The organism is Streptomyces sp. NPDC058195 (genome assembly GCF_042883525.1).
GTDB lineage: Bacteria > Actinomycetota > Actinomycetes > Streptomycetales > Streptomycetaceae > Streptomyces.
On the sequence record NZ_JBHVVM010000013.1, the window covers coordinates 1 to 89,000 of the forward strand.

The following is an 89,000-nucleotide window of genomic DNA, read 5'->3' on the forward strand; positions in this document are numbered from 1 at the left end:
CCGGTTGGTGGGCGGCCCCCGGGCGCCGGCGCCCGCCCGAGACTCTGCACGGGGCCCCAACCCCGCGGGGGGGGGGCGGTCGGCCCAGCCCCGGCTGCGCGACGGACCGCCGCCCTTTCATGCGGTCGGCCTATCGGCCGACCCGTTCAGTCAGTTCTTCGAGGTACGGGTACGGCGGACCAGCAGGCCCCCGCCGAGCACCATGGCAGCGGCGGCGCCACCGGCCATGCCCAGGTTCTCGTCGGCTCCGGTGTGCGCCAGCTCCGGCGGCGTGTGCGAGTCCGGAGTGTGGTGGACCGGCGGCTTGTGCTGCTCCGGCGGGCAGTCCGGCTTGTGGGGCTTGGGGGGCTCGTGGTGGACCGGCGGCTTGTGGTGCTCCGGCGGGCAGTCCGGCTTGTGGGGCTTCGGCGGCTTGTGCTGCTCCGGCGGGCAGTCGGGCTTGTGGGGCTTGGGGGGCTCGTGGTGGACCGGCGGCTTGTGGTGCTCCGGCGGGCAGTCCGGCTTGTGGGGCTTCGGCGGCTTGTGCGGCTTCGGCGGGTGGTGCGGCGGGTGGACCGGGGGCTTGTGCGGGGGCTCGTGCGGGGGGTGCACCGGGGGCGGGGCCTCGTGGCCGCCGGACACGTTGGCGCAGGTGTTGCCGCCCGCCGGGTTCAGCGCACCGATGACGTTCACGCTGTTGCCGCAGGCGTTGACCGGCACATCCACCGGGACCTGCACCACATTGCCGGAGAGCACACCGGGGGAGCCGACCGCGGCACCTTCCGCGCTCGCCCCCTGGCCCCCGCCGCCGCCATGACCGCCCACGTTCGCGCACTTGTTGCCGAACGCGGGGTTCAGGAGGCCGACCACATCGACGGTGTTGCCGCATACATTGACCGGCACGTGCACCGGCACCTGCACGGTGTTGCCCGAGCCGACGCCGGGCGAACCGACGGCCGTGCCGTCGGCGGCGGCGTCCGCGAACGCGTACCCGCCGGTCATGGCCAGCAGTCCTGACGCTGCTGCCGCGACGAGCACGCTCTTACTCAAGGCTTTGTGCATCGATTGCCCTTCCTGGGACATTCCGTGCGAGACGGGGCTCGCAGTTCGTTCATCAGGCCCGTACAGATGTCGCCGGGAAAGCACCCGGAGGTGCCCGTGGGTGACCCGGCAAGCGGCGCTTCCGGAAAGCGCAGAGACCATGAAGAAACGTTCTCCACGGGAGGGGGTCCTGCTTCCTTCGGTCAAGCGTCCGAAATACGCGCCTGGTACATAGATAACGAGAATAATTTGTTCAGGAAACTCGCAAAGCCGTGGAAATTTTGTGACCACGCGAATGGAGTACCGATGAGCAGCTGGAGTGTTTTTCGTACTGCTGTACGTATGCCGCTGACATTCGGGTGAATCGAGAGAACCAAACGCCAGGTCCCGAGTTGGGCAGGGCGCTCCGGTACGGGGCATCCAGTACGAGAAGGGCTAAACGTGATCAAGAAGGTTCTGGCGACGGGTGCCGTTGCCGCCTCCATCCTCGGTCTGGGCGCGACGCAGGCCATGGCCATCGGCGACGAGAGCGGCACGACTTCGCTCTCCGGCAACGGAGCCTCGCAGGTCTTCGGCAACCAGGAGACCCAGGGCGATGGCAGCCCGCAGTTCAGCCTCGTCCAGGGCAGCCTGAACAAGCCCTGCATCGGCCTGCCGCTCAAGGTCAACGCCGGTTCGCTCATCGGCGCGATCCCGATCGCGGTCCAGGACGTCAACGTTCTGTCCTCGCCGCAGAACCAGCAGTGCACCGAGAACTCCACCCAGGCCAAGGGTGACGAGCCGCTGTCGCACATCCTGGACAGCATCCCGATCCTCTCCGGCAACGGCGCGGGCAACAGCTGATCCGCACCTGATCCAGCCGTAACGACAGGCCCGAGCCGCCGGTTCCTCCTCCGCGCGGTTCGGGCCTGTCGCTGTCACGCGCCGACGTGAACGCATCCGATATTCGGAATACCTTACCCGTGGTATCGGGCGATCGATGTTGCGTCATCCGGGCGATCTTTTGAAGATCTTCTGCTCTACGAGTTTCGCCTACGGTCCTAAATCGTTACGAATGAAAGCGGCGGAGTTACGAGTGATGAGTAGCGCACTCGTGCGGCACGAAAGACGTGGCCGCTTCGGACTCCGTCGAAGAAAGGGAACACAGTGAAGTACACCAAGGTTGCCGCCCTCGCCGCCGGAACCCTGATGGCGGTGGGCTCCGCCGCGCCCGCGTTCGCCGACTCCGGTGCCGCGGGCGGCGCCGCCTACTCCCCGGGCGTGATTTCGGGCAACGTCATCCAGGTTCCGATCCACATCCCGCTCAACCTCTGCGGCAACACGATCGACGTGATCGGTCTGCTCAACCCCACCTTCGGGAACACCTGCGTCAACGCCTGACCTCCCGGCCCCGTCGGCCGGACGTCTGCGACCGAGGAAGGCCCCGGAACGCGCTTCGGCGCGCTCCGGGGCCTTCCCCTTGCCCCGCTTCGCGCCGTGGCCCTTCGAACGGATGGACCCGCGGAAATCACCGCCACGCCCAGTTGCCGTGCCGCGGCCGCATCGTTACCCAGGGTGAAAGCGGCGGAAGGCACGGCCACAGAAGGCCCGTGCGGCGCGGTGCGCGACCGAAACGGATGCCGCTGCAGAAAGGAACCCCAAGATGAAGTACGCGAAGACCGCTGCGTTCGTTGCCGGTTCCGTGGTTGCTCTCGGCACGGCTGCTCCCGCCCTCGCCGTCACCAACGCCACGGCCCCCAACCTCAGCCTCAACGGGGGCATCAACCAGGTGGTGGAGAGCGCCCCGCGGGCCGTGGACCCGGTCGTCGACACGGTCGGCCGGACCGCGGACGCGATGAAGAGGAACGGTACCGTCACCAAGCTGGCCGAGCAGGCCACCGGTGCGGCCAAGGCCGCGGCCCCGCTCCTCGGCGGCCTGCCGATCGGCGGCTGAACCCGGACTCCGGGCTGCTTTTCCGACGATCTCCCGTCGACGCCCCGCCCCTCGTGTTCCTCCGGCGCCCCGACCCCGGCGTACGGCCGGGCAGGGCAGCACCGTTCGAGTGAATCGGCACAACCATCCCCGTTGCCGCGAGTTGATCAGGTCGCTCCGGACAGGCGGGCAACAGAGAAATTCCAGAAGGGCTATTTCATGATCAAGAAGATTATGGCCTCGGCAGCCGTCGCTGCCTCGCTCGTCGGCGTCTCCGCCGCGATCGCCCCGCAGGCCATGGCCGTCGGCAACGAGGGCGGCACCACCTCGCTCAGCGGCAACGACGCCGTGCAGTCGTACGGCAACTCCGCCACCTACGGCAACATGAGCCCGCAGATCGCGCTCATCCAGGGCTCGCTCAACAAGCCCTGCATCGCGCTGCCGGCCAAGGCCAACGTCGGCTCGGTGCTCGGCCTGATCCCGATCTCGGTCCAGGACCTCAACGTCCTGTCCTCGCCGCAGAACCAGCAGTGCACCGAGAACTCCACCCAGGCCAAGGGCGACGAGCCGCTGTCGCACATCCTGGACAACATCCCGGTCCTCTCCGGCAACGGCGTCGCCAACAACTAAGGCTGTCCCGCCCCCACGCTCCTCGCCGGTCGTCCTGTGTCGGCCGGGAGCGTGCACGGGCACATCCCCGCCCGTCCGCACGCAGGACCCGACCCGCCCGTGGGGTCGGCACATCTCCCACGGCCGTTCCCCGGCCGTCCGGATGCGTCGGCCCCATCGGTGTGTCCGGGATACGGCGACCCCCCGAAGGGGCGGGTGGACTGGGCCGGTTGCCGTAGTACCGGCGGACACCGGCCGCTGTAGCGGGTAGGGGCCGGACATGGACCAGTACGACAGTCAGCACCCCCGCGGTCGGCAGTGGCACGCGCAGGACGGCACACCCATCTACGACCGGCTGCTCGCCGAATGGCGGGCGGCCCACGGCAGTCCGGATCCGGTGTCCCCGGCGGACCCCGGCAGACCCCGGGCCCGAATTCCGGCGGCCCGCACCTCCGGTGAGGCCGTCGACGGCTGAGGGGCGGCAGTCGAACTCATGCCGGATCGAACACTTTTGGGTGGTACTGCGGAACCGACGGTTCCGTAGCGGGTTGATCAGTACGTTCCACAACGGGACGCTCCGAAAGGTGAAGCGTGATGAAGAAGATGATGGCCGGCGCGGCAGTGGCCGTGTCCCTGGTCGGCCTGTCCGCCGTCGCGGCCCCCGCGGCCATGGCGATCGGCAATGAGGGAGGCACCACGTCGGCCAGCGGCAACGGCGCCGTCGACGCGTTCGGCAACGCCGCGACCCACGGCGACGGCAGCCCGCAGGCCCAGCTCATTCAGGGCACCCTGAACAAGGTCTGTGTCGGCCTGCCGGCCAAGGTGAACGCCGGATCCCTCATCGGTCTCCTGGTGCCGATCGCGGTTCAGGACGTCAACGTTCTGTCCTCGCCGCAGAACCAGCAGTGCACCGAGAACTCCACCCAGGCCAAGGGCGACGAGCCGCTCTCGCACCTGGTGGAAGGCATCCCGGTGCTCTCGGGCAACGGCGTCGCCAACAACTGACGTGCCACAGGTGCGGGCGGCTCCGGGGTTCTCCCCGAGGCCGCCCGCACCGCCGCACGGCGGGAACAGCACGATCCGGGGCATCGCCCCAGGGCTTCGCGTACGAGGATGCCCACCGCGCCACGGGGGCGGTGGGCATCCGGCGTACCGGGCGGCGGGCCGGGGAGAGCGGTCAGCCCAGGCTGCGGACCGGGAGCACGCAGTGCGCGGCGGTCGTGATGACCTCCGGGTCGGCCGCGAAGAACCGCAGCTGCTCCTCGCTCACCGGGCGGCCCGGCGCCCCCTGCGGCCACGGGCGGGTGGCGAACATCGCGTGCACCTCGCCCCGGGCGGCGGCCGCGGCCAGCCACTCCGGCGGTGCGGGGTACTGGGCCGTGAAGTGAGGCAGCGTCAGCACCGCCTGTCCGGCCTGGACGAGCAGCTTCACCGGGAGGGAGGGCTGCTCCGCGGCGTACACCGGGGCGGATCCGACCGGCAGTCCGGTGCGCTCCAGCGACGCGCGCATGGCGGCCTCCGAGACGGCCGGTCCGTCCGCGCCGTCGCCCAGCGAGTAGATGAGGAGGAAGGCGACATCGCTGCCGTCGGCGGGATGTGCGCCGCTCCACCCGATCAGGGTGATCGTGCCCAACTGGGCCGGGGTGAACGTGCCGGTGGAGGTCTGGGGTGAGGTCATGTCCGGCACCCTAACCGCCATGAACAGGCTGTTGTGCACCCCTATCACCTGATCGAGGGAGATAGGGGTATATCCACGGCGTGGGCGGCTTCGATCGTCTCCGTTTCGGGCCGTGCGTAAATGTGTTGAGCCGACGGACGGCCGCGGGCTATGGTTTGCCTCGTTACCGGACGGCGGGATCGAACACCGCCGTCGGTCCCGTGCGTGAACCAGGAGGTGAGGACTGTGATGACTGTCGCTGCGACGGGCGCTGCCCGCAACCGGATGTGCATCATGCCCACCCCCGTGGTCGCCGGCTGACCTACTCGTAACTCTGCGCGCCCGTGTGCGCGTTGCCGGGACCACCCTTTGAAGGGTCTCCCTTGTCTTCTCCGTTCTCCGTTTCTTCCTCCGCTCTCTCCTCGCAGGCCCCGTCCGCACATCCGCTGGCCCCGTACGGCTGGGACGACGCGTGGGCGGACACCTTCGCGCCGTACGCCGAACAGGGGCTGCTGCCCGGGAGGGTGGTGCGGGTGGACCGCGGGCAGTGTGACGTCGTCACCCCGCACGGCACGCTCCGCGCCGACACCGCCTTCGTCGTCCCGCGCGATCCGATGCGGATCGTCTGCACGGGCGACTGGGTCGCCGTCGACCCCGACGGCGATCCCCAGTTCGTACGGACGCTGTTGCCGCGGCGTACCGCCTTCGTCCGCTCGACGTCCTCGCAGCGCTCCGAGGGCCAGGTGCTCGCCACCAATGTGGACCACATCGTCATCTGTCTCTCGCTCGCCGTCGATTTCGACCTCGGGCGGGTGGAGCGCTTCCTGGCGCTCGCCATGTCCAGCTCCAGCGGTGACGCCCTGCTGCGGGACGACGGCCGGGCCGGGGACGGCGCCGCCGCCGAGCCGGTCGTGGTGCTGACCAAGTCCGATCTCGTACCGGACACCGCGACCCTGGCGTACCTCGTCCAGGACATCGAGGGCATCGCGCCCGGTGTGCAGGTGCTGACCGTCAGCTCCGCCACCGGAGAGGGCATCGACGTCTTCTCCGCCATCGTCTCGGGCGGCACGAGCGTGCTGCTCGGCGCGTCCGGGGCGGGCAAGTCGACGCTGGCCAACACGCTGCTCGGCCGGGACGTGATGGAGGTGCAGGCCGCGCGTGACGTCGACGGCAAGGGGCGGCACACCACCACCACCCGCAACCTGCTCGTCCTGCCCTCCGGCGGGGTGCTGATCGACACTCCCGGGCTGCGCGGGGTCGGGCTCTGGGACGCGGCGTCGGGGGTCGGCCAGGTCTTCTCCGAGATCGAGGAGCTGGCAGGGAGGTGCCGGTTCCACGACTGCGGCCACGAGACCGAGCCCGGCTGCGCGGTGCTCGCCGCGATCGAGGACGGCTCGCTGCACGAGCGCCGCCTCGACAGCTTCCGCAAGCTGATGCGTGAGAACCGGCGCATCGAGGCCAAGACCGACGCGCGGCTGCGCTCGGAGATGCTGCGCGACTGGAAGCGCCGCGGCGCCGAGGGCCGGGCAGGCATGGACGCGAAGCGCGGCCGGCTGCGGTAGCCGTCCCGGTCCGCACGGCCGCGGGTCCGCGTCCGAAATCCGCCGGTGCGGTGCCGGGAGGTGCCGCACACTGGACCGTGTGATGGACGAACGGACCAGGTACGAGGCAGTGAGCAGCCGCGACGCCCGTTTCGACGGCGAGTTCTTCTTCGCCGTCGAAACGACCGGCATCTACTGTCGGCCGAGCTGCCCCGCCGTCACACCCAAGCGGAAGAACGTCCGCTTCTTCCCGACCGCCGCCGCCGCGCAGGGCCACGGCTTCCGGGCCTGCCGCCGCTGCCGCCCGGATGCCGTGCCCGGCTCGGCGGACTGGAACGTCCGGGCCGATGTGGTGGGCCGGGCGGTGCGGATGATCGGCGACGGCGTGGTCGACCGGGAGGGCGTGCCCGGTCTGGCCCAGCGGCTCGGCTACAGCGCGCGGCAGGTCCAGCGGCAGCTCAACGCCGAGCTGGGCGCGGGCCCCGTGGCGCTCGCCCGCGCCCAGCGGGCCCACACCGCCCGGGTGCTGCTCCAGACGACCGGGCTGCCGGTGACCGAGATCGCCTTCGCGGCGGGCTTCGCCAGTGTGCGCCAGTTCAACGACACGGTCCGGCAGATCTACGCCCGGACCCCCAGCGCGCTGCGGGCCGAGGCCGCGACGGGGCTCGGCGCGGCGGTCCGTGAGGCGCGGACCACCGGGATTCCGCTGCGGCTGGCCCACCGGGGACCGTACGCGGCCGGGGAGGTCTTCGACCTGCTGGCCGGTGCGATGGTGGGGCGGATCGAGGAGATGGGCGGGGAACGCGGCGCCCGTACGTACCGGCGCACCCTGCGGCTGCCGTACGGGTCGGGCGTCGTGGCCGTCGACGAGCGGTCCGCCGGGTCCTGGCTGGAAGCCCGGATCCACCTCACGGACCTGCGGGACCTGACGACGGCCGTGCAGCGGCTGCGGCGCCTCTTCGACCTGGACGCCGACCCCTGCGCCGTCGACGAGCGGCTGGCCGCCGATCCACTGCTCGCGGCGGGGGTGGCCGCCCGCCCGGGGCTGCGCTCGCCGGGCACCGCGGACCCGGAGGAGTTCGCGGTGCGGACGCTGGTGGGCGAGGAGGTGGCCGAGCGGCTGGTGGAGACGTACGGGAAGGTCCTGGACGCGCCCTGCGGCGGGCTGACGCATGTGTTTCCCGAGCCGGGCGTGCTGGCCCAGGCCGCCGAGGACCCGCGGCTACGGGCGCTGGCCGCCGCCCTCGCCGACGGGGAGGTGCGGCTGGACGCCGGGGCCGACCGGGAGGAGGCCGAGCGGGCCCTGCTGCGACTGCCCGGGATCACCCCGGCGGACGCGGCGCTCATCCGGATGCGGGCGCTCGGTGACCCCGACGTCGATCCGGAGCACCGGCCGCAGGGGGAGCGTTGGCGGCCCTGGCGCTCGTACGGGGCACGCCACCTGGAGCTGCTGGGGCACGCTCAGCCCCAGATCACCGCGCCCAGCCAGCCGCCCGCCACCAGGAGGCACGCGAACAGCTCGACGAGCACCGAGTAGCCGGTCGCCCGCATCACCGAGCGCACCGACGTCCAGCCCGCGCCCCGGCTGCCCAGCCGCAGCCGCTCCGCCCCGTAGATGGCCCCCACGTACCCGGCGACCGCGCCCACCACCGGCACCACGAAGAAGCCGAGGATCGCCGCGACCCCGCCCAGCAGCAGCGTGCGGCGCGGGGCCCCCGTCTCGCGCGGGCGGCGCGGCGGCAGCAGCGGCTTCAGCGCCTGGTCGAGCAGCAGCACCGCCGTCGCGCCGATGAGCACGCCCCAGGCGAGCGGCGTCGTGTCGGCCAGCGCCCACCACAGCACGGCGGCCCAGACGATCGCCTGGCCCGGCACCCCCGGCACCAGCACGCCCAGCAGACCGAGGAGCATGACCAGGCCGACGGCGACGAGTTGCCACACACTCATCTGCCCAGCGTGCCGGAGTCCGGCCGGTCGCGCCCGTCAGCGCTCCCGCGGGGTGCGGGACACCCAGCCCCGTTCGTACGCGTGCCAGCCCAGCTGCAGCCGGGTCGAGACGCCCGTCAGCTCCATCAGGCCCTTCACCCGCCGCTGCACCGTCCGCAGCCCCAGCTCCAGCTGCTTGGCCACGCTCGCGTCCGTCAGTCCGGCCAGCAGCAGCGAGAGGATCTCCAGATCGGCGGCGTCGGGACCGGTGCCCTCCTCCGCGGGCAGGGCGTTCTCGCCCAGCCTGAGCGGCATGGCCTCGCGCCACACCGCTTCGAAGAGCCCCATCAGCGACTCCAGCAGCCCGGAGGAGTGCACCACCAGGGCGGCGGGCTCCGCACCGCGCCCGGTCAGCGGGACCATGGCGAGGGTGCGGTCGGCGATGACCAGTTTGGTCGGCACCCGGTCGATCACCCGGCACTGCTCGTTCCGGCTCAGCGCCGCCGACAGCTCCATGATCCCGTACGGCGACGAGAGCAGTTCCCGCTCGACCACCACCCGGTAGGAGACCCCGCGCGCCGTGGCCTGCTCCTCGGACTCGTTCTCCATGCCGCTGACCGCGATCGGCTTGCCGGTGACCAGGGCGCACACCTCGCTCGCCGCGCCCAGCTGCAACTGGTGGAAGCGGTGCGTCACCGCGCTCGCGCCCGTGACCACCTCGACGAGGTCGTGGACGGCGGGCGCGGCGGCCTCCGCGCGGTACTCCTCGGCGAGCAGCGCCGCCGCTAGTTCGGCCTGCTCCAGCTGATGGCGCTGCTGGGTCAGCAGTGCCCCGAGCGCCACCCCCGGCGGTGCCGCCACCCAGCGCCCCGGGCGCGCGGAGGACTGGGCGGCCAGCCCGTGCTGCTCCAGTCTGCGCAGGGCGCGTTCGGTGTCCGGCTCGGGAAGCGCCAGCCGGTGCGCGAGATCGGAGACCTCGGCGGCGCCCACCGTCACGAGCGCGCGGTACGCCGACTCCTGTATGTCGTCGAGGCCTATGGCTCCCAGCATCCCCGGATCCTCCCGGACACATTGATTCCGTACCTGGTCACTGTGGTCGGGTGCCCGGTCGTGGCGGAAAGCGGCCACGGCGTAAACCCGCCGTGCACATCATCCCTTTAACGTCCGCCGCTCTGCCAATGTGGCGCCACCGCAGCACCAACAACCGTCGCAAGGCGGCGGTTTGCGCAGGTTGGTTCCGTAATCTAGTGGGGAGAGCGATGCGTCCGATATCGCGTACGGCGCTGGGAGCGGCCACCGCCGCGGTCCTGGCCGTCACCGCGATCGCACCGTCAGCGGCAGCACCGCGGGACGGCGTGACCGACAGGAGACCACTGACCGGCAGCGCCGCCGCCACGGCGAAGAAGGCCGAACCGGTCACCGTGACCCTGGTCACCGGCGACAAGGTGCTGGTCCGCACGGACGGTTCGGGGGCCGCCTCGGCCACCGCGCTGCCGCGCGAGGACGGAACCGTACCGCTGGTGCAGACCCGGCAGTCGGGCAAGGACCTGTACGTCTACCCCGAGTCGGCCGCAGCCGCGCTGGCCGCCGGAACGGTGGACGGGGAACTCTTCAACGTCACCGGCCTCGTCCGGCAGGGCTACGACGACGCGCACACGACGTCGCTGCCGCTGATCGCCGTGTACGGCAAGGGCAGGGCGCGCGCCGCGTCGGCCACCCCGCGCGGCGCGAAGCGCGGACCCGTCCTCGACGTCATCGACGGAGTCGCCCTCAAGGCGGACAAGGCGAAGGCCGCCGACTTCTGGTCGGACGTCACCGGAGCCGGTGCGGGCGACGGCGCCCGCGGCCCCGCCTCCTCCGGGCTGAAGAAGCTGTGGCTCGACCGCAAGGTCCGCGCCAGTCTCGACCAGTCGGCCAAGCAGGTCGGCGCCGACCTCGCCTGGGCCGCCGGATTCGACGGCCGGGGCACCAAGGTCGCCGTCCTCGACACCGGCGTCGACGCCGAACACCCCGACCTCAAGGGCCGGGTCACCGCCTCGGAGAACTTCACCGACTCCAACAGCACCGACGACCGGCAGGGCCACGGCACCCACACCATCTCCACCGTCGGCGGCTCCGGCGCGGCCAGCGGGGGCAGGAAGAAGGGCATCGCCCCCGGCGCCGACCTGCTCGCCGGGAAGGTCCTCAACGACAGCGGCCTCGGCGCCGAGTCGTGGATCATCGCCGGTATGCAGTGGGCCGTCGACCAGAAGGCCGACGTCGTCTCGATGAGCCTCGGCAGTCCGGAACCGACCGACTGCACCGACCCGATGGGCCAGGCCGCCGAGAAGCTGGCGCGGAGCGAGGACACCCTGTTCGTGATCGCGGCCGGAAACTCCGGCCCGACGCTGAACACCGTCTCCTCGCCGGGCTGCGCCCCGGGCGTACTGACCGTCGGCGCCGTCGACCGCGACGACACCACCGCGCGGTTCTCCAGCCGCGGACCCGTCGTCGGCTCGCACACCCTCAAGCCCGAGATCGCCGCCCCCGGCGTCGCCATCTCGGCCGCGGCCGCCGGTGGCCGGGGCCTCTACGCGTACCGGACGATGTCCGGTACGTCGATGGCGGCCCCCCATGTCGCGGGCGCCGCCGCCGTCGTGAAACAGCGTCACCCGGACTGGACCGCCCAGCAGATCAAGGCGGCGCTCGTCTCGTCCGCGAAGAGCGACATCCCCGGGGACGTACGCGAGACCGGCGCCGGACGCCTCGACGTCAAGGCCGCCATCGACACCACCGTCGTAGGTGCCCCCGCCCTCCAGGGCGGCACCTACGCGTGGCCGCAGGACCGGAGCGACCGCACCACCGTCGACGTCCCGTACACCAACTCCGGCACCAAGCCGGTCAGACTGTCGCTGAAGGTCCAGGGCGTCACCGGCAACGACGGCTCGGCCGTCCGCTCCGCCGTCGCCCGGCTCGGCGCGAGCAGCGTCACCGTCCCGGCCGGAGCCACCGTCGAGGTCCCGCTGGCCATCGACCCGTCGGCGCACCTGAAGGCCGCCCAGTACGGCGACGTCACCGGACGGGTGCTCGCCACCGGGCCCGGCGGCGTCACGGTCTCCACCCCGTTCTCGCTGTACGTGGAGGCTGAGACCGTCACCCTGCGGGTCAAGCTCGTCGACCGCGCCGGCCAGTCCGCCGGGGGCTCCTCCTCGCTGGACGTCATCGGCACCGACACCTCCAGCGGTGACCGCCGCTTCAACGACGGCGCCGCCGACCAGGTCTACCGGCTGCGCCCCGGCGCGTACTTCGTGTCCAGTTTCGTCATGACCCCGGACCCGGCGGACCCCACCGGCCGCCTCGACGAGTCGGTCGCCTACCTCGCCCGGCCGCAGCTGAACCTCACCAAGGACACCACCCTGGTCCTGGACGCCCGCAAGGCCCACACCGTCCGGGTGAAGACCGCCGACCACGCCACCGAGATCCGCTCCACGACGCTCGCCTTCGGCCGTACCTGGGACGACGTCTGGCTGCACGCGGGCTCGGTCACCGCCGGTTCCGCCGTCAAGCACTACCTGGCGGACGTCCAGGGCCGGGCGGGCGACGGCGGCTTCGAGTTCGCCAGCTTCTGGCGCGCCTACGCCCCGCAGATCGAGAAGCTCTCGGTCGTCGGCGGCACCGACCTGCACCCGAGGACGGCGAGCACCGGCTCCGTCAACCTCGACGGCACCGGCGAGGCCCCACTCGCCGACGCCGGTACGGGCACCCCCGAGGAGCTGAAGGCCGCGGGCGTCTTGGGGAAGATCGCCCTGATCGACGCGGGCGACGACGCCCTGAACACCCGGGCACGCGATGCCAGGGCCGCCGGCGCCAAGGCCGTCCTCGCCCACCACGCCACCGAGGGCCCCTACAAGCCGTCCGTCGGCTACGGCCGGCCCGACCTGCCGGTGCTCGGCGTCGAGGCCGGCGAGGCCGCCGCGCTGAAGGCCGCCCTGGCGAAGGGCCCGGTCACACTGCGCTGGAAGGCCACCGCGGTCAGCCCGTACGTCTACAGCCTCGCGTTCCCCGAGACCGGTCCGGTCACCTCGGACCGCACCTACACGGTCCGGGACGCCAAGCTCGGCAAGGTCACCGCGAACTACGAGGCGATGGGCGTCGAGGCCGACTACACCGACATGATGATCATCAACCGGCCGTACGGCGCGACGTTCTCCGCCGCCAACGACGTCGTCGCCGCCCCCGGCAAGCGCACCGAGTACTACTCGGCGGGCGACACCGGCTGGGTGCGCTACCTCTCCTCCAGCTTCCCCTGGGGCGAGCTGATGACCGATCAGCCGCGCACCTACAAGGCGGGCTCGGCGCGCACCGAGAACTGGTACCGGGGCATCCCGGTCCCGGCCGCACCGCGCGCCGCCGACGGGAGCCTCCAGCTCGCCGCCGAGCGCCAGGACAACATGATCGGCGCCGCCCCGGGCTTCTGGAGCGACAGCGAGCACGCCGGTCTCCAGGCCTCCTTCGGCGACATGGGCAGCCTGAGCCTGAGCAGCAACGGTGAGGTGATCGGCCAGTCCGGCTGGCCGTCCGGGGCGTTCACCGTCCCGGCCGAGGACGCCGCCTACGAACTCACCCTGCAAACCCGCCGGTTCGGCCAGCCCGCGGCCGCGTGGAAGCGGTCCACCAGCACCGAGACCACCTGGAAGTTCCGCTCGAAGCGCGACGAGAACGCCTACTCGCAGGGCATCCCGCTGCTCTTCCCGGGCTACGCCCTCGACACCGACGGACTCAAGACCCTCGCGGCGAAGGACGGCCAGACCATCGGCCTGAGCGTCAGCGGCCACGCCGGATACACGCCGGGCAGGCTGACCGGCGCCAAGGTCTCGTACTCCTACGACGGCGGGGAGACCTGGACCGGGGCCACCACCGCGCAGCGCGACGGCCGGTGGACCGCGACCGTGAACCACGCGGGCGCGGCGGGCAAGCCGGTCACGCTCAGGACCGAACTGACGGACGCCAACGGCAACTCCGTCCTCCAGACCGTGACCGACGCGTACGCCGTGCGTTGACCGCGCCCTGACCGGGTCCGCCGGGCGTCCTTCCCGTGGGGGGTGGGGACGGCCGGCGGACCCCTGTTCACGGCCGTTTTTCCCGATGTGCCGTTTTCCCGCAGCCCCGGCGGCCGACAATAAGGGAATGAGCCAGCAGGGGGAGAGCCCCGCCGCCGAGGACGCGTGGTGGCGCAGGCTGTACGACGAGAACGCCCGGGACACCGGAACGGGCGACAAGGCCGACACCCTCGACGACCGCTTCGACTCGGCGTCCGGCGCGGTCAGCCCGGACGGCCCCGGACCGCTCGGCCCGCAGGCCGACGTGAAGGCGGCGGCGCCCGGACCGGCAGAGCCTGGGGCCGGGCCCCGTGCCACGGCCCCGCCCCACCGGCCGACCGGCCAGATGAGTGACGGACCGCCCCGCTACGACCCCGAACCCACCGCACTGCCCGCCACGGGCCCGGACGGCCTGGACGCACTCGTCGCCGACACCGCGCTCGACGGCGCCCGCTACGGCACCTACACCCTGCGCGCCGCCTCCGTACGCGGGGACGCCGCCCGGTTCCGGGGCGAGCCCCGCCGCGACGCACTGCTCACCGCGCGCTTCGGCGACGACGAGGAGGCCCTGGTCCTGGTCGCCGTCGCCACCGGGGCCCGCACCACCGGACCGGCGCATCTCGCGGCGGCCGACGCCTGCCGCTGGATCGGCGCGGCGGTCGCCCGCAGCCACGCCCGGCTTTCCGAGGACATACGGGCGGGCCGCGGCCAGGACCTCAGGTCCGGTCTGAACCGCCTCACCGACCGCACCTACGGAAAGCTGCGCGCCCGCGCCGCCGAGCTGGGGGAGGAGCCGGAGCGGTACACCGCGAGCCTGCGCTGCCTGCTGCTGCCCGCCGACCCCGACTGCCGTGCGCGCGTCTTCTTCGGCGTCGGCGCGGGTGCGCTCCTGCGACTGCGCGACAGCGCCTGGCAGGACCTCGAACCGCAGGCCCAGCGGGCGTGGCCCGGGGACGCGTCCGGCACCGGGGCACCCCGTGAGCCGTTCCGGTTCCGGGGATCGGTGGCCCGGTCGGGGGACATCCTGCTGCTCTGCAGCCCCGGACTGGCCGGACCGCTGAGCGGCGAGCCCGCCCTGGCCGAGGAGCTCGCCGCCCGCTGGGCCCCGAAGTCCCCGCCGGGACTCGTCGCCTTCCTCGCGGACACCCAGCTCCGGGTGAAGGGGTACTCCGGCGACCGTACGGGCGTGGGCGTCTGGGAGGCGTAACCGCGCGCGCCATGGGTTGATGGAACCGGAAGTCCGGAAGCCGCAGCGCGGAAAGGGTACGCACCCATGGCCAAGCAGAACGTGTCGGAGCAGTTCGTCGACATCCTCGTCCGGGCGGGCGTGAAGCGGATGTACGGCGTCGTCGGCGACAGCCTGAACCCGGTCGTCGACGCCATCCGGCGCAATCGGGCCATCGACTGGGTCCAGGTCCGGCACGAGGAGACCGCCGCGTTCGCCGCCGGTGCCGAGGCCCAGGTGACCGGTTCGCTGGCGGCCTGTGCCGGATCGTGCGGGCCCGGCAATCTGCACCTCATCAACGGCCTCTACGACGCCCACCGCTCCATGGCCCCGGTGCTGGCCCTCGCCTCGCACATCCCGTCGGGCGAGATCGGCCTCGGCTACTTCCAGGAGACCCATCCGGCGCTGCTCTTCCAGGAGTGCAGTCACTACAACGAGATGATCTCCCATCCGCAGCAGATGCCGCGGCTGCTCCAGACCGCCATCCAGCACGCGATCGGCCGGGGCGGTGTCAGCGTCGTCACGATGCCGGGTGACATTGCGGCCCAGCCCGCCCCGGAGCGGTCGATCGAGCACGCGCTGGTCACCTCGCGGCCGACGGTCCGGCCCGGTGACGAGGAGATCGACGAGCTCTGCCGGATGGTCGACGCGGCGAAACGTGTGACATTGTTCTGCGGCAGCGGCACGGCCGGGGCCCACGCGGAGGTGATGGCCTTCGCCGAACGGGTGAAGGCCCCGGTCGGCCACGCGCTGCGCGGCAAGGAGTGGATCCAGTACGACAACCCGTACGACGTCGGGATGAGCGGTCTGCTCGGCTACGGTGCCGCGTACGAGGCGACCAACGAGTGCGACCTGCTGATCCTGCTCGGCACCGACTTCCCGTACAACGCCTTCCTCCCGACCGACGTGAAGATCGTCCAGGTCGATGTGCGTCCGGAACACCTGGGCCGTCGCTCCCAGCTGGACCTGGCGGTCTGGGGGGATGTCCGCGAGACCCTGCGCTGTCTGACCCCGCGGGTGAAGACCAAGACCGACCGCAAGTTCCTCGACCGGATGCTGAAGAAGCACGCCGACGCGCTGGAGGGCGTGGTCAAGGCGTACACCCGCAAGGTCGAGAAGCACATCCCGATCCACCCGGAGTACGTCGCCTCGGTGCTGGACGAACTGGCCGACGAGGACGCCGTGTTCACCGTAGACACCGGTATGTGCAATGTGTGGGCCGCCCGCTACCTCTCGCCCAACGGCAGGCGTCGCGTCATCGGCTCGTTCAGCCACGGCTCGATGGCCAACGCGCTCCCGCAGGCCATCGGCGCCCAGTTCACCGACCGGAACCGGCAGGTGATCTCCATGTCCGGTGACGGCGGATTCACCATGCTGATGGGCGACTTCCTGACGCTGGTGCAGTACGACCTGCCGGTGAAGGTCGTGCTCTTCAACAACTCCTCGCTCGGCATGGTCGAGCTGGAGATGCTGGTCGCGGGCCTGCCGTCGTTCGGTACGACCAACGACAACCCGGATTTCGCCGCGGTCGCCCGCGCCTGTGGGGCGTACGGGGTGCGGGTGGAGAAGCCCAAGCAGCTCGAAGGAGCCCTCAAGGAGGCGTTCAAACACCGGGGCCCGGCACTCGTCGATGTCGTCACCGACCCCAACGCCCTCTCCATCCCCCCGAAGATCAGCGCCGACATGGTCACCGGCTTCGCGCTCTCCGCGAGCAAGATCGTGCTGGACGGGGGAGTGGGCCGGATGGTCCAGATGGCCCGGTCCAACCTGCGGAATGTCCCCCGCCCCTGAACGGGAGGAAAGCGACGTCCGGTTGGGGCTCCGTCGCGACGGACAGCGGTTGTCCGACCGGCCGCGGCGGCGGTTGTTCCACCGGCCGGGGCGCAGGTGGCTCGGCGGGCCGGGACGGCGGGTGATCAACTGCCCCTGCGGACACCCTTGGCGACCCTTAAGCAATGTGACATATTACTGGCGTGCTCACGAGACGCCCCCTGGATGTCGTCATCGTCGGGGCCGGGGTGGTCGGCGCGGCCTGCGCCTACTACGCTTCCCGGTCCGGACTCTCCGTAGCCGTCGTCGACCGCGGGCCGGTGGCGGGCGGAACCACCGGAGCCGGTGAGGGAAACCTCCTCGTCTCCGACAAAGTGCCCGGCCCGGAGCTTCAACTTGCGCTGCTCTCGGCCCAGTTGTGGAAGAAGCTGGCCGAGGAGCTGCCCCGGAGCATCGAGTACGAGGCCAAGGGAGGTGTGGTCGTCGCGGCCTCCGAGGACTCCCTGGCCGCCCTGTCCGCGACCGCCGCGGGCCAGTGCGCGGCGGGCGTCGAGGCGCACCCCGTCACCGCCGATGGGCTCCGGGACGTCGAACCCCACCTCGCGCCCGGACTGGCCGGCGGCTTCCGCTACCCGCAGGACGCGCAGGTGCAACCGGCGTTGGCAGCTGCCGAGTTGCTGCGCGCCGCGGCCCGCTCCGGTGCGTTCGTGCGTCCCGGGGAGGAGGTGACCGGGATACTCCGGGACCGCGACGGTGCCGTGCGCGGGGTGCGGACGGCACGGGGGGAGCTGCGGGCTCCCGCCGTGGTCAACGCGGCGGGCACCTGGGGCGGCGAACTCGCCGCGATGGCCGGGGTGGAGCTGCCCGTCCTGCCGCGCCGCGGCTTCGTGCTCGTCACCGAACCGCTGCCCCGGCTGATCCGGCACAAGGTCTACGCGGCGGAGTACGTGGCCGATGTGTCGAGCGGGTCCGCCGCGCTGCAGACCTCGCCCGTGGTGGAGGGAACCCCCTCGGGGCCGGTGCTGATCGGGGCGAGCCGCGAGCGGGTCGGCTTCGACCGGACGTTCTCCGTGCCCGTGGTCGCCCGGCTGGCGGCGGCCGCCACCGCGCTCTTCCCCGTACTCGCCGATGTGCGGGTGCTCCGCGCCTACCACGGCTTCCGCCCCTACCTGCCCGACCATCTTCCGGCGATCGGACCGGACGCCCGGGTGCCGGGACTCTTCCACGCCTGCGGTCACGAGGGCGCGGGGATCGGGCTGGCTCCGGCGACCGGTCTGCTGGTCTCCGAGGCGATCCGGCGGGAGCGGACCACCCTCGGTCTCGAACCGTTCGCACCCGAACGGTTCGACACCGCGCACCGCGCCACATGACGATACGGGGCCGGACGCCCCGGGCTCCCGCCCCCAGCCGCCCTGTCAGGAACAGCCCCGGGAGAAGCCCCAGTGAGGACCGAGGAGAGGACCCAGTGAGACGCAGCCGAGCAGGAACCCCCGCCGAACTCGTCGGCGCCGCACCCGAACCGGAGTTCCGGCTGACCTTCGACGGCCGCCCCGTCCGCGCGCTGCCGGGACAGACCATCGCCGCCGCGCTCTGGTCGGCTGGCATCCTGAGCTGGCGCACCACCCGGGTCAACGGCCGTCCGCGGGGCGCCTTCTGCGGCATCGGCGCCTGCTACGAATGCCTGGCCACCGTCAACGGCCGCCCCAACCAGCGCGCCTGCCTGTCGCCCGCGCGGCCGGGCGACACCATCACCACGCAGGAGGGCGACGGACATGCCGCACTCGACGGATGAGCCCCGCTCCCGGGGCACCGGCCGCACCGGGGCCGTGGGGGCCGCCGGGGTGGCCGACCTCGCGGTGGTGGGCGCCGGACCGGCGGGCCTGGCCGCGGCCGTCACCGCCGCCGACCACGGGCTCGACGTGGTCCTGCTGGACGCGGCCGACGCACCCGGCGGGCAGTACTACCGCAGCCCGGCCCCCGGGCTCGGCGCCACCCGGCCCGAGGCCCTCCACCACCACTGGCGCGCCTTCACGGAACTCTCCGCCCGGCTCGCCGCGCACCGCGGCACCGGTGCGGTCCGCCACCTCGGCCGCCACCAGGTGTGGACGGTCGAACGGTCCGGCGGCGGGGAGTGGAACCTGCACGCCGTCACCGGCGATGACCGGGAGACCCGCACCACCGTCCGTGCCCGCCGCGTCGTCCTGGCGACCGGCGCCCATGAGCGCCAACTGCCCTTTCCCGGCTGGACACTTCCGGGGGTGGTGAGCGCGGCGGGGGCCCAGGCCATGCTCAAGTCCGGGCTGGTGCTGCCGGGGCGCCGGATCGTGGTCGCCGGGAGCGGACCGCTCCTCCAGGCCGTCGCCGCCTCGCTGACGCGTGCCGGGGCGAGCGTCCCGGCCCTGGTCGAGGCCGCGGGATACGGGGCGTACGCCCGCGCACCCCGGGTGCTGGCCGGTAACCCCGGCAAGGCGGTGGAAGGCGCCCGTTACGGGGCGGAGCTGGTGCGCGCCGGAGTGCGGATGCTGACGCGCCGGGCGGTCACCGCGGTGCACGGGGACGAGCGGGTGGAGGCGGTGACCATCAGCCAGGTGGACCGCCGGTGGCGCCCCGTCGAGGGGACCGGGCGCACGATCGCCTGCGACGCGCTCGCCGTGGGTCACGGGCTCGTACCGCAGCTCGATCTCGCTCTGGCGGCCGGGTGCGGCACCCGTACCGGCCCCGACGGCAGCCACGCGGTCATCGTCGGCCCTTCCCTCGCGACCACCGTTGCCGGGATCTGGGCCGCCGGTGAGCCGGTCGGTATCGGAGGCGTCGAACTCGCCCTGTGCGAAGGTGAACTGGCCGCGATGGCGGTCGTTCGCGAGGTGCGGGGCGGGATGCGCGCCAAGGACGCCCGCCGGGCGGTCGCGCTGGGACGTGCCCGGCGCCGGATGCGGGACTTCGCCGCCCTGATGGGCGCGGCGCACCGGCCGGGGGACGGCTGGAGCCAGTGGCTGGCCGACGACACGGAGGTCTGCCGCTGCGAGGAGGTCACCGCGGGCCGCATCCGTACCGCGTGCGAGGAACTGGGGGCTGGTGACACCCGTACCGCCAAACTTCTCACCCGGGCCGGAATGGGCTGGTGCCAGGGCCGCACCTGCGGATTCGCCGTACGCGAACTGGCTGCCGCGCACGGCTCCGGGACCGGACCGGGAGGCCCCGACCGGCGCCCGCTGGCCTGCCCCGTCAAGCTCGGAACCCTCGCCGGCCTGGTCGACCCCGGATAGGCCGACCACGGCCGTTCCTCCCGCGGCCCCACTGCTGTCCCGCCGCTGTCCCGCTGTTTCTGATTCCACCGCACTGTGCAATGTCACATCTCTCAAGGAGCCATCATGCAGACGAACACCGACCGGCGTACCCGCCCCTGGCACGGCGTCATGGTCGCCACCCCGCTCACCCTGCGCGAGGACCGCACCATCGATTACGACGCCTACGCCACCCACGTGCGCCAGCTCATCGAGGCGGGCTGTGACGGCGTGGTGCCCAACGGCTCGCTGGGGGAGTACCAGACCCTGACCGACGGCGAACGCGAAGAGATCGTCCGGGTCGCCGTCGAGGCCGCCGGTGACGGCAACCGTGTCATGCCGGGTGTCTCCGCCTACGGCAGTGCCGAGTCGCGGCGCTGGGCGGAGCAGGCCGCCGAGGCGGGCGCGGGCTCCGTGCTGCTGCTGCCGCCCAACGGGTACCGCTGCGACGACGAGGCGGTACGCGCCCACTACGCCGAGGTGGCCGAGGCCGGGATCCCCGTCGTCGCGTACAACAACCCGTACGACACCAAGGTCGACCTCAGCCCGCAGCTGCTCGCCCGGCTCCACCAGGACGGCAGCGTCGTGGCGGTCAAGGAGTTCAGCGGCGATGTCCGCAGAGCGTACGAGATCGCCGAAGCGGCGCCCGGCCTCGACCTGCTGATCGGCGCCGACGACGTGCTGCTGGAGCTGGCGCTGGGCGGCGCCGTCGGCTGGATCGCGGGCTGCCCGAACATGCTGCCGTCCTGCTGCGTCGAGCTCTACCAGGCCGCTGTCACCGGTGACATGGCAACCGCCCTGCCGCTTTACCGGGAGCTGCACCCGCTGCTGCGCTGGGACTCGAAGCCGGAGTTCGTCCAGGCCATCAAGGCGTCCATGGACGTCGTCGGACGGCACGGCGGCTGCACGCGGCCCCCTCGCTTCCCGCTGCCCGCCGATGACCTGGCCGCCGTGCGCGCCGCGACGGAGAAGGCCCTGGCCGGCGGCCTGGTCTGACCGGCACACCAGGGCCTCGCGCCATCCGGCCGCCGTACCGTCCGGCCCTCGCCATCCCTGGCCGGTGTGCCGGTCGGCCCTCGTACCACCCGGCCCTCGTACCACCAGGGCCGGGCCCCGCACAGTGCGGGGCCCGGCCCGGCCCGCACAGTACCGTCCGTCGTGTCGAACAGGGGGAGCCTTGCAGACCCGTCACATATTCCACGCCGTCGACTCGCACACCGAAGGCATGCCGACCCGTGTCATCACCGGTGGCATCGGGACCATTCCCGGCGCCACCATGGCCGAGCGGCGCGGCTACTTCCAGCAGCACCGCGACGCCGTGCGCACCCTGCTCATGTACGAGCCGCGCGGCCACGCCGCCATGAGCGGCGCCATCCTCCAGCCGCCCACCCGGCCGGACGCGGACTTCGGCGTCCTCTACATCGAGGTCTCCGGCTTTCTGCCGATGTGCGGGCACGGCACCATCGGGGTGGCGACCGTGCTGGTGGAGACCGGCATGGTGGAGGTCACCGAACCCGTCACCACCGTGCGGCTGGACACCCCGGCCGGGCTCGTCTCCGTCGACGTCCGGGTGAAGGACGGAGAGGCCACCGCGGTGACGCTCACCAACGTCCCGGCGTTCAGCGTCGCGCTGGACCGTACGGCCGAGGTGCCCGGGTACGGGACGGTGCGCTACGACCTCGCCTACGGCGGGAACTTCTACGCGATGGCCGAGCTGTCCGACCTCGGGCTGCCCTTCGACCGGGCGCGCAAGGACGACATCCTGGCCGCCGGGCTCGCTCTGATGGACGTGGTCAACGCCACCGACCGTCCCGTCCACCCCGAGGCCCCGGACATCCACGGCCTCAAGCACGTGCAGTTCCTGGCACCCGGCTCCGACGCCCGCCACTCCCGGCACGCGATGGCCATCCACCCCGGCTGGTTCGACCGCTCGCCCTGCGGAACGGGCACCTCGGCCCGCATGGCGCAATTGCACGCGCGCGGCGAACTCCCCCTGGACACCGACTTCGTGAACGAGTCGTTCATCGGCACCTCGTTCACCGGGCGGCTCGTCGAGGAGACCACGGTGGGCGGTCTCCCCGCCGTCGTGCCCACCGTCACCGGGCGCGCCTGGATCACCGGTACCGCACAATTCTTCCTGAACCCGTCCGACCCCTTCCCCGAAGGATTCCTGCTGTGAACCTCCCCCTGCTCGGCGCCGCCGACATCATGGCCCTAGGACCGAAGGCGGCCGCGGACGCGCTGGAGTCGGCGCTGCGCGGGGGGCTGGATCCGGAGACGGTACCCGCCCGGCACCATGTCACCGTGCCCGGCGGAGAACTGCTTCTCATGCCCGCCACCACACGGCGGTTCACCGGGGTGAAGATCGCCGGGGTCGCCCCGGACAACCCGGCGCGCGGCCTGCCCCGGATCACCGGGAGTTATCTGCTGTTCGACGCGCCCACGCTGCAGCCGATCGCCCTGCTGGACGGCGCGGCGCTCACCACCCTGCGGACACCGGCCGTGTCCGCCCTGGCGATCCGCCACCTCACCGGACCCGTGGTGCGCCACCTGGTGCTCTTCGGTACGGGGCCCCAGGCGTACGGGCACCTGGACGCGGTACTCGCGGAACGTCATGTCGAACGGGTCACCGTGATCGGCCGGAACCCGGAGCGGGCCGGGGCGCTGGTCGCGTACGCCCGTCGGCTCGGCACGGACGCCGCGGCGGGGCGGGAGGACGGCGCCGATGTCGCCACCGCCGATCTGGTGCTCTGCTGCACCACCGCCGCCGCCCCGCTGTTCGACGGTGCCCTGGTGCCGGACGGGGCGACGGTCGTCGCGGTCGGCTCGCACACCGCCGACGCCCGTGAGGTCGACAGCACGCTGGTGGCGCGTTCCGCCGTCGTCGTCGAGGCGCGCACGGCGGTGCTGGCGGCGGCGGGTGATCTGCTGATCCCGATGGCGGAGGGGGTCTTCGCCGCCGGGGACGTCGCCGCCGGGCTCGCCGAACTGGTCACCGGCCGGGTTCCGGGCGGCGAGCCGGCCAGCTCCGTGGGCCCCCGGTTCTTCAAAAGCGTCGGAATGGGGTGGGAGGACCTGGCCGTCGCCGCGGCGGTGTACGGCAACTCCGCCGCGTAGACGCGGCTGTCGGCGGCGGAGGGGTTATCCACAGCCTCGGAGCGACGGGCCCTGGCGGAAACGTGACATTGTATTCTGGGGCCCCGTACGGCGCTGGAGGAACAGACATGGCCCGCCTGACGACGCTCAACACCATCTCAGCGCAGGAGCACTTGCGCGACCGGGTGGCGAACGCCCTCAGGGCGGCCCTCATCGCGGGGGAGCTCCGTCCTGGCGTGATTTACTCCGCTCCCGCGCTCGCCGCCGACTTCGGGGTCTCGGCCACTCCCGTCCGCGAGGCCATGCTCGACCTGGCCCGCGAGGGCCTGGTCGAGGCCGTGCGCAACAAGGGCTTCCGGATAACGGAACTGACCGAGCAGGACCTGGACGACTTCACCGAACTCCGGGTCATGATCGAGGTTCCCACCGTCGGCCGGATCGCCCGGATGGGCCGGACCCGGGAGCTGGAGGCGCTGCGGCCGCTCGCGCAGGCGATCGTCGCGGCCGCCGCCGAGCACGACATCCTCGGCTACCTGGAGGCCGACCGCCGTTTCCACCTCGAACTGCTCGGCATGGCGGGCAACCGCCGTCTGGTGGAAGAGGTCGGCAATCTGCGCAAGCGCTCGCGCCTCTTCGGGCTGAACCGGCTCGACGAGTCCGGGCTGCTGGTCCAGTCGGCCGAGGAGCACGCCCAGTTGCTGGACCTCCTGATCGCGGGTGACGCGGCGGGCGCCGAGCGGTGCATGCTGGCCCATATGTCACATGTCCGGAACCTCTGGGCCGAGGAGAACCCCAACGGGGTGGCCGACGACGGCCCCCGTGGCGTCCGGATCGCTGAGGTCTGACCCTCGCCGCAGGGCCCGCCCCTTCCCAGCCAGGCCCGCCCCCCTTCCCTGGCCGTACCGCCCCGCCGCCGGTCCTCCACCTGGCCCGCCGGTCCTCCACCTGGCCCGCCGGTCCTCCACCTGGCCCGCCGGTCCTCCACCTGGCCCGGCGGCGGGATCGGACCGGGCGGACGGGCGGGCCCGGCGGCGGTGCGAGGTATCAGGCCCGGCTCTCCAGCAGTGTGCCCATCCACTCCTCGACCCCGTCGGCGGTCCGCGGCAGCGCGGACGACATGAGGCGGGCCCCCTCGGAGGTGATCACCAGGTCGTCCTCGATCCGCACCCCGATGCCGCGCAGTTCGCGGGGCAGGGTCTCGTCGTCGGGCTGGAGGTAGAGACCGGGCTCCACGGTCAGCACCTGCCCCGGTTCCAGGCGGCCGTCCAGATAGGCCCCGGCCCGCGCCTGCGCGCAGTCGTGCAGATCCATGCCCAGCATGTGGCCGCTGCTGCACAGCGTGTACCGGCGGTGGAAGCCGTTCTCCGGGGCGAGCGCCTCGTCCGCGGACATCCGCAGCACACCCCACTCGTGCAGCCCCTCGGCGATGACCCGCATGGCCGCCCGGTGGAAGTCCCGGAAGCGCGCCCCCGGACGCAGCGCCGCGATGCCCGCGTCCTGCGCGGCGAGCACCAGCTCGTACACACCGCGCTGTACGGGTGAGAAGCGGCCGGAGAGCGGCAGGGTGCGGGTGATGTCGGCGGTGTAGAGCGAATCGGTCTCCACCCCGGCGTCCAGCAGCAGCAGCCCGTCGCGGTCCAGCGGGCCGTCGTTGCGGATCCAGTGCAGCACGCAGGCGTGCGCCCCAGCAGCGGCGATCGTGGAGTAGCCCGGTCCGTTCCCCTCCAGCCGGGCCCGCAGATCGAAGACGCCCTCGATCCAGCGCTCTCCGCGCGGGTGGCGCAGCGCCTGCGGAAGGCTGCGTACGACATCCTCGAAGCCCGCCGTCGTCGCGTCGACGGCCAGCTGCAACTGCTCCGTCTCCCAGGGGTCCTTGACGAGTCTCAGTTCGCTGAGTACCGCTTCCAGCCCGGCGGGTGCCGAGCGGCCGAGCGGGAACGGGCGGCGGGACTGCAGGAGTTCGTCGACCGACGGGTCCACCCCGCCCAGTGCGCGGACCGGCGGCTGCGGGCCGGTGAACAGCTTCTCCCAGTCCTCCAGCCGGGCACAGCGCAGGCCGGTCAGCCGGGCGGCCTCCGCCAGGTCCGGTCTGCGGCCCACCCAGAACTCCCCGTACCGGCGGTCGCGGTAGAACTCCTGGCCGGTACGGGCCGACCGGGGCCGCAGGTACAGCACCGCTTCGTGCCGCTGGTCGCCGTCCGGTTCCAGGACCAGTACGTGTCCGGCCTGGTCCTCGCCGGTGAGGCCGGTGAGCCAGGCGTAGCCGGTGTGCGGCCGGAAGCGGTGGTCGGTGTCGTTGGAGCGGACGGCGAGTGCCCCCGCCGGGATGACCAGCCGCTCGCCGGGGAAGCGGGCGGCCAGCCGGGCCCGCCGGGCGGGGGTCAGTTCGTGGGAGGGGAGGCGGGTGTCCGGCGGCAGGGGGGTGTCCGCCCACGCCGTGCTCATGAAGGCGTCCAGTGCGGCGGACACCGGCAGGTCGTGACTGCCGGTCCGGGGCGCGGAGAAGGAACGGGACACGGGCATGGCTCCTCGGGGGTCGGTCGGTGCCCGGGTACGGGGCTCCGGGTGCTGACGGGAGGCGGGGCCCGGCTGGCCGGAAGGCGAGGGCGACCGGCGCGTGCGGTGCCGCATCCCTGGATCCGTGCTGGAGGCGGAAGTTGGCGCGCAGATGAATGTGCGTGAGAGGGCTTCCGAAGGACATGTGACATGTGCCATTGTACAGCGCGCAAGGGAACGAACGCCGTGCTCATGTCACGACATGACGGTGGCCGACGCCGGTCCGCACCGGCCTCTTGCATTCCCCCACAGCCGCGCCTCGTCGCGCGGTCACCACTCCGCTGGGAGGCGGCACGTGAAGAACCTGAGGGTTCGACAGAAGATGGCTGGATTGTCCACCGTGGTCCTGGCGGCCTGTCTGGGCGTGGGCATGCTCTCCGCGCCGAGTCAGGCCGCCGGGCAGCAGCCCGCGGCGTCGGCCGCGGCTCCCCACTCCGCGAAGGCCGCCCAGAAGCGGGCGGAATCCCCTGCCGGAGACCCCGGCGGCCCCACCGCCGAGTCACTCACGGCACCCGTCGGCGACGCCACCCACGTCGACCGCGGCTCGCTCAAGGCCGCGGACCGGCCGCCGCTGTCCGCGTCCAAGGACGCGCTCAAGCGGGACTACGACCGGCCGGACACCGCGCTTCCGAGTCACCTGGCACCGTCGATGAAGGCCCAGAAGCGGGCCCGCACCGCGGCCGCCGCGTGCGATGTCACCGATTTCACCAACAACACCGGAAGCGCCCTGGTCGCGAAGGTCAAGGCAGCGACCACCGACTGCGTCAACACACTCTTCAAGCTCCAGGGCCAGGACGGCTACAACGCCTTCCGCGAGGACCAGATGGTCACCATCGCCGACGCCATGCGCGACGCGTCGGCCTCGTACCCCGGTGACGCCAGCACCGGTATGCCGCAGCTGATCCTCTTCCTCCGGGCCGGCTACTACGTGCAGTACTACGACCCCGACACCGTCGGGCAGTACGGGCCGCGCCTGCGCACGGCCATCCAGGGCGCGCTCGACGGCTTCTTCGGCTCCTCGCACGCCTACGACGTCACCGACGCCAACGGCGAGAGCCTGTCCGAGGCGATCATCCTGATCGACAGCGCCGAGCAGAACGCCCGCTACCTGAATGTCGTCAAGCGGATGCTGGCCGACTACGACTCCTCGTACGACAGCTCCTGGTACATGGTCAACGCCGTGAACAGTGTGTACACGGTCATGTTCCGCGGTCACCAGGTGCCGGAGTTCCTCACTGCCATCGAGGCCGACTCCAGTGTGCTGACCTCCCTGCACGACTTCGCCGCGAACCACCTCGACCTGCTCGGCACCAAGCAGTCGTTCCTGGCCTCCAACGCGGGACTCGAACTCGGCCGCTTCCTCAAGGAGGACTCGCTGCGCGCCAAGGCGAGCCCGCTGGCGGTCGACCTGATGGGCAAGAGCTCCATCGACGGCCCGACGGCCTCGCTCTGGGTCAGCCTGGCCATGATGGTCGACGCCTACGACAAGGCCAACTGCGCGAAGTACGGAGCCTGCGATCTCGCGGAGCGCCTTGAGAAGGCCGTCCTGCCGGTGAAGTACACCTGTAGTGACAGCATCACCATCCGGGCGCAGGACATGACCGAAGCGGAGCTCGGGGCCAGCTGCACCAGCCTGCGCAGCCAGGACGCCTACTTCCACGAGGTGGCCCGGGACAACGGCGCGGTCGCCGACGACAACAACAAGACCATCGAGGTCGTGGCCTTCGACTCCAGCACGGACTACCAGACCTACGCTGGAGTGATCTTCGGTATCGACACCAACAACGGTGGCATGTACCTGGAGGGTGACCCCAAGGCCGAGGGCAACCAGCCCCGGTTCATCGCCTACGAGGCCGAGTGGGCCCGTCCCGACTTCCAGATCTGGAACCTCAACCACGAGTACACGCACTACCTCGACGGCCGCTTCAACATGTACGGCGACTTCTCCGCCGGAATGACCACGCCGACCGTCTGGTGGGTCGAGGGCTTCGCGGAGTTCGTCTCGTACTCGTACCGCAAGCTCAGCTACGACGACGCCATAGCCCAGGCCGCCAACCGCACCTACACCCTGCGTACGCTGTTCGACACCACCTACGACAACGCCGACCAGACCCGTGTCTACAACTGGGGTTACCTGGCCGTCCGTTACATGCTGGAGTCGCACCGTTCGGACGTCGACACCCTGCTCGGCCTCTACCGCAAGGGGGACTGGGACGGCGCCCGTACGCTGCTCACCTCCACCATCGGCAGCCGCTACGACGCTGACTGGAACACCTGGCTGACCGCGTGCGCGGCCGGTGCCTGCGGCGGCGGTTCCACCAACCCGCCCGGCGAGATCACCGAGTGCAAGGACGCCGACACCAGGGTGCTGGGCCAGGACTGCATGCGCAGCGGGCTGAAGGCCGTCAAGAGTGACTACGCCTACCTGGCCGTCGTCATCCCCGACGGCACCGCGCAGCTGAAGATCACCGCCTCCGGCGGCACCGGTGACGCCGACCTCTACTACAGCGCGAACGGGTGGGCGACCACCGGGGCCTACACCGACAAGGCCGTCGGCGCGGGCAACGAGCACACCCTGACCATCAACAACCCGGCTCCGGGCTACCACTACATCAGCCTCTACGGCGCCGAGGCCTTCGACGGGGCCAAGGTGACCACCGAGTTCTGATCCCCGCGACCCCCATGGTGCCGGTCGGCCGAGTGATGATTCCGCTCGGCCGACCGGTGCCTTTGCTGCTCTTCCGGGGCACGGCCGCCGGGTACGGCCCGGAGGTCACACCAGCCGTACGGCGCCCGGCCCGTCGTCACGCAGGATCTCCACGATCTGCTCGAAGAGCGTCGGCCCGCGCCCCGCGAGGGCCTCGTCGAGCCGGTGGCGCAGCGCCGCCCGGTTGCTGGGATCGGCCCGCTCCAGCCGCCGCCGCAGCTGCCGGGCCGTCTCCTCGTGGCCCAGAGCCCGCGCGGAATCCGCGTGGTCCCGCCACTCGAAGACGTAGTCGCCGTCGTCCGGAGTGCCCATGCCACCGTGCAGGCAGTCGGCGAGGGCGTCGAGATTGCGGCCGAAATACCCGCCCGTGCCGTTCACGGCCTCGCCGATCACGTCCCAGAACCGGTCCAGGCCGGTGACCCGGGCGCCGTCGATCACATACGTCACGGTCATGGAGGGAGCGTACAAGTCACCGGGTGCGCGGACCGCCCGCCGACCTGGTGCGTGATCCGCGCCGCAGGTGGGGGCTGCGGCGCGGACCGGTCCGGTGGGGCCGGGATTCAGCAGCCCTGGTCGATCAGGCGGAAGGTGGCGTAGTGGTCACTGGTGTAGTAGTCCTCCTGGGTCTTCTGACCGGTCACGATCCGCCGCGCGCCGCGCGTCGGGGAGCCGGGGGTGATGACCGTGTACTCGTGGTAGTAGCCGGTGCTCTGGCTGGGCAGGACGCCTTCACGGTTCTGGAAGACGGTGCCGTCCTGCGAGTACGGGAACGGGCCGCCCGCGTCGATCAGGTCCAGTGTGTCGTGGGCCTGCGAGGGAAGCGCCGTGTAGCACACGCTGCCGACCGCGGTGACGGAGGAGACCGAGGAGACGGCGACCGGTGTGGTGGGAGCTGCGCCGGCCGTGGTGGCCGGGGCTCCGACGAGGAGGACGGACAGGAGGGCGGCCGCGCCGCCGAGCATGGTGATCCGTGGGGGGATTCGCATAGCTCCCATGATGACGCGCGTAGACAGGGTGGCGTCAACGTCAGCCGATGTGAATTTTTTTGGGAGTTAACCCAGAAGGAGAAATTGTGTCGGGCGGATGACCGACGCCTCTCAGGGCGATGGGGGTCCACCGTTCACTTGTTGATGAACCAGCACGCGTGACGGCCTGTCAGTGGGGCATGCATTTCGTGGACATGTTCCGGGCAAGAAAGCGGACCGGCGGCCGGAGACGACCAACTCACGGCCGACGGCGACGGACGACGAGGAACTGGAGGCGATTCACTGTGCGCGCGGGGGAGCCGATGGGATGTCAGGGAGGATCCGATTCCATGACGGGCGGGGGTCCGCGAGAACCGGGGGTGAAAGGCCGGGGACCGGTCACCTTACGGCGCCGGCTGGCCCGCACCGACCTGGCGGCCGTGAGCGAAGTGCGCGGAGCGCTCCGGGAGTTCCTGCGCTACCGGTGGCGCGACGATTCGGCCGCGGTGGCCGAGCTGCTGCTCAGTGAGCTGGTGACCAACGCGCTGATCCATACGGCGCACGGCGCGGTCATCACCGCGAGCGTGGTCCCCACCGGGCTGCGGGTGGAGGTCCGGGACTTCGTCTCCGGACTGCCCCTGCCCTGCGTACCGGACGCCGACGACGGTACGCACGGACGCGGGCTGTTCCTGGTGGAGAGCCTCGCGGACTCCTGGGGGATCAGCCCCCACGCGCTCGGCAAGGTCGTCTGGTTCGAGCTGGACAGCACAAGGCCCTGACGGACCGGCGGGGCCGGGCCGTCAGGGCCTTCCGGTCGCGGACCGGCCGGAGAGTCAGCCGAACTGCTGCTCCAGGTCCTTCAGTTTCTGCTCCAGCGAATCGAGCCGGGGCAGTGCCTGGGTGTCGTCCTCGGCGGTGAGGTCGACGGTGACGGGTTCATCCTTGCCGTGTTCCGGGGTGGCGCCCGGACCCGTGCCCGTCACGGCCTGCAGGGATGGCCGGGGGCGCAGGGGCAGTTGTTCCGGCTCGGATATGGCGGGCTCCACGGCGGGCGGTGCGGAGCCCGCCGTGGAGGCGATGGCCTGGACGTCCACCGGGGTGGCGGTGGCACGGCCGACCCGGTGCCAGGCCCGGTTCTGCCGGTTCAGGGCCTTGATATGGGCCCGGTCCAGCTTCTCCTGGTCCTTCCTGCGGAGACGGTTCTGCTCCTTTTCCCGCCGGTCCTCGCGGACCTCGTCGACCGCCTCGTCGAGGGTGCGCACGTTCTCCAGAAGCATCAGCGACCAGGCGCCGAAGGTCTCCCGGGGGGCGCGCAGCCACCGTACGATCCGGATCTGCGGCAGCGGGCGGGGCACCAGGCCCTGCTCGCGCAGCGCGGCCCGGCGGGTCTGTTTCAGGGCCCGGTCGAAGAGCACGGCCGCCGAGAGCGACATCCCCGCGAAGAAGTGCGGAGCACCCGCGTGGTCCATCCCGCGCGGGGCGTGCACCCAGTTGAACCAGGCGGCGGCGCCCGCGAACGTCCACACCAGCAGGCGTGAGCCGAGCGCCGCGTCGCCGTGACTGGCCTCGCGCACCGCGAGCACGGAACAGAACATGGCCGCGCCGTCGAGGCCGAAGGGGACCAGGTACTCCCAGCCTCCCGAGAGGCCGAGATTCTGCTCGCCGAAGCCGACGAGCCCGTGGAAGGAGAGTGCGGCGGCGACCGCCGCACAGCAGAACAGCAGGACGTACGAAGCGGTGGCGTACAGGGCTTCCTTGCGTCTGCGCCGCTCCTCGCTGCGTTCCCAGGTGTCGTCGGCCGCGGACGTGTCAGCGGCGCGCTTTCCGCGTGCGACCACCGCCACCGCCGCCAGGACTCCCACGAGCAGCACGGCGCCCGGAAGCAGCCAATTCAGCGATATGTCGGTCAGTCTCATGCGCGGTCCCTTGCGTCGCGTTAGGGCATTTCGGGCGCAATGATTGCCCAAACCCTGAGGTGCACAGGGGGTTTCGGGGCAAGAGAACGCCATCGGGTCGGCGCGACGTACGGATGGCGGGGACTGGCTCGAACTCCTTTACGTATATAGGTAATTGAGTTCGAATTTCACCATGCCTGCGGGGGATGCCGCTCAGGGAGCCGGCGTCAACTTCCGTACCCGGTCGGCATCACAGGTACGCGGGCAGGTGACGCAGGTGTCCTCGGGGCGCAGCGTGTAGAAGAGGCAGCAGCTCACCCGGTCGCGGGTGGGCAGCGGCCGGCCGCCCGGCCCCGTCAGCTCGCGGAAACCCGCCGTGCCGACGAACGGCTTCGCGGGGCCCGGCAGCAGCGCCTCCAGCTCGGACATGGCCCGCCGCTCCTCGCCCAGCAGCTGGGCGACGTACCAGAGTCCCTCGATGATCTCGTCCGTCGCCATGCCCCACAGCGCGCGCCTGCCGCGCCGCATCCGGGGGCCGAATCCGTCGAGCACCGGGCCGATGTGCTCGGCCACCGCCGCGAGCACCTCGGCCCGCAACGCCGCCTCGTCGGCCACCACCCGGGCGCCCGGCAGCAGGGCGGCCGGGTCGTCGGGCAGGCAGGCGAACTCCCGCACCCGGAGGGTCATGCGGCCCCGTGCCCGGTGGAACGACACGTCCGCCACCGGAACCCGGGGCACCCGCCGGTGCAGGAACCACGGCACCGTCACCAGCAGGCAGGCGGGCCAGGCGTAGCGGTGCAGTCCGAAGCTGGCCACCACGTCCGGCCGGGGCTCCCGGCCGTAGTCCCGCACCATCTGGCCGTGGTCCCAGGCGAGGAAGGCGTCCAGGGCGGCGCCGCCCCCGGCGAGCTCCGCCGCGCCCACCCAGCCGGTCTCGCCGGGGGTGATCTCGCCCTCGGCCAGCACCTGGGCGCGCAGGCCGGGGAAGACCTCGGCCAGGCGGGCGTACGCGTCCGTCACGGCGGAGGCCGTGGTGGCGGGAAGCAGGGCGGAGAGGGTCATGCAGGGACCACCGAATCACGATCGTTTGCAGGTTAGCCTTACCTTACCCGAACGGATCGATGTTTGAACTGCGGCCCTCTGCGCCTATCGTGCACACCGGACAGGGCGCGCGAGCCGCGTCCGTGGCAGGCCGGGGAGGTCCGAGTGGAGCAGGGCGGAGCAGGCGGGGCGGCGTACGGAGCCGCCGTGCCCCCGGCCGTCCCGGCGGCGCCCGTCCGGGTGCCCGAGCAGGCACGCGGCGAGCACACCCACGGCGAGCGGCCCGCCCCGCGCCCGGAGGTGCGGCGGCACTCGGTGCGCGGCCAGATCCTGGACGCGCTGCGCGCGGCCCTGGTCGACGGCCGGCTGGAACCGGGCCAGGTCTACTCCGCCCCGGCCCTCGGCGCCCGGTTCGGGGTATCCGCCACACCGGTGCGCGAGGCGATGCAGCAACTCGTCGTCGAGGGCGCCGTCGAGGTCGTACCGAACCGGGGGTTCCGGGTCTCCCGGCGGGAGCCGCGCGAGCTCGCCGAGCTGGCCGAGGTGCGGGCCCTGATCGAGGTCCCGGTCATGCTGCGCCTGGCCCGCACCGTGCCGTCCCTGGCCTGGTGCTCCCTGCGCCCGCTGGCCGAGGCCACGGTGGCCGCCGCCGCGGTCGGCGACCGGGCGAGCTACGCCGAGTCCGACCGGGCCTTCCACCGCGCGGTTCTCGCGCTCGGCGGGAACGAGCAGCTGGTGATGGTCGCCGACGACCTGCACCGCCGGTCCCAGTGGCCCCTGCGGGACAACCCCGCCACCCGCCGGGCCGACCTGCTCGCCGACGCCGCCGAACACACCGCGCTGCTCGACGCGCTGATCGCCCAGGACCTGCCCGTCGTGCAGGCGCTCGTCCGGGAGCACTTCAACGGCGCCGGGGGCTGACCGGGCGCGGCCTCGTACTCCCGGTCCGCTCAGTTCGCCTCGGCCGTCTCGGGCGGGGGCGGGTCCAGATGCGGCGCCAGCCAGGTCGGCACGCCGCCCAGGAGCCGGAACAGCCGGCCCGCCTCGGCACGCAGCCTGCCCGCCGCCTCCACTTCCGGCTCGGCGTCCGCGAGGGCGATGAGAGCCGGGGCCGTACCGATCAGGTAGCCCAGCTCCTCCCTGATCCGCAGGCACTCCGCGAAGCCGTGCCGGGCCTCCGCCAGCTCGCCCTCGCGCAGCGACAGCAGGGCCAGATGACGCCAGGTCGAGGAGAGCAGCAGCGCGTCGCCCTGGGCGGTGGCCCCGGCGTGCGCCCTGCGGTACGCGGCGCGGGCCGACTGCGGCGAGTCGGCGATGTTCTGCGCGATCAGGCCCCGCCGGAAGTCCAGCAGCGGACGGGCGGGCGCGGACGGGGCGAGCAGGGCGGCGGCCCGGCTCAGCGCGACACTGGCCTCGTCGGCCCGGTCGCGTACCCCCAGGAGTGTCGAGGCGTACGCCAGATGGCCGCGCTCACAGGCGGCGGCGCCGCGTTCGTCGTCGTCGTGGGCCAGCGCCTCCGCGGTGCGCAGCGCGTCCTCGGCGTCCGTCCAGCCCTGGCCGGTGTACAGGCACCGTTCGGTCAGCAGGGCGGTGCGCTGGAGGGCCACGGCCGGGTCGGTGGACGCGGCGGGTTCGAGCAGGGCGGCGGCGTCCGTCCAGCAGGCGCGTGACCGCAGGCGCCATACCGCTGTCTGGAGCGGCGGATCGTCATCTGCTGTCGTTCCGGAACCAGACTTGGCGGTATACGCCACCTTTGCCCTCCCCGAGCGCGCCATCGAGCTGTGTTGGGTCTGGGCGGAATCTCAGCACGGATCGGCATGCCTGGCCAAGAGGTCGTTCGATCTCAGGTGAAAGATTTCACAAACGGTGGGAGGGGCTGACCGCCGTGCCGGGCCCGGAATCAGCTCATACGCAGGGCGAGGAAGAAATCGAGCTTGTCCTCCAGCCGCGAAAGGTCACGCCCCGTCAACTGCTCGATTCGCCCGATCCGGTAGCGCAGCGTGTTGACGTGCAGGTGCAGTCGGGACGCGCAACGGGTCCATGAACCGTCGCAGTCCAGGAACGCCTCCAGGGTCGGGATCAGCTCCGCGCGGTGGCGCCGGTCGTAGTCCCGCAGCGGGTCGAGCAGGCGTGCGGTGAACGCGCGGCGCACGTCGTCGGGTACGAACGGCAGCAGCAGCACATGCGAGGCCAGCTCGTGGTGCCCGGCCGCGCAGACCCGGCCGGGGCGGGCCGCCGCCACCCGGCGGGCATGCCGGGCCTCCTCCAGGGCGCCGCGCAGCCCCTCGGGCGAGTGCACGGCCGCGCTGACGCCCAGGGTGAGGCGGCCGTCCTCGGCGAGACCGGCCGAGAGCGGTTCGCGGACGGCGGCCAGCAGCACGTCCGCGTGGAGGGCCGGACCGGCCTCCGTCCCGTCGCGCGCCGCGTCCGGACCGCCGTCCTGGGGTGCCGGGGCAGCGGGCAGCGGTACCAGCGCGACCGCCTCCTCACCCGTATGGGCGACCGCGATCCGGTCGGCCGAATCGGGGCCGGTGACCGCCGGGTCGACCAGGATCTCCTCCAGCAGCGCCTGGGCGACCGGGCCGCCCGCCACGACGTCGGACGGGTCCGCCGGGGTGCCCGCGCCGGGCCGCCCCTCCGCCTCGCCCCACTCGACCCGGGCCACCACCACCTGCCAGTGCGGCGCGGTCCCCAGCCCCGGCAGCAGCACCGGAGCGGCGACCCGCAGCCGGGCGGCGATCTCGGCGGGCGGGGCGCCCGTCTGCACCAGCTCCAGGACCTCCTGCGCGAGCCTGCGGCGTACCGTGCGGGCCGCGTCGCGGCGGTCACGCTCGACGGCGATCAGCTGGGTGACGCCCTGGAGCAGGTCCAGCCGGGCCGGGGGCCAGTCCCCGGCGTCCGCCTCGACGGCGAGCAGCCAGTCCGAGAGCACCGACTCGCGGACGTCCCGGGACGCCGGAAGGGCGCCGCGGCCGGTGCTGCCCACCGGGAAGAGCGAATACATGGCGCCGTCGACCACGGCACGGTGCGGGGCGCGGCGGCCGGTGCGGGCGGCGGCCAGATGGTGGCCCGCCAGCGCGGCGGCGACCGGTTTCGGCAGCGGCGTACCGCCCGCGCCCGCGATCTGCCGGCCGGTGGGGGAGAGCACCCAGGCGCGCAGGTCGAGGTCGGATCCGAGCAGATCGAGCACCACTTCCGGCCCGCCGCCCGCCGGGCCCGAGGTCATCAGCCTGCGGTGCCGGTCCACGACCGCGGCCAGATCGCCCGCCCGCTCCCCGGACACCTGCCGCACCACATGCTCGGTGATCGTCGCGAACGCGACGGTCTCGTGGACGGCGAAGAGCGGCAGCCGGTGCCGCGCGCACGCCTCCACCAGGTCGCCCGGAACGTCCCCCAGCTCCGCCTCGCCCGCCGCGAGCCCCGACACCCCGGCACCCGCCAGAATGCGGACGAACGGCTCCGAGTCCGCCGCGCCCCGGCGCCAGGCCAGGCCGGTCAGGACCAGCTCGCCGCCCGACAGATAGCGGCTGGGATCCCGCAGGTCCGTGGTCATCACACCACGGACCGAACGGTCCAGCTCATCCTCCCCGCCGAGCAGCCGCAGGCCCAGCGCGTCGGTGTCCAGCAGTGCGCGCAGCCGCATCTCGTTGCCGCCGATCTCTTTCGTTGGTGCGGGTGAAAACTGGGTATTACGGCGAGGTCGCCGACCTCCGCCATTCGTTCGAATCTACAAGACGAGGAGATCGGCCAGCCAACTCCTTCATGGTTTCGGTGACTGCACCGGGTGGGGCACGCCTTGTGTACTGGGTCACACACCGCGTCATCACAGCAGGAACGCCCTGCCCAGGGCTGGCCGCACCCCGCCCCGGTGAACGACCCGATTGAGAAGAAGAGAGCCACTCATGGACTTCCTTCGCCCCGCAAGCTGGGAGGAGGCGCTCGCCGCCAAGGCCGAGCACCCGACGGCCGTGCCCATCGCGGGTGGCACCGATGTGATGGTGGAGATCAACTTCGACCACCGGCGGCCCGAGTACCTCCTGGACCTGAACCGCATCGACGAGCTGTCCGCGTGGGAGACCGGCGAGGAGAACGTACGCCTCGGCGCCTCCGTGCCGTACAGCCGCATCATGGAGCACCTCCGCGCCGAGCTCCCCGGGCTGGCGCTCGCCTCGCACACCGTCGCCTCCCCCCAGATCCGCAACCGCGGCGGCGTCGGCGGCAACCTCGGCACCGCCTCGCCCGCCGGGGACGCCCACCCGGCCCTGCTCGCCGCGGGCGCCGAGGTCGAGGCCGCATCCGTACGCGGCACCCGGATGATCCCCATCGACGCCTTCTACACCGGTGTCAAGCGCAACGCCCTCGAACCGGACGAGCTGATCCGGGCCGTGCACATCAAGAAGGCCGACGGCCCGCAGCAGTACTCCAAGGTCGGCACCCGCAACGCGATGGTCATTGCCGTCTGCGCCTTCGGACTCGCCCTGCACCCCGAAACCCGCACGGTGCGCACCGGCATCGGCTCGGCCGCCCCCACCCCCGTACGGGCGAAGGAGGCCGAGAAGTTCTTGAACGCCGCGCTGGACGAAGGCGGGTTCTGGGACAGCCGCGGGACCATCACCCCGTCCGTCGCCCAGCAGTTCGCCACGCTCGCCGCAGGCGCCTGCAACCCCATCGACGATGTGCGCGGCACCGCGGGCTACCGCCGCCACGCCGTGGGGATCATGGCCCGCCGCACCCTCGGCTGGGCCTGGGAGTCGTACCGCGGCAACGGCCGCAGCACCGAAGGAGCCGCCTGATCATGCGCGTCAATTTCACGGTCAACGGCCGCAGGCACCAGGCGGACGACGTCTGGGAGGGCGAGTCCCTGCTCTACGTGCTCCGCGAGCGGATGGGCCTGCCCGGCTCGAAGAACGCCTGCGAACAGGGCGAGTGCGGTTCCTGCACGGTCCGCCTGGACGGTGTGCCGGTCTGTTCCTGCCTGGTCGCGGCGGGCCAGGCGGAGGGCCGCGAGGTCGTCACCGTCGAGGGCCTCGCCGACTTCGCCGCCCACCGCGCCGAGCGGCACCCGGGCGGCGGCTGCGCCCCCGGCGCCTGCGGCACCGAGCTCAGCCGGGCCCGGCAGTGGCAGGCCCGGCCGACCGGCGACGACAGCCGGGAGACCGGCGAACTCTCCCCCATCCAGCAGGCGTTCATCGACGCCGGAGCCGTCCAGTGCGGCTTCTGCACCCCCGGCCTGCTGGTCGCCGCCGACGAACTGCTCGAACGCAGCCCGCAGCCCTCCGACGCGGACATCCGCGAGGCGCTCTCCGGCAACCTCTGCCGCTGCACCGGCTACGAGAAGATCCTCGACGCGGTCCGCCTGGCGGCCGCCCGAGCGGAAGAGGCGGTCTGACCATGGGCCTCACCGGCAACCCCACCAGCATCAGCCAGGGCAGCCGCACCAAGGGCGGCATCGGCGAGTCCACCCTCCGCCCCGACGGCATCCTCAAGGTCACCGGCGAATTCGCGTACTCCTCCGACATGTGGCACGAGGACATGCTCTGGGGCCACACCCTGCGCTCCACCGTCGCGCATGCCGAGATCGCCGCCATCGACGTCACGGAGGCCCTCGCCACGCCGGGCGTCCACGCCGTGCTCACCTACGACGACCTGCCGGGCCCGGTGAAGAACTACGGCCTGGAGATCCAGGACACCCCCGCACTCGCCCACGGCAAGGTGCGCCACCACGGCGAACCGGTGGCGCTCGTCGCCGCCGACCACCCGGAGACGGCCCGCCGCGCCGCCGCGAAGATCCGGATCGACTACCGCGAACTGCCCGTCGTCGTGGACGAGGCCTCCGCCACCGGGCCCGGCGCGGTCCTCGTCCACGAGAACCGCGACGACCACCACGCCGCGCACGTACCGCACCCCAACATCGTCCACCGCCAGCCCATCGTCCGCGGCGACGCGAACGCGGCGGCGGCCCGCGCCGATGTCGTGGTGAGCGGTGAGTACGTCTTCGGCATGCAGGACCAGGCGTTCCTCGGCCCGGAGTCCGGACTCGCGGTGCCCGCCGAGGACGGCGGCGTCGACCTGTACATCGCCACCCAGTGGCTGCACGCCGACCGGCGCCAGATCGCCCCGGTCCTCGGCCTGCCCGAGGACAAGGTCCGCATGACGCTCTCCGGTGTCGGCGGGGCCTTCGGCGGACGCGAGGACCTGTCGATGCAGATCCACGCCTGCCTGCTCGCCCTGCGCACCGGCCGGCCGGTGAAGATGGTCTACAACCGCTTCGAGTCCTTCTTCGGGCACGTCCACCGCCACCCGGCCAAGCTCTGGTACGAGCACGGCGCCACCCGGGACGGCAAGCTCACCCACATGAAGTGCCGCATCGTGCTCGACGGCGGCGCGTACGCCTCGTCCTCCCCGGCCGTGGTCGGCAACGCCTCCTCGCTCGCCGTCGGCCCGTACGTCGTCGACGACGTCGACATCGAGGCGATCGCGCTCTACACCAACAACCCGCCGTGCGGCGCCATGCGCGGATTCGGCGCGGTGCAGGCCTGCTTCGCCTACGAGGCCCAGATGGACAGGCTCGCCGCCGGACTCGGCATGGACCCGGTCGAGTTCCGGCAGCTCAACGCCATGGAACAGGGCTCCCTGCTGCCGACCGGACAGGTCGTCGACTCGCCTGCCCCGGTGGCCGAGCTGCTGCGCCGGGTCAAGGCCCGTCCGATGCCGCCCGAGCGCCAGTGGGAAGCGGCCGGTGAACAGCCCGACGTACGGGCCCTGCCCGGCGGGCTCTCCAACACCACCCACGGCGAGGGCGTCGTACGCGGTGTCGGCTACGCGGTCGGCCTGAAGAACGTCGGCTTCTCCGAGGGCTTCGACGACTACTCCACCGCCCGGGTGCGCGTGGAGGTGATCGCCGGTGAGCCGGTGGCGACCGTGCACACGGCGATGGCGGAGGTCGGGCAGGGCGGTGTCACCGTGCACGCCCAGATCGCCCGCACCGAACTCGGGGTCGCCCAGGTCACCATCCACCCGGCGGACACCCGGGTCGGCTCGGCCGGTTCCACCTCCGCCTCCCGGCAGACGTACGTCACCGGCGGCGCCGTGAAGAACGCGTGCGAGGCCGTCCGCGAGCAGGTCCTGGAGATCGGCCGCCGCAAGTTCGGCTCGTACCACCCCGCGTGGGCCACCGCCGAACTCCTCCTGGAGGGCGGCAAGGTCGTCACCGACGGCGGCGAGGTCCTGGCCGGCCTGGCCGACGTGCTGGAGGACGAGGCGGTCGACATCGAGCGGGAGTGGCGCCACCGGCCCACCGAGGCGTTCGACCTGCGCACCGGACAGGGCAACGGCCACGTCCAGTACTCCTTCGCCGCCCACCGCGCCGTGGTCGAGGTCGACACCGAACTCGGCCTGGTCAAGGTCGTCGAACTGGCCTGCGCGCAGGACGTCGGCAAGGCGCTCAACCCGCTCTCCGTCGAGGGGCAGATCCAGGGCGGCACCACCCAGGGGCTGGGCGTCGCCGTCATGGAGGAGATCATCGTCGATCCGAGGACCGCGAAGGTGCGCAACCCGTCCTTCACGGACTATCTGATCCCCACCATCCTCGACACCCCGACCATCCCGGTCGACGTGCTCGAACTCGCCGACGACCACGCCCCGTACGGGCTGCGCGGTGTCGGCGAGGCCCCCACCCTGTCGTCCACCCCGGCCGTCCTCGCGGCGATCCGGGACGCGACGGGACTGGAGCTCAACCGGACGCCGGTCCGCCCCGAACACCTCACCGGCGCCTGAGCCAGGAGCCCGCGGCGCGCAGCGAGCGGCGCGGAACACCCGCCCGGGACCGCCCGGGACCGCCTGGGCGGCGGTGCCCGGCCGACAGCACCCGGCCGGGGCCGTGGCTCCTCATGAACGCTCCGGGCGGTGCGCGTCCACCGGGAACGTCATAGGTCCGGTGCCCGCGCCGCCCGGGGACTCCGTAGTACCCGCAGCACTCGCAGTACCCCGCAGCACTCGCAGTACCCCGCAGCACTCGCAGTGATCCGCAGCACTCGCAGTACCGCAGTCCCCGTCGGTTACGCGCAGGGCGTGCCGCGCCTCAGTGGCGCGGCGTGCCCGCCGCTTCGTACAGCGTCACATTTCACCCTGCACGCATCGTTCGTCTCGGGCCGTCCCCCGGGTCGTGCCGCCGCCGCAGTCATCCCAAATCCCGCGTCACGCCATCGCGTCGCGGGTGTCCCTGTGAACCTTGGGAGTCAGGCAACATGACCCAGCATTCAGCGGAGTCCCGGACCAGTGCACCGGACGCGGACGCGGGCGCAGGCCCACGCGTCCCGGCCGGAAGATCCTGGCTCGACCGGTACTTCCACATCTCCGAACGCGGCTCCACCGTCGCCCGCGAAGTACGCGGCGGCATCGCCACGTTCATGGCGATGTGCTACATCCTCCTGCTCAACCCGCTTCTGCTGTCCGGCCCGGACGCGGCGGGCCACCGGCTCAGCCACGCGGCCCTGATCACGGCGACCGCCCTGGCCGCCGCCGTCTCCACCCTGCTGATGGGCTTCATCGGCAAGGTGCCCCTCGCCCTGGCCGCCGGACTCTCCGTCTCCGGTGTGCTCGCCACCCAGGTGGCACCCCATATGACCTGGCCGCAGGCCATGGGCATGTGCGTGATGTACGGGGCGGTGATCGTGCTGCTGGTCGTCACCGGACTGCGCGAGGTCATCATGAACGCCATCCCGCTGGCCCTGAAGCACGGCATCACCATCGGCATCGGCCTGTTCATCGCTCTGATCGGCCTGGTCAACGCCGGATTCGTCGGCAAGGGCGCCCCCGTCACACTCGGCACGGGCGGACAGCTGACCGGCTGGCCCGTGCTGCTCTTCTGCGTCACCCTGCTGCTCATCTTCATGCTCCAGGCCCGCAACGTGCCCGGCGCGATCCTGATCGGCATCGTCGTCGGCACGGTCCTCGCCGTCCTCGTCAACGCGATCACCGATATCAGCCCCAAGGCGTGGGGCGGCAGCGCGCCCGAACTCCAGGGCAGCGCGGTCTCCCTGCCCGACTTCGGACTCTTCGGCCAGGTCGAGTTCGGCGGCTGGGGCGAGATCGGCGCCATGATCGTCTTCACCCTGGTGCTGGCCGGATTCTTCGACGCGATGGCGACCATCATCGGCGTCGGGACCGAGGCCGGGCTCGCCGACGACAAGGGCCGGATGCCGGGCCTTTCCAAGGCCCTGTTCATCGATGGCGCGGGCGGCGCGATCGGCGGTGTCTCCGGGGCCTCCGGGCAGACCGTGTTCATCGAGTCGGCGACCGGAGTCGGCGAGGGGGCCCGTACCGGCCTGTCGTCCGTGGTCACCGGACTGCTCTTCGCCGCCGGGCTCTTCTTCACGCCGCTCGCCCAGATCGTGCCGGGGCCGATCGCCGCCGCCGCGCTGGTCGTGATCGGCGCGATGATGATGCAGAACGCCCGGCACGTGGACTGGAGCGACCGCTCCGTCGCCGTACCGGTCTTCCTGACCGTGGCCCTGATGCCGTTCACGTACTCCATCACCGCCGGTGTCGGCGCCGGGGTGATCGCCTTTGCCGCGATCAAGGCGGCGCAGGGCAGGTTCCGCGAGGTGGGCGCGTTCATGTGGGTGCTGGCCGCCGTGTTCGTCGTGTACTTCGCGCTCAGCCCGATCGAGGGCTGGATCGGCGCCGCGTAGGAACCGGCGGTTGCCTCCCGCTCCTCCGCACACTCGTAGTCAGGAGAAACGCCATGCTGGACATCGCCGAGGAGCTCGACCGGTGGATCGGGCAGGGACGCGACTTCGCCGTGGCCACCGTGGTGGCGGTCGGCGGCAGCGCGCCCCGGCAGCCCGGTGCCTCGCTCGCCGTCGACCGTGACGGCACGGCGATCGGATCGGTCTCCGGCGGGTGCGTGGAGGGCGCGGTGTACGAACTGTGCGGGCAGGCGCTGGAGGACGGCGCCACCGTGCTCGAACGGTTCGGCTACAGCGACGACGACGCCTTCGCCGTGGGCCTGACCTGCGGTGGCGTCATCGACATCCTGGTGACACCGGTCCGCGCGGACGACCCCGCGCGGCCGGTGTTCGCCGCCGCGCTCGCCGCCGCCGCGCGAGGGACGGCATCGGCGGTCGCCAGGATCACCGACGGACCGGCCGAACTCCTCGGGCGCCCCCTGCTCGTCCACCCCGACAGCACGTACGAGGGCGGGTTCGGCGGACCTCCGGAGCTGGACCGCACCGCCGCCGCCGACGCCCGCGCCCTGCTGGACGCGGGCCGCACCGGCACCGTCACCATCGGCGCCGACGGCTCACGCTGCGGGCACCCGCTCACCCTGCTCGTCGAATCGACCGTCCCCCCGCCCCGGATGATCGTCTTCGGGGCCATCGACTTCGCCTCGGCCCTGGTCCGGGCAGGTAAATTCCTCGGGTACCACGTGACATTGTGTGATGCCCGCCCCGTTTTTGTCACGAAGGCCCGCTTCCCCGACGCCGACGAACTCGTCGTCGACTGGCCGCACCGCTACCTCGCGACGACCGAGGTCGACGCGCGCACCGTGCTGTGCGTCCTCACCCACGACGCCAAGTTCGATGTCCCGCTGCTGCAAAGGGCGTTGAGACTTCCGGTCGGGTACGTCGGTGCCATGGGCTCGCGCCGCACCCACCTGGAACGCAACGACCGGCTGCGCCGGGCCGGTGTCAGCGAGCCCGAACTGGCCCGGCTGCACTCGCCGATCGGCCTCGACCTCGGAGCCCGTACCCCCGAGGAGACCGCGCTGTCGATCGTCGCGGAGATCGTCGCGGAGCGGCGCGGCGGCAGCGGCGTACCGCTCACCGGCGCGCACACCCCGATCCACCACGAGGCAGCCCCGCCCGCCGGAGCGATTCCCGCGGTGGCGTGAGGCGTTCGCGGTTCCCGTCCGTGGTGGCCTGAGCCGTCCGCGGTGGGCGGGTTGCCGCCACGGCGGCTTCACGCCAGGGCCCTACCCCACCGTAGCCAGGGTTTTGGCCTTTAGATCTGCTCCATGACTTCGACTCCCTCCTCCGCCTCCGGCCGGGCGAGATCCGCGCCCGCGGGTCGCAGAGCGCTGCTCATAGCGACCTCGGTCGCCCTCGTGAGCGGCGCCCTGTTCCCCGCGGCGGGCGCCGCCACCGCCGCTCAGGGCACCTCCGGCCCCTCCGGACGCCAGGCCGCCGCCCCCGTCAAGGACTACGACATCACCCTGCTGACGGGCGATGTCGTGCACTACACCGATGGCGTCGGCAAGCAGGACACCGTCACCGTGGACCGCCCCGACGGCGCGAGCGGCGGGGTGCACGTCCAGCAGGCCGGTGACGACCTCTACGTACTGCCCGACGAGGCCACCGCGCTGCTCGCCGCCGGGAAGCTGGACCGCAGGCTGTTCAACGTCACCGCGCTGGTGAAGATGGGCTACGACGACAAGCGGTCCGGCGGCATCCCGCTCATCGCCACCTATCCGGGGGCCAAGGGCCGCGCCCTGCCCGCCGCCCCGCGCGGCGCGAAGAAGGTCCGCAGCCTCCCCAGCATCAACGGCACCGCGCTGAAAGCGGGCAAGAACACCGCCCGCACCTTCTGGAACGGCGTCACCGGCGCGCCCTCGGCCCGTTCGCTGGACGCCGGCATCGCCAAGCTCTGGCTCGACGGCCGGGTGGAGGCGGCACTGAAGGACTCCGTGCCGCAGGTCAACGCCCCGCAGGCCTGGGCCGAGGGCTACGACGGCAAGGGCACCAAGGTCGCTGTCCTGGACACCGGCATCGACGCCACACACCCGGACGTCAAGGACCGCCTCCTGGAGTCCCGGAGCTTCGTCCCGGGCGAGGAGGTGGACGACAAGAACGGCCACGGTACCCACGTCGCCTCCACGATCGCGGGATCGGGCGCGGCCTCCGGCGGCGCCAGCAAGGGGGTCGCCCCCGGCACGGACCTGATCGTCGGCAAGGTGCTCAGCGACGAGGGCAGCGGCGCCGACTCCGGCATCATCGAGGCGATGGAGTGGGCGAAGGCCGAGGGCGCCGACGTCGTCTCCATGAGCCTGGGCTCCAGCGTCCCCGACGACGGATCCGACCCCATGTCGCTGGCCGTGAACGCGCTGTCCGCCGACGGCGGCCCGCTGTTCGTGATCGCCGCGGGCAACGCGTACGGAGCGGGCACCATCGGCTCGCCCGGCTCGGCGGAGAAGGCGCTCACCATCGCCGCCGTCGACAAGCGGGACAACCGCGCGGACTTCTCGTCCATGGGCCCGCTGGTCAGGTCCTACGGCCTGAAGCCGGACCTCTCGGCACCCGGCGTGGACATCAGCGCCGCCGCCTCGCAGTCGGTCCCCGGCACCGAGGGCATGTACCGGTCGATGTCCGGTACGTCGATGGCGACCCCGCACGTCGCGGGCGCCGCCGCCATCCTGAAGCAGCGTCACCCCGACTGGTCCGGCCAGCGGATCAAGGACGCGCTGATGAGCTCGTCCAAGCCGCTGCCCGCCTACACCCCGTACGAGCAGGGCACCGGACGGCTCGACGTGAAGGCGGCGGTCGACACCACGATCGAGGCCACCGGCTCCGTCGCGGTCGCCTCGTACGGCTGGCCGCACTCGCCGTCCGACCCGGTCGCCGAGCGGACCCTCACCTACCGCAACACGGGGGCACGGGACGTCACGCTCGACCTGGCCACGGACACCGGCTCCGACGCGTACACCCTCTCGGCCAAGCGGCTCACCGTCCCGGCCGGCGGCACCGCCGGGGCCGTGCTCTCGCTGGACCCGTCGAAGGTCGCGAGCGACACCCAGTTCTCCGGCCAGGTCCTCGCCAGGGACGGGGCGGGCACCGTCGTCGCCCACACCGGCTTCGCCCTGAACAAGGAGCAGGAGCTGTACGACCTCACGCTGAAGCTCCGCGACCGTGACGGTGAGCCGATGGACGGCACCGTCGTCCTGGGCGCGCTGGGCGACGATCAGCTCCAGCCCGTCGCGGTCCCGGGCGAGACCACGCTGCGGCTGCCGCCGGGCAACTACACCGCCTGGACGGCCGCGGAGATCGCCGGTGACCGTGCCGACTCGAAGGCGCTGGCCTTCCTCGCGGCTCCCGAGATCATCCTCGGCAAGCCGACCACGGTCACCCTCGACGCGTCCCGGGCCCACAAGGTCTCGGTCCGCACCCCGAAGGAGACCGAGACCCGGCAGCTGCGCTATGACATGGCACGTACCGCACCGAACGGTGTGGTCCAGCGTGACGCCTACCAGATCCCGATGATCTACGACCAGCTGTGGGCGAGCCCCACCGAGAAGGTCACCCAGGGCAGCTTCTCCTTCCTGACCCGCTGGCGGCAGGGCGAGAAGCTGATCGGCCTGTCGGCCGACGGCCGTGACATCCCGGTGGCGGTGCAGGGCGGCTCCCCGGTAGCGGAGAGCGGTACGCAGAAGCTCGCCACGGTCTTCGCGGGCCGGGGCGCCGCGGCCGACTACCGGGGCCTGGACGCCCGGGGCAAGGCGGTCGTCGTCCGCCGCAGCGACGCGGTCGCCCCCGCCGACCGGGTCGCCGCCGCGGTGGCCGCCGGGGCCAGGGCGCTGTTCGTGGTCAACGACGGCGACGGCGTCCTGATGGAGTCCTACGCCCCGTACGGCACCAAGACCGCGATCCCGGTCGCCGCCGTCCAGCGGCTGGCCGGTGAACGGCTGATCGGCTCGGTCCGCCACGGCGCGAAGGCGACGGTCACCCAGCGCAAGTTCGCCCGCTACGTGTACGACCTGGTCGACCGCCACGACGGCACCGTCCCGGACCGCCCGATGGCGTACGCTCCGTCCGCCCGTGAGCTGGCGAAGGTGGAGAACACCTTCTACGGCAGCGAGGACCGGCTCGGCGGCGGCTACCGCTACGACATCCCCGACTACGGCCCCGGCGTCGGCTTCGAGGAGTACGAGAAGTTCCCCGGCACCCGCGAGGAGTGGGTCACCCCGCTGCCCGGAGCCTCCTTCTGGTACGAGAACCACTCGGTCTTCGACGACACCGAGGCGGGCGCCCTGGAGATGCGCAGCGCCGGACTGGACTACACGGCGGGCCGCACCTACTCCGCCGACTGGTTCGCCCCGATCGCCCGGCCGCGTCTGGGCACCGGCTACTGGGGCCCGTTCCGGACCGTCTACAACGACATCCAGTTCAACATCACCCCGTGGACGGACTCCGGGGCCGGTCACGCGGGCGCCATGCCGACCGACGAGTACGACACCACCAGCACGGCCTTCTACCAGGGCGACACCCTGATCAAGAAGGTCGCGGGCCGGGCCGGATTCGCCTGGGACCTCTCGCCCGAGAAGCTGCCCTACCGGCTCGTGCTCGACTCCGCCCGGGACGCGGGCGAGTGGAGGACGTCCACGCGTACCCGCACCGAGTGGAACTTCGTCTCCGGAGCCATGGACGAGAACGGCCCCTCCCAGGCCGACATCCCGATGCTCCAGCTGGACTACCGCGTCGCCACCGACCTGGCCGGTGACGTGAAGGCGGGGGGCTGGACCGAGGTGGGCCTGAGCGCCGGTACGCAGGAGTGGCTGGACGGCGCGGTGAAGGCCACCGGGGCCTCGCTGTCGGTCAGCTACGACGACGGGAAGCACTGGGAGCCGGTGCAGCTGCGCAAGGACGCGGCCGGTTCCTGGACCGCCCGGTTCAAGGCCGCGGCGAAGGCCGGCTCGTTCGTCTCGCTGAAGGCGCACGCCGAGGCGGCCGACGGGCTCGGCGTCGACCAGGAGATCATCCGAGCCTTCGGCCTGAAGTGACCCGGCTGGGCCCGCCGGGCCGGACCGAAGTGACCTGACCGGGCGCGCTCTTGAGGCGGCCGTGCACCCCCCTGACCGGGTGCGCGGCCGCCTCTCTTTACTGTTTCTTGATGAACAAAATTTGTCTACTTTGCCCGTATATGGCGGGCGATAAGGCTAGAAACAGACTTATCGCGGCACGGAGTGAGTTGCCAGGGCGCGTCCGGGAGGCTTATAAGAGGAGCGTGACCGAGGCGATTCCGGGAATCCCGGGGAATGCTGGCATGGAGGTTTCCCAATGTTTCTCACTCCGTCCGACACGGAGAAATTGCTGTTGAGCGTCGCCGGAATGGTCGCTCGAGACCGACGGGACCGGGGAGTGCTGCTCAATTACCCCGAAGCAGTCGCGCTGCTTTCCTGCTGGGCGATGGAACGCGCCCGTGAGGGTGCCCGCGTCAGCGATCTGATGGCCGCGGGACGGAATGTCCTCACCCGTGCTGACGTGCTGGAAGGTGTCCCCGAGATGCTGCACGATGTTCAGGTCGAGGCGACTTTCCCGGACGGGCGCAAGCTCGTCACGATCACCTCGCCGATCCCGTGATCCCCGGCGAGATCCGGACCGGCGCCGGTGAACTGAAAATCAATGACACCCGCGCGCAGATTCTTGTGACCGTGGTGAACGACGGCGACCGGCCCATTCAAATAGGTTCGCATCTGCATTTTCCCGACGCGAACCCCGCGCTTTCCTTCGACCGGACCATTACCGAGGGATTCCGGCTCGATATCCCTTCCGGTACGTCACTCCGCTTCGAGCCCGGAGTCGGCGCCGAGGTCGCACTCGTCGAACTCGGAGGCCACCGGAAGGTGCCCGGCATCGTCGTGCCCGGCACCCGGCCCGCACGAACGGACGACATGTGACATGGCACGAATGACCCGTGACGCCTACGCGTCGCTCTACGGACCCACCTCCGGCGACCGGATCCGCCTCGCCGACACCGACCTCTGGATCGAGGTCGAGGAGGACCGCTGCTTCGGCGGCGACGAAGCGGTGTTCGGCGGCGGCAAGTCCATCCGCGAGTCCATGGCCCAGTCCACCGCCTCGCGCGCCGACGGTGCCCTCGACCTCGTCATCACCAACGTCGTCGTCCTCGACCACTGGGGCATCGTCAAGACCGACGTCGGCGTACGGGACGGCCGGATCGTCGCCCTCGGCCGCTCCGGCAACCCCGACATCAGCGACGGCGTCCACCCCGGTCTGGTGATCGGCCCCGGCACCGACGTCGTCTCCGGCGAGGGCCGCATCCTCACCGCCGGAGCCGTCGACACGCATGTCCACTTCCTCATGCCGGAAGCCCTGCACGAAGCCCTCGCCACCGGCACCACCACCGTCATCGGAGGCGGCACCGGTGCCACCGAGGGCTCCAAGGCCACCACCGTCACCCCCGGCGCCTGGAACCTGGCGATGATGCACCGCTCACTGGACCGCGTCCCGCTGAACGTCATGCTCTTCGCCAAGGGCTCCACCGTCGGCGCCGAGGCCCTCCGCGAGGCAGCCCTCGCCGGAGCGGGCGGTTACAAGGTCCACGAGGACTGGGGTGCCACCCCCGCCGCCATCGACGCCGCACTCAAGGCGGCCGAGGAACACGGCCTCCAGGTCGCCCTGCACGCCGACAGCCTCAACGAGGCCGGCTACGTCGAGGGCACCCTCGACGCCATCGCCGGACGCGGCATCCACGTCTTCCACGCCGAAGGCGCGGGCGGCGGGCACGCCCCCGACATCATCACCGTCGCCTCCCACCCCCATGTCCTCCCGGCGTCCACCAACCCGACGCTGCCGCACACCGTCAACACCGTCGCCGAACACCTCGACATGCTGATGGTCTGCCACCACCTCAACCCGCGTGTCCCCGAGGACCTCGCCTTCGCCGAGTCCCGCATCCGCGCCACCACCATCGCCGCCGAGGACGTCCTGCACGACATCGGCGCCCTCTCCATCACCTCCTCCGACGCCCAGGCCATGGGCCGCATCGGCGAGGTGATCTGCCGCACCTGGCAGGTCGCCCACTGCATGAAGCAGCGCTTCGGGGACCGCGGCAGCGAACTGCCCGCCGACAACGAACGCGCCCGCCGCTACGTCGCCAAATACACGATCTGCCCGGCCGTCGCGCACGGCATCGACCACGTCGTCGGCTCCGTCGAGCCGGGCAAGCTCGCCGACCTGGTGCTGTGGGATCCCGCGTTCTTCGGCATCCGGCCCGCCGCCGTCCTCAAGGGCGGCATGGTGGTGTACGCCCCGCTCGGCGACGCCAACGCCGCGATCCCCACCACCCAGCCCGTCCTGCTGCGCGCCACCGCCGCCGCCGACGCCGCCCCGCACCTCTCGGTCAGCTTCGTCGCCCCCGCGGCCCTCGCCGACGGCCTCGCCGAACGCCTCGGCCTGCGGCGGGAGCTGGTGGCGGTACGCCCCACCCGCCACCTCACCAAGGCGGACCTGCCGAACAACACCGCGCTCCCGGACATCGACGTCGACCCGGAGACCTTCGCCATCCGGATCGACGGGGAACTCGTGGAACCCGCCCCCGCCGCCGAACTGCCGCTGGCCCAGCGGTACGCCATGTTCTGATGGCGGGCCTGGCACCTCTCCTGCTCGGCGACGGACGGCTCCCGGTCGGCGCGTACACCTACAGCGCGGGACTCGAACCGGCCGTGGCCGCGGGACTCACCCGTGACCGCATCCCGGCCCTGCTGCGGGCCCGGCTGCACACCGCCGCCGTCACCGAAGCGGCCGCCGCGGTCCTCGCCCTGCGGGCCGCCGGACAGGACCCGGTCGACTACGGACCCGTACAGCGGGCGCTCGCCGCCCGCACCCCGGCCGCCCCGCTGCGCGAGGCGTCGGCGACGCTCGGCCGCGGAGTGCACCGCCTCGCGCGACGGCTCGCCCCGGACCATCCGGCGGTCACCGCGCTGACCGCGCTCGACCCCCGTCCGCTGCGGCCAGTCGCGCTCGGCGCGCTCGGAGCCGTCCTCGGCGTCACCGAGGAGGAACTGGCCCGCGGCGTCGTCTACGACGAACTGCAGACCATCACCTCCGCGGCGCTCAAACTGCTGCCCGGCGACCCGCTGGACACCGTCGCCTGGATCCTCGACGCCGAGCCGCACGCCGCGGCCGCGGTGGCTGAGTCCCTGGCGGTACGGACCCCGTCCGCACTGCCCGCCCGTACACCCCCGCTCACCGAACAGTGGGCACTGGAACACGCACGACGAGAACGGAGACTCTTCCTTGCCTGACCAGCACACCGACCAGCACACCGGTGAACCGGCCCACCCGCACCGGCCGCAGGACCGGCCGCGCGCCCTGCGCCTCGGCGTCGCGGGCCCGGTCGGCACCGGGAAGAGCTCCATCCTCGCGACCCTCTGCCGCCAACTGGCCGGCGAACTGGCCATGGGCGTCGTCACCAACGACATCTACACCGACGAGGACGCCCGCTTCCTGCGATCCGCGGGCGTACTGCCCACCGAGCGCATCCGGGCCGTCGAGACCGGTGCCTGCCCGCACACCGCGATCCGGGACGACATCAGCGCCAACCTCGACGCCGTCGAGGACCTGGAGGAGGAGTTCGGGCCGCTCGACCTGGTGCTCGTGGAGAGCGGTGGCGACAACCTCACCGCCACCTTCAGCCCGGCCCTCGCCGACGCCCAGCTGTTCTGCATCGACGTCGCGGGCGGCGGTGACGTGGCGCGCAAGGGCGGCCCCGGCATCACCGGAGCCGACCTCCTGGTCATCAACAAGACCGACCTCGCGCCCCATGTGGAGGTCGACGTGGCCGCGATGGTCGCCGACGCCTCGGCGGTACGCGACGGACTGCCCGTCCTCGCGCTCTCCAAGCACGACGCCGCCTCGGTCGCCGAACTCGCCGACTGGGTACGGTCGGTGCTCGCCCGCCACCGCGACGGAACCCTGGTCCCCGCCGACCCGGGCCCGATGGCCCCCCACAGCCACGGCGACGCCGACGGCCACGGCCACACGCACGGCCACACGCACGGCCACTCATGACCGAACAGGCCGCCGAGCCCACCGTCGTCGCCGTGGAACGCGACGACGCGGGCCGCCACCTCGCCCGCGAACTGCGGCCAGGCGCCTTCCTCGCACCCCGGCCCCTGCGCCCCGCCCCCGGCCAGCTGCGCCTCGCGCTGGTCGGGATCCGGGCGGGCCTGCTCGCGGGTGACGATCTGCGGCTGGACATCAGGGTCGGCCCCGGCGCCCGGCTGGAGCTGACCGAACCCTCCGGACTGGTCGCCTACGACCACCGCGGCGGCACGTCGCGCTGGCAGGCCCGCGTCGAGATCGAGGAAGGCGGCGAACTCCACTGGGACGCACGGCCGTTCGTGATCTCCCAGGGTGCCCGCGTCGAGCGCTCGATGACGGTGATGCTGGCCGCCGGTGCCCGCATGCTGTGGCGCGACACTCTGGTCCTGGGCCGGTCCGGTGAGCGCGGCGGCGCCGTCAGGGCCACCACGCACGCCACGTACGACGGCCGCGAACTGCTCGTCGAGGACCTGGACCTGCGCGACGCGGACCTGCGTGAACTGCCTGGCGTCCTCGGCCCGCACCGGGTGATCGGCTCGGTCACCGCGCTCGGCGCCGACCCCGGGGGAGGGCCCCACCCGTACCGGACGGCACTGGCGGGGCCGGGGGCGCAGATCCGGCTGCTGGACACGGTGGCACCGGCCGTCGAGGCGGATCTGGCCGCCGTCTGGGAGCAGTGGCGTCAGGTCACGGCCGGCTGACCGCGCCGCCCGGTTTCACGGGCGTACGCGCCAGGGCGCCGCGCGCCACCACCGCCGCGCACAGCAGCGCGGGCGCCCCCGCGAGCGCGAAACACAGCGCCGGCGACAGCCGGTCCACCAGCAGGCCCACCGCCGCGGTGCCGATCGACGACCCCGCGTTCACCGCGGTGTTCACCCAGGCCCCCGCCCGGGTGCGGGCGCCCGCGTCCACGGACTCGTCCGCGATCAGGTACGCGGTGGTCAGGGCGGGGGCGACGAACACACCGGCCACCGCGGCTGCCGCCACCAGCACGTACACCTGGGGCGACAGCCCCGCCACAGCCACCGCGGCCCCCAGCCCGGCGGCCAGCAGCGGCAGCCGCACCCGGTTCGGCGTCCGCCACGACACCGCCCCGTAGGCCAGTCCCCCGACCGCGCTGCCCGCCGACAGGGCGGCCAGCACCCAGGACACCGCCGCACCCTGGTGGCGCTGCTCGGTGAACGCCACCACCAGCAGGTCCAGCGCTCCCAGGCACAGCCCCACCGCGGCCGTCACCACCACCGCGTGCCTGAGCGGGACGACCCCGAGCAGCCGCCGCCCGGCCGCCCCGTCAGCCGGTCCGCCCAGCTCCCGCGCCGCACCGTCCTGCCGCGCCGTCCGTGCGCCGCGCACCGCCGGTGAGGCCACCAGCGCCAGTGTGCCGGTGAGCACCAGCGCGGCGCTGATCGCGACACCGGCCGCGGGCGAGGCCGCCGCGACCACCACGCCCACCAGCAACGGCCCGCTGACGAAGAGGAGTTCCTCGGCGACCCCGTCCAGGCTGTAGGCGCGCTGCAGCAGCTCCCGGTCGGCGACCAGGTCACTCCAGAGCGTGCGCATCACCGGCCCCAGCGGCGGGGTACAGGCCCCCGCCGCGGCGGCCAGTGCCCCGAGCCAGAACGGGGAGCCGCCCACCCGCCAGGTGGCGCAGGACAGGGCGGCGAGCAGGGCCGCGTAGAGGCCGGCCATCAACGGCAGGGCCCGGCGCGGCCCGTACCGGTCGATCAGCCCCGCCCGGGCGGGCGAGAGGAAGACACTGGTCGCGCCGAACAGGGCCATGACGGCACCGGCGACCGCGTACGAGCCGGTGGCCGCGTTCACCGCCAGCATCAGGGAGAGGGAGACCGTCCCGTACGAGAGCCGCCCCAGCAGGGCGGCACCGAAGGTGCGCGAGGCGTACGGAGTGCGCAGGACGGCCGCGTACGAGGGTGCGGACGCGGGCGTGGGTGAGGACATGGGTGAAGACGGAGACATGAGGACGTTCCTCGTGAGGGCGGCGCGACGAACGGCGCCGCGGGCGTGCGGGGACACCGAAGTGCCGCACCCGGAAAGGACGGGGTGCGAGCAGGGCGGGGTCCTACGCACAAAGGAGGAACATGCCGGTCAAGGTAGCAGGCGGGTCCGTTCCCGGGGAGGGGAGCGGCAGCCCCCGCGCCCGAGGGGGCGGGGCAGGGGGCGACGGGAGAAGAGGAGAAGGGAGAGCGGAGAGGAGGAGCGGTGTGGCGTGTGACATGGTCCGGGTAGCCTTGGCGGCCATGTCGTCCTATCCCGCCCGCACCCGCCCGGCCTTCGACGCCGACGAGCGGACTCAGCTCGTCGGCTGGCTCGACTCCCAGCGGGCGGTGGCCCGTTGGAAGTGCGAAGACCTGTCGGAGGCGGACGCGCACCGTGCCGTCCTGCCGTCCTCGCCCCTCATGACGATGGCGGGTGTGATGTCACACCTTCGCTGGGCCGAGCACCTCTGGTTCGAGGTCGTCCTGCTGGGCCGCCCGGCGGTGGGGCCGGTGTCCGACGGTCCCGAGGACGCCGACATGAGGGTCGAGGGAGTGCCGCTCGCGAAGCTGCTCGGCGACTACGACCGGCAGATCGAGGTGTCGAACGGGATCATTGCCGCGGGCTCGCTCGACGCCGTGGGACAGCACCCGGACTTCGAGGCGTCGGGCGCCAGTCTGCGCTGGATCATGTTCCACATGATCGAGGAGACCGCACGGCACGCGGGCCACCTGGACGCCATCAGGGAGATCCTGGACGGCAGGACCGGCCACTACTGACCCGGGGGTCAGGACCGGTCCGGGCTCCCGGGGCGGGCTGACACGATGCGTCCGCCATCGCCGCGGTGTGACATCGCGCGAACGTCGCGATGATCGGGAACACCGCCGTGCGAGGGGCACCCCGCTCGGTCAGAGGCCGGGCCCTGGCCCCTGGCCCTGGCTCCGGCCCCTCGACGGTCGTCACCATGCCCATGCCCATGCCCATGCCCATGCCCACGCCCGGGATCGGAGACTGTTCCGAGGCTTCCGGCAGGTCCGCCGTGGGCCGCTGAAGCAGGAGCCGCGGCAGCCGGGAACGGGCCGGGCCCGCCCGGTCACCCACCCGGACCGTGTCCGCCCGCGCCGCGAAGACCCGCACGGATCCGCCTTCCGGGCCCGCGGGCCGGGCGCTGCCGAGGCAGGCCCGCCGTGGGCGGCGGAAGGGCGGCGGAAGGGCGGCGAGCGGCGCGCCACGCGTGCCGCGCGGTTGCTCCACCGGAATGAACTCGCACGGCCGGGAGGCCGCGACCGGTGCCGAACCGCACCGTGCGGCGAGCCCGCCCCGTATACCCGTAGCTACCCGTCACGAACCGGAGGACGGTCGTACCGTCGCGAGATCTCATGAAAGGACCGGCGATGACGCTCGGAGCCGAGGAACGCCTGGACATCTCCGAATTGCTCGCTCTGCACGGGCACATGGTCGACAACGGCGAACTGGACCGGCTGGACGAGCTGGTCACCGAGGACGTCGTCTACGACGCGTCGGCACTCGGGCACGGGGAGCTGCGCGGGCTGGCCGCCTTCCGGGACATGGTCCGCGCACGGGCCGGGGCGAAGAACGGACCGGTCGGCCACCACGTCACCAACATCGTCCTCACCGAGACCGGGGACGGCCGGGTGCATGCCCGCTCCAAGGGAATCGGCGTCGCCGCGGACGGCGGGTGCGGCACCGTGACCTTCGAGGACGAGATCGTGCGCGGCGAGCGGGGCTGGCGGATCAGCGGCCGCAGGATCGTCCCGCACGGTGTGCCGGGCGGAGAGACCCCGCACGCCGCCGGGCAGGACACCTGTCCGCCCGGAACCCACCGCGCGGACCGGTCTCACATCCCCAGCAGCCCCGAGGTGTCCAGGACCTGACGGATCGCCCGCCCCGAGGCCAGTTCCTCCATCGCCGTGTTGATGTCGGCCAGCGGCAGCGTGCCCGTGTGCATCCGCTCCACCGGCATCACCCCGGCCCGCCACAGGTCCAGGAACCTCGGGATGTCCCGGCGCGGCACCGCGTCGCCCATGTACGAACCGAGCAGGGACTTGCCCTCGCCCGCGAAGGCCAGGGCCGGGACCTCCAGCATCCGGTCCGGCGCGGGCAGGCCCACCGAGACGACCCGGCCGCCCCGTGCCACCGCCGACAGGCACGCGGCCATCACCTTCGGGCTGCCCACCGCCTCCACCGCCAGCTCGGCGCCGCCCGAGGTGAGTTCACGGATCTCCCGGACCGCGTCATCGGGCGCGCAGGCATGTGTCGCGCCCAGCCGCAGGGCCAGCTCGCGCTTCTCGGCGACCGGGTCGACGGCGACGATCGGGTACGCCCCCGCCGCCCGCGCGCCCAGCACCGCGGAGAGCCCCACGCCGCCCAGCCCGTAGACCACCGCCGACTGTCCCGGACGCAGCGCCGCCGTGTTGATCACCGCGCCCGCCCCGGTGAGCACCGCGCAGCCGAACATCGACGCCACGGCGAACGGGATGTCCTTCGGGATCGGGACCACCGACTCCTGGGCCAGCACCGCGTGTTCGGAGAACGCGGAGACGCCCAGCTGGTGGTGGACCGGGGCGCCGGAGGCGTCGGTCAGCAGCGACGGGCCGTGCAGCAGCGCCCCCGCGCCGTTCGCCGCCGCGGCCTGCGCGCACAGCGCCGGGCGGCCCGCCGCGCAGTCGCCGCAGAACCCGCAGCTCGGTACGAAGACCAGGGCCACGTGGTCACCGGGAGAGACCCGGCCGACGCCCGGACCGGTCTCCTCGACGATCCCCACCGCCTCGTGGCCCAGGGCCATCGGCAGCGGTCGGACCCGGTCGCCGTTGACCACCGAGAGGTCCGAGTGGCAGAGCGAGGCGGCCGCGATCCGGACCAGCACCTCGCCCTCGCGCGGAGCGCCCAGCTCCAGCTCCTCCACCTCGACCGGGCGGGTCTCGGAGTAGGGCCGGGCCGTCGACGTACCGCGCAGCACCACCGCCCGGGTCCTCACGCGCCCACCTCCGCACGCGGCGCGCAGCGCAGCACGTCCCGGCTCTCCAGCAGCGGGACGACCTTGCCGAGCACGATCTGGCGGAAGTGCTCGGTGGCGCAGTGGGCGGTGAAGTCGGCCTCGGAGGCGTACTCCTCGTACAGCACCACCGCCCGGGGGTCCTCGGTGCCCTGATGGACCCGGTAGGCCAGGTTGCCGGGCTCGCGGCGGGAGGCGGCGGCCATGGTGTCGAGCAGCGGGAGGACGGTGTCCTCCGCGCCCTCCTTGGTGCGGTAGCGGGCTATGACCACATACGTCATGGGTTACTCCTGAGGTGCGGCGGGCCTCTTCAGGGCGGCGGGCGGGACCGGCGGCAGCTGGTCCCGGCGCAGACTCCAGAGGCGCGGGTCGGACGTCGCGGCGGCGGCCGAGCCGAGGGCCAGCGCCAGCGCGACGTCCGCGGGGGTTTCCACGAAGCCCGCGGCCACCGACGGGGACATCGCGCGCTGTGCCTGCGCGCTCATCCGGGCGATGATCGGGGCGGGCATGATCTCGACCAGGTCCGGCGCCCCGCGCGAGATCGCGTCCGTGGAGCGGCGCAGATTGGACCGGTCGGTGACGAACACCTTCATCATGGTCAGCAGGCCCAGCGGTCGGCCCTTCTCTATGAGCGAGAGCCGGGTGCTGACCACACCGTGCGCGCCCATGTTCTTGAGGAACTCCAGCGCGCCCCGGTCCTGCGCCAGACCGGGGCTGCTGTCCACGTTCACGAACACGGTCTTCCCCGCCCGGCCCAGCGCCGGTACGACCTGGGGCAGCTGCCCCACCGCGAACGACGCGAGGATGCCCACCTTGGCCGGGGCGGTCAGGAACTGCCGCAGCGGCTGGGTGCCGACGACCGACGCGACGACCGGCACCACGGCGAACGCCGCGGTGAGCCGGGGATCGAGCGGAGCGCCGGACCGGGAGGAGGAAGGGGTCATGGCAAGACCTGCCTGGGAGGGAAGGGTGCGTGACTGCCGGGAACGTGACTGCGGGGGCCGTGACGGCCAGACTCCCTGCGTCAGTTCAGCGGAGGCGTACCGAATCGGCTGGGAAGGCCCAGTTTGCCAGGGTTGAGGATGCCGGCCGGGTCCAGGGCCTTCTTCACCGCGACGAAGGTCGCGAAGCCCGCCCCGAGGGCTTCTTCCAGGTAGGGGCCGCGCAGCAGCCCGCAGCCGTGGTGGTGGCTGAGCGCCGCCGCGTGCCTGATCAGTACGGCGTTGGCGGCGTCCCACACCGAGCGGTACCAGTCGCGGCGTGCGGCGGGAGCCACGTCGCCGCGCAGCGAGAAGTACACGCAGGCGCCGTCGGTGTACGCGTGGGACTGGTGGGCCGAGGCGGCGAGGGTGCCGTCCACCGCCTGGATCGCGGCGACCACCTCGTCGTAGATCACCGGCAGGTCGGTCCAGGACGCGGCCATCTCCAGGGTGTCGGCGACGAAGCCGGGGCCGGGCTTGAAGCCGTCGGCGGACTTGCCGACCAGCATCCGCTCGTCCAGCCAGCGCTCGAAGACGGCCTGGCTGTCCAGCTCGGGGCCGTACTCCTCGCAGACCTCCCGGGCGACCCGGAGCGAGGCGTCCACGAGGGCCGGGTCGCCCTCGTCGGCGATCAGCAGCAGATTGGTCTCCGGGTGACCGAAGTGGGTGCCCGACTCCAGGGCGTCGTACAGCCGCAGAACGGCCGGTGTGGCGCCGCGCTGCATGATCCGGCGGCAGGCCTCCAGCCCCTGGGCGAAGCTCGTGAAGCCGTACGCGGCGGCGGAGGCGTACTCCGGCAGCGGGTGCACCCGCAGCCGGGCCGAGACGATGACGCCGAGGGTGCCCTCGGAACCGACGAACAGCTGGCGCAGGTCCGGGCCGACCGCGGCCCGCGCGTAGTCGCCGTACGTGGCACGGGTGCCGTCGGCGTGCACGACGTCCACACCGACGACCATGTCCTCGATCTTGCCGTACCGGGTGGAGAGCTGACCGGCGCCCCGGCAGGCGATCCAGCCGCCGACCGTGGAGACGGCGAAGGCGGACGGCCAGTGGCCGGTGGTGACGCCGTACTCCTCCTGGAGCTGCTTCTCGAAGAGGTCGCCGAACATGCCGGCCTGGACGTCCACGATGTTCGACTCCGCGTCGAAGCCGGTGATCCGGTTCAGTCCGCACACGTCCAGCACCACACCGCCGAAGACGGGCAGCGCCGCGCCGGTGACGTTGGAGCGGCCCGCGGACGGGGTGACCGGGATGCCCGCCTCGTGGCAGATCCGCAGCACCGCGGCGACCTGGTCGGCGTCGGCGGCCTCGACGACCACCGCGTCCGGGGTCGCCGGGCGGCCCTCGGTCTCGCCGATCATCGAACCGGCCCACCAGTCGCGGGTGCGGGTGACGACCTCCTCGCGGGCGGTGTGCACGGCGTGCGCGGCCCCGCGCAGCGCCTCCACCACGGACTCGGGGACCTCGACCGGGTCCACCTGGAGGGCGGCCTGTCCGTCGCCGATCGGCGTGTTCCGCGCCCACTTGGCGAAGCTGGGCGCACCGACGGTGTAGTCGCCCCGGTTGAACGGATGGGTGATGGTCTGACGGCTGATCATGCTGCTGCCCCTTCGAGGAGTACGGACTTTTCGTGACGGACGGCTGCGAGGTACTCGGCGACCGAGCGCTCGACCTGCGCCTCCGTGAGGTTCAGTTCCTGCCCGAGGATCGCGCCGACGGCCTCGGCGGCGTCCACGGACGCGTCCCGGGCGAACAACCGGGAGCGGGTCCGGCGGGAGAGGACGTCGTCGACCGAGCGGGCCAGTTCGGCGCGGGCCGCGTACACGACCTCCGCCCGGGTGTACGCGAGCCCGGCGACGATCGGCTCGGCCAGCGACGGGTCCTCCTGGATGAGGTCGCCGACGAACCGGGCCTCGGTGCCGAAGCGCTCGCCGAGGTGCGCGGCGATGCCGCCGGACGCGGCCACCGCCTCGGAGTCGTAGCCGGCGCCGCCCAGCAGCGGGAGGTTCGCGGTGCGGCTCCTCGCCTTCCGGCCGAGCACGGTCATCACCTTGTCGATGACGAGCTCGCCCATGTGGCGGCTGGTGGTGAGCTTGCCGCCGGTCACCGTCACCATGCCGGTGCGGCCGATGGTGATGTGGTGGTCGCGGCGCATGTCGAGGGTCGCGCCCTCCTTGCCGCCGACCAGCGGGCGCAGACCGCCGATGGAGCCGACCACGTCGTCCGGGGTGAGCTTCCCCTCGAAGGCGGTGTTGGCGCCCTCCAGCAGGAAGTCCATCTCCTCCCGGGTGCAGTGCACGTCGTCGGGGGAGCCCTGGTAGTCCTCGTCGGTGGTGCCGAGCACCACGCTGTTGCCCCAGCGGGTGCAGGTCGCGCGGCGGGCCCGGCCGGGGATCGGCACGGTGACCGTGCAGTTGATCCGCACCTTGTCCCACGGCACCACGATGTGCACGCCCTTGGCGGGGCGGACCTGCGGCGTGTGCCCGTCGTCCGCCTTCGCGTCCAGTTCGTCGGTCCACACCCCGGTGGCGTTGACGACGGCGCGGGCACGGATGTCGAAGCGGTCGCCGTCCGCCGAGACCCGTGCGCCGGACACCCGGCCCGCCTGGGTCAGCAGACCCTCGGCCTTCGCCCCGTTGAGGACCGTCGCACCGAGGGCGGCGGCGGTCCGCACGATGGTCAGCACCAGCCGGGCGTCGTCGGTGCGGGCGTCGAAGTACATCAGCCCGCCCTTCAGGTTCTCCGCGCGCAGCGTCGGCGCCTGCGCCAGCACCTCGGGCACGGTCAGCCGCTGGTGCAGCTTGCCGATCCGCCAGCCGCCGACCAGGTCGTACGTCCACAGCAGGCCCTCGAAGCCCTTGGCGAGGCGGGCGTCGAAGATCCCCTCCTTCTCCAGGATCGGGAAGAGGAACGGCAGCCGGTGCACCAGGTGCGGGGCGTTCTTGCGGAAGCGGTGCCGCTCCAGCAGCGAGTGGCGGACCAGGTTGACGTTGCCCTGCTCGATGTAGCGCAGACCGCCGTGCACCATCTTCGAGGACTTGGAGGAGGTGCCCGAGGCGAAGTCGTCCTTCTCGACCAGCGCCGCGCGCAGCCCCCGGGAGACCGCGTCCAGCACGGCGTACGCCCCGGTGACGCCGCCGCCGATGACGAGCACGTCGTACGTGTCGTCGGCCAGCCGCCGCTTGATGGCTGCCCGGTCGAGCAGCAGGGGCGTGCGGCGGGTCGCCGAGGCGCTGCGCCCCGGCTTCCGGGCGGGCATGGTGATCACAACATCAACTCCTGGTGTTCCGGTACGGCGGCCGTGTCATCGCGTGCGGGCCGCCGGTGCGACGTGCGTGCCGTCGGCGCGACGTCAGTGGGGGGTGTGAGGTTCGGGGGCTTTCGGGGGGAGCGGGGCGGGCCCGCCGAGGTGAGCGGTCAGCACCTCGCGCCAGGCGGAGCGCTGCTCGGCGCGTTCGGCCGCGGTGGCGGAGGGCTCGAAGACCCGGCCGACCGGCTGGGCCTCGACGACTTCCTCCAGCGAGGACCACAGGCCCTGGGCGACCCCGGCGAGATAGGCGGTGCCGCGCAGGCTGGCGGTGGCGGAGTCGGAGACCCGCTCCAGCGGCAGCCCGGTCAGGTCGGCCTGGATGCGCATCAGCGGATCGCTGCCGGAGACCCCGCCGCCCACCCGGAGCCGGGTGAACGGGGTGCCCATGGTGGCGGCGACCCCGTCGATCAGGTCGCACACCGAGTGGGCGATCCCGTCGAGCACGGCGCGCGCCAGGTCGGCGCGGGTGGTGGCGAGGGTGAGCCCGGTGAGGGCGGCGGTGGCCTCCGGGTGCCAGACCGGCGTACGGACCCCGGCGAGCGCCGGGACGAAACGCGGGGTGCGGCCTGGCCGGGTGGGGACCCGGCCCGCCTCCTCACCGAGCTCCTTCGGCGACGCGAACAGGCCCAGGTCGTCGCAGAGCCAGCGCAGTGCCGAACCCGCCGTGGAGGTGTACGCCTCCAGGCTGTAGTGGCTGGTGGAGCCCTGCCGCCGGCCGGGCTGGGCGAGCACCCCGGAGATGTCCGGCCGGGGCAGGGCGGGGACGGTGCCGGTCGCCGCGTCGACGAAGGCACCGGTCCCGTAGACGCACATGCCCTGCCCGGCGGCGAGTCCGCCGAGCGCGACGAGCGCGGCGTGCTGATCGCCCATGGAGGCGGCCAGCGGTACGGCGATGCCGAGGGCGGCCGGGTCGGTCGTGCCGAAGCCCGCGTCGTCGGAGCACAGCTGTGGCAGCAGCTCCAGCGGGAAGCCGAGGCGGCCGATCCACTCCTCGTCCCAGGCGTGCGCCGCCAGCAGGTAGCCACCGGTGGAGGCGGCGTTGGTCGGCGTCGTGGCGTGCACGGCGCCGCCGGTGAGCCGCCAGACCAGCCAGGTGTCCACCGTGCCGAAGAGCAGCCGGCCCTCGCGGTACGCGGCGGACACCTCCGGGTGCGAGGCGATCTGCCGGGCCGCCCAGAGGAACGGGGAACGGGCGCCGACCGGCCTGCCCTGCCGGGCCAGCAGAGCGGCGTCCCACTCCGCCTCGTACGCGGTCAGCTCGGCCGCGTACCGCCGGTCCTGCCACACCACCGCGGGCAGCAGCGGCCGCCCGGTCACCCGGTCCCAGAGCATCGCCGTGGCCCGCTGGGTGGACAGGGCGACCGCGGTGATCCCGATGCCCTCCTCGCGGGCCCGGCCCACGGCCCGGCGCGCCACCTCAAGCGTGGCGGACCAGATCTCCATCGGGTCCTGCTCGACCGAGAGGTCGTCCGGATGACTGACCTTGATCGACCGGTAGAACACCTCGTGGGCGGCGCCGGAGTCCAGGACGACTCCGGCCCGGGTGCCCGTGGTGCCCTCGTCGATGGACAGCACACCGAGCCGAGCGGCGGCGCCGGGAAGCGTCTGCGTCATTGCGGCCCTTTCAGGAGGAGGGGGACGGGAGGAGGGGAGGGCACCATCGTGTGGTGCGGCGGGCCCGGCGGCCGGTCAGCGCGCGGCGGCCGGTGCCGTGGGCTCGGGCGATCCCGCCCGCGCGGCGGCCTCGTCGGGGGAGACGGCCTTCGTCGGATCCCACTTGATAGCCAGGCAGGTGATCAGCCCGAGCAGCGGGACGACGGAGAGCACCAGGAAGGTGTCGGCGAGCCCCAGCGAGTCCTTGATCTGCGGGAAGACGTACAGCCCGACGACGCTGCCGAAACTGCCGACCATCCCGGTGACCCCGGTGCCGAGCGCGCGGACGTCGCTGCTGTACGAGAGCGCGGCGATGGACTTGCCGTTGGCGCCGGGCCCCGCGGAGTGGCAGAGGATGAACAGCACCGGCAGCAGGAAGGCCACGGCCGTGGGCACCTTCTCGAAGGTCAGCCCCATCGCGAGCAGCGCCACGAACACCCCGGCGAAACCGGCCGCGGAGCTGAGCCGCAGCCCGAGGCGGCGGCCGAAGTAGGCGGAGAGCAGCCCGCCCGCGATACCGAAGGCGTTGAAGACCATCGAGCCGATCGTCGCCTTCTCGAAGCTCTCGCCGAAGATCGTCAGGCTGATCAGCGGGAGGTACCAGCCGACCGCGAAGTACTGCATCGACTGCCCGAGCGAGATGACCGAGGAGAGGACCGTACGCGGCAGGTACGCGCCCTTGAAGAGCACCCCGGCCTGCCGGAACCCGATGGCGGGCGCCTCGGTGGCGGCGCGGGCGGCCCCGTCCGGTTCACCGGCGACGGCCTTGATCCCGTAGATCCGGTCCAGGTTGGCGACGGCCTCGGTGAGCCGGCCCTTGCTCGCCAGCCAGGTGGGGCTCTCCTTGAGCATCAGCCACTGGCCCAGCAGCAGCGCGACGGCGACCACCGCGGCCGAGCCGACCGACCAGCGCCAGATGTCCGCGCCGACGTCCAGGTTGAAGAAGAGCAGGGCGAGCGCGAGGTTGCTGGTGGTGGCGACGTACCAGACGGCCTGCCACAGGTTCAGCCGCCCGCCCAGCTTCGCGGGCGTGTACTCGGCGAGCAGCGCCATGGCGACCGCGAAGTCGATGCCGTACGCGACACCCACCAGGACCCGGCCGAACCAGACGACGGTGAAGTCACCGGCGAAGGCGGCCAGCAGGGCGCCCGCGATGGCGAACACCTTGGCCAGGAGCAGCGGGGGGACGCGGCCGACCCGGGTGGCGAGCCAGCCGCCGAACGGGTTGAAGATGATCGCCAGGGCCGGAGCGGTGGCCGTGAGGATCGAGACCTGCGTACTGCTCAGCTCCATCTGGGTCGTCATCGGCCCCAGACCGGCGCTCAGCGCCGCGTTCGAATAGGCGTCGAGGAAGAGCCCGCCGAACACGAGGAACCAGATGACCTGCGCCCGGCCGGTGATCTTGCCCAGCCCATCGATGAGCGCAACGACGTCGCCGACGCCTGAGACGCTCGGACGTTGTGCCATGAATCCGCCTTCGGGGAAGACCCATCGGCGGCACGGGGAGCACAAAAAACAGGCATGACGAAACCACCGACAGGTGGTCTGTGTCTGTGCCTGTCAAAACACTGCGGAAAGCGCCGCAGCACGTGAACTGCAAGGAATGCGAACTACGCAGTGAGGTTAAGAACGAGTCAGGAGAAACGTCAAGGGTTTCCGGAAGGTTTCCGGAACGTGACACGGCCCCCGGCGGGCGGGGGCCGTGAACAGGGGGCGGGGCGGTCGCACCCCGCCCCGCCCGCGCGGACGGAGGTCACCTGTTCTGCGGTCTCATGGCTGACACGCTTCCCCCGCCCCGCCCCGCCCCGCCCCGCCCGCGCACGGAGGTCAGCGGCCGGACTGCAGCGCCGCCCAGGTGGCCGGTCCCACGATGCCGTCGGCCGTCAGCCCCCGGTTCGTCTGGTAGCCGCGCACCGCGGTCGTCGTCGCCGGGCCGAAGCTGCCGTCGACGCCGACCGTCGAGCCGAGCGCCGCGGTCAGCGCGCGCTGAAGCCGTTTCACCGCGTCGCCCGTGCCGCCCTGCTGGAGGCCGGGCGTCGGCCCGGCCGACAGCAGGGCGGTCCAGGTCCGGGCCCCGACGACACCGTCCGCGTCCAGCCCGCGCGCGGCCTGGTACGCGGTCACCGCGGCCTTGGTGGCCGGGCCGAAGCTGCCGTCCACCGTGCCGACCGGGTACCCCTGCTCGCTGAGCAGCCGCTGGAGGGCCGTGACCTGGGCCCCGGCCGAGCCGCTCCGCTGGGTGGCGTACGAGGTGAAGCTCAGCCCGTCGGAACCCTCGCCGCCGCCGGTGCTTCCGCCGACCAGCTGCATGTAGCGGTTCCAGTCCCAGTAGGGCCCCGGGTCGCTGTGGTCGTTGCCCGGGGCCTCGCTGTGCCCGATGACGTGCGCCCGGTCCTTGGGGATGTTGTAGCGGTCGCAGAGGTACGCGGTCAGTGCCGCGGAGGCGCGGTACATGCTGTCGGTGAACCACGACGGGTCGTCGACGAAGCCCTCGTGCTCGATGCCGAGCGAGGAGGAGTTGGCGCTGCGCGCGTGGTAGGCGGTGTCGCTGTCGCGCACCGTCTGGGTGATCTGCCCGTCGGAGGACCGCACCACGTAGTGGGCGCTCACCTCCGAGGCCGGGTTCTGGAACCAGCTGATCGATCCCGCGTACGAGCCCTGCGTGACGTGGATGACGACCTTGTCGATCTGCGCCGAGCGGCCCTGGGTGTAGTTGTTCGAGTGGGCCGCCGCCCACAGCGCCGACGGGTAGTCCGTGCTCCGCGTGCCCACCTCGGCGGCGGCGAGCGTGCCCTTGTCCGGAGCGACCGGACGGCTCGTCACCGTGATGTGCTCGCCGCCGGGGACGTCCGCCCCGATCCCGTCGGCCAGGAAGGTGTACACGGTGTCGGCGTACAGGGCGGCGGTGGGCCCCTGGGCGCCGCCGTACGCTGCGACCACCGGGTACCAGGCGTTGATGTCGTCGCGGTCCCGGGCGTCCAGGCCCAGCTTGTCCGCGTAGGCGCGCAGCACGGCGGCGCCGCCCAGGATGTTGGCCCCGGTGTCGGTGCGGAGCCGTTCGAGCGGTGTGCCGGTCAGGGCCGCGGCCCGCTCCAGCGTCCGGTGGGCGGGGTTGCTCACCAGGTGCATCACGCCGTAGCCGTTGGCCTGGCTGGGGCGCCCGGAGTGGCCGTCGAGCCGGGTCTCCCCGTAGCCGACGGCGGCGAGCAGGTCGCGCGGTACGTCGAACTCCGCCGCGGCCCGCGCGAATGCCCGGTCCATGGGACGGCCGTCGCCCGGGGCGGCGAGGGCCGGTGTGCCGGTCACGGTGAGGACGGTGGCGGTGAGGGCCGCCAGGACGGTGGCGCGGCCCCTTGTGTGGGCTGCGGCGCGGCTGGGCATACCTGCTCCTGCTCGGTGGGGGAGAAAGAACGGCCCCCGGGCCCGAGTGGGGTGGGCCGAGGGCCGCGAAGCGCGATCAGATTATCCGTCTGTTCCGAGCATGACAATCATCTGCGCGGCGTGTCGGGCGCCGGGATCCTCGAATTCGCACACCTGGCCTCCCTCCACCGCACGGGCGAACGTGGACCGGTTCTACCGTCGCGAAGGCGTATAAATGGTTTCTCCGGACCGGCCGGCGTCCCCCGACGGCACGCACACCTCACGCGGCAGGGCGTCACCGCGTATGAGAGCGCAGGAGCGCCGCATGAGCACGGCAGAAGAGATCAGCACCTTGCTGGTGGCGAACTTCGGCACCGACCCGCACGCCATCCGCCCCGAGGTGTCGCTCCGTCACCTCCGGCTCGACTCACTGGCGCTGGAGGAGCTGCGGCTGCTCATCGAGGACCGGCTCCGCGTCGACCTCGACGATGTGCAGCTGACCTCGCGGGACACCGTCGGCCAGCTCGTCGACGCGGTACACCGCAGGGCCGCCGCGTGACGGGCCGTCCGTTCCGTCCGGAGCCGTTCGCCGCCGCCGTCACCGGCATCGGCCTGGTCACCGCCGCGGGCGTCGGCACGGAGGCGACCTGGCGGGCCGTCACCGAGGTGACCGATCCGCCCTGCGTCCCGCACCGGCCCGAACTCGACGGCCTGCCCTGTGACTTCATGTACACCATCACCGGTCTCGACCCGCGCGCGGAGCTAGGGGTGGCGATCGCGCGGCTCATGGACCGCTTCGCCCAGCTGGCCGTCATCGCGGCCCGCGAGGCCGTCGCCGACGCCGGTCTCGACCCCGCGGTCTGGGACGCCGGACGGGTCGGCGTCGTCATCGGCTCCGCCCACGGCGGGCTGCCCTTCTACGACGAGCAGCACACCCTCCTCACCGAACGCGGCGCCCGCCGGGTCTCCCCGAAGCTCGCTCCTCTCACCGTCGTCAACGGTGCCGCCAGCAGCGTCGCCACCGACCTCGGCGTCCTCGGTCCCAGCCAGGCCGTCTCCACCGCCTGCTCCTCCGGCACCGTCGCCCTCGGCACCGCCCACCAGATGCTCCGCACCGGCGCCTGCGACATCGTCGTGGCGGGCGGCGCCGAATCGGTCTGCTCCCGGCTGCTCATCGCCAGCGCCTGCCAGCTCAAGGCGGTCTCCACCCGGCGTGAGGACCCCACGGCGGCCTGCCGCCCGTTCGATGTCCACCGGGACGGCTTCGTCGTCGGAGAGGGCGCCGGGCTCCTGGTGCTGGAACGGCCGGAGCACGCACGGGCCCGCGGCGCCACCGTCCGCGCCCACATCGCGGGGTACGCCGCCTCCAGCGACGCGTACTCCGCCGTCGCCCCCGAACCCGGGGGCCTGGGCATCGAGCGGGCCCTGCGGGCCGCGCTCGCCGACGCCGGGGTCACGGCCCGGGAGATCGGCCATGTCAACGCCCACGGCACCTCCACGGTCTCCAACGACCTCATCGAGGCGACGGTGCTCCACCGGGTCCTCGGTGAACACCCCCTGGTCACCTCGACGAAGGCGATGACCGGGCACGCCCTGGGCGCCTCGGGCGGCATCGAGACCGCGCTGACCGTACTGGCGCTCCAGCACGGCCTCGTGCCGCCCACCGTCAACCTCGACGCCCCCGATCCCGCGATCCCCGTCGACGTGGTGAGCAAGGAGGCCCGGCCCGCGGCTTTCGACGCGGCCGTCAAGACCTCGCTCGGATTCGGCGGACACAACGCCGCACTCGTTCTCACCAGGGCCTGACCCGGAAACCAAGAGGCACGCGACCCATGGCCGACGAGATCATCCGGACCCTGTCGGTGGACGGGCTGCGCTACGGCTACCGGCTGCTGCGGCAGCCCTCGCCACGCACCGAACCGGTCGTCGTCCTCGGCGGCGCCCTCCAGGGCATGTACGGCTGGCCGCAGATGGACGACCACCTCGGGCCGCTGGCCTGCGTGATCACCGCCGACCTGCCCGGTATGGGCGGGGCGGACCCGTTACCGCCCGGCACCGGCACCGAGGTCCTGCAGGACGCCGTCATCGGCATCATCGACGACCTGGGCGTCGAGCGGGCCAACCTGTTCGGCTTCTCGTACGGTACGTCGATCGCCTTCGGCTGTGCCCGCCGGTACCCCGGCCGGATCGCCCGGCTGGCGCTCGGCGGAGTGCCCGCCCACATCACCGAGGAGCAGCGCACCCAGTGGGCCCGCGCCGTCGCCCGGCTCGACACCGGCGACCTGGCGGGGCTGGCCGGGCTGGCCGCCGAGGTGCTGATGTGCCAGGACCCCGAACGGCGCGTCCACCGCCGCGAGCTGGCGCAGCGCTATGTGCGGCGCTCGTTCCTGTACGCCCTCACCCACTCCCCGCACGCGGTGCGCTCGCTTCACCGGGCGCTGGAGCAGCGGCCGGACTTCTCCGGCGGGCTGACCGGCGTGCCCGCCCTGGTCTTCGCGGGCGAGCACGACACGGTGACCTCGCCAGAGCGGCAGCGGGACTTCGCCGCCACCATCGAGGGCAGCCGGTTCCTCACGATCGGCGAGTCCGACCACTGGGTCGTCCTGGAGCGCCCGGACGACGTGGCGGACCTTGTGGCCCGCTTCTTCACCGACCGCCCGCTGGAACCGTCCCCCGGGCTCGCCGCGCTGCCCGTGCGGAGCCGGGCCCCGCACGCACCGGCCGGACCGCCCCGTGCCGATGCCCCGTAACCCCTGACCAGATCCGGAGAAAAGGCCATGGACCAGCCCGAGTTCGTCTACCGCCTCTACATCCAGACCTCCGCCGAGAAGCTCTACCAGGCACTGACCGACCCCGGGCTCATCAGGATCTACATGGGCGGTTACGGGCCCGACTCCACCTGGGAGCCCGGTGCGCCGGTCCGCTGGAAGATGGACCCGGACGGTGAGTTCGAGGAGGTCGGCCAGCGGGTCCTGGCGGCCGAGCCCGGCCGGCGGCTCGCGTACAGCTGGCACACCCTTCAGCCGATGCACCGTCAGATGTTCGACTTCGCCTCGGACGAGGAGTGGGAGCGGGCCGTCCGGGAGCGGTCCAAGGTCTCCTTCGACATCGAACCGGCCGCGGAGCCCGAGCTGGGGATCAGGCTGACCCTCACCCACGACGGCTTCGACAGCCCGGACAGCAGGATGCTGGAGGGCGTGAGTGAGGGCTGGGTGGCGATCCTGTCCACGCTCAAGACCCTGCTGGAGGGCGGGAAGTTCCTCGACGAACCGGCCTGAGCGCGGCGACCGGCGGTGGACCCCCGCCCTCCTCGGAGGGCCTCAGGCGCCCGGCACCCGGTCCAGGAATCCGCTGACCGAGGTGATGCGCCCGTCGTCGGCGAGGGCGATCACGTCCGACCCGGCGACGGGCGCCGAACCGTCGGCGACCGAGACCAGTTCCCAGCTGAATCGCACGAGCGCGTGATGCCCGTCCGGGGCGCCGGTGGGCCGGAACTCGAAGCCGGGGAACTGCTGCCGGGCGCCGCCGATCAGTGTCACCAGCCCGTCGTGCCCGCTCACCTCGGCCAGCGGGTCGGTGTAGGTGGCGTCCTCGGTGAAGGCGGCCGCGACGGCCTTCGCCGTCCTCTCTTCACCGGAGGCGTTCCAGGCGGCGAAGTAGCGCTGGACGGCGTCGTCGTACGCGGTCATCGTGGGGTCCTCTCCTCAGGGCCCGGCCCTCGGCCGGTCCGGTGGGACACACGATGTCCGACGCCGCGGGGAGCGTCGATTACCTCCGAGGTCATGGTGGTCCGGAGCGGCGCCGGAGGCTCAGCCCCGGCCGTCCGCCACCACGTGCATGGCGGCCTCCTCGGCGGAGGCGCCCGCCCCGTCGATCCCGACGTCCTCGCCCGCCATGGTGTCCGGCTCGTCGATGTCCAGCTGCCGGGTGAGCCGGCCGGCGCGTACCGTACCGACCTCCGCGTCCCACAGCTCGCCGTCACCGTCCGGCAGATCGCCCAGGCCGTCGCCGACGGTGCCGGGGTCGTCGGGCAGTTCGCGGGCCAGGCGGCTCTCCAGCGGCTCGCCGTCGCGCTGCTCGGCGGCGGTGGTGCCCCGGTCCTCCACCGCCCACGGCCGCTCGGGCGGCGAATAGCCCTCGTCCAGCGCGTCGTCCAGCCCCCGGTTGTCCAGGGTGTCCTCGACGTCCAGCTGCTCGGTGAGGTCCGCGGCCTGCGACTGCTGCGGCTGGTAGACGTCGTCTCCCCTGTCGGCATCCATCGTGGTCTCTCCCTTCCCGGCTGCGGGAAAAAGGGGGCCGGGCCTGCGATACGCGCCCGAGCGCCGTCGAACCGCCCGTACGGTCTCAGGATAAAGGGGATGGGCGCGGGCCCGCAGCCGTGGACCGTCCGGCCGGGCGCCACCGGCCGGACGGAGAGACCATGGAAGATGCGGGCGGAACCCGCTCTGCCCCGCCCGCATCGGAGACGAGGACATGGACTACCCGGAGACCTACCAACTGGTATTTCAGGCGTCCGCCGTCGAGGACGACACCGTGACCGTCCACCGCACCGAGCAGTCGGGGGCGGGCGGATTCCCGGTGTACGAGGACGAGACCGGCATCGTGCGCGCGGAGATCAGCGACCGGGGAGAGGTGCGCATGCTGGCCAGTGGCGGACACCAGGTGCTCGGCACCCCACTGGTGGTACGCGAACGGACCGGCTGAGCCGTCCGGCGGGCCGTCCGGCCCGCCGGGGCCACGTCAGCCCTCGGTCCAGCCGTGGTTCTTGGCGAACTGCAGCAGACTGCGCCGGACCTGGAGGATCTGTGTGCCCGTCAGCGTCGGAGCCGACTCCAGCAGCAGATCGGTCACCGCCCGGGTGAACTCCGCTCCGCTCAGCACATCGCACAGAGCGTCGTCGTCGGACACCGCGTGCGGCACGGTCCGCGGCGGGGTCAGCGGCTTCCCGGTGGCCCCCTCGGCGAGCTGCACGGACGACGCCTTCAGCCCACGCTCGCCGTCCTCGATCTCGAACTCCACCGCCGTACCCGTATGGACGTACGACTCCGGGATCAGCAAGTCGTTGACGTGGAGAAAGACATCCTCACCACCGTGATCGGGTGCGATGAAGCCGTACCCCCGAGCTCCGTCGAACCGCACAACGCGACCAGAAACCACACCAACCCCCAAGAAGAACACGGGCCCCTTGCCCGCAACACCGCACATGTCCAGAGGGGGAGAATAGCGCCGAGCGGACGGGCGGCGCGACCCGGCGGCTCGGGCCCCGGTCGGGGATGACTCAATCCACCCGGCGGGCCGGGGGACGCGGATCCCCGGCCGCCAGCGGGGAACGGGCCAGCTCCACACAGCCCGCCGCGATCAGGGCGAGCGCCACCGCCACCGGCAGCAGCCACCATCCGGTACGCAGGTCCTCGCCGAACAGCGTCACGCCGTACGCCACGCTGATCAGCGCGTCCCCGAGGGTCAGCATCGGCTGTACGGCCACCAGCGTGCCCGCCTGGAGGGCGTTCTGGAGCAGGAAGAGCGCGCCCACCCCGGCCGCCGCCATGGCGTACAGCTGCCAGGCCGAGAACAGGGCCCCCACCCCGCCGTCCGTCAGCCGGGCCATGGCGTCCTTCATCAGCGCGGCCGTCAGGGCGTACCCGCAGGCGGCGGCCAGCCCGAGCAGCGCGCCCCGGGTGTTGCCGCGGCTGCCCAGCGCTGCGGCGATCAGCGCGGCCTCGAAGAGCCCGGTCAGCACCAGCGCGGGAATCCAGGCCAGCGCGGGCACCGACGCCGATCCGCCGCCGGGGGCCGCCGAGGCCATGCCCAGCGCCAGCCCCAGCGTCACGGCCGCCACCCCGTACCAGGTCCGCCGGGGCAGCCGGACCCGCATCACGGACGCGGCCATCAGCAGGGTGGCGGGCAGTTCGATCACGAAGATCGGCTGGACCACGGCGATCGGCCCGGTGGCCAGCGCCACCGCCTGGCAGACCGCCGCGACGATCACCAGCCCGATCCCCGCCAGCCACAGCGGACGGCGCAGCAGATGTCCGATCAGCGACAGCCGCATCGCCTCACTGTCGGGGACGGTGCGGGCGGCGCGGCGCTGGAGCACGGAGGCGGAGCCGTTGCTCAGCGCGGTGAGAAGGGCGAACAGAACGCTGATCACCCGCCCCATGATGCGGGCGCCCGCCCCGCGATCGCGGTACCCGCGCCACGGCGGACGCACCGAGGAGGACGAGGGGGCCGATGAGGACCGGAACTGTCCGCAAGGGTACGTAGCGTGCCGTCATGGCCATCACGAAGAACTCCGCCGTCTCATCCGCCTTGCTCTCCCGCCGCGCACTGAACCGGGCCACCCTGGAGCGCCAGCTGCTGCTGCGCCGCACGGCGATGCCCGCGAAGGACGCCGTGGCCCATCTGGTCGGCCTCCAGGCGCAGAACACCAGACCGCCCTACTACCAGCTCGCCGCCCGCCTCGACGGCTTCGCCCCCGCGGAACTGGCCGCGCTGATGGAGTCCCGCGAGGTGGCCCGCATCGTCACCCTGCGCTCCACCATCCACCTGCACACCGCCGACGACGTGCTGAGCCTGCGCCCTCTCGTCCAGCCGGCCCGCGACCGGGAGCTGCGGATCTTCCGCGCCGGGCTCACCGGAGTGGACCTCGACCGGCTGCGGTCCCTCGCCGCCGCGCTGGTCGAGGAGCGGCCCCGGACACCCGGGGAGATCCGCGAGGCGCTGCACACCGAGTGGCCCGAGGCCGACCCGCAGGCCCTGGGCATCGCCGCCCGCTGCCTGCTCCCGCTGGTCCAGGTGACCCCGCGCGGGGTGTGGGGCCGCAGCGGGCGGGTCGTGCTGACCACCGCCGAGCACTGGCTGGGCGTCCCCGCACGACCGGCCCCCGCGCCGGACACCGCCGTGCTGCGCTACCTCGCGGCCTTCGGACCGGCCTCGGTGAAGGACATGCAGGCCTGGGCCGGGCTGACCCGGCTGCGGGAGGTCTTCGAGCGGCTGCGGCCCCGGCTGGTCACCTTCCGGGACGAGAACGGGGCCGAACTCTTCGACCTGCCGGACGCGCCGCGCCCGGCCGAGGACACCCCGGCCCCACCGCGCTTCCTGCCCGAGTTCGACAACGTGCTGCTCGGCCACGCGGACCGCGGCCGGGTCATCCCGCCCCGGTTCCACGGGCGCATGGGCCGGGGAAACCAGACGTACGGCACGGTGCTCGTCGACGGCTTCCTCGCGGCGATCTGGCGGCAGGACGGCGCCGGGCGGCCGGGCGCCCGCCCGGAGGTGCTCACCGTGCAGCCGCTCGGCGGCCTCGGCCCGACGGAGTGCGACGCGGTCACCGAGGAGGCCCGGCGGATGCTCTCCGTCATGGCGGAACCGGGCGCCGCCGACGCCTGCGACATCCGGTTCGCCGCCTTCGTCGACTTCGGCTGACGGGCCCTAGGGCAGCAGCCCCGCGCGCCGGGCCGCCACCACCGCCTCCAGCCGGGTGTGCGCGCCCAGTTTCCGCATCGCCGAGCGCAGATAGCCCTTCACCGTCTCCGCCCGCAGCCCGAGCCGCTTCGCCGCCGCCGCGTTCGTCGCCCCCGCCGCCACGCAGGCCAGCACGTCCAGCTCGCGCGGTGCCAGCCGCACCCCGCAGGGCGCCGGCGTACGGCCCCCGGCCGCGGAGGCGAGCCGCCCGCACACCCCGAGCAGTTCGTCGCGCAGTGCCGGGTCGTCCACCTTCGGGACCAGGGCGCGCAGCTCGCGGTGGGCCTCGCGGACGTCCTCCCACGCCTCCGGGGTGGCCCGCGGGTCGGTGACCTGCTCCCGGGCCGTGGTGAGCAGCTGTTGCACCTCGTCCCGTACGACCAGGGCCTGCTCCACGTCGCGGGCGGCGGCCACCGCCGCGTCGAAGGTGCGGTCGCCGAGTGTGACCGGCTCGCGCAGCGCCCCGTACAGCACGCCGCGCACCTTGCGCCGGACCACGACCGGGACCGCGACCACCGAGCGCAGCCCCTCAGCGGCGACCGCCAGGTCGTACTCGTGGCTGATGTGGCGCGAGGAGTGGTAATCGGTCACCGCGCACGGCCGGGACAGGGCGATCGCCTTGCCGCCGAGCCCGCTGCCCGCCGAGATCACCAGGCCGCGCAGGGCGGCGGTCTGCGCCCCGTTCAGCTCGGCGATCCGGGCATGGCGGGCGTCCGAGAGCAGCCCGCCGAAGGCCACGGGCAGGCCACTGGTCCGGCGCAACCGCAGCAGCGCTGTCTGCATTTCGACCGCATCGACGTATTCCGGCACGCTGGCGCCTTCCCACCCGGGCCCGGGGCAGGGGGGCTCGGCCGCCCCGCCGTACCCCCGTTCGGGGGTAGTGAGACCTGGGTCACTGTTTGAATGATGCTAAGTGACCGGTCCGGTCCGCAATTGAGGAGGGCACATGTCGGCAACCAGTGCGACGGAGACATTCCGGGCCGCCCGGGACTTTCTCCTGAAGTACCGCGAGGACTACCAAGCGGCGTACGAGGGCTTCAGCTGGCCCAGGACCGACCATTTCAACTGGGCGCTCGACTGGTTCGACGCCATCGCCGAGAACAACGACCGCACCGCCCTGCACATCGTGGAGGAGGACGGCGGCCGTACCGAGGTCTCCTTCGCCCGGATGTCCGCCCGGTCCAACCAGGCGGCGAACTGGCTGCGCGCCCAGGGCGTACGGGCCGGGGACCGGATCCTCGTGATGCTCGGCAACCAGGTCGAGCTGTGGGAGACCGCGCTCGCCGCGATGAAACTGCGCGCCGTGGTCATCCCCGCCACCCCGCTGCTCGGCCCGGTGGACCTGCGCGACCGGGTGGAGCGCGGCCGGGTCCGGCACGTCCTGGTCCGGGACACCGACACCGCCAAGTTCGACGAGGTGCCCGGCGGCTACACCCGGATCGTGGTCGGCCAGGACGTGCCCGGCTGGCTCCCGTACTCCGGGGCCGACGAGCAGTCCGAGGTCTTCGAGGCGGACCGGGAGACCGACGCCGACGAGCCGCTGATGCTCTACTTCACCTCCGGCACCACCGCCAGCCCCAAGCTCGTCGAGCACACCCATGTCTCCTACCCCGTGGGCCACCTGGCGACGATGTACTGGATCGGGCTGAAGCCCGGCGACGTCCACCTCAACATCTCCTCGCCCGGCTGGGCCAAGCACGCCTGGTCGAATCTGTTCGCGCCGTGGAGTGCCGAGGCGACCGTCTTCATCTTCAACTACACCCGCTTCGACGCGGCCCGGCTGATGGCCGAGATGGACCGCTCGGGTGTCACCAGCTTCTGTGCCCCGCCGACCGTCTGGCGGATGCTGATCCAGGCGGACCTCGCCCAGCTGAAGACCCCGCCGCGCGAGGTCGTCGCGGCCGGTGAGCCGCTGAACCCGGAGGTCATCGAGACCGTCCGGCGGGTGTGGGGTGTCACCATCCGGGACGGCTTCGGCCAGACCGAGACCGCCGTCCAGGTCGCCAACACCCCCGGTCAGCTGCTGAAGGCCGGGTCGATGGGGCGGCCCAGCCCCGGGTTCAAGGTGGAGCTGCTGGACCCGGTCACCGGTGAGCCCGGCGCCGCCGAGGGCGAGATCTCGCTCGACCTCTCGGCCCGCCCGCTGGGCCTGATGACCGGCTACCACGGCGATCCGGACCGCACCGCCGAGGCCATGGCCGGGGGCTACTACCGCACCGGTGACATCGGCTCGCGGGACGCCGACGGCTACATCACGTACGTGGGCCGGGCCGACGACGTCTTCAAGGCCAGTGACTACAAGATCAGCCCCTTCGAGCTGGAGAGCGCGCTGCTGGAGCACGAGGCGGTCGCCGAGGCCGCCGTCGTCCCGGCCCCCGACCCCGTCCGCCTCGCCGTCCCGAAGGCGTATGTCGTGCTCGCCGAGGGATGGGAGCCCGGACCGGACACCGCGAAGGCGCTGTTCGAGCACTCCCGTGCGGTTCTCGCCCCGTACAAGCGCATCCGCAAGCTGGAGTTCGCCGAGCTGCCCAAGACCGTCTCCGGCAAGATCCGCCGCATCGAGCTGCGCGAACGCACGGCCCAGGGCACCGGCACCGAGTACGACGAGGGTGATCTGCGATGAATGCACTCTCCTACGCGCACGGCACCGGCACCACGCCGCTGCTCGGCGACACCATCGGCCGCAACCTGGACCGCGCGATCGAGGCGTACGGCGACCGCGAGGCGCTGGTCGACGTCGTCTCCGGGCGGCGCTGGACGTACAGCGCGTTCGGCACCGCGGTCGATGAGCTGGCCCGCGCCCTGATGGCCTCGGGGGTCGTCAAGGGCGACCGGGTCGGGATCTGGGCGGTCAACTGCCCGGAATGGGTGCTCGTGCAGTACGCCACCGCGCGCATCGGCGCGGTCATGGTCAACATCAACCCCGCCTACCGTGCGCACGAGCTGGCGTACGTGCTGCGGCAGGCCGGGGTCCGCCTGCTGGTCTCCTCGCTCGCGCACCGCACCAGCGACTACCGCGCCCTGGTCGGCCAGGTGCGCGCCGACTGCCCGGCGCTGCGCGCGGTGCACTACATCGGCGACCCGTCCTGGGACGAGCTGCTGGCCGGGGCCGGGACCGTGACGGCGCAACAGCTCGCCGCCAGGGAAGCGGAGCTGTCCTGCGACGACCCGATCAACATCCAGTACACCTCCGGCACCACCGGTTTCCCCAAGGGCGCCACCCTCTCCCACCACAGCATCCTCAACAACGGGTACTTCGTGGGGGAGTCGGTCGCCTACACCGAGCAGGACCGGATCTGTCTGCCGGTCCCCTTCTACCACTGCTTCGGCATGGTCATGGGGAACCTCGCCGCGACCTCGCACGGCGCCTGCGTCGTCATACCCGCCCCGGCCTTCGAGGCCGGGGCCGTGCTCGCCGCCGTGCAGCAGGAGCGGTGCACATCGCTCTACGGGGTGCCCACCATGTTCATAGCGGAGCTGAACCTCCCGGACTTCGCCTCGTACGACCTCTCCTCGCTGCGCACCGGGATCATGGCCGGATCGCCGTGCCCGGCCGAGGTGATGAAGCGGGTCGTCGCGGAGATGAACATGGACGAGGTGTCCATCTGCTACGGCATGACGGAGACCTCGCCGGTCTCCACCCAGACCCGCCGCGACGACGACCTGGAGCGCCGTACCGGTACCGTCGGCCGGGTGCTGCCGCACATCGAGGTCAAGGTCGTCGACCCGGTGACCGGGGTGACGCTGGAGCGCGGCGTACCCGGCGAACTGCGCACCCGCGGGTACAGCGTGATGCTCGGCTACTGGGAGCAGCCGGAGCGGACCGCCGAGGTCATCGACGCGGGCCGCTGGATGCACACCGGCGACCTCGCGGTGATGCGGGAGGACGGCTACGTACAGATCGTCGGCCGGATCAAGGACATGATCATCCGGGGTGGCGAGAACGTGTATCCGCGGGAGATCGAGGAGTTCCTCTACGGTCACCCGAAGATCGCCGATGTGCAGGTGGTGGGCGTTCCCGACGACACCTACGGCGAGGAGATCCTGGCCTGTGTCATCCCGAGGGACGCGGCGGACCCGCCGGCCCTGGAGGAGATCACGGACTTCTGCCGCGAGCAGCTGGCGCACTACAAGGTCCCGAGGCGGCTGCGGATCATGGACGGCTTCCCGATGACGGTCAGCGGGAAGGTCCGGAAGATCGAACTGCGGGAGGGATACGGGGAGTAGGCGCCGCGAGGGGCGGGCCGCCCCGGGGCCGTCAGGCGGCTTCGATGATGCCGCCGGTGACATCCCGGGTGGCGGCCGCCCACTCGATCAGCAGCACTTCGTAGGCGGCGGACTCCACGGAGGACCATTCCTGGCCGGCCTGGGCGTCGACGAACGCGCGGATCGCCTCGTTCGTCCGGGCGGCGGACGGGGTGGCCCGCCGGGAGGCGCGCGGGCGGTCGCCGGTAGGCGTGTGACGTGGAGTTAAAGCCATGACCACTACCTTAAGGGCGGCCACTGACACCGGCCGAACATTTGTGGCCCCCCAGGCGTGAACGTGACCGATTGCACTCAGTGTTGCCGGTCGGTTCCGGTGAGCTGCCGGGGGCCCGTGGGGCCGGTGGGGTGCGGGATCGCGCGCCGCATGCAGACCCGTGGCCAGCGGTTCAGACCGTGTTCACCTTCCTGGACCCTGATCCGTCGCAGCCCGTCGGTGAGTTCGTCCTCGTCAAGGACGCGGAATCCGAGACGGGCGTAGTACGGCGCGTTCCAGGGCACGTCGGCGAAGGTCGTGAGCGTGAGCGCCCGCGTGCCGTGCCCGCCCGCCCACGCGGCGAGGTGGTCGATGAGGGTGCGCCCCACTCCGCGCCGCGCGGCGGACGGGTGGACGGAGACCTGCTCGATGTGGACGGCCCCGTCGACCGGGTCGGCGATCAGATAGCCGGCCGGGCGGTCCGCCGGGTCCACGGCGACCCAGGCGCGGCCCGCCCGCCGGTACGTGTCCAGCAGGCCGAGCGGCGGCGGGTCGTCGTCCGCGATGGTGTCCATGCCGAGCGTGCGGAAGGGTTCACCGGCGGCGCGTTCGATCTCCTGGAGCAGGGGAAGATCGGTGCGGCGGGCGGTACGGATGCGCATGCGCACAGTATGTCGCCCCGGGAGGCCGCGTTCCGCGTGGCCGGACTGCCGGGCGGCGACGGCGGCGGGCCGCAGGCGTGGGTGGTGCTCCGGTGCTCTCCGGGCGTGGCCGGTCCTCACCGCGGGCGGACGGCGGTGAGGACCGGTGTGGGGTCAGGCGTCTGCGCAGGTGGGGATCTCGGCTCCGTTGTTGTCGCGCGCTTCGTCGTTGCCCCAGCGCGAGAGGTAGTACGCGGAGACGTACTGGTTGGCCGGGCCCACGTCGAGGTCGGTGCGCAGCCACCAGTGGTTGTAGTGGCCTTCGGGGTCGCTGATCTCCCGGCCCCAGACCTTGCAGAAGACGTAGTTGGTGCCCTTGTAGAGGGTGCCCGTCTGAATCGTCGAGGTCGGGGAGGCGTAGCCGGGTGCGTCGGCGAAGGTGTCGACCCAGTAGCGGTTCTCCGGGGTGCCGCCGGAGCCCCCGACCAGCTTCATGTAGTAGTCCCAGTCCCAGTTCGGGCCCGGGTCCGTGTGGTCGTTGCCGGGAACCTCGACGTGGCCCACGATGTGGGCGCGGTCCTTGGGAATGCCGTACCGGTCGGCCAGGTGCTTGGTGAGCGCGGCCGACGACCGGTACATCGAGTCCGTGAACCAGCTCGGGTCGTCGATGAAGCCCTCGTGCTCGATGCCCACGGAGTAGGGGTTGCCGGAACGCGCGTGCCACGCCGTGTCGGAGTCCCGCACCATCTGCGTGACCTCGCCGTCCGAGGAACGGACCACGTAGTGCGCGCTGGTCTGCGACACCGGGTCCTGGAACCAGCTGACCGTGCCCGCGTACAAGCCCTCGGTGACGTGGATGACGATCGCGCGGATCGTCGTGGAGCGCCCGGTGTCGTAGTTGCTGGGGGAGGCCGGAACCCAGAGCGCGGGCGGGTAGTCCGTGCTCGTGGCGCCTAAGCCGCTGCCGCTGTTCTTGTACGCGCCCTTCTCCGGGGCAACGCCACGGCCGGTGATGGTCACCTTCTCGCCCTCGGCCACCGCGCTGATGCCCTTGGCGAGGAACTCGTAGACGGCGTCCGCGTAGAGGGCGGCGGTGGCGCCCTTGGCGTTGCTGTAGCGGGCGACGGCCGGGTACCAGGCGTTGACATCGCGTCGTTCGGCGCGGCCGAGGCCCAGTGCGTCGGCGTGCGCGCGCAGTACGGCGGCGCCGCCCTCGATGTTCGCCGCGGTGTCGTGGCGCAGCTCGGCGGGAGAGTGGCCGGTGAGCTTGGCGGCCTTGTGCAGAGAGCGGTTGACGGGGTTGCTGACCAGATGCATGACGCCGTATCCGCGGGCCTGGCTCGGCTTGCCGTCGTGGCCGTCGAGGTGGGTCTCGCCGTAGCCGACCGCGGCCAGCAGGTCCCGGGGGACCTCGTACTTCTTCGCCGCCTGCTCGAAGGCGGTGTTCATCGGGGTGCGGTCCTGCGACGGCGTGGCGGCGGTGGCCTGGACCCCGGTCGTGGACAGGGCGGCGGCGACGACAGCGGCCAGCACCGTCACACGGAGCCTGGCCGCTGCCGGTACTCGTCTGGGCATGGGCACTCCTGGCTGTAGAGGGAGGAAACAGCACAGAGTATCGGTTGTGTCGAGGGCATGACAGTAGATCAGGCGCGCGTGTCGGAGGTGCGAAGCATCAGCAACTCACTTACCCCGCATATGAGTTCGTGGAACGGGCCGCCACCTGCGTCCCCGGCCTCACAGGGAAATGCGCCTGGGTCCTGTCGTCGCGACGCCGTCGGACTGCCGTCGCCGGGTGCGTGCGCGCGCGAGGCGGAGCAGCGTCCTCGTACGGGGCGCACGAGGGCGACTCCGCCCCTGTGGCGGGCAGGGGAGACCCCTGTCCGGGCGAAGCCGGGTGCCCGGGGAAGCGCCAGGGGGTGCACGGCGTGCGGCGGGTGGCGTGCGGCGGTCCGAAGGCGCTAGGGCCTCTCGTTTGGATCATGCCGGGCTCGCGGGGGCCGGCACGCACATCTGCCGCGTTGTCGTCAGTCACCGACGCTCCGCGTCGGCTCCTTCCTCCGCCTTGCAGCTGCACGCACCAGCCCCCGCTCCCTGATCCAGCCTGATCCAAACGAAAGACCCTAGGTCCCGGTGCCGAGCAGCTCGTCGGCCGGGCCGTTGACCGGCCGGGGCGTACCCGCCGCGTCCATCGTGAACAGGGGCACGCGCAGCACATCCGCCCGTGCCGCCGCGTCCGGCGCGTACCCGGAGAGTGAGAAGAGGACGCCGGTGACCTGGGCGCTGAGCGCGTGCAGCCAGAGGCACTCGACATCGCGCAGCGAGGTCGGCCGGGGGACCGTGTCGACCTGGGCCATCACCCCGGTGGCCCGCAGGTCGATCCGGGTGGCCGAGGGGCGGGAGGGCCGCGCCACGTCGTGGTAGCCCAGCCAGCCCAGATAGCGGGCCGCGGTCGCCAGGGCGTCGCCCGCGCCGTGGATGGGGGTGGCCCGGAAGGCGGGCCGGGGGGCCGGGGCGGTGTGCGGCGGGGGCACGCGCGGGGGAGCGGCGGGGCGGGACGGGCCCTCGGGCGCCGCGTCGCGGCCGGGGGCCGGGGCCGGGCGGACCGGGACGCGCAGCACCGTTCCGCACGGGCAGCACAGCTCCGGCCGCGGCCACTGGTCCCGGCGCCCGCAGGCCTCGCAGCGCACCGTCACCCAGTCGTCCTCCCAGGCCCGGTGGGTGATCCGGACGACCGGGGCGCCGGGCACCACGGGCGGGGCGGTCGGTGCCCCGCACGGGCAGGGGTAGGACGGCGGACGGTACGCGTGGTCGCGGCGGCAGGCCGGGCAGCGTACCGGCACAGCTTCCACCATGGTCTCCCTCCGCGCCCCGGCCCTTCCTCCGGGCCGGTCCCGTCCAGGCCCCCATCGTCCATCAGGAGCGCCGTTCCGGGGCGTGAACCGCCGCACTTCCCGTCATCACCCGTGCCCTGGCGGCGCCGTGCGCGGTCTCTTGACGGCCACAGGGGTGCGTCCTACATTGACTTCCGTATAACAGAATCAAGTTTCCGTCATGCGGAATTGGTGCTCTCAGGCTGGCGCGACAGAGCCCGACTCCACCAGGTCCGAGCAGGAGCGACCCATGCCTCGAATGACCGCTGCCCGAGCGGCAGTTGAGATCCTCAAGCGCGAAGGCGTCAGCAACGCGTTCGGTGTGCCGGGTGCGGCGATCAACCCCTTCTACGCGGCCCTCAAGGCGGCCGGCGGGGTTCATCACACCCTCGCCCGCCACGTCGAGGGCGCCTCCCACATGGCGGAGGGCTACACCCGGGCACGCCCCGGGAACATCGGCGTCTGCGTCGGTACGTCGGGCCCGGCCGGCACCGACATGATCACCGGCCTGTACTCCGCCCTCGCCGACTCCGTCCCGATCCTCTGCATCACCGGCCAGGCCCCGACCGCCGTGCTCCACAAGGAGGACTTCCAGGCGGTCGACATCGCCTCGATCGCGGCGCCTGTGACCAAGTCCGCGACGACCGTCCTGGAGGCCGCGCAGGTCCCCGGCGTCTTCCAGCGGGCCTTCCATCTGATGCGCTCCGGCCGCCCCGGCCCGGTCCTCATCGACCTGCCGATCGACGTGCAGCTCACCGAGATCGAGTTCGACCCCGGGCTGTACGAGCCGCTGCCGGTGCACCGGCCCGCCGCGAGCCGCCGGCAGATCGAGCGCGCCCTGGACCTGCTGGACGCCTCCGAGCGTCCGCTGATCGTCGCGGGCGGAGGCGTCATCAACGCAGATGCCTCCGCGCTCCTGGTGGAGTTCGCCGAGCTGACCGGCGTCCCGGTCGTCCCGACCCTGATGGGCTGGGGCACCATCGCCGACGACCACGAGCTGAACGCGGGCATGGTCGGCCTCCAGACCTCGCACCGCTACGGCAACGCGACCTTCCTGGAGTCCGACTTCGTCCTCGGCATCGGCAACCGCTGGGCCAACCGCCACACCGGCAGGCTGGACGTCTACACCCGGGGCCGGACGTTCGTCCACGTCGACATCGAACCGACCCAGCTCGGCAGGATCTTCGCCCCCGACCTCGGCATCGCCTCCGACGCCGGGGCGGCGCTGGACCTGTTCATCGAGGTGGCGCGCGAGCGGAAGGGGGCCGGAGCGCTCAAGGACCGCTCCGAGTGGGCCGCGTCCACCCAGCACCGCCGTGCCGCCCTCCAGCGCCGCACCCACTTCGACAACGTGCCGCTGAAGCCGCAGCGGGTGTACGAGGAGATGAACCGGGCCTTCGGCCCCGAGACCCGCTACGTCACCACGATCGGCCTCTCCCAGATCGCCGGTGCGCAGATGCTGCACGTCTACCGGCCGCGCCACTGGATCAACTGCGGCCAGGCGGGCCCGCTGGGCTGGACGATCCCGGCCGCGCTGGGCGTCGCCACCGCCGACCCGGAGGGCTCGGTCGTCGCGCTCTCCGGCGACTACGACTTCCAGTTCATGCTGGAGGAACTGGCCGTCGGCGCACAGCACCGCATCCCGTACGTGCACGTCCTGGTGAACAACTCCTACCTGGGGCTGATCCGTCAGGCGCAGCGCACCTTCGCTGTCGACTTCCAGGTCAGGCTGGAGTTCGAGAACCTCAACTCGCCGGAGCTCGGTGTGTACGGGGTGGACCACGTCAAGGTCGTCGAGGGCCTGGGCTGCAAGGCGATCCGGGTCACCGAGCCGGACCGGTTGCTGCCCGCCTTCGAGGAGGCCAAGAAGCTGGCCGCGGAGTTCCGGGTGCCGGTGGTCGTCGAGGCGATCCTGGAGCGCGTGACCAACATCGCGATGAGCGGTACGGACATCGCGTCCGTCAACGAGTTCGAGGACCTGGCGACGGAAGCGGCCCACGCGCCGACCGCCGTCCGCCCGCTCGCCGCCTCCTGACGGCCCGTACGGCCCGTCGGCGGTCCATGGCCCCCGTCCCCGGTCACCGGGGGCGGGGGCCGCGGCTATTCCTCCGCGGGGCCATGCCCGCCGCACGTGAGAGGGCGCGGAGCACGGGGACCGTATCCGTGCTCCGCGCCCTGGCGCGGGAGTCCGCGGGAATCCGCGGGAATCCGACAGGAAGAAATCCGGCATGCGGCAAACCGGCATGCCGAAATCACAACACAACACAACGCAACACAATGCGACGGGGGCCGCGGCGGTGGCGACCGGCCGGGAAGGCCCGTCCTCTTCAGGTCAGGGGACGGGAGCGTCCCGGCCTCGCCACCGCACTGGCGTCGCACACCGCCGCGGCCCGTCCTGCCCGCGCCACGCGGCACCCTCATCCAGATGCGCGGCGCGAGCAGGGCTCGGGGGAGGAGGGATCAGTCCTCGCGCAGGGAGCGGACGGCCTCCTCGACGCGGCGGCCGTAGTCGGCGTCGGCGGCGTGGAAGTGGGCGAGGTTCTTCTCGATCACGTCGTCGCGGCTCACCTGGGACAGTCCGCCGGCGATGTTCGCCACCAGGCGCCCCTTCTCGTCCTCGGACATGAGCCGGTAGAGCTCGCCCGCCTGGAAGAAGTCGTCGTCCTTGGCGTGGGAGGGTGCCGCGTGGGTGCCGGTCCAGCCGTGGACCGCGAGCGGGGCGCTGAGCGCGGCGTCGGTCTGGGCCGGGCCCGCGTACGAGTTGGGCTCGTAGTTCTTGTCGTGGCGGGAGCCGTTGCGGGTGGCGTGCAGGCCGTCGCGGCCGTAGTTGTCCACGACGGCGGTGCGCGGAGCGTTCACCGGGAGCTGGGTGTGGTTGACGCCCAGCCGGTAGCGGTGCGCGTCCGCGTAGGCGAACAGGCGGCCCTGGAGCATCTTGTCCGGCGAGGGCCCGATGCCGGGCACGAAGTTGTTCGGCGAGAACGCGGCCTGCTCGACCTCGGCGAAGACGTTCTCCGGGTTGCGGTCCAGGACCAGGCGGCCCACCCGCTGGAGCGGGTAGTCGCGGTGCGGCCACACCTTCGTCAGGTCGAACGGGTTGAAGCGGTAGCCCGCCGCCTCGGCGGCTGGCATGACCTGCACGTACAGAGTCCAGGACGGGTTCACCCCACGCTCGATGGCCTGGAGCAGGTCCGTCTGGTGCGAGTTGGCGTCCTTTCCGGCCTGTTCGGCGGCCTGCTCGCTGGAGAGGGAACGCACGCCCTGGTTCGTCTTGAAGTGGTACTTGACGAAGAAGGTCTCGCCCGCGGCGTTCGTCCACTGGTACGTGTGCGAGCCGTAGCCGTTCATGTGGCGGTAGGAGGCGGGAATGCCGCGGTCCCCCATCAGCCAGGTGACCTGGTGCGTCGCCTCGGGCGCGTGGGCCCAGAAGTCCCAGACGTTGTCCGGCTCCTGGCGGCCGGTGAAGGGATCGCGCTTCTGTGAGTGGATGAAGTCGGGGAACTTGATCGGGTCCTTGATGAAGAACACCGGGGTGTTGTTGCCGACCAGGTCGTAATTGCCCTCGTCCGTGTAGAACTTGAGGGCGAAGCCGCGCGGGTCGCGGACCGCGTCCGCGCCGCCGAGGGAGTCGGCGACGGTGGAGAAGCGGATGAACGTCTCGGTGCGCTTGCCGATCGCGGAGAGGAAGCCGGCCCGGGTGAAGCCGGTGACGTCGTCGGTCACCTCGAAGTAGCCGTACGCGCCGGAGCCGCGGGCGTGGACCACGCGCTCCGGAATGCGCTCACGGTTGAAGCGGGCCAGCTTCTCCAGGAGGTGCTGGTCCTGGAGGAGGACCGGGCCACCGACGCCTGCGGTGGCGGAGTTCTGGTTGTCGGCGACCGGGGCGCCGGACTCGGTCGTGAGCACACGCTGCGTCATGGTGGAGGAGCGACCTTCCATACGGGGGCTGCTGAGCTGCTGGACTGCGACGGCTCGGGGCTCCAGGAGCGTAAGTACGCCCCGAACCCGTCGTCAACAGTTTGTTGAATTCGTGGCTGGTGTTCCGGACGGCGCCGACGCCTGGGCGCGACAGGACAGGTGTCAGCGCCGACGCCGTCCGGAAGCAGGGGAGTTGCCGGGCCGGTCAGCCCTGGACGGGACGGCCCGACAGTCGCTCGACCGCGCGCAGCAGGGCCGAGTGGTCCAGTCCGCCGTCGCCCTGGGCGCGCAGCGAGGCGATCAGCTGGGCGACCACGGCGCCGACGGGCAGCGCGGCGCCGACGTTGCGGGCGGCGCCGGTGACGATGCCCATGTCCTTGTGGTGCAGGTCGATCCGGAATCCCGGCGCGAAGTCCCGCTTGAGGAAGTTCTCCTTCTTGCGGGTCAGTACGGTCGAACCGGCCAGTCCGCCGTTGAGGACGTCCAGGGCGGCCGCCAGGTCCACCCCGGAGTTCTCCAGGAAGACCACGGCCTCGGCGCAGGCCTGGAGGTTGACCGCGACGATCAGCTGGTTGGCGGCCTTCACCGTCTGGCCGGAGCCGTGCGGACCGCACAGCACGATCGTCCTTCCCAGGGCCCGGAAGAGGGGCAGGGCCGCGTCGAAGTCGCTCTGCTCACCGCCGACCATGATCGAGAGCACCGCCTCGACCGCACCGGCCTCACCCCCGGAGACCGGGGCGTCGAGCACCCGGACGCCCTTGTCCTGCGCGTTCTTCGCGAGGTTCACGGAGGTCTGCGGAGTGATCGAGGACATGTCGATGAGCAGCGTGCCGGGGCGGACGTTCTCCAGGATGCCGTCGGGGCCGTAGGCGATCGCCTCGACCTGCGGGGAGGCGGGCACCATCGTGATGACGACGTCCGCGTCCCGGACCGCCTCGGCGACGGAGGCCGCGCCGGTGCCGCCCGCCGCGGCCAGCCGGTCGATCTTCGCCTGCTCCAGGGTGTGACCGGTGACGTCGTACCCGGCCTTGACCAGGTTCTCCGCCATGGGGGAGCCCATGATGCCGAGTCCGACCCACGCGACCTTGGGGAGGGTGCTGCTCATGAGGGTGCCTTCCGATAAGCGTGTGTACGAGGAGGTGCGCCGCTCTCAGCGGGCGGCCCGCGCGGCGGCCGGGAGCCAGTCGAAGGACTCGGCGCTCGGCCGGTCGCCGGGCTTGTACTCCAGGCCGACCCAGCCGTCGTATCCGGCCTTCGTCAGCTCGTCGAGGAGCCGCTCCAGCGGGAGCGAGCCGGTGCCGGGCGCGCCGCGCCCCGGGCTGTCGGCGATCTGGACGTGGCCGGTCCGGCCGGCGTACGCCGCGATGACCTGGCTCAGGTCCTCACCGTTCATCGACAGGTGGTACAGGTCGAGCAGGAACTTCGCGTTCCCGAGCCCGGTGGCCGCGTTGACCCGGTCGACGACGGCGATCCCGGCCGGGGCGCTGACCAGCGGATAACGCGGGGACTCCGGGGCGTTGAGGGTCTCGATCAGCAGGACCGCGCCGATCCGGCCGGCCGCGCGGGCGGCGAGCACCAGGTTCTCCAGGGCCAGTTCGTCCTGGGCGGCCGGGTCCACGCCGTCGACCCGGTTGCCGTACAGCGCGTTGAGCGCCGGGCAGCCCACCGAGGCGGCGAAGCCGGCCGCCACCTCGATGTTGGCGCGGAAGCGGTCCGACTCGGCGCCCGGCACGGAGAGCGCGCCGCGGTCCGGGCCGGGCAGCTGTCCGGCGTAGAAGTTCAGTCCCACCAGCTGGGTGCCCGCGTCGTCGAGCGCCTTCTTGAGGGCGTCGAGCTCGGCCTGCGGCGGGGTGGGGGTCTCGGTCCAGGGCCACCACAGCTCGACCGCCGTGAAGCCGGCCGCGGCGGCGGCCGCGGGGCGCTCCAGGAGCGGGAGTTCGGTGAAGAGGATCGAAAGGTTCACATCGAAGCGCTGGTCCGGGTAGCCCATGAGGGTGCGGCGCTCCTTCCGTATGGCGGAAGTTGATTTCTGCGTAACGGAAGAGTGCCCGGAGGTGGGGGAGCTGTCAAGGGGGCGGCCGGAATCCGGATCCGGCGCCGCGCGCGTGGTGGGCGCGGGGATGGCCCGAATGTGCGGGTTGCCGAGGGGCGCGCATGCGGGCCAGGGTGGCCGGTGCGTCCGATGCAGCCGCCCCCCACGCAGAGGTGCCTCGCATGAACCACGCCACCCCACGGCGTACCGTCCTTGGAGCACTGCTCGCCGGTGCCGCGTTCTCGGCGGCGCCCGCGCCCCCGCGCTCCTCGGCCCCCGCGCCGGACCCGGCGCCCACGGGCCGCCCGCGCCCGCGCACCACGGGGCGGCTGCTGCTCGGCACGTACACCTCGGAGCAGGGCGGCGGTGCCGGGATCGGCACGGCGTCCTACGACCCCGCCACCGCGGCGCTCACCGTCGGTCCCGTCATCACGGGCGTGGCCAACCCCTCGTACCTGGCCCTCCACCCCTCCGGCACCACCGTCTACGCGGTCGACGAGCAGGCCGCGGGCGCCGTGACGGCCGTGGCCCTCGCCCCGGACGGCGCCCACCGGGTACTGGGCACACGGAGCACGGGCGGAGCCGGGCCCACCCACCTCTCCGTCCACCCCACCGGGCACTGGCTGCTCAGCGCCAACTACACCTCCGGCAGCGTCGCGGTGCACCCGATCGCGGACGACGGATCGCTGGGCGAGCGCACCGGCCTGGTCGCCCACACCACCCCGCCGCCCGGCCCCGGCCAGTCGGGACCGCACGCCCACCAGATCCTGACCAGCCCGGACGGCGGCCACGTCCTCGCCGTGGACCTCGGAAACGACACCGTCTACACCTACCGGCTGGACGAGGAGCGCGGCCGGCTCGACCAGGTCGGGTACGCCGCGCTGCGCCCCGGTGCCGGGCCCCGGCACCTCACCTTCCACCCCTCCGGCCGCTTCGCCTACCTGGCCTGCGAACTCGACAACACCGCGGTCGTCTGCCGCTACGACCCGGCCACCGGCACCCTCACCCCGGGCGACCCGCAGTCCACCGGTACCGGCACCCGGACCAGCTATCCGGCCCAGTTCCTGGTCACCGGCGACGGCCGCTTCGCCTATCTCGCCAACCGGGGCCACAACAGCCTCACCCGGTACGCGGTCGAGAGGGACGGGGCCGCACTGCGCCTGCTCGGCACCGTGCCCGTCGGCGGCGACTTCCCCCGGCACACCGCCTTCTCGCCGGACGGGCGGCTGCTCTTCGCGGCCAACCAGCGGTCGAGCACGGTCACCGTCTTCCAGGTCGCCGCCGCCGACGGCGCCCTGACCCGTACCGGCCCGGCGTTCCCCGCCCCGGTCGCCGTCTGCGTCCTGCCGCACCCGGAGGTCCGTTAGGGTCTGACCCGCGGATCCGCGCCGCGGCCGCGCGGCCGACGCAGGAGGAGAGACAGTGCGCTTGAGAGTGGAGTTCACCACCGAACCCTTCGATCTCGACGAGGCGCCCGCCCACGCGGTCGTGGCCCGCGAGGTCATCCAGGCGGCGGACCTGGACGCGGTGGACGTGGGCCCCTTCGGCAACACGGCGGAAGGGCGCGCGGACGAGGTGCTGGGCGCGGTGGACTCACTGCTGCGACAGGCCCTGGATTCGGGTGCCACCCGGGTCTCCCTCCAGGTCAACGTGGTCGGAGAGGACTCCCAGTGACCGAACCGGCCGACCACCCGCTCGTCAGCGCGGTCAAGCCGCTCGTCGACGCCATGGGGGCCGAGCTGCTCGGCCCCGAGCAGGCGGAGGGCGACGACGTCGTGCTGGCCTGGGAGGGCGAGGACGTCATAGCCGTACGGCTGCCCCAGCTCTCGGAGTCGCTCGACCACATCCTGGCCGCCATGGAGCGGCGGCACGGCATGCCGCTCGCCGAGCTGGACCGCCGGACCAAGCAGTCGGTGGTGCGCACCCTGGAGGCGCGTGGCGCCTTCTCCGTACGCCACGGAGTGGAGACGGTGGCGGGCGCGCTGGGCGTCAGCCGCTTCACCGTCTACAACTACTTGAACAGGGAAAACGCCGCCAAACGCGCGTAGTTGGGGCGGCAGCCGGGTGAACGGCGCCGCGAGCCGGGGGGGGGGGGCCCCCCCGGGGGCCGGCGGCGCCCGCCCCCCCCCGCCACAAATTAAAAAAAAAATTTAGAGGGGGTGAGCAGGGGGGGGTGTAAAACCGACC

The 89,000-nt window shown here is 72.3% G+C and carries 79 protein-coding genes; 47 read left to right on the forward strand and 32 right to left on the reverse strand.

The annotated features are described in order from the left end of the window. Window positions 1-150: 150 nt before the first annotated feature. Window positions 151-1,041 (reverse strand): chaplin family protein, encoded by an 891-nt coding sequence (locus tag ACFVWY_RS17765; RefSeq protein ID WP_389872920.1) that lies wholly within the window; start codon window positions 1,039-1,041, stop codon window positions 151-153. Between the two features lie 420 nt (window positions 1,042-1,461). Between ACFVWY_RS17765 and ACFVWY_RS17770 the strand changes: the two genes are divergently transcribed. The 6 genes from ACFVWY_RS17770 (at window position 1,462) to ACFVWY_RS17795 (ending at window position 4,546) form a co-directional block, all read left to right on the forward strand. Continuing rightward, the gene (locus tag ACFVWY_RS17770) at window positions 1,462-1,863 is read left to right on the forward strand and encodes a rodlin (RefSeq protein ID WP_389872923.1); all 402 of its coding nucleotides are present in this window, start codon (window positions 1,462-1,464) and stop codon (window positions 1,861-1,863) included. Between the two features lie 303 nt (window positions 1,864-2,166). Next, window positions 2,167-2,400, forward strand: a complete 234-nt coding sequence (locus tag ACFVWY_RS17775; RefSeq protein WP_389872925.1) for a chaplin — start codon at window positions 2,167-2,169, stop codon at window positions 2,398-2,400. Between the two features lie 262 nt (window positions 2,401-2,662). Then, entirely contained in the window at window positions 2,663-2,953 is a 291-nt protein-coding gene (locus ACFVWY_RS17780; protein WP_389872928.1) for a hypothetical protein, read from the forward strand. A 198-nt stretch (window positions 2,954-3,151) separates the two neighbouring features. Further along, complete coding sequence (locus ACFVWY_RS17785; RefSeq protein WP_389872930.1) at window positions 3,152-3,562, forward strand: rodlin; 411 nt, start codon at window positions 3,152-3,154, stop codon at window positions 3,560-3,562. A 259-nt stretch (window positions 3,563-3,821) separates the two neighbouring features. After that, a complete protein-coding gene (locus tag ACFVWY_RS17790) occupies window positions 3,822-4,016 on the forward strand; it encodes a hypothetical protein (RefSeq protein ID WP_389872933.1) in 195 nt (64 codons plus the stop codon). Window positions 4,017-4,135: 119 nt separating this feature from the next. Continuing rightward, window positions 4,136-4,546 (forward strand): rodlin, encoded by a 411-nt coding sequence (locus ACFVWY_RS17795; protein WP_389872936.1) that lies wholly within the window; start codon window positions 4,136-4,138, stop codon window positions 4,544-4,546. 172 nt (window positions 4,547-4,718) lie between these two features. On the opposite strand, the gene ACFVWY_RS17800 is transcribed toward ACFVWY_RS17795, so the two are convergent. Beyond that, window positions 4,719-5,219, reverse strand: coding sequence for a DUF5949 family protein (locus ACFVWY_RS17800; protein WP_389872938.1), 501 nt, complete (start codon window positions 5,217-5,219; stop codon window positions 4,719-4,721). A gap of 362 nt (window positions 5,220-5,581) precedes the next feature. Here ACFVWY_RS17800 and rsgA point away from each other — a divergent pair, with 362 nt between their 5' ends. Beyond that, the gene (rsgA, locus tag ACFVWY_RS17805; protein ID WP_389872941.1) at window positions 5,582-6,760 is read left to right on the forward strand and encodes a ribosome small subunit-dependent GTPase A; all 1,179 of its coding nucleotides are present in this window, start codon (window positions 5,582-5,584) and stop codon (window positions 6,758-6,760) included. 82 nt (window positions 6,761-6,842) lie between these two features. Continuing rightward, complete coding sequence (locus ACFVWY_RS17810) at window positions 6,843-8,276, forward strand: DNA-3-methyladenine glycosylase 2 family protein (RefSeq protein WP_389873370.1); 1,434 nt, start codon at window positions 6,843-6,845, stop codon at window positions 8,274-8,276. Here ACFVWY_RS17810 and ACFVWY_RS17815 read toward each other — a convergent pair. Together ACFVWY_RS17815 and ACFVWY_RS17820 are read right to left on the reverse strand one after the other, a co-directional pair. Further along, on the reverse strand, window positions 8,201-8,683 hold the full coding sequence (locus ACFVWY_RS17815) for a DUF456 domain-containing protein (protein WP_389872944.1): 483 nt from the start codon (window positions 8,681-8,683) through the stop codon (window positions 8,201-8,203). The genes ACFVWY_RS17810 and ACFVWY_RS17815 overlap by 76 nt on opposite strands. Window positions 8,684-8,719: 36 nt before the next feature. Next, the gene (locus ACFVWY_RS17820; RefSeq protein ID WP_389872946.1) at window positions 8,720-9,712 is read right to left on the reverse strand and encodes a helix-turn-helix domain-containing protein; all 993 of its coding nucleotides are present in this window, start codon (window positions 9,710-9,712) and stop codon (window positions 8,720-8,722) included. A 209-nt stretch (window positions 9,713-9,921) separates the two neighbouring features. Here ACFVWY_RS17820 and ACFVWY_RS17825 point away from each other — a divergent pair, with 209 nt between their 5' ends. The 10 genes from ACFVWY_RS17825 to ACFVWY_RS17870 all read left to right on the forward strand — a co-directional run bounded on the left by ACFVWY_RS17825 (window position 9,922) and on the right by ACFVWY_RS17870 (window position 23,960). Continuing rightward, window positions 9,922-13,701 (forward strand): S8 family serine peptidase, encoded by a 3,780-nt coding sequence (locus tag ACFVWY_RS17825; protein ID WP_389872948.1) that lies wholly within the window; start codon window positions 9,922-9,924, stop codon window positions 13,699-13,701. Between the two features lie 127 nt (window positions 13,702-13,828). Beyond that, window positions 13,829-14,947 carry a protein phosphatase 2C domain-containing protein gene (locus ACFVWY_RS17830; RefSeq protein ID WP_389872950.1) on the forward strand — a complete coding sequence of 373 codons (1,119 nt, stop codon included), beginning with the start codon at window positions 13,829-13,831 and terminating at the stop codon, window positions 14,945-14,947. Window positions 14,948-15,013: 66 nt separating this feature from the next. Further along, window positions 15,014-16,756: a pyruvate dehydrogenase gene (locus ACFVWY_RS17835; protein WP_389872952.1), complete on the forward strand. Its 1,743-nt coding sequence runs from the start codon at window positions 15,014-15,016 to the stop codon at window positions 16,754-16,756. 182 nt (window positions 16,757-16,938) lie between these two features. Then, window positions 16,939-18,105 carry an NAD(P)/FAD-dependent oxidoreductase gene (locus tag ACFVWY_RS17840; RefSeq protein WP_389872955.1) on the forward strand — a complete coding sequence of 389 codons (1,167 nt, stop codon included), beginning with the start codon at window positions 16,939-16,941 and terminating at the stop codon, window positions 18,103-18,105. Between the two features lie 95 nt (window positions 18,106-18,200). Further along, the gene (locus tag ACFVWY_RS17845) at window positions 18,201-18,527 is read left to right on the forward strand and encodes a (2Fe-2S)-binding protein (protein WP_389872957.1); all 327 of its coding nucleotides are present in this window, start codon (window positions 18,201-18,203) and stop codon (window positions 18,525-18,527) included. Beyond that, on the forward strand, window positions 18,508-20,001 hold the full coding sequence (locus tag ACFVWY_RS17850; protein WP_389872960.1) for an NAD(P)/FAD-dependent oxidoreductase: 1,494 nt from the start codon (window positions 18,508-18,510) through the stop codon (window positions 19,999-20,001). The genes ACFVWY_RS17845 and ACFVWY_RS17850 overlap by 20 nt, the downstream gene beginning before the upstream one ends. 105 nt (window positions 20,002-20,106) lie before the next feature. After that, a complete protein-coding gene (locus ACFVWY_RS17855; RefSeq protein WP_389872963.1) occupies window positions 20,107-21,015 on the forward strand; it encodes a dihydrodipicolinate synthase family protein in 909 nt (302 codons plus the stop codon). Between the two features lie 181 nt (window positions 21,016-21,196). After that, the gene (locus ACFVWY_RS17860) at window positions 21,197-22,198 is read left to right on the forward strand and encodes a proline racemase family protein (RefSeq protein ID WP_389872966.1); all 1,002 of its coding nucleotides are present in this window, start codon (window positions 21,197-21,199) and stop codon (window positions 22,196-22,198) included. Then, window positions 22,195-23,136: an ornithine cyclodeaminase family protein gene (locus tag ACFVWY_RS17865; protein WP_389872969.1), complete on the forward strand. Its 942-nt coding sequence runs from the start codon at window positions 22,195-22,197 to the stop codon at window positions 23,134-23,136. The genes ACFVWY_RS17860 and ACFVWY_RS17865 overlap by 4 nt, the downstream gene beginning before the upstream one ends. A 107-nt stretch (window positions 23,137-23,243) precedes the next feature. Further along, complete coding sequence (locus ACFVWY_RS17870) at window positions 23,244-23,960, forward strand: GntR family transcriptional regulator (RefSeq protein ID WP_389872972.1); 717 nt, start codon at window positions 23,244-23,246, stop codon at window positions 23,958-23,960. Between the two features lie 199 nt (window positions 23,961-24,159). Here ACFVWY_RS17870 and ACFVWY_RS17875 read toward each other — a convergent pair whose 3' ends face one another. Then, window positions 24,160-25,638: an aminopeptidase P family protein gene (locus ACFVWY_RS17875; RefSeq protein WP_389872975.1), complete on the reverse strand. Its 1,479-nt coding sequence runs from the start codon at window positions 25,636-25,638 to the stop codon at window positions 24,160-24,162. 355 nt (window positions 25,639-25,993) lie between these two features. Here ACFVWY_RS17875 and ACFVWY_RS17880 point away from each other — a divergent pair, with 355 nt between their 5' ends. Then, window positions 25,994-28,339, forward strand: coding sequence for a M9 family metallopeptidase (locus tag ACFVWY_RS17880; protein ID WP_389872978.1), 2,346 nt, complete (start codon window positions 25,994-25,996; stop codon window positions 28,337-28,339). A 105-nt stretch (window positions 28,340-28,444) separates the two neighbouring features. Here ACFVWY_RS17880 and ACFVWY_RS17885 read toward each other — a convergent pair whose 3' ends face one another. Both ACFVWY_RS17885 and ACFVWY_RS17890 read right to left on the reverse strand, forming a co-directional pair. Beyond that, complete coding sequence (locus tag ACFVWY_RS17885; protein WP_389872981.1) at window positions 28,445-28,831, reverse strand: barstar family protein; 387 nt, start codon at window positions 28,829-28,831, stop codon at window positions 28,445-28,447. Window positions 28,832-28,938: 107 nt separating this feature from the next. After that, the gene (locus ACFVWY_RS17890; RefSeq protein ID WP_389872983.1) at window positions 28,939-29,364 is read right to left on the reverse strand and encodes a ribonuclease domain-containing protein; all 426 of its coding nucleotides are present in this window, start codon (window positions 29,362-29,364) and stop codon (window positions 28,939-28,941) included. Window positions 29,365-29,759: 395 nt separating this feature from the next. Between ACFVWY_RS17890 and ACFVWY_RS17895 the strand changes: the two genes are divergently transcribed. Then, window positions 29,760-30,122 carry an ATP-binding protein gene (locus tag ACFVWY_RS17895; RefSeq protein ID WP_389873372.1) on the forward strand — a complete coding sequence of 121 codons (363 nt, stop codon included), beginning with the start codon at window positions 29,760-29,762 and terminating at the stop codon, window positions 30,120-30,122. Window positions 30,123-30,176: 54 nt separating this feature from the next. Here the strand turns inward: ACFVWY_RS17895 and ACFVWY_RS17900 are convergent, their stop codons facing one another. Further along, a complete protein-coding gene (locus ACFVWY_RS17900) occupies window positions 30,177-31,259 on the reverse strand; it encodes a DUF2637 domain-containing protein (protein WP_389872984.1) in 1,083 nt (360 codons plus the stop codon). A 192-nt stretch (window positions 31,260-31,451) separates the two neighbouring features. Then, window positions 31,452-32,300 (reverse strand): (2Fe-2S)-binding protein, encoded by an 849-nt coding sequence (locus tag ACFVWY_RS17905; RefSeq protein WP_389872986.1) that lies wholly within the window; start codon window positions 32,298-32,300, stop codon window positions 31,452-31,454. Window positions 32,301-32,444: 144 nt separating this feature from the next. Here ACFVWY_RS17905 and ACFVWY_RS17910 point away from each other — a divergent pair, with 144 nt between their 5' ends. Beyond that, on the forward strand, window positions 32,445-33,200 hold the full coding sequence (locus tag ACFVWY_RS17910; RefSeq protein WP_389872989.1) for a GntR family transcriptional regulator: 756 nt from the start codon (window positions 32,445-32,447) through the stop codon (window positions 33,198-33,200). 29 nt (window positions 33,201-33,229) lie between these two features. Here ACFVWY_RS17910 and ACFVWY_RS17915 read toward each other — a convergent pair whose 3' ends face one another. Together ACFVWY_RS17915 and ACFVWY_RS17920 are read right to left on the reverse strand one after the other, a co-directional pair. Beyond that, complete coding sequence (locus tag ACFVWY_RS17915) at window positions 33,230-34,030, reverse strand: hypothetical protein (protein ID WP_389872992.1); 801 nt, start codon at window positions 34,028-34,030, stop codon at window positions 33,230-33,232. 149 nt (window positions 34,031-34,179) lie between these two features. Then, complete coding sequence (locus ACFVWY_RS17920) at window positions 34,180-35,922, reverse strand: PucR family transcriptional regulator (RefSeq protein ID WP_389872994.1); 1,743 nt, start codon at window positions 35,920-35,922, stop codon at window positions 34,180-34,182. A 259-nt stretch (window positions 35,923-36,181) separates the two neighbouring features. Here ACFVWY_RS17920 and ACFVWY_RS17925 point away from each other — a divergent pair, with 259 nt between their 5' ends. From ACFVWY_RS17925 to ACFVWY_RS17980, 12 genes are all read left to right on the forward strand, one after another. Beyond that, on the forward strand, window positions 36,182-37,072 hold the full coding sequence (locus ACFVWY_RS17925) for an FAD binding domain-containing protein (protein WP_389872997.1): 891 nt from the start codon (window positions 36,182-36,184) through the stop codon (window positions 37,070-37,072). 2 nt (window positions 37,073-37,074) lie between these two features. Continuing rightward, on the forward strand, window positions 37,075-37,668 hold the full coding sequence (locus tag ACFVWY_RS17930; RefSeq protein WP_389873000.1) for a (2Fe-2S)-binding protein: 594 nt from the start codon (window positions 37,075-37,077) through the stop codon (window positions 37,666-37,668). A gap of 2 nt (window positions 37,669-37,670) precedes the next feature. Then, window positions 37,671-40,055 (forward strand): xanthine dehydrogenase subunit D, encoded by a 2,385-nt coding sequence (gene pucD / locus ACFVWY_RS17935; protein WP_389873002.1) that lies wholly within the window; start codon window positions 37,671-37,673, stop codon window positions 40,053-40,055. A 470-nt stretch (window positions 40,056-40,525) separates the two neighbouring features. Then, window positions 40,526-41,971 carry an NCS2 family permease gene (locus ACFVWY_RS17940; RefSeq protein ID WP_389873006.1) on the forward strand — a complete coding sequence of 482 codons (1,446 nt, stop codon included), beginning with the start codon at window positions 40,526-40,528 and terminating at the stop codon, window positions 41,969-41,971. Window positions 41,972-42,024: 53 nt separating this feature from the next. Then, window positions 42,025-43,173 (forward strand): XdhC family protein, encoded by a 1,149-nt coding sequence (locus tag ACFVWY_RS17945; RefSeq protein ID WP_389873008.1) that lies wholly within the window; start codon window positions 42,025-42,027, stop codon window positions 43,171-43,173. 123 nt (window positions 43,174-43,296) lie between these two features. Then, on the forward strand, window positions 43,297-47,052 hold the full coding sequence (locus ACFVWY_RS17950; protein WP_389873010.1) for a S8 family serine peptidase: 3,756 nt from the start codon (window positions 43,297-43,299) through the stop codon (window positions 47,050-47,052). Between the two features lie 277 nt (window positions 47,053-47,329). Further along, window positions 47,330-47,632: an urease subunit gamma gene (locus tag ACFVWY_RS17955; protein WP_389873013.1), complete on the forward strand. Its 303-nt coding sequence runs from the start codon at window positions 47,330-47,332 to the stop codon at window positions 47,630-47,632. Next, complete coding sequence (gene ureB, locus ACFVWY_RS17960; protein ID WP_389873015.1) at window positions 47,629-47,949, forward strand: urease subunit beta; 321 nt, start codon at window positions 47,629-47,631, stop codon at window positions 47,947-47,949. Before ACFVWY_RS17955 ends, ureB begins: the two co-directional genes overlap by 4 nt. A 1-nt stretch (window position 47,950) precedes the next feature. Next, a complete protein-coding gene (locus ACFVWY_RS17965; protein ID WP_389873018.1) occupies window positions 47,951-49,654 on the forward strand; it encodes an urease subunit alpha in 1,704 nt (567 codons plus the stop codon). Further along, the gene (locus tag ACFVWY_RS17970) at window positions 49,654-50,319 is read left to right on the forward strand and encodes an urease accessory protein UreF (protein ID WP_389873021.1); all 666 of its coding nucleotides are present in this window, start codon (window positions 49,654-49,656) and stop codon (window positions 50,317-50,319) included. The genes ACFVWY_RS17965 and ACFVWY_RS17970 overlap by 1 nt, the downstream gene beginning before the upstream one ends. Beyond that, window positions 50,312-51,085 carry an urease accessory protein UreG gene (ureG, locus tag ACFVWY_RS17975; RefSeq protein ID WP_389873023.1) on the forward strand — a complete coding sequence of 258 codons (774 nt, stop codon included), beginning with the start codon at window positions 50,312-50,314 and terminating at the stop codon, window positions 51,083-51,085. Before ACFVWY_RS17970 ends, ureG begins: the two co-directional genes overlap by 8 nt. Continuing rightward, entirely contained in the window at window positions 51,082-51,819 is a 738-nt protein-coding gene (locus ACFVWY_RS17980) for an urease accessory protein UreD (protein WP_389873026.1), read from the forward strand. Before ureG ends, ACFVWY_RS17980 begins: the two co-directional genes overlap by 4 nt. Here the strand turns inward: ACFVWY_RS17980 and ACFVWY_RS17985 are convergent. Further along, entirely contained in the window at window positions 51,806-53,074 is a 1,269-nt protein-coding gene (locus ACFVWY_RS17985; protein WP_389873028.1) for an MFS transporter, read from the reverse strand. The genes ACFVWY_RS17980 and ACFVWY_RS17985 overlap by 14 nt on opposite strands. A 299-nt stretch (window positions 53,075-53,373) precedes the next feature. Between ACFVWY_RS17985 and ACFVWY_RS17990 the strand changes: the two genes are divergently transcribed. Beyond that, the gene (locus ACFVWY_RS17990; protein WP_389873030.1) at window positions 53,374-53,889 is read left to right on the forward strand and encodes a DinB family protein; all 516 of its coding nucleotides are present in this window, start codon (window positions 53,374-53,376) and stop codon (window positions 53,887-53,889) included. Window positions 53,890-54,504: 615 nt separating this feature from the next. After that, window positions 54,505-55,005: a nuclear transport factor 2 family protein gene (locus ACFVWY_RS17995; protein WP_389873032.1), complete on the forward strand. Its 501-nt coding sequence runs from the start codon at window positions 54,505-54,507 to the stop codon at window positions 55,003-55,005. On the opposite strand, the gene ACFVWY_RS18000 is transcribed toward ACFVWY_RS17995, so the two are convergent. From ACFVWY_RS18000 to ACFVWY_RS18035, 8 genes are all read right to left on the reverse strand, one after another. Further along, window positions 54,969-56,108: a zinc-binding dehydrogenase gene (locus ACFVWY_RS18000; protein ID WP_389873035.1), complete on the reverse strand. Its 1,140-nt coding sequence runs from the start codon at window positions 56,106-56,108 to the stop codon at window positions 54,969-54,971. The two genes, ACFVWY_RS17995 and ACFVWY_RS18000, sit on opposite strands and share 37 nt — an antisense overlap. Continuing rightward, on the reverse strand, window positions 56,105-56,407 hold the full coding sequence (locus ACFVWY_RS18005) for a putative quinol monooxygenase (protein WP_389873037.1): 303 nt from the start codon (window positions 56,405-56,407) through the stop codon (window positions 56,105-56,107). The genes ACFVWY_RS18000 and ACFVWY_RS18005 overlap by 4 nt, the downstream gene beginning before the upstream one ends. 3 nt (window positions 56,408-56,410) lie before the next feature. Continuing rightward, window positions 56,411-57,070, reverse strand: a complete 660-nt coding sequence (locus ACFVWY_RS18010; protein ID WP_389873038.1) for a glycerol-3-phosphate responsive antiterminator — start codon at window positions 57,068-57,070, stop codon at window positions 56,411-56,413. 80 nt (window positions 57,071-57,150) lie between these two features. After that, window positions 57,151-58,704, reverse strand: coding sequence for an FAD-binding oxidoreductase (locus tag ACFVWY_RS18015; RefSeq protein ID WP_389873040.1), 1,554 nt, complete (start codon window positions 58,702-58,704; stop codon window positions 57,151-57,153). Next, window positions 58,701-60,374, reverse strand: coding sequence for an FAD-dependent oxidoreductase (locus ACFVWY_RS18020; RefSeq protein WP_389873043.1), 1,674 nt, complete (start codon window positions 60,372-60,374; stop codon window positions 58,701-58,703). The genes ACFVWY_RS18015 and ACFVWY_RS18020 overlap by 4 nt, the downstream gene beginning before the upstream one ends. A gap of 84 nt (window positions 60,375-60,458) precedes the next feature. Next, window positions 60,459-62,030 (reverse strand): FGGY family carbohydrate kinase, encoded by a 1,572-nt coding sequence (locus ACFVWY_RS18025; protein ID WP_389873045.1) that lies wholly within the window; start codon window positions 62,028-62,030, stop codon window positions 60,459-60,461. Between the two features lie 75 nt (window positions 62,031-62,105). Then, entirely contained in the window at window positions 62,106-63,536 is a 1,431-nt protein-coding gene (locus ACFVWY_RS18030) for an MFS transporter (RefSeq protein ID WP_389873048.1), read from the reverse strand. A 360-nt stretch (window positions 63,537-63,896) separates the two neighbouring features. Then, window positions 63,897-65,450, reverse strand: a complete 1,554-nt coding sequence (locus ACFVWY_RS18035; RefSeq protein WP_389873051.1) for a peptidoglycan-binding protein — start codon at window positions 65,448-65,450, stop codon at window positions 63,897-63,899. Between the two features lie 304 nt (window positions 65,451-65,754). On the opposite strand from ACFVWY_RS18035, the gene ACFVWY_RS18040 reads away from it, so the two are divergent. The 4 genes from ACFVWY_RS18040 to ACFVWY_RS18055 are packed head-to-tail and all read left to right on the forward strand — an operon-like array spanning window position 65,755 to window position 68,707. Then, window positions 65,755-65,988, forward strand: a complete 234-nt coding sequence (locus ACFVWY_RS18040; protein WP_389873053.1) for an acyl carrier protein — start codon at window positions 65,755-65,757, stop codon at window positions 65,986-65,988. After that, window positions 65,985-67,235: a beta-ketoacyl-[acyl-carrier-protein] synthase family protein gene (locus tag ACFVWY_RS18045; protein WP_389873055.1), complete on the forward strand. Its 1,251-nt coding sequence runs from the start codon at window positions 65,985-65,987 to the stop codon at window positions 67,233-67,235. Before ACFVWY_RS18040 ends, ACFVWY_RS18045 begins: the two co-directional genes overlap by 4 nt. 26 nt (window positions 67,236-67,261) lie before the next feature. Beyond that, window positions 67,262-68,179: an alpha/beta fold hydrolase gene (locus ACFVWY_RS18050; RefSeq protein WP_389873057.1), complete on the forward strand. Its 918-nt coding sequence runs from the start codon at window positions 67,262-67,264 to the stop codon at window positions 68,177-68,179. Window positions 68,180-68,206: 27 nt separating this feature from the next. Beyond that, window positions 68,207-68,707, forward strand: coding sequence for an SRPBCC domain-containing protein (locus ACFVWY_RS18055; RefSeq protein WP_389873060.1), 501 nt, complete (start codon window positions 68,207-68,209; stop codon window positions 68,705-68,707). A 42-nt stretch (window positions 68,708-68,749) separates the two neighbouring features. Here the strand turns inward: ACFVWY_RS18055 and ACFVWY_RS18060 are convergent, their stop codons facing one another. Beyond that, window positions 68,750-69,118 (reverse strand): nuclear transport factor 2 family protein, encoded by a 369-nt coding sequence (locus tag ACFVWY_RS18060; RefSeq protein ID WP_389873063.1) that lies wholly within the window; start codon window positions 69,116-69,118, stop codon window positions 68,750-68,752. 120 nt (window positions 69,119-69,238) lie between these two features. After that, entirely contained in the window at window positions 69,239-69,688 is a 450-nt protein-coding gene (locus ACFVWY_RS18065; protein ID WP_389873066.1) for a DUF5709 domain-containing protein, read from the reverse strand. Between the two features lie 214 nt (window positions 69,689-69,902). Here ACFVWY_RS18065 and ACFVWY_RS18070 point away from each other — a divergent pair, with 214 nt between their 5' ends. Beyond that, window positions 69,903-70,133: a DUF6296 family protein gene (locus tag ACFVWY_RS18070; RefSeq protein ID WP_389873069.1), complete on the forward strand. Its 231-nt coding sequence runs from the start codon at window positions 69,903-69,905 to the stop codon at window positions 70,131-70,133. Window positions 70,134-70,169: 36 nt separating this feature from the next. Here ACFVWY_RS18070 and ACFVWY_RS18075 read toward each other — a convergent pair whose 3' ends face one another. Together ACFVWY_RS18075 and ACFVWY_RS18080 are read right to left on the reverse strand one after the other, a co-directional pair. Further along, window positions 70,170-70,586 carry a cold-shock protein gene (locus ACFVWY_RS18075; RefSeq protein WP_389873072.1) on the reverse strand — a complete coding sequence of 139 codons (417 nt, stop codon included), beginning with the start codon at window positions 70,584-70,586 and terminating at the stop codon, window positions 70,170-70,172. A gap of 121 nt (window positions 70,587-70,707) precedes the next feature. Beyond that, the gene (locus ACFVWY_RS18080; protein WP_389873075.1) at window positions 70,708-71,580 is read right to left on the reverse strand and encodes a DMT family transporter; all 873 of its coding nucleotides are present in this window, start codon (window positions 71,578-71,580) and stop codon (window positions 70,708-70,710) included. A 122-nt stretch (window positions 71,581-71,702) separates the two neighbouring features. On the opposite strand from ACFVWY_RS18080, the gene ACFVWY_RS18085 reads away from it, so the two are divergent. After that, window positions 71,703-72,854, forward strand: coding sequence for a winged helix DNA-binding domain-containing protein (locus ACFVWY_RS18085; protein ID WP_389873078.1), 1,152 nt, complete (start codon window positions 71,703-71,705; stop codon window positions 72,852-72,854). A gap of 6 nt (window positions 72,855-72,860) precedes the next feature. On the opposite strand, the gene ACFVWY_RS18090 is transcribed toward ACFVWY_RS18085, so the two are convergent. Further along, complete coding sequence (locus tag ACFVWY_RS18090) at window positions 72,861-73,703, reverse strand: response regulator transcription factor (RefSeq protein ID WP_389873081.1); 843 nt, start codon at window positions 73,701-73,703, stop codon at window positions 72,861-72,863. A 136-nt stretch (window positions 73,704-73,839) separates the two neighbouring features. Between ACFVWY_RS18090 and ACFVWY_RS18095 the strand changes: the two genes are divergently transcribed. Continuing rightward, window positions 73,840-75,516 (forward strand): AMP-binding protein, encoded by a 1,677-nt coding sequence (locus ACFVWY_RS18095; protein WP_389873084.1) that lies wholly within the window; start codon window positions 73,840-73,842, stop codon window positions 75,514-75,516. Continuing rightward, window positions 75,513-77,120, forward strand: a complete 1,608-nt coding sequence (locus tag ACFVWY_RS18100; RefSeq protein ID WP_389873086.1) for an AMP-binding protein — start codon at window positions 75,513-75,515, stop codon at window positions 77,118-77,120. The genes ACFVWY_RS18095 and ACFVWY_RS18100 overlap by 4 nt, the downstream gene beginning before the upstream one ends. 31 nt (window positions 77,121-77,151) lie before the next feature. On the opposite strand, the gene ACFVWY_RS18105 is transcribed toward ACFVWY_RS18100, so the two are convergent. The 4 genes from ACFVWY_RS18105 to ACFVWY_RS18120 form a co-directional block, all read right to left on the reverse strand. Next, the gene (locus ACFVWY_RS18105; RefSeq protein WP_389873088.1) at window positions 77,152-77,373 is read right to left on the reverse strand and encodes a hypothetical protein; all 222 of its coding nucleotides are present in this window, start codon (window positions 77,371-77,373) and stop codon (window positions 77,152-77,154) included. Between the two features lie 77 nt (window positions 77,374-77,450). Next, complete coding sequence (locus ACFVWY_RS18110) at window positions 77,451-78,014, reverse strand: GNAT family N-acetyltransferase (RefSeq protein ID WP_389873090.1); 564 nt, start codon at window positions 78,012-78,014, stop codon at window positions 77,451-77,453. 153 nt (window positions 78,015-78,167) lie between these two features. After that, window positions 78,168-79,568: an N-acetylmuramoyl-L-alanine amidase gene (locus tag ACFVWY_RS18115; RefSeq protein WP_389873092.1), complete on the reverse strand. Its 1,401-nt coding sequence runs from the start codon at window positions 79,566-79,568 to the stop codon at window positions 78,168-78,170. A gap of 545 nt (window positions 79,569-80,113) precedes the next feature. After that, on the reverse strand, window positions 80,114-80,842 hold the full coding sequence (locus tag ACFVWY_RS18120) for a hypothetical protein (RefSeq protein ID WP_389873375.1): 729 nt from the start codon (window positions 80,840-80,842) through the stop codon (window positions 80,114-80,116). Between the two features lie 271 nt (window positions 80,843-81,113). Here ACFVWY_RS18120 and gcl point away from each other — a divergent pair, with 271 nt between their 5' ends. After that, complete coding sequence (gene gcl, locus ACFVWY_RS18125; RefSeq protein ID WP_389873095.1) at window positions 81,114-82,898, forward strand: glyoxylate carboligase; 1,785 nt, start codon at window positions 81,114-81,116, stop codon at window positions 82,896-82,898. A 425-nt stretch (window positions 82,899-83,323) separates the two neighbouring features. Here gcl and ACFVWY_RS18130 read toward each other — a convergent pair whose 3' ends face one another. From ACFVWY_RS18130 to ACFVWY_RS18140, 3 genes are all read right to left on the reverse strand, one after another. Continuing rightward, the gene (locus ACFVWY_RS18130) at window positions 83,324-84,781 is read right to left on the reverse strand and encodes a catalase (protein ID WP_389873098.1); all 1,458 of its coding nucleotides are present in this window, start codon (window positions 84,779-84,781) and stop codon (window positions 83,324-83,326) included. 205 nt (window positions 84,782-84,986) lie between these two features. Then, window positions 84,987-85,886: a 2-hydroxy-3-oxopropionate reductase gene (locus ACFVWY_RS18135; RefSeq protein WP_389873100.1), complete on the reverse strand. Its 900-nt coding sequence runs from the start codon at window positions 85,884-85,886 to the stop codon at window positions 84,987-84,989. Between the two features lie 45 nt (window positions 85,887-85,931). Further along, window positions 85,932-86,771 carry a TIM barrel protein gene (locus ACFVWY_RS18140; protein ID WP_389873102.1) on the reverse strand — a complete coding sequence of 280 codons (840 nt, stop codon included), beginning with the start codon at window positions 86,769-86,771 and terminating at the stop codon, window positions 85,932-85,934. Window positions 86,772-86,995: 224 nt separating this feature from the next. Here ACFVWY_RS18140 and ACFVWY_RS18145 point away from each other — a divergent pair, with 224 nt between their 5' ends. Genes ACFVWY_RS18145 through ACFVWY_RS18155 form a run of 3 tightly spaced genes read left to right on the forward strand, consistent with a single transcriptional unit; the run spans window position 86,996 to window position 88,861 of the window. Next, entirely contained in the window at window positions 86,996-88,180 is a 1,185-nt protein-coding gene (locus tag ACFVWY_RS18145; RefSeq protein ID WP_389873104.1) for a lactonase family protein, read from the forward strand. A 55-nt stretch (window positions 88,181-88,235) separates the two neighbouring features. Further along, the gene (locus ACFVWY_RS18150; RefSeq protein ID WP_389873105.1) at window positions 88,236-88,487 is read left to right on the forward strand and encodes a thiamine-binding protein; all 252 of its coding nucleotides are present in this window, start codon (window positions 88,236-88,238) and stop codon (window positions 88,485-88,487) included. Next, window positions 88,484-88,861, forward strand: a complete 378-nt coding sequence (locus ACFVWY_RS18155; protein ID WP_389873107.1) for a helix-turn-helix domain-containing protein — start codon at window positions 88,484-88,486, stop codon at window positions 88,859-88,861. Before ACFVWY_RS18150 ends, ACFVWY_RS18155 begins: the two co-directional genes overlap by 4 nt. Window positions 88,862-89,000 lie beyond the last annotated feature (139 nt).

What these genes read in the sequence shown, in the direction of transcription:
- ACFVWY_RS17885 (WP_389872981.1), bottom strand. Translation starts at nt 28,831, where the DNA reads ATGACCGTGACGTATGTGATCGACGGCGCCCGGGTCACCGGCCTGGAC.
- ACFVWY_RS17815 (WP_389872944.1), bottom strand. Translation starts at nt 8,683, where the DNA reads ATGAGTGTGTGGCAACTCGTCGCCGTCGGCCTGGTCATGCTCCTCGGT.
- ACFVWY_RS17850 (WP_389872960.1), top strand. Translation starts at nt 18,508, where the DNA reads ATGCCGCACTCGACGGATGAGCCCCGCTCCCGGGGCACCGGCCGCACC.
- ACFVWY_RS18115 (WP_389873092.1), bottom strand. Translation starts at nt 79,568, where the DNA reads ATGCCCAGACGAGTACCGGCAGCGGCCAGGCTCCGTGTGACGGTGCTG.
- ACFVWY_RS17780 (WP_389872928.1), top strand. Translation starts at nt 2,663, where the DNA reads ATGAAGTACGCGAAGACCGCTGCGTTCGTTGCCGGTTCCGTGGTTGCT.
- ACFVWY_RS17940 (WP_389873006.1), top strand. Translation starts at nt 40,526, where the DNA reads ATGACCCAGCATTCAGCGGAGTCCCGGACCAGTGCACCGGACGCGGAC.
- ACFVWY_RS17950 (WP_389873010.1), top strand. Translation starts at nt 43,297, where the DNA reads ATGACTTCGACTCCCTCCTCCGCCTCCGGCCGGGCGAGATCCGCGCCC.
- ACFVWY_RS18130 (WP_389873098.1), bottom strand. Translation starts at nt 84,781, where the DNA reads ATGACGCAGCGTGTGCTCACGACCGAGTCCGGCGCCCCGGTCGCCGAC.
- ACFVWY_RS17830 (WP_389872950.1), top strand. Translation starts at nt 13,829, where the DNA reads ATGAGCCAGCAGGGGGAGAGCCCCGCCGCCGAGGACGCGTGGTGGCGC.
- ACFVWY_RS17955 (WP_389873013.1), top strand. Translation starts at nt 47,330, where the DNA reads ATGTTTCTCACTCCGTCCGACACGGAGAAATTGCTGTTGAGCGTCGCC.
- ACFVWY_RS18110 (WP_389873090.1), bottom strand. Translation starts at nt 78,014, where the DNA reads ATGCGCATCCGTACCGCCCGCCGCACCGATCTTCCCCTGCTCCAGGAG.
- ACFVWY_RS17870 (WP_389872972.1), top strand. Translation starts at nt 23,244, where the DNA reads ATGGCCCGCCTGACGACGCTCAACACCATCTCAGCGCAGGAGCACTTG.
- ACFVWY_RS18095 (WP_389873084.1), top strand. Translation starts at nt 73,840, where the DNA reads ATGTCGGCAACCAGTGCGACGGAGACATTCCGGGCCGCCCGGGACTTT.
- ACFVWY_RS18135 (WP_389873100.1), bottom strand. Translation starts at nt 85,886, where the DNA reads ATGAGCAGCACCCTCCCCAAGGTCGCGTGGGTCGGACTCGGCATCATG.
- ACFVWY_RS17795 (WP_389872936.1), top strand. Translation starts at nt 4,136, where the DNA reads ATGAAGAAGATGATGGCCGGCGCGGCAGTGGCCGTGTCCCTGGTCGGC.
- ACFVWY_RS18055 (WP_389873060.1), top strand. Translation starts at nt 68,207, where the DNA reads ATGGACCAGCCCGAGTTCGTCTACCGCCTCTACATCCAGACCTCCGCC.
- ACFVWY_RS18070 (WP_389873069.1), top strand. Translation starts at nt 69,903, where the DNA reads ATGGACTACCCGGAGACCTACCAACTGGTATTTCAGGCGTCCGCCGTC.
- ACFVWY_RS17800 (WP_389872938.1), bottom strand. Translation starts at nt 5,219, where the DNA reads ATGACCTCACCCCAGACCTCCACCGGCACGTTCACCCCGGCCCAGTTG.
- ACFVWY_RS17765 (WP_389872920.1), bottom strand. Translation starts at nt 1,041, where the DNA reads ATGCACAAAGCCTTGAGTAAGAGCGTGCTCGTCGCGGCAGCAGCGTCA.
- pucD (WP_389873002.1), top strand. Translation starts at nt 37,671, where the DNA reads ATGGGCCTCACCGGCAACCCCACCAGCATCAGCCAGGGCAGCCGCACC.
- ACFVWY_RS18065 (WP_389873066.1), bottom strand. Translation starts at nt 69,688, where the DNA reads ATGGATGCCGACAGGGGAGACGACGTCTACCAGCCGCAGCAGTCGCAG.
- ACFVWY_RS17980 (WP_389873026.1), top strand. Translation starts at nt 51,082, where the DNA reads ATGACCGAACAGGCCGCCGAGCCCACCGTCGTCGCCGTGGAACGCGAC.
- ACFVWY_RS17925 (WP_389872997.1), top strand. Translation starts at nt 36,182, where the DNA reads ATGGACTTCCTTCGCCCCGCAAGCTGGGAGGAGGCGCTCGCCGCCAAG.
- ACFVWY_RS17855 (WP_389872963.1), top strand. Translation starts at nt 20,107, where the DNA reads ATGCAGACGAACACCGACCGGCGTACCCGCCCCTGGCACGGCGTCATG.
- ACFVWY_RS17820 (WP_389872946.1), bottom strand. Translation starts at nt 9,712, where the DNA reads ATGCTGGGAGCCATAGGCCTCGACGACATACAGGAGTCGGCGTACCGC.
- ACFVWY_RS18015 (WP_389873040.1), bottom strand. Translation starts at nt 58,704, where the DNA reads ATGATCAGCCGTCAGACCATCACCCATCCGTTCAACCGGGGCGACTAC.
- ACFVWY_RS18105 (WP_389873088.1), bottom strand. Translation starts at nt 77,373, where the DNA reads ATGGCTTTAACTCCACGTCACACGCCTACCGGCGACCGCCCGCGCGCC.
- ACFVWY_RS17785 (WP_389872930.1), top strand. Translation starts at nt 3,152, where the DNA reads ATGATCAAGAAGATTATGGCCTCGGCAGCCGTCGCTGCCTCGCTCGTC.
- ACFVWY_RS17945 (WP_389873008.1), top strand. Translation starts at nt 42,025, where the DNA reads ATGCTGGACATCGCCGAGGAGCTCGACCGGTGGATCGGGCAGGGACGC.
- ACFVWY_RS17875 (WP_389872975.1), bottom strand. Translation starts at nt 25,638, where the DNA reads ATGCCCGTGTCCCGTTCCTTCTCCGCGCCCCGGACCGGCAGTCACGAC.
- ACFVWY_RS17920 (WP_389872994.1), bottom strand. Translation starts at nt 35,922, where the DNA reads ATGCGGCTGCGCGCACTGCTGGACACCGACGCGCTGGGCCTGCGGCTG.
- ACFVWY_RS18005 (WP_389873037.1), bottom strand. Translation starts at nt 56,407, where the DNA reads ATGACGTATGTGGTCATAGCCCGCTACCGCACCAAGGAGGGCGCGGAG.
- ACFVWY_RS17985 (WP_389873028.1), bottom strand. Translation starts at nt 53,074, where the DNA reads ATGTCCTCACCCACGCCCGCGTCCGCACCCTCGTACGCGGCCGTCCTG.
- ACFVWY_RS17965 (WP_389873018.1), top strand. Translation starts at nt 47,951, where the DNA reads ATGGCACGAATGACCCGTGACGCCTACGCGTCGCTCTACGGACCCACC.
- ACFVWY_RS17825 (WP_389872948.1), top strand. Translation starts at nt 9,922, where the DNA reads ATGCGTCCGATATCGCGTACGGCGCTGGGAGCGGCCACCGCCGCGGTC.
- ACFVWY_RS18100 (WP_389873086.1), top strand. Translation starts at nt 75,513, where the DNA reads ATGAATGCACTCTCCTACGCGCACGGCACCGGCACCACGCCGCTGCTC.
- ACFVWY_RS18025 (WP_389873045.1), bottom strand. Translation starts at nt 62,030, where the DNA reads ATGACGCAGACGCTTCCCGGCGCCGCCGCTCGGCTCGGTGTGCTGTCC.
- ACFVWY_RS18010 (WP_389873038.1), bottom strand. Translation starts at nt 57,070, where the DNA reads ATGACCCCTTCCTCCTCCCGGTCCGGCGCTCCGCTCGATCCCCGGCTC.
- ACFVWY_RS18035 (WP_389873051.1), bottom strand. Translation starts at nt 65,450, where the DNA reads ATGCCCAGCCGCGCCGCAGCCCACACAAGGGGCCGCGCCACCGTCCTG.
- gcl (WP_389873095.1), top strand. Translation starts at nt 81,114, where the DNA reads ATGCCTCGAATGACCGCTGCCCGAGCGGCAGTTGAGATCCTCAAGCGC.
- ACFVWY_RS17900 (WP_389872984.1), bottom strand. Translation starts at nt 31,259, where the DNA reads ATGAGACTGACCGACATATCGCTGAATTGGCTGCTTCCGGGCGCCGTG.
- ACFVWY_RS17880 (WP_389872978.1), top strand. Translation starts at nt 25,994, where the DNA reads ATGGCTGGATTGTCCACCGTGGTCCTGGCGGCCTGTCTGGGCGTGGGC.
- ACFVWY_RS17835 (WP_389872952.1), top strand. Translation starts at nt 15,014, where the DNA reads ATGGCCAAGCAGAACGTGTCGGAGCAGTTCGTCGACATCCTCGTCCGG.
- ACFVWY_RS18085 (WP_389873078.1), top strand. Translation starts at nt 71,703, where the DNA reads ATGGCCATCACGAAGAACTCCGCCGTCTCATCCGCCTTGCTCTCCCGC.
- ACFVWY_RS17930 (WP_389873000.1), top strand. Translation starts at nt 37,075, where the DNA reads ATGCGCGTCAATTTCACGGTCAACGGCCGCAGGCACCAGGCGGACGAC.
- ACFVWY_RS17905 (WP_389872986.1), bottom strand. Translation starts at nt 32,300, where the DNA reads ATGACCCTCTCCGCCCTGCTTCCCGCCACCACGGCCTCCGCCGTGACG.
- ACFVWY_RS17970 (WP_389873021.1), top strand. Translation starts at nt 49,654, where the DNA reads ATGGCGGGCCTGGCACCTCTCCTGCTCGGCGACGGACGGCTCCCGGTC.
- ACFVWY_RS17990 (WP_389873030.1), top strand. Translation starts at nt 53,374, where the DNA reads ATGTCGTCCTATCCCGCCCGCACCCGCCCGGCCTTCGACGCCGACGAG.
- ACFVWY_RS18040 (WP_389873053.1), top strand. Translation starts at nt 65,755, where the DNA reads ATGAGCACGGCAGAAGAGATCAGCACCTTGCTGGTGGCGAACTTCGGC.
- ACFVWY_RS18145 (WP_389873104.1), top strand. Translation starts at nt 86,996, where the DNA reads ATGAACCACGCCACCCCACGGCGTACCGTCCTTGGAGCACTGCTCGCC.
- ACFVWY_RS18140 (WP_389873102.1), bottom strand. Translation starts at nt 86,771, where the DNA reads ATGGGCTACCCGGACCAGCGCTTCGATGTGAACCTTTCGATCCTCTTC.
- ACFVWY_RS17790 (WP_389872933.1), top strand. Translation starts at nt 3,822, where the DNA reads ATGGACCAGTACGACAGTCAGCACCCCCGCGGTCGGCAGTGGCACGCG.
- ACFVWY_RS17890 (WP_389872983.1), bottom strand. Translation starts at nt 29,364, where the DNA reads ATGCGAATCCCCCCACGGATCACCATGCTCGGCGGCGCGGCCGCCCTC.
- ACFVWY_RS17810 (WP_389873370.1), top strand. Translation starts at nt 6,843, where the DNA reads ATGGACGAACGGACCAGGTACGAGGCAGTGAGCAGCCGCGACGCCCGT.
- ACFVWY_RS18030 (WP_389873048.1), bottom strand. Translation starts at nt 63,536, where the DNA reads ATGGCACAACGTCCGAGCGTCTCAGGCGTCGGCGACGTCGTTGCGCTC.
- ACFVWY_RS18050 (WP_389873057.1), top strand. Translation starts at nt 67,262, where the DNA reads ATGGCCGACGAGATCATCCGGACCCTGTCGGTGGACGGGCTGCGCTAC.
- ACFVWY_RS17995 (WP_389873032.1), top strand. Translation starts at nt 54,505, where the DNA reads ATGACGCTCGGAGCCGAGGAACGCCTGGACATCTCCGAATTGCTCGCT.
- ACFVWY_RS18060 (WP_389873063.1), bottom strand. Translation starts at nt 69,118, where the DNA reads ATGACCGCGTACGACGACGCCGTCCAGCGCTACTTCGCCGCCTGGAAC.